The sequence below is a fragment of the Pseudomonas oligotrophica genome (assembly GCF_021726475.1).
In the GTDB taxonomy this organism is placed as follows: domain Bacteria; phylum Pseudomonadota; class Gammaproteobacteria; order Pseudomonadales; family Pseudomonadaceae; genus Stutzerimonas; species Stutzerimonas oligotrophica.
On sequence record NZ_JAKJRU010000002.1, the window covers coordinates 1 to 110,245 of the forward strand.

Consider the following 110,245-nt stretch of genomic DNA (forward strand, 5'->3'; position numbering starts at 1 on the left):
GCCTCATGCCAGCCTCGGCTACCGGCCTCCCATCAGCCGCGCTCCGCTTCCACTGAACAACGTAGTGGGTTTACACACCTAGCCACCCCGCCAGCGCTTCGCGCGAGCCCCGACAGCGCGCCGTGACCTGTCATGACCTTGGGGCTACAATGCGCGCCAATTCCAACGCCGGTCCTCCGCGGATCGGCCCCCATCAAGCGTCATCGCGCCGCTTCGGCGACCTGCCCGGAAGGAGAAACCCATGGGTCAGCGTACACCCCTCTACGATCAGCACCTCGCCCTCGGCGCCAAAATGGTCGATTTCGGCGGCTGGGACATGCCGCTGCATTACGGCTCGCAGGTCGAGGAACACCACCAGGTGCGACGTGATTGCGGGGTGTTCGATGTCTCGCACATGACCGTGGTCGACGTCACCGGCGAGCAGGCCACGGCCTACCTGCAGCGCCTGCTGGCCAACGACGTGGCGCGCCTGAAGACGCCGGGGCGCGCGCTCTACAGCGCCATGCTCAACGAGCGCGGCGGGGTGGTCGACGACCTCATCGTCTACCTCACCGAGTGGGGCTACCGCCTGGTGGTCAACGCCGCCACCCGCGACAAGGACCTGGCCTGGATGCAGGCCCAGGCCGCAGGCTTCGCCGTCGAGCTGCGCGAGCGTCCCGAGCTGGCCATGCTGGCGATCCAGGGACCCCATGCCCGCGAGCGCACCATGGAGCTGGTCAGCCAGGGCTGCGCCGCGCTGATCGAGCAGCTCAAGCCGTTCCAGGGCCTGGCCGAGGGCGACTGGTTCATCGGCCGCACCGGCTACACCGGCGAGGACGGCCTGGAGATCATCCTGCCCGCCGAGCAGGCGCCGGACTTCCTCAGCGAACTGGTCGGCGCGGGCATCCCGCCGATCGGCCTCGGCGCGCGCGACACGCTGCGCCTGGAGGCCGGCCTGAACCTCTACGGCCAGGACATGGACGAGGACGTTTCCCCGCTCGCCGCCAACATGGGCTGGACCATTGCCTGGGAGCCGGCCGAGCGCGATTTCGTCGGCCGCCAGGTGCTCGAACAGCAGAAGCTGCGCGACGACCTGCCGCGGCTGGTCGGCCTGGTACTGGAGGAGCGCGGCGTGCTGCGCGCGCACCAGGTGGTGCGGGTCGCCGGGCTGGGAGACGGCGAGATCACCAGTGGCAGTTTCTCGCCTACGCTTGGGAAATCCATCGCCCTGGCCCGCGTGCCGGCCGCCACCGGCGAGCGCGCCGAAGTGGAAATCCGTGGCAAGTGGTATCCGGTGCGGGTGGTGCAGCCGACGTTCGTGCGCCACGGCAAGGTCCTGGTGTAAATTCGGCCGCACTTCGCGCCCAACCGCGTCACCTACTGTCGACAGCCTTGAGGACATTACAAGATGAGCAACATCCCCAGCGATCTGCGTTACGCCTCCAGCCACGAGTGGGCTCGCCTCGAAGCAGACGGCAGCGTCAGCGTCGGCATCTCCGACCACGCCCAGGAAGCGCTGGGCGACGTGGTGTTCGTCGAGCTGCCGGAAGTCGGCCGCAGCCTGAGCGCCGGCCAGGAAGCCGGTGTGGTCGAGTCGGTCAAGGCTGCCTCGGACATCTACGCGCCGGTCTCCGGCGAGGTGATCGCGATCAACGAGGCGCTGACCGATGCGCCCGAGCAGGTCAACGGCGACCCCTATGGCAGCTGGTTCTTCCGCCTGCAGCCGAGCGACCCGGCCGAGCTGGAGAAGCTCCTGGATGCCGCCGCCTACGAGTCCGCCTGCGCCAAAGCCTGACCCATCTGCAAAAGCCCCGCCCTGTCGGGGCTTTTTGTTTTTCGAGAGTGCCGCCATGCCCCATACGCCGAATCTTTCCCAACTCCAGCAACCCGATGCCTTCCTGCATCGCCACCTCGGGCCGGACGCCGGCGAACAGCAGGCGATGCTCGACGCCCTCGGCCTGGCCGGACGCGACCAGCTGATCGACCAGACCGTGCCGCCGGCGATCCGCCTGCAGGGCGAGCTGGCGCTGCCGCCAGCGCTGGACGAGCAGGCGGCCCTCGCGCGGCTGCGCGGCTATGCCGAGCAGAACCAGCTGTGGACCAGCCTGATCGGCATGGGCTACCACGGCACCATCACGCCCACGGTCATCCTGCGCAATGTGCTGGAGAACCCAGGCTGGTACACCGCCTACACCCCCTACCAGCCGGAGATCGCCCAGGGCCGGCTGGAAGCGCTGCTGAACTACCAGCAGATGGTCATCGACCTGACCGGCCTGGACCTGGCCAACGCCTCGCTGCTGGACGAGGCCACCGCGGCGGCCGAAGCCATGGCCCTGGCCAAGCGCGTGGCCAAGAGCAAGAGCAACCGCTTCTTCGTCGACGAGAACTGCCACCCGCAGACCATCTCGGTGGTGCAGACCCGTGCCGAGGCCTTCGGCTTCGAGCTGGTCGTCGCCCCGCTGGACGAACTGGCCGCGCACGAGGTGTTCGGCGCGCTGCTGCAGTACCCGGACACCCATGGCGAGATCCGCGACCTGCGCCCGCTCATCGAGCAGCTGCACGCCGGCCAGGCCCTGGCCTGCGTCGCCGCCGACCTGCTCAGCCTGCTGCTGCTGACCCCGCCGGGTGAACTTGGCGCCGACGTGGTGCTCGGCTCGACCCAGCGCTTCGGCGTGCCGATGGGCTACGGCGGCCCGCACGCCGCCTACTTCGCCAGCCGCGACGAATTCAAGCGCGCCATGCCCGGGCGCATCATCGGCGTGTCCAAGGACGCGCGCGGCAACACCGCGCTGCGCATGGCGCTGCAGACCCGCGAGCAACACATCCGCCGCGAGAAGGCCAACTCCAACATCTGCACCGCGCAGGTGCTGCTGGCCAACATCGCCGGCTTCTACGCCGTCTACCACGGCCCCGAGGGGCTCAAGCGGATCGCCCAGCGCGTGCACCGGCTGACCCGCGTGCTCGCCGCCGGGCTGGAGCGCAAGGGCGTGCAGCGCATCAACACGCACTTCTTCGACACCCTGACCCTCGACGTCGGCGGTGCGCAGACGGCGATCATCGAAAGCGCCGTGGCCGCGCGCATCAACCTGCGCGTGCTCGGTCGCGGCAAGCTCGGCATCAGCCTCGACGAGACCAGCAGCGAAGAGACCGTCGAGCAGCTGCTGGCGATCTTCCTCGGCGCCGATCATGGCCTGGACCTCGCCGAACTGGATGCCGGCGAGCTGCCGGCGGGCATCCCGGGCGAACTGCAGCGCGCCAGCGGCTACCTCGCCCACCCGGTGTTCAATGCGCACCACAGCGAGACCGAGATGCTGCGCTACCTCAAGCAGCTGGAGAACAAGGACCTGGCGCTGAACCAGGCGATGATCCCGCTCGGCTCCTGCACCATGAAGCTCAACGCCACCAGCGAGATGATCCCCATCACCTGGCCGGAGTTCGCCAACCTGCACCCCTTCGCCCCGCGCGAGCAGGCCGCCGGCTACAAGCTGATGATCGACGAGCTGGAGCGCTGGCTGTGCGCGATCACCGGCTTCGATGCCATCAGCATGCAGCCCAACTCCGGCGCCCAGGGCGAGTACGCCGGGCTGGTCGCGATCCGCAAGTACCACGAGAGCCGCGGCGAAGGGCAGCGCGACATCTGCCTGATCCCGTCGTCGGCGCACGGCACCAACCCGGCCTCGGCGCAGATGGTCAGCATGCGCGTGGTCATCGTCGACTGCGACAAGGCCGGCAACGTCGACCTGGAGGATCTCAAGCGCAAGGCTGCCGAGGCCGGCGAGCGGCTGTCCTGCCTGATGATCACCTACCCGTCGACCCATGGCGTCTACGAGGAGAACGTGCGCGAGATCTGCGCGGCGATCCACGCCCAGGGCGGCCAGGTGTACATGGACGGCGCCAACCTCAATGCCCAGGTCGGCCTGGCGCGCCCGGCGGACATCGGCGCCGACGTCTCGCACATGAACCTGCACAAGACCTTCTGCATCCCGCACGGCGGCGGCGGCCCGGGCATGGGCCCGATCGGCGTCAAGGCGCACCTGGCGCCCTTCGTCGCCAACCACCCGGTGGTCGACCTGGACGGTCCGGCGCCGGGCAACGGCGCGGTCAGCGCGGCGCCCTGGGGCAGCGCCAGCATCCTGCCGATCAGCTGGATGTACATCGCCATGATGGGCCCGCGCCTGCGCGATGCCACCGAGGTGGCGATCCTCAACGCCAACTACCTGGCCAACCGCCTGGGCGGCGCCTTCCCGGTGCTCTACGCCGGGCGCAACGGGCGCGTCGCGCATGAGTGCATCCTCGACCTGCGGCCGCTCAAGGCCGAGACCGGGATCAGCGAGGAGGACGTCGCCAAGCGCCTGATGGACTATGGCTTCCACGCGCCGACCATGTCCTTCCCGGTGCCCGGCACGCTGATGATCGAGCCTACCGAGAGCGAATCGAAGGCCGAGCTCGACCGCTTCGTCGAGGCGATGCTGAGCATCCGCGCCGAGATCGCCAAGGTCCAGGAAGGGCAGTGGCCGGCGGACGACAACCCGCTGGTCAATGCGCCGCACACGCTGGCCGATGTCGTCGGCGAGTGGACGCGTGCCTACAGCATCGCCGAGGCGGTCACCCCGAGCGCCCACAGCCGTGCGCACAAGTACTGGCCGGCGGTGAACCGGGTCGACAACGTCTATGGCGACCGCAATCTGTTCTGCGCCTGCGTCCCGGTGGAAGCCTACCGCGACTGAGGGGATGACGGGCTGGGCGGGCGCTGTTGAGCGGCGTCCAGCCGGCAGCGTGGAACGGATCGAGGCATGGCGCTCCGCGCCGGGCGGCGGGTAGCAAGTCGGCACCGCCGCCTCGCAGGCTGGCGGTCGCTTCCTGCATTCACCCAAGGCGCGGCGCGCCGAGGTGACGCTGGCCTGCTACGCGTCAGGCGCCTGCGCGTCTGCGGACGCCTCTTCCAGCAAGCCCAGCCAACTGGCCAGCACCCGCTGCGCCTCTTCCACACCCTGGCGCTTGGGCGCGGAGAACAGCTGCACGCTGACGCCCTCGCCCCAGCCCTTGCGTACCTCGCGCTGGATGGTCAGCAGCGCGCCCTTCGCCGCGCCGAAGGCCAGCTTGTCCGACTTGGTCAGCAGGATGTGCAGGGGCATGCCGGTGGCGTTCGACCAGTCCAGCATCATGCGGTCGAACTCGGTCAGCGGATGGCGGATGTCCATCATCAGGAACACGCCGACCAGACTTTCGCGGCTGCCCAGGTAGGCCTCCAGATGGCGCTGCCAGTGCTGCTTGAGCGGGATCGGCACCTTGGCGAAACCGTAGCCGGGCAGGTCGACCAGGCGGCGCTCGTCGTCGAGGCGGAAGAAGTTCAGCAGCTGCGTGCGCCCCGGTGTCTTCGAGGTGCGCGCCAGGTTGGCGTGGGTCAGGGTGTTCAGCGCGCTGGACTTGCCCGCGTTGGAGCGTCCGGCGAAGGCGACCTCCCGGCCCTCGTCGGTGGGGCACTGGTCCACCTTGGCGGCGCTGATGAGAAAGCTGGCCTGTTGGCAAAGGCCGAGGATGGGATTCTTCGGGAGCATGGTGGGTCCGGTGAGGGCGGCAAGCGCAAGGGGGTGCGGCAATGGTTCATTTCCGTTTCGCAAGCGGAAGTATATAATGCCGCGGATTTTGTGTGCGCTTTGCTCTTAGGAGCCTGGGCACATGCGCGCCGGCATGACGACTGCAGCCGCCTGCCGGATCGCTGCCCGGCGCGTCCATAACGAAGCGCCGCCACTACCGTGCCGGTCTGCGCGGCCCAAGAATTCCACAAACCTTTTAGCCGTAGTTGGATGAGCTGATGAACAAAGTACTCGTGAGTCTGCTGTTGACCCTTGGCATCACCGGTATGGCCCACGCGGCTGGAAACGCCGAGGCCGGGCAGAGCAAAGTTGCAGTCTGTGGCGCCTGCCACGGCACCGATGGCAACAGTGCAGCGCCGAATTTCCCCAAGCTCGCCGGTCAGGGCGAGCGTTATCTGCTCAAGCAGCTGAATGACATCAAGGCCGGCAGCACGCCGGGCGCCGCCGAAGGCGTCGGCCGCAAGGTGCTGGAGATGACCGGCATGCTCGATCCCTACAGCGAGCAGGACCTGGCCGACATCGCCGCCTACTTCTCCAGCCAGAAGATGACCGTCGGCATGGCCGATCCCAAGCTGGTCAAGCAGGGCGAGAAACTGTTCCGCGGCGGCAAGGTCGATGTCGGCATGCCAGCCTGCACCGGCTGCCACGCGCCGAACGGCGCAGGTGTCGCCGGCGCCGCCTTCCCGAAGCTCGGCGGCCAGCATGCGGCCTACACCGCCAAGCAGCTGACCGATTTCCGCGAGGGCAACCGCACCAACGACGGCGACAGCATGATCATGCGCAGCATCGCCGCCAAGCTGAGCAACAAGGACATCGAGGCGCTGGCCAGCTACATCCAGGGCCTGCACTGATTCCTCCGGCTTGAATCGTCGCAAGGGCGGTCAGACCCCAGTCTGACCGCCCTTTTTCGTTGTGCCGGCGGGCCGATCGCCGCGCCGAACCTGTCAAGGCTGCCGCCGGGGCGCCAGAATGTGGCGCCTGCGCGATCGGCCGGGAAAAGCACTGGCGGGCTCCGGCGTTTTGTAGGAGCCTGTCGCGCAATCGTTCAGAGGGTCAAAGGAGTCTCACATGCGTAAGTTCGTACTCGCCGCCGTTCTGGCCACCAGCAGCCTGTTCGGCCTGCCCGCCCTGGCCGCGGATTTCCAGGCCGGCAAGGAGTATGTCGAGTTGAAGAGCCCGGTCCCGGTGGCCGAGCCCGGCAAGGTCGAGGTGGTCGAACTGTTCTGGTACGGCTGCCCGCATTGCTACCAGTTCGAGCCGACCATCAACCCATGGGTCGAGAAGCTGCCCGAGGACGTCTCCTTCAAGCGCATCCCGGCCATGTTCGGCGGCATCTGGAACCTGCACGGCCAGCTGTTCCTGACCCTCGAGAGCATGGGCGTCGAGCAGCAGGTGCACGATGCCATCTTCCGTGCCTACCACGAGCAGGGCAACAAGCTGGCCACGCCCGAGGCGATGGCCGACTTCCTCGAGACCCAGGGCATCGAGCGCGAGGCCTTCCTCAAGGCCTACAACTCGTTCGGCGTGAAGAGCCGCGCCGAGCAGGCGAAGAAACTCGGCATGGCCTACCAGATCACCGGCGTCCCGGTGATGATCGTCAACGGCAAGTACCGTTTCGACCTGGGTTCGGCCGGCGGCCCCGAGCGCGCCCTGCAGGTGGCCGACTTCCTCATCGAGAAAGAGCGCGCGGCGCAGTAAGCGATGTTGCGCCGCTGGAGCTCCGCGCGGCCGGCCAGGCTCCGGCAGGCGCAGGTCAATGCCAACTGCCTGGATCGCAGCGGCCTGCCGAGCGACGGCCGGCTGCGCCTGCTCAGCTTCAACATCCAGGTGGGCATCAACACCCAGGGCTACCACCACTACGTCACCCGCAGCTGGCAGCACCTGCTGCCCCATGCGGGACGCGCGGTGAACCTGCAGCGCATCGGCGAGCTGCTCGGCGGCTATGACCTGGTGGCGCTGCAGGAGGTCGACGGCGGTAGCCTGCGCTCGGACTTCATCAACCAGGTCGAGCGGCTGGCGCACCTGGGTGACTTCCCCTACTGGTACCAGCAACTCAACCGCAACCTCGGTCGCTTCGCCCAGCACAGCAACGGGGTGCTCAGCCGCCTGGCGCCACGCGAGCTGGAGGACCACCCCTTGCCTGGCCCGTCCGGGCGCGGCGCCATCCTGCTGCGCTTTGGCGAAGGTGCCGACGCGCTGCTGGTGGTGGTCATGCACCTGGCCCTCGGCGGCCGCACGCGTACCCGCCAGCTGGCCTACATCCGCGAGACCATCGGCGACTGTCGCAACCTGGTGCTGATGGGCGACATGAACACCCATGCCAGCGAGCTGCTGGAGAGTTCGCCGCTGCGCGACCTCGGCCTGCTGGCGCCGCAGGTCGAGGCGACCTTCCCCAGCTGGCGTCCGCAGCGCTGCCTGGACCACATCCTGCTCAGCCCCAGCCTGGCCCTCGAGCGGGTCGAGGTGCTGCCGCTGCCGATCTCCGACCACCTGCCGGTGGCCGTGGAGATCCGCCTGCCCGACGCGCTGCATGGCGCTGCGCTGCCGGCCCGGCAAGGAGCGCCCGGATGACGGTCGAGACCGAGCGCTGGAAGGAAAAGTACCTGCAGCTGATCGAGCAGCAGGAGCGCCAGGAAGAGCGCTGGAATCACCGTCTCGACCTCCTGCGCCGCAGCCTGGTGCGCAGCAGCCTGGCCCTGGAGGGCGCTGACCCGGCGGTCGAGCAGTGTCTGCAGCAGATGCGCGAGGTGCTCGGTGATGGCGATCTGGACAACGGCCTCGACGTACTGGTACCGCGCCTGGAAAAGGCCGTGCTGGATTCCGATCGCCGCCGCCAGGAACGCACGCAGCAGATGACCGAGGCCCTGCAGCGGCTGCTCGGCCAGTTGCTCGCCCTGCAGCCGCCGGCCGACGTGCGGCGCGGGCTCAAGCGCTTCGGCCGCCTGTTGCAGCGGCGTGCCGCGCAGCCGCGCGAGCTGCCGGCGGTGCTGATGGAGCTTGGCTCGCTGCAAGAGCAGACCCTGCAGGCGCTGGATCGCGAGGCACCGCCCGCCGGGCTGCTGCAGCGCCTGTTCGGTGGCCGGGTGGCGGTGCCGGCCGCCGAATTGCCGGAAGCCGGTACGCAGGAGACGGCCGAGGTCGACGCCGTGCCGGCCACCGACGCCGCCGCGCCTGTGCCGTGCGCTGCGCCAGCCGACGAGACGCCAGCCCCTGAACCGATTCCACAGCCCTGGCTCGAGGCCGCGGCGGCATCCGACTTCGCCCTGCCCGAATCACCCGAGCAGCCCTACAGCGCCATCGCCGAGCATGTCGAAGGCACCCTGCATGCGCTGCTCGATGCCCTGCGCCTGCCGGCGCACCGCCAGCCGCAGGTCGAGGCGTTGCGCGCGCGCATCCAGCAGGGCCTGAACTGGTACGAGCTGGTGCCGGTGCTCGACGACCTCGCCGGCCTGATGATCGCGCTGAGCGACCAGAGCCAGCGCGAGTTCGAGGCCTACCTGCAGACCCTCAACGAGCGCCTGCAGGCGATGCAGAGCAGCCTGAGCGCGGCCCACCAGGGCCACACCGAGGCACAGGCGGCGGCCGACGTGCTCGACAGCCAGTTGCGCGAGCAGGTCGGCGGGCTGCAGGACAGCATGCACCAGGCCACCGACCTGGCCGATCTCAAGCAGGCGGTGGAAGCGCGGCTGGACGGCCTGCTGCACACCGTCGACTGCTACAAGCAGCAGCGCAGCGTGCAGGAGCAGGTGCTGGGCGAGCGCCTGCAGCAGCTGGTCGGCCGGGTCGGCGCGCTGGAGGAGGCGGCGCGCGGCCTGCGCGAGAACCTCGCCGAGCAGCGCCAGAAGGCCCTGGAGGATCCGCTGACGGCGCTGCCCAACCGGGCCGCCTGGAGCGAGCGCCTGGAGCTGGAGGTCGCCCGCTGGCAGCGCTACGGCGGCGAGCTGCTGCTGGCGGTGATCGACATCGACCACTTCAAGCGGATCAACGACAGCTACGGCCACCTGGCCGGCGACCGCGTGCTGCGGATCATCGCCACCGAGCTGCGCAAGCGCCTGCGCAAGACCGACTTCATCGCCCGCTTCGGCGGCGAGGAATTCGTCCTGCTGCTGCCGGCCACCAGCCGCGCGGCCGGTCGCGGCGTGCTGGAAGCGCTGCGTACCGCGATCCAGGCCTGCCCGTTCCACTTCAAGGGCGAACGGGTGGAGGTGACCCTGTGCGCCGGGTTCGCCGAATTCGCCGCGGGCGACGATGGCGAGCAGGTCTTCGAGCGTGCCGACCAGGCGCTCTACCGCGCCAAGCACCTGGGGCGCAATCGCGTCGAATCGGCCTGACGGGCTGCCTGGGACGGCATCGGGCGGCCACGTATAATCGCGCGCCTTCCACTGCCTGCGTCATCGAGCCGTCGACCCGAGGTCCCATGAAAGCCATCGCCCTTGCCGCCCTGCTCGTCCTGCTCGCTGGTTGCGCCAGCGGGCCGCGGATCGATACGCGCCACCGCGCCGTCGCCCAGGACAGCCGCGTGCAGTTCATCGTGCTGCACTACACCTCCACCGATTTCGCCCATTCCCTGGAGCTGCTGTCGCAGGGCGAGGTCAGCAGCCACTACCTGATCGACCGCGAGCCGGGGCCGATCTACCAGCTGGTGGACGAGCAGCGTCGCGCCTGGCATGCCGGCGAGAGCGAGTGGCAGGGGCGCACCTGGCTCAACTCCAGCAGCATCGGCATCGAGCTGGTCAATGCCGGCTACGCCGAGGGTGCCGATGGCCGCCGCCTCTGGTACCCCTATTCGGAGGCACAGATCGACGCGCTCATCGTGCTGCTCAAGGACATCATGCAGCGCCACGGCCTGAAGCCCGGCGCAATCGTCGGCCACAGCGACATCGCGCCCCAGCGCAAGGTCGATCCCGGCCCGCTGTTCCCCTGGCAGCGCCTGGCCGAGGCCGGCCTGCTGCCTTGGCCGGCGGACAGCGCGGTGGCGGCGCACCGGGCGGCGTTCGCCGCGGCGCTGCCGCCGGTGGCCTGGTTCCAGGAGCGTCTCGCCGCCCAGGGCTACGCGGTGCCGCGCCACGGCATGCTCGACGAGCAGACCCGCAACGTGATCGCCGCTTTCCAGATGAAGTACCGCCCGGCCCGCTACGACGGCGAGCCCGACGCCGAGACCGCGGCCCTGCTGGCGGCGCTGCAGACCGCGCGCTGAGGCCGCCATGCCGGCCGGCTCAGACCGGCAGGGCGACGTAGAAGATGGTGCCGTGGCCGATGCGCGAGTGCACGCCGATGCGCCCGCCATGCAGCTGGGCGATTTCCTTGCACAGCGCCAGGCCGAGGCCGGCGCCGCCGCGGCGGCGGCCGATCTGCACGAAGGGCTCGAAGATGCGCGCCTGCTGGCTGTAGGGAATGCCCTCGCCGTTGTCCTCGACGCTGAGGATGATCCGCTCGCCGTGATGGCGCGCCAGCAGGCGCACCTCGCCGCCGTCCGGCGTATGGCGCAGGGCGTTGCTCAGCAGGTTGTCCAGCACGCGGTCGATCTGCTGACGGTCGAGCAGCATGCCCGGCAGCGGCTCCTGCACCTCCAGCGACAGCTGCACCTGCCGTGCGGCAGCCAGGGCGACGAAGCGCTGGCGTGCGCCTTCCAGCAGCTCGCCGATGTCGCACTGGACCAGTTCCAGCTTCTGCTGGCCGCTCTGGTAGCGCGAGAAGTTGAGCAGGTCGTTGATCAGGCGGACCAGGCGCTGCATCTCCTCGTGCACGGTGACCAGCAGGTCCGATTCACGGCTGCCCTGGGGAAACTGCAGGCGTTCGCGCAGCAGGCTGAAGGCCATCTGCATGCCGGTCACCGGCGTGCGCAGCTCGTGGGACGCGCGCAGGACGAACTCGTTGCGTACGCGCTCGAAGGTGCGCTGGTCGGTGACGTCGTGCAGCACCATTACCGCGCCGCTGATGCTGCCGTCGTGATGGCTGACCGGGCTCATGCGCCAGGCCAGCAGGCGGCGCTCGCCGTCGGCCTCGATGATCAGGTCCTGCGGCGGCGCCGACAGTGGCTTGTCCTCCAGGACCTGGCGCGCGGCCTCGTCGAGCTCGGGGCTGGCCAGGGCCTCGCCGACCCGCGCGCCGAGGTGCTCCTCGTCCCAGGCCAGCTGGCGCTGCGCCACCGGGTTGGCGTGTTCCAGGCGGCCGTCGCGGTCGATGATCAGCAGGCCGTCGTCGATGCTGTCGAGCAGCGCCTGCAGGCGTTGCTGGCCGTTGACCAGGGCTTCCACGTTGGTCTGCTTGAACTCGTTCAGGGCCTGGGCCATCAGGCCGAAGCGGCGGCTCAGCGAGGACAGCTCGGCGATCGGCGAGGCGGGCAGGTCGATGGCGAAGTCGCCGCGGCCGATCTGGTCGGCGGCGGCCGACAGCCGCTCGATCGGCTCGCCGAAGCGGCGGGCGAAGCTGTGCGCGGTGATGAAGCCGATCAGCAATACCGCGACACCGGTCAGCCCGAGCACGCCGGCCAGCAGCATGGCGCGGTTGCGGCTGTGCGACTCCATGTCGCGGATGCGCTGGTAGGCGCGTTCCTGGCTCGCCAGCAGCTGTTCGCGCACCGCGGAAAAGGCATCGCCCAGGGCTTCCTGGTCGGGGGGCCGTATCCCGGGGCGTTCGAGGTGCAGGGCGAAGCGTGAGAAGGTCTCGCCTATGGCGCGCAGCTCCTGCTGCTCGTCCGGATTGCGGCTGCTGTTCAGGCGTTCTCCGAGGGTGCGCTCGAATCGGCTGCGCTCGCGCGTCAGTTGCGCCGCGTCCGGCTCGGCGCGCAACCGCTCGATGAGCAGGTTGCCGAGCGCATGGCGCATCTGCTGGGTCAGCTCGATGGTGCCGAAGTTCTCATCGATCAGGCGCTCCTGGCTCTTGGCCATCTGCATGACGCTGACCAGCGCCAGCATCAGGCCCAGCAGGGCCACGGTCATGAGCGCCGAGAACCCGAGGAACAGTCGGGTCCGAAGCTTCATGTGCAGTTTCATAGGCCGTACTGCTTGCGCTTGCGATACAGCGTCGAGGCATCGATGCCGAGGATGCGCGCGGCCTGCTCGAGGGTGTCGCTGGTGCTCAGCACGCCGGCGATGTGCGCGCGTTCCAGTGCCTCCAGGCTCATCGGCTCGCCGATGCGCGGCGCGTTGCTGCCGGCCTGCTCGCCGAGGCCGAGGTGGTGCACCTCGATCATCGGCTGCGGGCAGATGATGCTGGCGCGCTCGACCACGTTGCGCAGCTCGCGCACGTTGCCCGGCCAGCGGTAGGCCTTGAGCGCGGCGATGGCGCCGTCGCTGAAGCCGCGCGCCGGGCGGCCATAGCTCTTGACGAAGGAGGCGAGGAAGCGCTCGGCCAGGGCCAGCACGTCCTCGGGCCGCTCGCGCATCGGCGGCAGGTTGAGGGTGATGACGTTGAGGCGGTAGAGCAGGTCCTCGCGGAACTTGCCCTCGCGCACCATCTCCTCGAGGTTGAGGTTGGTCGCCGCGAGGATGCGCACGTCGGCGCGGCGGGTCACCGGGTCGCCGACGCGCTCGTATTCCTTGTCCTGGATGAAGCGCAGCAGCTTGGGCTGCAGGGCCAGCGGGAAATCGCCGATCTCGTCGAGGAACAGGGTGCCGCCGTCGGCCTGGTTGACCCGCCCGAGGGTGCTCTCGGTGGCGCCGGTGAAGGCGCCGCGGTTGTGGCCGAACAGCTCGCTTTCCATCAGGTCGGCCGACAGCGACGGGCAGTTGATGGTGACGAAGGCCTTCTTCGAGCGCCGGCTCCAGTTGTGGATGGCGCGCGACAGTTCGCCCTTGCCGGTACCGGACTCGCCGAGGATGAGGATGTTGGCGTCGGTGTCGGCGACCTGCCGGGCGGTCTCCAGCACCGCCATCATCGCCGGGCTGTGCGAGCCGAGCGCATCGTTGCGCTGCTGGATCTGGCCTTCCAGCGCCTCCAGGCGCGCCGCCATCTGGCGGACTTCCAGCTGCTTGGCAGCGGAGAGGCGCAGTTGCTCGGGGCTGCAGGGCTTGAGCAGGTAGTCGGCAGCGCCGGCCTGCATGGCATCGACCGCGGTATCCACCCCCGAATGCGCGGTGACGATCACCACGCGCATCCAGGGCGCCAGGGTGCGCATCATCTGCAGCACGTCCAGGCCGTTGTCTTCGCCCAGGCGCAGGTCGAGGAAGCACAGGTCGAACACCTGGCGCTGCAGCACGGCCTCGGCCTGGGCGGCGCTGGCAGCGGTCATCACGGTGTAGCCGCGATCCTCCAGGCAATAGCGGAAGGTACGCAGGATCGCCGCTTCGTCATCCACCAGGAGGATGCGTCCGCCGGTTTCCGTGGTCTGCTCCATGAAGGCTCCAATCAGCAAAGGCGAGAAAAAAGACCCCCGCAACGGCCCGAGCGGCCGGCGCGAGTGCTTAGTCTATGAAAAGTCTTGCAAGTTGCACGGTCCCGCTGTCGGCTGCCGTCGCCGAGGCTTTGCATGGTGGTGGAGCACGGCTCGCCGATTGCGGTCGAATCCAGACCGGCACGTGCGTGCCGGACGACTCGAAACGAGGAGGATCGCATGAACACAACCGTCCAACAGCTCAACGAACTGATCGAGATCACCCGTGACGGCCAGCGTTTCTACCAGCACGCCATCGACGAAGTAAAGGACGTCGAGCTGCAGCACCTGTTTCGCGACCTGGCCCAGGCCAAGACCCAGGTGATCCAGGCGCTCGCCGTCAAGGTCGCGGCGCAGCACGAACAGCCGGCGGTCGACGGCACGGCCGTCGGGCGCTTGCGCGAGTTCTATGCCGACCTGCGGGCGCATGTCGGCGACCGCTCCAAGGCCTATGTCGAGCAGCTCGAGCATGCCGAGGCGAGGATTCTGCAGGCCTTCGAGGATGCGCTCGACGGCGCTGCGCCGGACGTCAAGGCGCTGCTGGCGATCGAGCTGCCGCGCCTGCGCGCCTGTCATCAGCGGATTCGCGAGGTCCGCCAGCGGCTGGGATGAGCCATTGCAAATTGCATGGGCCAGCACGGGGTCTCTTGCAATTTACGTTGCGCGCTTGGCGCACTGCTTTTATAACTAGTTGAAAAATAAGAAGAAAATAAAGGATGCGTTCTGGCATGCCGGCTGCAATGAGTCATGCAAACCCGTTTGCACGACCACATGCTTAGAAGGAGTTGAGGATGAACCGCCAAGCCCGCTTTTCCCTAGCCAGCAAAGGTTTCCTCACCGCAGCCGTCGTCTTCCTGATCGTGGGCGCGGAGCGTCCGCTGTCCCAACCGCTCGAGCAGGAAACCCCGATGGCGGCGGAACGAATCGGCATATACGACGCTCAACCAATTGAGATCACGCGAACCGGTCAGGCGCCGCAGGCGCTGGACTACCGCTCGCTGCGCTCGGAGCAGCGCTGGGTCTTCTGACCCGACGCTGAGCTGGGATCAAGGAAGCGACAGGGTCAGGGACGACCGGCGAGCAAGTTCGCTGAATGTTCCGTAGCAAGAGGAGTCAAGCCATGCTGAGTTGGGCCATTACCTTCCTGATCATCGCAATCATCGCCGCGGTACTGGGCTTCGGTGGCATCGCCGGTACGGCAACGGGTATCGCCAAGATCCTGTTCGTGGTGTTCCTGGTGCTGTTCGTGGCATCGCTTATCTTCGGCCGCGGACGCGGTCCACGCGTCTGATCGTAGTACGGGCCGCCCTCCGGGGCGGCTGCCACCCAGGGAAGCGGTAGCGGCACAGGACGCCGGAATCTTGCGAAGGGCGCCCAGGCGACCTTCTACATCGGAGCGTTCGCCCAGGCGAACGTTCCCAGGGATCGGTCCCATTGCGGGTGAACCAGGGGGTCGGGACGCTCTGCCAGGCGGAGTGACCTAGGGGTACAGGGAGTACCCCCGAGCTTCGGACCAGGTTCGGCAGGCTGCCGCCGGGGTGGCTGAGATGATCGCCCCGGCAGGCAGCCCGACACAGCGCATCGGCGCTGTCACGTCATTGACGTTCTGCCTTGCGGCCGGCACCGCTATCATCGCCGCCAGTCGCAACGGGAGAATGTCATGCTCAACGGCCTCTGGCTGGGTTTCTTCGTCGTCGCCGCGCTGGCCGCCTTTGCGCGCTGGCTGCTGGGCGGCGACGCCACCGTCTTTGCCGCCCTCGTCGAAAGCCTGTTCGCCATGGCCAAGCTGGCCGTGGAAGTGATGATCCTGCTGTTCGGCACCCTGACGCTGTGGCTGGGGTTCCTGCGTATCGCCGAGAAGGCCGGCCTGGTCGAAGCCTTGGCGCGGCTGCTCGGCCCGCTGTTTCGTCGGCTGATGCCGGAGGTGCCGGCGGGCCATCCGGCGCTGGGCCTGATCACCCTCAACTTCGCCGCCAACGGCCTCGGCCTGGACAACGCCGCCACGCCGATCGGGCTCAAGGCCATGCGCGCCCTGCAGACGCTCAACCCGTCGGAAACCACCGCAAGCAACGCCCAGATCCTGTTTCTGGTGCTCAACGCCTCTTCGCTGACCCTGCTGCCGGTGTCGATCTTCATGTACCGCGTACAGCAGGGCGCCGACGATCCCACCCTGGTGTTCCTGCCGATCCTGCTGGCGACCAGCGCCTCGACGCTGGCCGGCCTGCTGTCGGTGGCTGTAATGCAGCGCCTGCGCCTCTGGGACCCGGTGGTGCTGGCCTACCTGGTGCCCGGGGCGCTGTTGCTCGGTGGCTTCATGGCGCTGCTCGCCGGGCTCTCGGCGACCGCGTTGGCGTCGTTGTCCTCGCTGCTCGGCAACCTCACGCTGTTCGGCCTGATCGTCGTCTTCGTGATGGTCGGCGCGCTGCGCAAGGTGCCGGTCTACGAAAGCTTCGTCGAAGGCGCCAAGGAAGGCTTCGACGTGGCCAAGAGCCTGTTGCCCTACCTGGTGGCGATGCTGGTGGCGGTCGGTGCCCTGCGCGCCTCCGGTGCGCTGGAGTTCGGCCTGGACGGCATCCGCTGGCTGGTCGAGGCGTTCGGCTGGGACACCCGCTTCGTCGATGCCTTGCCCACCGCGCTGGTCAAGCCGTTCTCCGGTTCGGCGGCGCGGGCGATGCTGATCGAGACCATGCAGAACCACGGCGTCGACAGCTTTCCTGCGCTGGTCGCCGCGACGCTGCAGGGCAGTACCGAGACCACCTTCTATGTACTGGCGGTGTATTTCGGCGCGGTGGGCATCCAGCGGGCGCGGCATGCGGTGGGCTGTGCGCTGTTGGCGGACCTGGCCGGGGTGATCGCAGCGATCGGGGTGTGCTACTGGTTCTTCGGTTGACGCCGACTGCGGCTTGATGCGCGCGTAGGGTGGATGGCCGAAGCCATCCACCGGGTGCGGTACCGAGCTTCATCGTCCTGCCGTTTATCGAGCCGCCTGGTGGGCCGGGTTCTCTTCGCCCGCGCAAAGAGCAACGTGCGCGGCTCTGCCGCTGGATGGCCTCGGCGATCGAACCCTATACGAAGCCTTGTCCCTGCGGCTGCCACAAAAAAAGAGCCCGCCGGGCGGCGGGCTAAAGCGCGGCTCGTTGCCAGAGCCGAAACACCGGCTCGGCGAGAAACATCACCAGGAACAACCTGAGCACCTGCACCGCCGTCACCAGCGCCACCGACAGCTGCAACGCCTCGGCGGTCAGGCACAGCTCGGTGATGCCGCCGGGCATCATGCCGAGCATCAGCGACACACCGTCCAGGGCGGTCAGCCAGCCCAGCCCCGCGCCCAGCGCGGCGGCCGCCAGCATGGCCAGCAGGGTGAAGGCGAGGATGCGCAGCAGGAAGGCCGGCGCACTGCGGAAGAACGGCCGGTCGAAATGACAGGCCAGCGAGCAGCCGATCAGCCACTGGCCGAGCGCGCCGGCCCAGCCCGGCAGGCCGATGTGCAGGTCGAACGCCACACTGGCCAGCGCGCAGGTGGTCAGCGGGCCGAGCATCCAGGGGTTGGGCTGGCCGAGGCGCTTCCAGAGCAGCGCCAGCAGGCCGCCGGCCGGCAGCAGCACGGCCAGCCAGGGCCAGCTCACCGGCGCCGGCGGCGGTGCGTCCATCGGCGGCAGGCCCCAGGTGAACAGCGCCGGCACCACCAGCACCACCAGCAGCAGGCGCAGGCTGTGCGCCGCCGCCACGCTGGCCGCCTCGGCCCGGTGCCGGTTGGCCAGCACCACCATCTCGCTGGCGCCGCCCGGCATGCTGGCGAAGAACGCGGTGGCGCGGTCGCTGCCGCTGCGCAGCAGGATGAACAGGCCGATCAGGCTGAGCAGCAGGGTGCCGAGCGCGCCGGCGAGGATCGCGCCGAAGTGCGCCAGCACCTCGCGCATCACCTCGCCGGTGAAGTGCAGGCCGATGGCGCTGGCGACGATCCATTGCCCGACCTGCCGGCCGCGCGGCACTTCAGTGACCAGCCAGCCGCTGCAGCGCACGGCGATCACTGCCAGCAGCGAGCCGACCATCCACGGCAGTGGCCAGTTGGCCAGGCTCGCCAGCCAGCCGCCGAACGCACCGATCAGCGGGGTCGCCCACCAGGCCGGCAACCGTTGGCGCATGTCAGGCCTGCGCCTCGACCACGTTGCCGCGACGGCGCTTGAGGTACCAGCGCAACCCCGGCATGGCCAGCATCGCCACGGTCAGCGCCCACAGCGCCAGGGTGATCGGGCTGCCCCAGAGAATGCCCAGCTCGCCGTTGGAGATCGACAGCGCGCGGCGCAGGTTGTCTTCCATCATCTCGCCGAGCACGAAGCCGAGGATCAGCGCCGACAGCGGGAAGTCCAGCTTGCGCAGCAGGTAACCGAACACGCCGAGGCCGACCATCAGCACCAGGTCGAAGGTGGTGCTGTGTACCGAATACACGCCGACCATGCTGATCACGGTGATCGCCGGCACCAGCACCCAGTTCGGCACGGCGAGCATGCGCGAGAACAGGCCGACCAGCGGGATGTTCATCACCAAGAGGATCACGTTGCCGATGAACAGCGAGGCGATCAGGCCCCAGACCACGTCCGGCTGCTGTTCGAACAGCAGCGGGCCGGGGGTGATGTTGTACAGCGTCAGCGCGCCGATCATCACCGCGGTGGTGCCCGAACCCGGCACGCCGAGGGTCAGCATGGGGATCAGCGAGCCGCAGGCCGAGGCGTTGTTGGCCGATTCCGGGGCGGCCAGGCCGCGCAGGTCGCCGTCGCCGAAGCGGCCCTTGGCACCGGCCATGCGCTTCTCGCTCATATAGGTCATGGCGCTGGCGATGGTCGCCCCGGCGCCCGGCAGGGTGCCGATGACGAAGCCGGCCACGGCGCTGCGCACCATGGTCCAGAAGGTCAGGCACAGTTCCTTCATGTTGAACAGCAGCCGGCCGCTGGCCTTGACCGCCTGCTGGCCGCTGTGGGTCTTCTCCAGCATCAAGAGAATCTCGCTGACGCTGAAGAAGCCGATCACCACGATGACGAACTGGATGCCGTCGGACAGGCTGACGCTGCCGAAGGTGAAGCGGTAGACGCCGGTGGTCGAGTCGACACCGACGGTAGCCAGGGCCAGGCCCATCAGCGCGGCCATCAGGGTCTTCACCGGCTTGTCGCCGACCATGCCGCCGAGACAGGCGATGGCGAAGATCATCAGCACGAAGTATTCCGCCGGGCCGAAGGCCACCGCCCACTTGGCCAGCAGCGGGGCGAACAGCACCACGCCGCAGGTGGCGATGATGCTGCCGATGAACGAACTGACCGCGGAAAGCGAAAGGGCGATGCCGGCCTTGCCCTGGCGCGCCAGCGGGTAGCCGTCGAGGGTGGTCATCACCGCGGCGGCATCACCCGGCACGTTGAGCAGGATCGCCGAGATACGCCCGCCGTATTCGCAGCCCAGGTACACCGCGGCGAGCAGGATCAGCGCGGTCTCCGGCGGCAGGCCGAGGGCGAACGCCAGCGGCAGCAAGAGCGCCACGCCATTGATCGGGCCGAGGCCGGGCAAGAGGCCGACGACGGTGCCGACGAAGGCGCCGAACAGCGCCACCAGCAGGTTGGTCGGCCGGGTGGCGACATCGAAGCCCTGCATCAAGAAGTTCAAAGTTTCCATATCAGCTCTCCAGCAGACGCAGCAGGCCGAGCGGCAGCGGTACGTCCAGCAGGTAATCGAACAGCCCGTAGAGCAGCACGCCGAGCAGCACGCCGCTGATCACGCTGGGCCACAGGCGACCGTTGAACAAGAGGCCGAGGGCGAAGCCGGCCAGCGCGGTGGCGATGACGAAGCCGAGGGTCTCGAACAGCAGCGCGTAGGCCAGCAGCGCCAGCACGCAGAGCAGGGCGCGACTCGCCATCGCCCAGTCGAAGGGTGGCGTCGCTTCGCCCTTGGGTTTGATCAGCAGCCACAGCGCGCCGCAGCCCATCAGCGCCAGCAGCAGCAGCGGGTAGGCGCGCGGGCCGACCGGGTCATAGGCGAAGGGCGCCTCGAAGCCCCAGGCGAGCAGGGCGAGGCCGGCGCAGGCGAGCAGCCACAGCGCGGCGAAGACACGTACGTACATGGCGGGATACCTCAGGGAGTCGGCGACCCGGCAACTGCCGGATCGGCCGTGCGGCCCGCGGGCGCGGGCCGGTTCGCGTTACTTGACCAGGCCGAACTCGCCGGCCAGGGCCTTGTAGTCCTGCACCTGCTGCTTGACGAAGGCTTCCAGCTCGTCGCCGGTCATCGACAGCGGGAACAGGTCGCGCTGCTCGCGCAGCTTGGCGAAGTCCTCGTCGGCGAGCAGGCTGTCGAACTGGGTCTTCCACCAGTTGAACTCCTCGTCAGGCACTTCCGGCCCCATGTAGAAGCCGCGGATCACCGGCCAGCTGATGTCGTAGCCCTGCTCCTTGGCGGTGGGGATGTCGGCCAGCTTGCCCGGCAGGCGCTCGTCGGCGAGCACCGCGAGGATGCGGATCTTGCCGGCGTCGAGCTGCGGGGTGACTTCGCCGAGGCCGCTGGAGGTGACCTGCACGTGGCCGCCAAGCATGGCGGTGAGCGTCTCGCCGCCGCCCTCGAAGGCGACGTAGCGCAGCTTCTTCGGATCGACCCCGGCGGCGCGGGCGATCAGCGCGGTCTGCATCCAGTCCTGCCCGCCGATGGTGGCGCCGGCGCCGAACACCACGCTGCCCGGATCCTTCTTCACTGCAGCAATCAGCTCGTCGAGGTTCTGGTAGGGCGCGTCGGCGCGCACCGAGATGGCGCCGTAATCGGTGCCCACCGCGGCCAGCCAGCGCACGGCGTTCTCGTCGTAGCGGCCGAACTTGCCCTGGGCGAGGTTCAGCAGCGAGCCGCTGGAGAAGGCGGTGATGGTGCCGGGTTCGGCGGCGCGCTGGGCGACCACCGCGTTGTAGGCCACCGCGCCGACGCCGCCGGGCATGTAGGTGACGCGCATCGGCGCCTGGAGCAGGCCGCTGTCCTTCAGGCCGCTCTGGGCCAGCTTGCAGGTCAGGTCGAAACCGCCGCCGGGCTTGGCCGGGGCGATGCACTCGGGGCGCTTGGGTTCGGCCAAGAGCTGGCTGGAGAGCAGCAGGCAGGATGACAGCAGGGCGAAACGGCTGAGTCGGGTTTTCATGGGAATCCCTCGGGTACTTGTTCTGTTTACCAGATCGGCAGGCTGTAGCTGACGATCAGACGGTTCTCGTCGGCGTCGCGGGCGAAGTCGGAGCGGAACATCGCGTTGCGCCAGCGCAGCGCGACGTTCTTCAGTGGGCCGCTCTGCACCACGTACTTGAACTCGAAGTCGCGCTCCCACTCGCTGCCGTTGCTGCCGCCTGAGTACTCGGCGTTGTCGCCGGAGATGTAGCGGGTCAGGAAGGTCAGCCCGGGGATGCCCATGGCGGCGAAGTTGTAGTCGTAGCGCGCCTGCCAGGAGCGCTCGTCGGCGTTGGCGAAGTCGTTGATCTGCACGAAGTTGACCAGGAACGGATCACCGCCGTCGATGTAGGCGTAGCCGGTATCGCCACGCATCTGCTGGTAGCCGACGCTGACCTTGTGCCCGCCCAGGCTGTAGCCGAGCATGCCGTTCCAGGCCTGGTTATCGATCTTGCCGGCATTCGCCGCGCCGGTGTCGTCGCTGAGCATCACGCGCAGGTCCGCACTCAGCGCGGAGTTGTCGCTCAGCGGCTTGTTCGCCAGCAGGCCGAAGAAGTGCTGGCGGTACACGTCATCCAGCTCGCCGTAGTAGTAGCGCCCGGTGAGGTTCTCGTTGAAGGCGTATTCGGCACCGGCGAAGGTCAGGTGGTCGGCCTCGGCGGCGCTGGCGAAGCGGCCGTTCTTGTTGTTCAGCTGCAGGTCCTGGGAGTTGGTCGAGGAGCGGTCGATCACCTTGTCCAGGCGGCCGCCGGTCAGGGTCAGGCCGTCGATATCGGTGGAGGTGACGGTAGCGCCCTCGAACACCTGCGGCAGCGTGCGGCTGTCGCTGGCCTTGACTACCGGCGTCTCCGGAATGTGCGAGCCGTAGCGCAGTTCGGTCTCGGCAATCTTGGCCTTGGCGGTCAGACCCAGGCGGCTGAACTCGTCCGGCGTGCTGCCATCGTCGTGCACCGGCAAGAGGTCGGTGCCAGCGCGGCCGCCACCGGAATCCAGCTTGACGCCGAGCATGCCCAGGGCATCGAGGCCGACGCCGACGGTGCCTTCGGTGAAGCCCGACTGCACATCGAGGATGAAGCCCTGGGTCCACTCTTCACGCTTGGACTGGCCGCTGCCTTCGCGGAAATCGCGGTTCAGGTAGATGTTGTGGGTCTGCAGGGTCGCGCTGCTGTCCTCGATGAAGGCGGCCTGGGCCAGCGGCGCCAGCGAGGCGGCGGCAACGGCGAGGGCGAGACGGGCAGGTGCGGATGGGTGTCTGACGGCAGTCAGCATCGGGTATCTCCACTGTTGTTTTTGTTGTAGCGGCCTCGGGGCCGCGCGTGGTGGTTCGAGCCACCTGCGAGCGATCCTAGGCAGTCAAGCTTTCGCCAGCCTTTCAGGCCGCCGCGGGGTGGTTTCTGCCGCTACACTGGCGCTCCGTTGGCAGATCGCAGAGGGACAGGACATGCGCATTCTCCTGGTCGAGGACCACCCGCCGCTGGCCGAGAGCGTGGCGCAGGCGCTGCGCGCCGCCGGCTGGACGGTCGACCTGCTCGACGACGGCATCGCCGCCGACCTGGCGCTGGCCAGCGAGGACTACGCGCTGGCGATCCTCGATGTCGGCCTGCCGCGGCTCGACGGCTTTGGCGTGCTGGCACGCCTGCGCCAGCGCGGCAAGACCCTGCCGGTGCTGATGCTCACCGCGCGCGGCGAGGTCAGCGACCGCGTGCACGGCCTCAACCTCGGCGCCGACGACTACCTGGCCAAGCCGTTCGAGCTGTCCGAGCTGGAGGCGCGGGTCAAGGCGCTGCTGCGGCGCAGCGTCGGCGGCGGCGAGCGCCAGCAGCGCTGCGGGGCGCTGGTCCACGACCTGGATGCGCGACGCTTCAGCCTGGCCGGCGAGCCGCTGAGCCTGACCTCCCGCGAGCAGGCGGTGCTCGAGGCGCTGATCGCCCGTCCCGGGCGGGTGATGAGCAAGGACCAGCTGGCCGCCCAGGTGTTCGGCCTCGACGAGGACGCCAGCGCCGAGGCCATCGAGATCTACATCCACCGCCTGCGCAAGAAACTCGAGGGCCAGCCGGTGCGCATCGTCACCTTCCGCGGCCTGGGCTACCTGCTCGAGGCGCTGGATGGCTGAGCGGGCGATGGCCGGCAGCCTGCGCGGCGGGCTGCTGCTCAGGCTGGCGATCCTGCTCACGCCGCTGCTGCTGTTCAGCGGTTGGAGCGCCTACTGGAACGGCCGCGCCGCCGCCGACACCGCCTACGACCGCACCCTGCTGGCCTCGGCGCGGGCCATCGCCGATGGCCTGGTGACCAACGAGGGCAAGCTGCGCGCCAACGTGCCCTATGTGGCGCTGGATACCTTCGCCTACGACAGCGCCGGGCGCATCTACTACGGGGTGCTGGACACCGAGGGGCAGCTGGTCAGTGGTTACGAGCAGCTGCCGGCGCCCGGCGCCGAGGTGCCGCGTACCGACGACTACCCGGCGCTGGCGCGCTTCTACGATGGCGAGTTCCAGGGCCAGGGCGTGCGCCTGGTGAGCCTGCTGCAGCCGGTCAGCGAGCCCGAGCTCAACGGCATCGCCGAGATCCGCGTGGCCGAGACCCTCGGCGCCCGCGAGCGCATGGCGCGCAGCCTGTTGAGCGACACGCTGTGGCGCCTGGGCTTGCTGGCGCTGGCCGCGCTGCTGCTGGTGTGGCTGGCGGTCAGCGCCGCGCTGCGCCCGCTGGGCCGGCTCAGCGAGGCGGTCGAGGAGCGTGCGCCGGACGACCTGCGGCCGCTGCCGCTGGTGCATGTGCAACGCGAACTGCGCCCGCTGGTGGCCGCCCTCAACCAGTTCACCGAGCGCCTGCGCGGGCAGTTCGAACGCCAGGCGCGCTTCATCGCCGATGCCTCCCACGAGCTGCGCACGCCGCTGGCGGCGCTCAAGGCGCGCCTCGAGCTGGGTCTGCGCGAGGCCGAGCCGGCGGCCTGGCGCAGCACCCTGGAGGATGCCGGGCAGAGCACCGACAAGGTCATCCACCTGGCCAACCAGCTGCTCTCGCTGGCGCGCATCGAAAGCGGCGCGCAGTCGATCGCCGAGGGCAGCGCCGAACGCCTGGACCTGTCGGCGCTGGCCCGCGAGGTCGGCCTGGCGATGGCTGCGCTGGCGCACCAGCGCGGCGTGGCGCTGGCGCTGGAGGCCGAGCGCCCGGTGTGGGTGGTCGGCGAGCCGACCCTGCTCAGCGAGCTGCTCGGCAACCTGGTGCACAACGCCCTGGCGCACACCGCCGGCGGCGGCAACGTGGTGCTGCGGGTCGCCGACGGCGGCCTGCTGGAGGTCGAGGACGACGGCCCCGGGATCCCCGCCGACGAGCGCGACAAGGTGTTCACGCGCTTCTACCGGCGCGACACCGGCGGCCATGGCGCCGGCCTCGGCCTGGCCATCGTCGGCGAGATCGTCCGCGCGCACCGGGCCAGCGTCGAACTCGGCGAGGGCGCCCTCGGCGGCCTGCTGGTGCGGGTGCGCTTCCCGGGCGAGGCCTGAGGCGCCCGGCTCAGGCGCGCCGACGCCCCCAGAACTGCTGCGCCAGCTGCTGCATGCCGGCCACCAGCCCGGCGACGCCGGCGGCGCTTTCGCGGCTCTGCAGGCCGACCACCGCCTGCTGCTCGGAACCGGCGCGGATGCTCGCCAGGCTTTCGCCGATCTGTGCGGCGACCGCGCTCTGCTGCTCCACGGCGGCGGCGATCTGCGTGCTCATGCCGCTGATGTCGGTGACCTGGGCATTGATGTCGTCGAGCGAACGCTCGGCCTCGCCGGCACGTTCGACGCTGATCTGCGCCTGTTCGCGGCTGCGCTGCATCACCGCGACCGCCTCGCGCGAACCGCTCTGCAGGGTGCCGATGATGGTCTGGATCTCGGCGGTGGCCTGGGCGGTGCGCGAGGCGAGGCTGCGCACCTCGTCGGCGACCACCGCGAAGCCGCGCCCCTGCTCGCCGGCGCGCGCCGCCTCGATGGCCGCGTTGAGCGCCAGCAGGTTGGTCTGCTCGGCGATGCTGCGGATCACCTCGAGCATGCGGCTGATGTCCTGGCTGTGGTCCTCGAGGTGGCCGATCACCTCGGCGGCCTGCTGGATCTCGCCGGCCAGGCGGGCGATGCAGCTGCCGGTCTGGCCGACCATGCCGCGACCGGCGGCGGCATCGCTGTCGGCCAGGGTCGCCGCCTCGGCGGTGCGCAGCGCGCTCTGCGCGACCTCCTGCACGCTGGCGACCATCTGGCTCATGGCGCTCGCCACCAGGTCGGTCTGCTGCTGCTGGGCACTGGCGCTGGCCGCGCTCTGCTGCATGGCGCCGGCCAGCTCCTCGGCATGGCGGCTGATCTGCCGGCTGCTGTCGGCTATGCGGCCGACCACCGCGCCGGCTTCGGCCTCGAGCATGCGCAGGGCGAAGGCGATCTCGCCCAACTCGTCGTCGCGCCCGCTGTAGATCAGCTGGCTGAGCGGGTTGTGGCCGACCTGCCGGGCCTGCGCGCGCAACGCACGCAGCGGCGCCAGGGCCAGCAGGCAGCAGGCCGTGCTGGCCGCCGCGCCCGCCACGCCGGCCAGCAGCGCCAAGGGCCCGGCGCCACCGGCCAGCAGCCCGGCGGCGGCCGCGCTGGCCAGGCTGCCGAGGCCGGCGCACAGCGCGAGCCGCGCCTGGAAGCCCGGGCGCCAGCGGCGCAGGCCGGCGCGCCGCGGGGCGTTCAGCGCGGCATACAGGGTCTCGGCGGCGCGCACCTGTTGCGGCTGCGGCTTGGTGCGCACCGACTGGTATTCGACCACCTCGCCGTCGCGGCTGACCGGCATGACGTAGGCGCTGACCCAGTAGTAGTCGCCGTTCTTGCTGCGGTTCTTGACCATGCCCATCCACGGCCGCCCGGCCTGCAGCGTGCTCCACAGGTGGGCGAAGGCGGCCGGCGGCATGTCCGGATGGCGCACGATGTTGTGCGGCTGGCCGAGCAGCTCGGCCTCGCTGAAGCCGCAGAGCTCGATGAAGTCCGGGTTGGCGTAGCTGATCCGGCCCTTGAGGTCGGTGGTGGAGAGGATGTTGGCGTTGTCGCGGACGGGGACTTCCCGGTCGTTGACCGGCAGGTTGGCTCGCATGTGACGAATCTCTTCCTTGTGGGTTCGGGGTACGCGAGGCCGGGGGTGTGGCGCCGCTTCGGCCGAAGGCCGGCGGCGTCTCATGATGAGTGTCACGGGGCGACTGCGGCGAAGGCTAGGTCGGTTCCATGACGCAATGATGTCAATGTGGCATTACATGCAGGACAATGCCAGCGGCAAACGCTTCGGCGTGGCCGTGGTCCAAGCAGGGCGCCGGGGAACACCGGCGCAGCGCGCGCCCTGGCCGCAGAATCCGGCGCATCGTTCGGGGCGTTCCCCTGCTAGACTCATGCTTCCGTGCAGACTCACGAGGAATGCCCGGACAATCCAAAACAACCAGAAAGGAGAGCATCCATGAAGGGCAATTCCTTGGCATGGATCTTCGCCGCTGCTTTGGCGGGAACCGGCCTGAGCGGTGTGGCGCAGGCGCAAGAGAAGTTCGTCACCATCGGTACCGGTGGGCAGACTGGCGTCTACTACGTGGCGGGTCAGTCGATCTGTCGCTTCGTCAACCGCAATGCCGAGAACATCAAGTGCAACGCGCCGGCCAGCGGCGGCGGCGTGGCCAACGTCAACGGCCTGCGGACCGGCGAATTCAACTTCGGCATCATGCAGTCCGACCACCAGTTCAAGGCGATGGAAGGCCTGGCGCCCTTCGAGAAGGAAGGCAAGATGGATGACATCCGCGCCGTCTTCTCGCTGCAGAGCGAGGTGTTCACCGTGCTGGCGCGCCGCGATGCCAACATCAAGGGCCTCGACGACCTCAAGGGCAAGCGCGTCAACATCGGCAACCCGGGCTCCGGCCAGCGCGATACCCTCGAGGAGATCATGCAGGTCAAGGGCTGGGACAAGTCGGCCTTCGCCCTGGCGGCCGAGCTGAAGCCGGCCGAGCAGGCCAGCGCCCTGAGCGACAACAACATCGACGCCATGACCTACTTCGTCGGTCATCCCAACGGCGCGATCCAGGAAGCCACCACCACCGTCGACGCCGTGCTGGTACCGATCACCGGTCCGGAGATCGACAAGCTGCTGGAGCAGAAGACCTACTACACCAAGGCCGAGATCCCCGGCGGCCTGTACAAGGGCAACGATTCGGCGACCCAGTCCATCGGCGGCAAGGCCGTCCTGTCGACCAGCGCCAAGGTCGATGCCGAGGTGGTCTACCAGCTGGTCAAGTCGGTGTTCGAGAACATCGAGCGCTTCCAGCGCCTGCACCCGGCGTTCAAGGACCTCAAGCCGGAAGACATGATCAAGGTCGGCCTGACCGCGCCGCTGCACGAAGGCGCCGAGCGCTACTACAAGGAGCGTGGCTGGCTGTAAGACCGCCGACGGGCCGCTGCTGCGGCCCGTTCGCGTCTCATGCCTCACCCGGAACCCGTGTGCCGAGCCGGCCACGGGTTTCTTGGGTTAACGATTCCTGAAAAACAGGCCCGATTTGATGCAAGACAAACACCTATCCACCGAGGAACTGATCGCCCAGGACGTCGGCGCCCGCCTGCCGGAAGGCGTCATGGCCAAGGCCATCGCCGGCCTGGCCCTGGCCTGGTCGCTGTTCCAGCTGTGGATCGCCTCGCCGCTGCCGTTCATGCTGCGCATCGGCGTGCTCAACGACACCGAGACCCGCTCGATCCACCTGGCCTTCGCCCTGCTGCTGGCCTTTCTCGCCTACCCGGCGTTCAAGCGCTCGCCGCGCGACCGCGTGCCGCTGCTGGACATCGCGCTGGGGCTGGTCGCCGCGGCCAGCGCCGCCTACCTGTTCATCTGCTACGAACAGCTGGCGCAGCGCCCCGGCAACCTGACCACCCTGGACCTGGTCACCGCCTGCATCGGCATCCCGCTGCTGCTGGAGGCCACCCGCCGGGCCCTCGGCCCGCCGCTGGCGATCATCGCCCTGGTGTTCATCGTCTACAGCCTGGCCGGCCCCTGGATGCCGGGGCTGCTGGCGCACCGTGGCGTCAGCTTCACGGCGATGGCCAACCACCAGTGGATCACCACCGAAGGCGTGTTCGGCATCGCCCTGGGCGTGTCCACCAGCTTCGTCTTCCTCTTCGTGCTGTTCGGCGCGCTGCTCGAACGGGCCGGCGCCGGGCACTACTTCATCCAGCTGGCCTTCAGCCTGCTCGGCCACATGCGTGGCGGCCCGGCCAAGGCCGCGGTGGTCGCCTCGGGCATGACCGGGCTGATCTCCGGCTCGTCGATCGCCAACGTGGTGACCACCGGCACCTTCACCATCCCGATGATGAAGAAGGTCGGCTTCTCCAAGGAGAAGGCCGGCGCGGTGGAGGTTGCCTCCTCGGTCAATGGCCAGATCATGCCGCCGGTGATGGGCGCCGCGGCGTTCCTGATGGTCGAGTACGTCGGCATGCCCTACGTGGAGATCATCAAGCACGCCTTCCTGCCCGCGGCGATCTCCTACATCGCGCTGCTCTACATCGTGCACCTGGAAGCGCTCAAGCAGAACATGCAGCCGATCGGCACGCATCAGCCCAAGCCCTGGCTGCGCCGGCTGACCGGCTTCGCCTTCGGCGCGGCGCTGATCAGCGGCCTGTCGCTGGCGGTCTACTACGGCCTCGGCTGGCTCAAGCCGGCGCTCGGCGACTACGCCCTGGCCGGCGTGTCGGTGCTGCTGGCGCTGGTCTACCTGGGGCTGCTGAAGGTGGCGGCGAGCAACCCGCCGCTGCCGGCCGAAGACCCGGACAAGCCGCTGGAAGAACTGCCCAACACCCGCGCGGTGCTGCTCTCGGGCCTGCACTTCGTGCTGCCGGTGGTGGTGCTGGTCTGGTGCCTGATGATCGAGCGGCTGTCGCCCGGGCTGTCGGCGTTCTGGGGCACGGTGATGCTGGTGATCATCCTGCTCACCCAGCGTCCGTTGCTGTCCTGGATGCGCGGTGACGGCGGGGCGACCCATGGCACCGCCATGGACGGCCTGGTCGACCTGCGCGAAGGCATGATCGCCGGCGCGCGCAACATGATCGGCATCGGCATCGCCACCGCGGCGGCCGGGGTCATCGTCGGCGCGGTGTCGCAGACCGGCGTCGGCCTGGTGCTGGCCGACCTGGTCGAGCTGCTGTCGATGGGCAACCTGCTGCTGATGCTGATCCTCATCGCCATCTTCAGCCTGATCCTCGGCATGGGCCTGCCGACCACCGCCAACTACATCGTGGTGTCCAGCCTGCTGGCGCCGGTGGTGGTCGCCCTCGGCCAGCAGAACGGTTTGATCGTGCCGCTGATCGCGGTGCACCTGTTCGTCTTCTACTTCGGCATCATGGCCGACGTGACGCCGCCGGTGGGCCTGGCTTCGTTCGCCGCCGCCGCGGTGTCCAAGGGCGACCCGATCAAGACCGGCCTGACCGCCTTCTACTACAGCCTGCGCACCGCGGCGCTGCCGTTCCTGTTCATCTTCAACACCGACCTGCTGCTGATCGACGTGGACTTCTGGCACGGCGTGCTGATTTTCATCGTCGCCACCGGCGCCATGCTGATCTTCGCCGCCGGCACCCAGGGCTACTTCCTCGTGCGCAACCGCTGGTACGAGACCATCCTGCTGCTGCTGGTGGCCTTCACCCTGTTCCGTCCGGCGTTCTGGATGGACCTGCTGCACGACCCCTACCGTGACATCCCGCCGGCCGAACTGGTCCAGGCGCTGGAGACCGTGGACGAGGACAGCCAGCTGCGCATGCGCATCCGCGGCGAGAACGAGGTGGGCGACCCGCGCGAGTTCGTCGTGCTGCTGGCCATCCCGGACGGCGAGAGCGGCGAGGACAAGCTCGGCAAGATCGGCCTGGCGACCTACGAGGAGGGTGGCAAGCTGTTGATCGACAGCGTCGCCTTCGGCAGCCCGGCGGCCGAGGCGGGCCTGGAGTTCGACCAGGAGATCGTCCGCGTGCGCGCACCCACCGACCGCTGGCACAAGGAGTGGATGTGGATCCCGGGGCTGCTGCTGTTCGGCCTGATCGTCTGGCTGCAGCGCCGGCGCCTGCCGCGCTGAACCACTGAGCGCTGTGCTCGAAACCGGCCACCGCCCACGCGCTGGCCGGTTTTTTTGTGCCCCGGCGCAGGCCGGCGCGAGTGCCTAGACCGGCTTGCCCGGTAGTGGCGCCTTGGGCAGCACCAGGGCGGGAGTCTCGTCGGCGCCGCGCGGGGCATGCGCGCCCTGGCCTTCCAGCGCGGCATAGGCCGGGCTGCAGAACAGCGAGTTGAGCCGCTTCATGTCGGCGATCAGCTCCAGGTGCGCGGCACTGCTCTCGATGCTCTCGAGCACCTGCTGGTGCAGGCGTTGCACGTGGGCGTGGGCCAGCGCGCGTTCGCAGTGACGGAACTCGTGCTTCTGCCGCAGCAGGCGGCGGGCGCTCTGCGGGTCGCCGGAGAGGAACACCGACAGCCCCAGGGCGAGGTTGGCGCTGAGCAGCCCGTGCAGCTGGCGCAGCTCGTCCAGGCCATGCTCGGAGAAGCTCAGGCGCCGTGATTTCTTCAGGTTGTGCACCTTGCCCTGCATGTGCTCGATGATGTCGCCGGCGTGCTCGAGGTTGATCGCCAGCTCGATGATCTCCGCCCAGCGCCGGCTTTCCTGCTCGGCCAGGTCCTCGCGCGGCATCCGCGCCAGGTACAGCTTGACGCCGCTGTAGAGCGCGTCGACGTCGTCGTCCAGGCGGCGGATTTCCTCGGCCGCCTGCGGGTGCTCGCTCTGCAGCACCTCCAGCAGGCGCGCCAGCATGGCCTCCACCAGGTCGCCGATGCGCAGCGTCTCGCGCACCGCGTTGGCCAGCGCCAGGCTCGGCGTCTCCAGCGCGGCCGGGTCCAGGTGGCGGGGCTGGGCGATGCCCTGTTCGGCGACGCGCTCGGGCAGCAGGTGTTCGCACAACCGCGCCATCGGCCGCACGCTGGGCAGCAGCACCAGGCAGCGCAGGCTGTTGTAGAGCAGGTGGAAGGCGATCACCTGGGTCTGCAGGCTGAAGCCGAAGGTCGCCAGCCAGCCCACCAGTGGATGCAGGAAAGGCACCACGACCAGGCCGGCGAGCTTGTACAGCAGGTTGCCCAGCGCCACGCGGCGCGCCGCCGCCGGCTGCAGGCTGGCGTTGAGCCAGGCCAGCACGCCGCTGCCGACGTTGGCGCCGATGACCACGCCGAGGGCCACCGGCATGCCGATCAGCCCGGCGCCGGCCAGCGTCGCGGTGAGCAGCACCGCGGCCAGGCTGGAATAGGAGAGCAGCGCGAACAGCGCGCCGACCACCACCGCCAGCAGGGTGTCGCCGGCCAGTTCGGCGAACAGCACCTGCATGCCGCGCGCCGCGGTGATCGGCTCGGCGGCGGCGACGATCAGCTGCAGGGCGAGGATGATCAGGCCCAGGCCGATCAGCACCCGACCGAGCTGGCCGGCGCGGCTCTGCTTGCGCGAGAGGAACAGGCAGACGCCGACCAGCGTCAGCACCGGCGAAAGCCAGGACAGGTCCAGGGTCAGCACCCGCGCCATCAGCGCGGTGCCGACGTCGGCGCCGAGCATGATCGCCAGCGCGGTGGGCAGCGCCATCAGGCCCTGGGCGACGAAGGACAGGGTCAGCAGCGCGGTGGCGTTGCTGCTCTGCACCAGCGCGGTGACGCCGATCCCCGCGCCGAAGGCCAGCGGCGCGTGGGCCATGCTGTGGCCGAGCAGCCGCCGCAGGTGCGAGCCGTACACCCGCATGATCCCGGTGCGCACGATATGCGTCCCCCAGACCAGCAGGGCGATCGACGACAGCAGGTGCAGCAGCGTGAGCATGGGTGCGCAGAGCCTCGGTCAGTGGTCAGCCGCGTGCCGGCGCGGCTCGGCATACAGGGTTGACCACTGGCGCGAGGGCGCCGTTCACCGGACTGTCACATCGGCCGCTGGCCGAGCGGGCTCAGCGCGGGCTGTAGTAGCCGACGCCGAGCAGCACGTCGTCGACCCGGCGGATCAGCGTGTGCTTGGGTTCCACCGCATTGGTCGCCGGGTTGCGCCAGACGTAGTCGACGTTGCCTTCGCCCTTGCTGCGCGCCAGCTCGATCATGTCGCGGAACAGCGGCTTGCCGGCGGCGTCGCGCACCTCGCGCACGTCGGTGCCGACCAGGCTCGGCGAACCGCCGCTGGCGCGGTACTTGCCGTCCTCCAGGCCGATGGCGAAGACGTACTCGTCGCCGATCACGAAGCCGCCCTGCGGGTCGTTGAAGCGCCGGTAGGCCGCGTCGCCGCCTTCCTGCTGCAACAGCGCGACGGCCTTGTCGAGCAGCGCACGGGCCTGCTCGGCGCTCGAACGCGGGATGTAGTAGCCGACGCAGACGACGTAGTCGCCGACGCGGCGGAACAGGCTGGTCTTGTTCTCCAGCTTGTTGTTGGCCGGGTTCAGCCAGTGGTAGTCGATCGCGCCGCTCTGGGCGCCCTTGGCCTGGCTCAGGATCGCCGCCATGAAGTTCTTGCCGGCGGCGTCCTGCAGCTGGCTGACGTCCAGGCCCACCAGGCTGTGCGAGGCGCCGCTGCTGGCGCGCATGGTACCGGCCTGGTCCAGCACGAAGACGTAGTACTCGCCCATGGCGAAGCGGCCGTTGCGCGCGTTGAAGTCGGCCAGCGCCTGCTCGGCGCCGCGTTTTTCCAGATGCTCGACCGCCTGGGCGAGCAGGTTTTCGGCCTGCCGCGCATGGCTGCGCTCGACCGAGCCCATGGGCCGGGCCTGGCTGGAATCGGGCGCGGCATGCACCAGCGGCGCGCCGCCCAGCGCGCCGAGCATCGACAGAACAAGCAAGGTCTTGTGTTTCGTATGCATGGATGGCTCCTGGCGAAGGCAGGCGCGGCAGCGCCCTTTGCGGCATCCTCCGACGGGTTTGCGGCGATTGGAATTGGTCTGAGGGAGTAGAAACGCCGGGCGAAAGGACTAGCACGCCGCGCCGCTGCGGCCCGCGACAGCCGCTGTCGCGACCGGTTGTCACACTGCCTGGACGCTCGCCCTGCCGGCGCCTGCTCGGTAACCTAGCCGCCTGCTCAAAAGGACCGCTCATGCTCAGCCTCTACCACGCCCCCGACCTGGAAACCCTCGGCGAGCTGGCCACCACGCTGCTGGCGCAGCCGCTGGCCGACCCCTTCGCCCCGGCGCAGGTGGTGGTGCCCAGCCAGGGCATGGGCCGCTGGCTGACCCTGGCGCTGGCGCGCCGGCAGGGCATCGCCATGCAGCTGCAGATCCAGTTGCCGGCCCGCTTCGTCTGGGACCTGAGCCGCGCGGTGCTCGGCAGCCTGCCGGAGCAGTCGGCGTTTGCCCCGGGCACCCTGACCTGGCGCCTCTACGACTGGCTCTGCGAACCGGCCAACCTGCAACAGGCGCCGCGCCTGGCGCGCTACCTGGCCGGCGCTGACGAGCGCCGCCGGCTGTCGCTGGCGAGCCGGATCGCCGACACCTTCGACCAGTACCTGCTCTACCGCGACGACTGGCTGGCTGCCTGGGAGCGCGGCGAGACGCGCGAGCTCGGCCCCGACGAGGCCTGGCAGGCGCTGCTCTGGCGCGAGCTGACCAAGGATGGCCACCCGCACCGCGCGCGCCTGCTCGGCGACCTGCTGGCCCGGCTGTACCGCGACGAGCCGCTGGCCGGCCTGCCCGAGCGCTTGCTGGTATTCGGCATCAGCAGCCTGCCGCCGCACCACCTGCGCGTGCTCGATGGCCTGGCGCGGCACATCGACGTGGTGGTCTGCGCGCTCAACCCGAGCCGCGAGGCCTGGGGCGAGATCCGCGACGTCCGCGAGCTGGCCCGCCAGGCGCCCGCCGCGCCGGCCGCGGACGACTGGTACCTGGACGTCGGCCACCCGCTGCTGGCCAGCCTCGGCAAGCAGGGGCGCGACTTCTTCGACGCGCTGTTCGAACTCGGCGGGCAGGAGATCGGCCTGTATACCGAGGACCAGGACCTCGCCGACGACAGCCTGCTGCATGCCCTGCAGAACGACATCCTGCGTCTGCGCACCCGGCGTCCCGAGGAGCGCCTGCAACTGGCCGCGGACGACCGCTCGTTGGAGGTGCAGGTCGCCCATTCGCCGCTGCGCGAGGTCGAGATCCTGCATGACCAGCTGCTGGCGCGCTTCGCCGCCGACCCGGGGCTGAGTCCCGACCAGGTGGTGGTGCTGACCCCGGACATCGAGCGCTACGCGCCCTTCATCGAGGCGGTGTTCGCCCCGCGTGCGGCCGGCCGGGGCGCGGCGCGCATTCCCTACAGCCTGGCCGACCGCAGCCTGCGTGCCGAGGTGCCGCTGATCGAGGCGTTCGTCGAGCTGCTCGACCTGCCGCAGAGCCGCTTCGCCGCCGAGCAGGTGCTCGCCTGGCTGGAGCAGCCGGCCGTCGCCCGCCGCGCCGGCATCGACAGCGAGGAGCTGCCGTTGCTGCGCGACTGGCTGCGCGAGGCCGGCGTGCGCTGGGGCCGCGATGCCGGCCAGCGCGCGCGGCTCGGGCTGCCGGACGATCCGGCGTTCACCTGGCGCCAGGGCCTGGACCGTCTGCTGCTCGGCTTCGCCGCGCCGCCCCAGCTGGCTGGTGCGCAGGCGCCGTTGCTCGGCGAGCACTGGCCGCTGGACGCCGTCGAAGGCGCCCGCGCGCAGCTGCTCGGCCGCCTGGCGGAATTCGTCGAGCGCCTCGGCCGGCTCGCCGACCGCCTTGCCGCGCCGCGCCCGCTGGCGGCCTGGGCCGACGCGCTGCAGGCGCTGCTCGACGAGCTCTTCGACGAACGCGAAGCCGGCGACACGCTGCTGCTGCTCTCGCAGGCCTGCGCCGCGCTGCGCGAACAGGCCGCCGCCGCCGGTCTGGAGCGGCCGGTGGAGCTGGAGCTGGTGCGCCAGCAGCTGAGTGCCGCGCTGCAGCAGGGCGGTGGCGCCTCGGGCTTTCTCACCGGCGCGGTGACCTTCTGCACCATGGTGCCGATGCGCAGCCTGCCGTTCCGCCTGGTCTGCCTGCTGGGGCTGGATGACGGCGCGTTCCCGCGGCGCAACCCGCCGGCCGGCTTCGACCTGATCGCCCGCCACCCGCGGCGCGGCGACCGCGCGCGGCGCCTGGACGACCGCTACCTGCTGCTGGAGACGCTGCTCTCGGCGCGCCAGGCGCTGTACCTGTCCTACGTCGGCCGCGACCCGCGCGACAACGCCGAGCTGCCGCCCTCGGTGCTGCTCAGCGAGGTGCTCGAGGCGGTGGACCTCACCGCGGTCGGCCCCGACGGCGCCAAGGCCAGCGCCTGCGTCACGCTGCAGCATCCGCTGCAGCCGTTCAGCCCGGACAACTTCCAGGGCGGGCGCCACGCCGGCTTCGCCGAGCCCTGGTTCCAGGCCGCGGCACGCCTGGCCGCGGCGCCGGCGGCGGCGCAAGCGTTCGCCGGCACGTTGCCGGCGCCGGCGGCCGACTGGCTGACCGTCGAGCCGGCGCAGCTGATCCGCGCGCTGCAGCATCCGGCACGTTTCTTCCTCGAACAGCGCCTGGGCCTGCGGGTACCCGAGGAGGTCGAGGCGATCGCCGCCGACGAGCCGTTCAGCCTCGAATACCCCGCCGCCCGCGGCCTGCGCCGCCTCGCCCTGGAGGCGGTGGAACAGGGTTGGGCGGAGGCCGACGAGCGCCGCCTGGCCAGTGCCGCCGGCTGGCTGCCGCCGGGCGAGCTGGGCCAGGCGCTGTGGGGCAAGCAGCGTGGCCCGGTGCGCGCCTTCGCCCCGCACCTGCTGGCGGAGCGCCCGGCGGCCGTCCCCGAGCCGCTGGCGGTGGATATCGACCTGGCCGGCGTGCGCGTGCACGGCTGGCTCGACGGCGTCACCGCCAGCGGGTTGTTCGGCTACAAGCTCACCGCGCCCGGCGCCTGGGACCTGACCGGCTTCTGGCTGCGCCACCTGCTGCTCAACATCGCCGCCGGGCCGGGCATCGAGTGCCGCAGCCGGTTGCTGGCACCGGGTGGCGACTGGGAGCTGGGGCCGCTGGCCGATGCTGCCGAGCGCCTGCAGCCCTGGCTGCAGGCCTATCGCGTGGCGCTGTGCGAGCCGCTGCCGCTGTTCGCCAAGGCCAGCCACGCCTTCGCCAAGGCCTTGGTCCAACCCGCCGAGCGCAGCCGCAAGGCGCCGCTCGACGCCGCGCGGGACAACGCGCGGATGGCCTGGGAGGGCAACGAGCATTTCGCCGGCGAGGGCCAGGAACCCTGGAACGCCCTGGCGTTCCGCGACCGCGAGGCGCTGGACGAGCGCTTCGAGCACCTGGCCGAGGAATTGCTCGGGCCGGTGGTGACGGCCTTGGCTGATTCCCCGGAGGAGGCGTGATGGCCAGCTGCATCACCGCAACACGCTGCCGTTCCCTGCCCATGGGTTTCGCCCGCGGGGCGCAAGCCGTGCTGGCAGGCAACGCCGCGGCCAGTGCGCGAATCGCCATCTCCCGTTGCATCCCTACGCAGGAGCCAGGGGCATGACGTTCAACCTGCTCACCGATTCCTTCAGCGGCCGCACCCTCATCGAGGCCAGCGCCGGCACCGGCAAGACCTGGACGCTGACCGCGCTCTACGCCCGTTTGCTGCTCGAGCGCCAGCTCTCGGTCGGGCAGATCCTCGTGGTCACCTACACCAAGGCCGCCACCGCCGAGCTGCGCGAGCGCATCCGCACGCGCCTGGCCGAGCTGCTGGCGGTCTACGACGGCCAGCCGAGCGACGACGCCCTGCTCAACGAGCTGCACGCGCGCTTTCCCGGCGAGGAGGCCCGGCGGCGCCTGCTGCTCGCCGTGCACGGCTTCGACGAGGCGGCGATCTTCACCATCCACGGCTTCTGCCAGCGCGCCCTGCAGGACGCCGCCTTCGAGGCCGGCGGCGACTTCGACAGCGAACTGACCCAGGACGACCGCGAGGTGCTCGACGCGCTGCTCGCCGACGCCTGGCGCCACGAACTGGCCGCCGCCGACCCGGCCTGGGCGCGTTTCCTGGCCAAGGCCGGGATCACCCCGGCGACCTTGCGCCAGAGCCTGCGCAGCCACCTGGGCAAGCCCTACCTGCGGGTCGAGCCGGCCGAGCCGCCGCCGGCCGCCGACCTGGGCGCAGTGGATGCCGCCTGGCAGCGCGCCGCACAGTGCTGGCACGCGGCCGGCGCGGCCTGGGTCACGGAGCTGCGGGCCCATGGCGGGCTCAGCCAGTCGACCCACAAGGTCGCCAAGCTCGACGGCTGGCAGGCGCAGCTGGATGCCTACTTCGCCGATCCGGCGGCGCTGCTCGAAGCGCCCGAGGCGCTGGCCAAGCTGGGCGCCGCGGCCATCGCCAAGGCCTGCAAGAAGGGCCATGCGACCCCGCTGTGCGCACTGGCCGAGGCGCTGGACGAGCTGAACGAGGCGCTGTCGCAGGTGCTGCCGGCCGGCCAGCAGCGCCTGGTCGCGCTGCAGGTACGGCTGTTGCAGCAGCTCGACCGCGAGCTGCCGGCGCGCAAGGCCGCGCAGCGCCTGCTGGCCTTCGATGACCTGCTCAACTGCCTCGACCAGGCACTGACGGGCGAGGGCGGCGAGCAACTGGCCGAGACCCTGCGCACGCAGTATCCGCTGGCGCTGATCGACGAGTTCCAGGACACCGATCCGATCCAGTACGCCATCTTCAGCCGCATCTACCCCGCCGGCCAGGTGGGCGCGGACCTGTGCTTCGTCGGCGATCCCAAGCAGGCGATCTACGGCTTTCGCGGCGCCGACCTGGCGACCTACCTGCAGGCCAAGCGACAGGTCGACCGCCCGCCCTACACGCTGCCGGTCAACCACCGCTCGACGCCGCAACTGATCGATGCGCTGAATCGCCTGTTCGACCGCCCGCGGCCGTTCGCTGCCGCGGATCCGGACTACCTGCCGGTGGCCGCGGCACAGCGCCCGCGACCGCGCCTGCGGCTGCCGGATTCCGGCGCGCCGCTGTCGCTGGTCTGGCTCGGCGAGGAGAACCTCAGCAAGGGCCGGGCCGGCGAACGGGCGGCGGTGGATACCGCGCGGCGCATTGCCACCCTGCTGGCCGCCGCGGCGCGGGGCGAGGCGGGGTTCGAGGAAGACCAGGGCCTGCGCCCGCTCAAGGGCGGCGACATCGCCGTGCTGGTGGCCAACCACCGCCAGGCCGGGCTGGTCGCCGAGCAGCTGGCCCGGCGCGGCGTGCCCAGCGTGCGTCGCGGGCGCGACAGCGTCTGGCAGAGCGAGGAGGCCGCCGAGCTGGCCGCGGTGCTCGCCGCCTACGCCGAACCGGGCCGCGAGGGACTGCTGCGCTATGCCCTGGCCACCCGCCTGCTCGGGCGCAGCGCGGCGGACCTGGCGCGCTGCCAGGACGAGCAGCGCGAATGGGACCGCGAGCGCGAGGCCGCCGAGCGCTACCACCAGCTCTGGCAGCAGCAGGGCTTCCTGCGGCTGTTCCGCAGCTGGCTGGACGAACAGGGTGTCGCCGCGCGCCTGCTGGAACGGGTCGACGGCGAGCGCCGGCTGACCAACCTGCTGCACCTGGGCGAACTGCTGCAGACCCAGAGCCTCGGCCAGCCGGGCCTGGAGCCGCTGCTCGCCTGGTTCGCCGAGCAGCGCAGCGGCGAGGGGGCCGCCGAGGACGCCCTGCTGCGCCTGGAGAGCGATGCCGAGCGGGTGCAGATCGTCACCATCCACACCAGCAAGGGGCTGGAGTACCCGCTGGTATTCTGCCCGTTCCTCTGGGACGGCAAGCTGCTGGGCCGCAACACCGCCAGCGCGCGCTGCCACGACGAGCACGGCCGGCCGCTGCTGGACCTGGGCAGCGCGCAGCTCGACGAACATCTGGAGCAGGCCCGGCGCGAGGTCTTCGCCGAGCAGCTGCGCCTGGTCTACGTGGCCTTGACCCGTCCGCGCGACCGCCTCTGGGTGCACTGGGGGCCGGTCTGCCTGTGCCAGCCGAAAAAGGACGGCAGCTACGCCGACGAGGGCCTGCACACCAGCGCCATGGCCTGGCTGCTGCACGGGCGCGGCTGCCCGGGCGAGGATGCCCTGGCCGAACTGGCCGGGCACCTGGGCGGCCTCGACGAAGCCGCCCTGGTCGGCGAGCTGGACGCGCTGGTCGCCGCCAGCGCCGGGACCCTGGCCCGGCTGCCGCTGGAGGAGGAAGCGACCGGCACGCTGGGCGAGTCGCGCGCCGAACCGCCGCGGGCCCTGGCGCAGCTGTCGCGCAACCTGCACAGCGCCTGGCGTATCGGCAGCTTTTCCGGGCTGGCCGCCGGCCTGCACATGGAGGCGCCCGACCGCGACGCCCTGGCGCTGCCCGACGCCAGCGAACCGGGCGCCGGCTTCTTCGCCTTCCCGCGCGGCGCCCGGGCCGGCACCTGCCTGCATGCCATCCTCGAGGACTGGGCGCGCGGCAAGGCACCGCTGGCCGAGCTGGTGGAGCCGGCGCTCGCCGGCCACGGCTTGTCGACCGACTGGACCGAGAGCGCCCGCGCACAGCTGCAGCAGGTGCTGGACACCGACCTCGACGGCCACGGCCTGCGGCTGGCGGCGCTGCGCCCCGAGCGCCGGCTGCCGGAGCTCGGCTTCACCTTCCCGGTGCAGGACCTGGAGGTCACCCGCCTGCGCGCGCTGCTCGGCGACCCGGCCAGCGGCCTGCCGGCGCCGCTGCGCGAGGCCGCCGCGCGGCTCGAGTTCGACACCCTGCGCGGCTTCCTCAAGGGCTTCATCGACCTGACCTTCGAGCACGACGGGCGCTGGTACATCCTCGACTACAAGTCCAACTGGCTCGGCCCGGATGCCAGTTACTACGGCGGCGAGCGCCTGCTGCAGGCCCTGGCCGGCGAGCACTATTACCTGCAGTACCTGATCTACCTGGTCGCCCTGCGCCGGTTCCTGCGCCAGCGCCTGCTGGACTACCGGGACGACTGCCTGGGCGGCGCCTACTACCTGTTCCTGCGCGGCATGCCCGCGGCCGGCGTGTACTTCGCCCGGCCCGACGATGCCCTGCTAGACGCGCTGGACCGGCTGTTCGCGGAGGGCAGGTGATGGCCGTGGGTGTGCAGATCGGCAGGTTGCAGCGGGCGGCGGGTCAACGCGCTTGCCGTGCGGGGCTGGCCGGTGGGGGGCGGGCGAGCCGGCCGTGCCTTTGTGGGAGCGGTCTAGACCGCGAATCGGCGTCGCGCAGCGCCGCGATCTTTGCTTTCAGGAACGACCTATGAGCCTTGCCGATCTGCCCCTCGGTCCGCTGGAGCGCGCCTTCGTCGCCAGCCTGCAACGCCTGGAACCGGAGGCTGCGGATAACGTGCTGATGGCCGCCGCATTGTGCTGCGAGGCGCTTTCGGCCGGGGATGTCTGCCTGCCGCTGCAACGGCTGGCCGGCCGGCGGCCCTGGCCGGAGATCGACCTCGCGCTGCCGCCGCTGGCGACCTGGCGCGCCCAGCTCGAGGCCTCGCCGCTGGTCGGCGGGCCCGGTGGCTATGCGCCGTTGATCCTTCACGCAGACCGTCTCTACCTGGCCCGCTACCAGGCCTACGAGGAGCAGCTCGCCGAACGCCTGCTGGCCCGCGCCGGCGCGCGCCCGGAGGTCGACGAAGCCCGCCTGGCCGACAGCCTGGCCCGGCTGTTCGCCTTCAACCGGCAGGTGCCGGACTGGCAGCGCCTGGCCGCGGCGCAGGCGGTGCGCCGGCGGCTGGCGGTGATCTCCGGCGGCCCCGGCACCGGCAAGACCACCACCGTGGTGCGCCTGCTCGCCGCGCTGCTCGAGCAACCCGGCGGCGAACGCCTGGCCATCGGGCTGGCCGCGCCCACCGGCAAGGCTGCCGCGCGCATGGCCGAGGCGATCCGCAATGCCAAGGCCGAGCTGCCGGTCAGCGAGACGGTCAGGGCGGCGCTGCCGGACGAGGCGCGCACCCTGCATCGCCTGCTCGGCAGCCGCGGCGACAGCCCGCGGGTGCGCCACGATGCCGGCAACCCGCTGGCGCTGGACGTGCTGGTGGTCGACGAGGCCTCGATGGTCGACCTGGCGCTGATGGCCAAGCTGGTCGAGGCGCTGCCGCCGCAGGCGCGGCTGATCCTGCTCGGCGACAAGGACCAGCTCGCCGCGGTGGAGGCCGGCGCGGTGTTCGCCGAGCTGTGCGAGGGGCGTGGCTTCGATGCGCAGGCGGCGGCGGAGCTGCAGCGGCTGACCGGCCAGGCGGTGCCGGTCCTGGCGCCGCAGTCGCGGCTGGGCGACGCGGTGCTGCTGCTGACCCACAGTCATCGCTTCGCCGGTGACAGCGGGATCGGTGAGCTGGCCCGGCGGATCAACGCCGGCGATGCGCCGGCCACCCGGGCGCTGCTCGAGCAAGGGCGAGCCGACCTGGCCTGGAACGCCGCGCCCAGTGCGGTGGCGCTGGTCGAGCGGCTGGAGCAGGCCTATGCGCCCTATCTGCAGGTCGCTGGCGAGGGTGACCCGGCCAGTGCCTTCGCCGCCTTCAACGCCTTCCGCGCGCTGACCGCGCAACGCGAGGGCGCCTTTGGCGTGAGCGGGTTGAACGAGGCGCTGGAGGCGCGCTTCAAGCGCCAGCTGAAGGTGCCGGTGCGCGAGCGCTGGTACCCCGGCCGCGCGGTGATGGTGCGGCAGAACGACTATGCCCTGGGCCTGTTCAACGGCGACATCGGGCTGTGCCTGGGCGGCGCCGACGGCCTGCGCGTGTACTTCGAGGGCGACGAGGGCTTTCGCGGCTTCGCCCCGGCGCGCCTGCCCAGCCACGACTGCGCCTTCGCCATGACCGTGCACAAGAGCCAGGGCTCGGAGTTCGCCGAGGTGCTGCTGGCGTTGCCCGAGCAGCCGAGCCCGCTGCTGACCCGCGCGCTGCTCTACACCGGCATCACCCGCGCCAAGCGCCAGGTGGAGATCTGGGCGCTGCCGGCGCGCCTGGCCGAGGCGGTCACGACCCGCGCCGAGCGTGCCTCCGGCCTGGCCGAGCGCCTTGCCGTCGCGCTCGCTGCGCCGCCTCCGGCTACCCCCAACGAGCAGGTGCCGGCAGGCGACCAGCTGCGCCTGTTCTGAGCTGCAGGCCGCGGCTGCTGCGGTCTGCAGCCGGTTTCGCCGCGGTCGGTGCGCAGTTTCGTGACGTCGTCCTGGGTTTGCCCGCGGGCTTTCTGCTCCGATGCGCGTTCCTTTCTGGCGAGCGGAACCGGCGTCCATGGAAAAGCTGTTCTACGCACTCTGGGCGGTATCGAGCCTGGCCTTCGGCGGCCTGGCGGCGTTGGCGCTGTGGCAGCAGCCCGGCCTGGAGAACCTCCTCGCGCTCGCCCTGGTGGTCTACTACGCGTTCTGCTTCTTCCGCCTGATCGGCGCGGTCTACCTGCCCTGGGGCTTGCTGGGCCGGCACCGGCGCGGCGGCTTCTGGCTGTGCCTGATCCTGCTGCCGGTGGCGCTGCTGCCGCTGCACGCGGGCTATGCGTACTGGCTGGGGGGCGGCTACCCGGTCGCCGAGGCCGGCGCGGCCTCTGCCTGGCCGCAGCTGCTGCTCGACTGGCTGCAGGATGGCCTCGGCTACCTGGGCCCGCTGCTGCTGCTCGGCGCCAGCGGCGTGGGCATGGCGATCCTGCTGCTGCGCCTGCTGCGCGGCCAGGTGGTGCGCTGATCAGCCGTTGAGCAGGGTCAGGATCAGCGGCAGGCTGGCCGCCGCCAGCAGCGTCTGCAGGGTGATGATCCCGGCCATCAGGTGGCTGTCGCCACCGAGCTGTCGGGTCAGCACGTAGGCGGTCGGCGCGGTGGGCAGGGCGAAGAACAGCACCAGGATGGTGGTTTCCATGCTCGGCAGGCCGGTCACGCGGGCCACCGCATAGGCCATCAGCGGCACCAGCAGCAGGCGCGCCGCGCTGTTCCAGCCCAGCGCGGGAATCTCGCCACCCAGTTCCTGCGGCTTCAGCGCGGCACCGACGCAGAGCAGGCCGAGCGGCAGGCTGGCGGCGGCGAGCAGGGCAAGCAGGCGGTCGCTGCCGCCGGGCAGGCCGAGGCCGGAGAGATTCACCAGCGCGCCGGCCAGGCAGGCGAGGATCAGCGGGTTCTTCAGGATCGGCAGCAGCAGCCCGCGGGCGCTCAGGCCGCGTTCGGCGGTCAGCGACCAGACCGACATCACGTTCACCGTCGGCACCATCAGCGCGAGCATCAGCGCCGCCATGGCCAGCCCCTGCTCGCCGAACAGGCTGCCCACCGCCGCCAGGCCCAGGTAGGTATTGAAACGCAGCGTGCCCTGGGTGATGGCACCGAAGCGGCTGGCCGGCCAGCCGCGCAGGCGCTTGCCCAGCAGCAGCGCCAGCCAGCCGAGGCCCAGGGCCAGCAGCACGGCGCCGGCCAGGCCGGGCAGGGCGGGGTTGTCGAGCGGCGCCCGGGCCAGGCTGCTGAACAGCAGCGCCGGGAACAGGATGAAGTAGTTGAGGCGCTCGGCACCGGGCCAGAAGGCCTCGCTGGGGAAACCGCGGAGCCTGAGCGCATAGCCGGCGACGATCAGGGCGAACAGTGGCCAGAGGGCCAGCAACAGGTCGATCACGGATACATCCATCCTTGCAGGTCAGGGCAATCTAGGGCCCCTGCGACACCCGGGGCAAGTGCTGTTGTCCTATCCGGCGGCGCGGCATGACCGCGTGGCGCTTTTTTCGCCGAGAATGATGGCCTGCTGATATCATGATTGGCGTCAAGAATCCGGGGTCCCCGATGCGCAAGCTCGCCCATCCCTATGCCGACGACTTCCGCGACACGCCCTACGGACGGCAGTTGCACGAAGGCTTTCGCCTGCTGCGCTTCCGCGAGCCGCTGGAGAGCGGCTTTCGTCGCTACCTGGATCGCCATGCGCGGTTGTCGCAGCAGCTGGCGGCGCTGTTGCTGATCGTGGTGGTGAGCAGCTACCTGTACATCGAGTGGCATTACCTGGCGATCGCCGACAGCGGCTGGATGGCCGAATTGACCGTGCTGCGCCTGCTGCAGCTGGCGCCGGGCGTGGCGGTGCTGCTGCTGTCGGTGCTCAACCGCTGGCTGAGCGCGCAGGCCGAGCGCCTGTTCCCGGTGCTGCTGGTGCTGATCGGCGTGATCGCCTCGCGGATCGACATCCAGTACGAGCTGATCGGCCTGGAGGTGGCCTTCCGCTACGGCGCCGGGCTGCTGATCATCGCCTCGTTCTTCTTCCTCGGCATCACCTTCTGGATGTCGCTGCTGTGCGCCGCGACGATGATCGCCCTCGACGTGCTGCTGGCCCTGCTGCTGCTGGCGCCGGCGCAACTGCCCGGGCACTGGATCGCGATCAGCTACTACAGCGTGCTGCTGGTGATCGGCGCAGTCAGCCGCTATGTCCATGAATACTCGCAGCGCGAGCAGTTCCTGGTGCGCAAGCTGCTCGGCTGGGTCGCCGAGCACGATGCCCTGAGCGGGCTGGCCAACCGCCGCAGCCACGACGCCAGCCTGCTGCGGCTGGCCGGGCAGGCGCGCCGCGAGCGGGCGCCACTGGCAATGCTGCTGCTCGACCTGGACGACTTCAAGGCCTTCAACGACCGCTTCGGCCACCCGGCCGGCGATGCGCTGATCCGCGAATGCGGCGAGCTGTTGGCGGGGTTCGCCCGGCGGCCACTGGATCATGTGGCGCGGGTCGGTGGCGAGGAGTTCGCGGTGCTGCTCTACGACTGCGATGCCGCGGCGGCCCGGCAGATCGCCGAGCAGGTGCTGGCGGCGCTGGCGGCGCTGCAGATCGAGCATCCCAAGTCGAGCGGGGGGTGGGTCGGGGCCAGCATCGGCGTGGCCCTGCTCGCCCCGGGGCAGCCGGCCGAGCAGCTCTACCACGAGGCGGACGCTGCGCTCTATCGGGCCAAGGCGGGCGGCAAGAACCGCATCGAGATGGCTAGCGGGGAAGGCGCCGGCTGATTCAGCTGCGCCGTGGCGTTACCGGGCGGGTGCGGCCGCTGCCGTCGATGGCGACGAAGACGAACACCGCCTCGGTCACCTTGCGCCACTCGCTGGACTGCGGGTCGTCGCTCCAGACTTCCACCAGCATGCGGATCGAGCTGCGCCCGACTTCCAGCGTCTGGGTATAGAAGGACAGCTGCGCGCCCACCGCCACCGGCACCATGAAGGCCATGCGGTCGATGGAAACCGTCGCCACCCGTCCGCCGGCCACGCGGCTGGCCATGGCGGTGCCGGCCAGGTCCATCTGCGAGACCAGCCAGCCGCCATAGATGTCGCCGAAGCCGTTGGTTTCCCGCGGCAGGGCGGTCAGCTGCAGAGCCAGGTCGCCCTGGGGGATCGGATCTTCCTGTTCGTAATCTTTCATCGGAGAAGGCTCGCGGCGCGGTTGTTCTTGTGGCGCAGGCCCGGATGGGCGCGGCTGAGTATATCGATTGACCGAATGGCCGGCGACCGCTGCAGATCAAGACTTTCGCCGTCACCAGATTGTCATATTCAGTTCATAGAGTGTTCACACGGCCTGCCGATACTGGCCCCCGTTCCAACACACTCGAACACAAACCCTGCTAGGAGCATGGTATGAAACTGACTCGTTTGATGGCGGCCCTGACCTTCGTTGCCGCCGGCGTGGGCGCCGCCAGCGCGGTCGCCGCTGTCGATCCGGCGCTGCCGAGCTACGAAAAGACCTCGGGCGTATCCGGTAACCTGTCCAGCGTCGGCTCCGACTCGCTGGCCAACCTGATGACCCTGTGGGCCGAAGAGTTCAAGCGCAGCTATCCGAACGTCAACATCCAGATCCAGGCTGCCGGCTCCTCCACCGCACCGCCGGCGCTGACCGAAGGCACCTCCAACATCGGCCCGATGAGCCGTCCGATGAAGGACAACGAGATCCAGGCCTTCGAAGAGAAGTACGGCTACAAGCCGACTGCGGTCCCGGTCGCCATCGACGCCCTGGCGGTGTTCGTGCACAAGGACAACCCGATCAAGTCGCTGGACATCGAGCAGGTCGACGCGATCTTCTCCAGCACCCGCCTGTGCGGTGGCGAGAAGGACATCAAGACCTGGGGCGACCTGGGCCTGACCGGCGAGTGGGCGGGCAAGCCGATCCAGCTGTTCGGTCGCAACTCCGTATCCGGCACCTACGGCTACTTCAAGGAAGAAGCCCTGTGCAAGGGTGACTACAAGCCGAACGTCAACGAACAGCCGGGTTCGGCCTCGGTGGTGCAGTCGATCTCCAGCACCCTGAACGCCATCGGCTACTCGGGCATCGGCTACAAGACCTCCAGCGTGCGCGCCGTACCGCTGTCCAAGGGTGGCGAGGCCTTCGAGGCCAACGAAGAGAACGCCCTGGCTGGCAAGTTCCCGCTGGCACGCTTCTTCTACGTCTACGTGAACAAGGCGCCGAACAAGCCGCTGAGCCCGCTGGATGCCGAGTTCATCAAGCTGGTGATGTCCAAGCAGGGCCAGGAAGTCGTGGTCAAGGACGGCTACATCCCGCTGCCGAAGAAGGTCATCGACAAGACCCTGCAAGACCTGGGTCTGTAAATGACGCCGCGCCGGTGGCCCAGGCCGCCGGTGTCGACCAAGCCCGCCGTGCGTTCTGCGCCGGCGGGCTTGGTCGTCTTCGTTCTGTAACTTTTCTGTCATGCGTCGGTAGTAAAGTGTGCCCGCTGTGAAAAGCCGGCACTTTGCCGGCAGGACCTCCAGGCATGAACGACATAGAGCCCATGACCGCTAATTCCGATGTGCAACGGCTGGATTTCAATACGCCGGCCCTGCAGCGCAAACGCCGCATTCGTGCGCTGAAAGACCACCTGGCGCGCTGGTACGTGTCCATCGGCGGCCTGGCCGTGCTGGGGGCGATCACGCTGATCTTCTTCTACCTGGCGCAGGTCGTGGTGCCCATGTTCCAGGGCGCCGAGATCGAGGCGCGCGACGCGCACAAGCCGGCCTGGCTGGCCGAGGCTGGCGCGCCATTGCTGCTGGCGGTGGAGGAGCAGAACCAAGTGGCCATGCGCGTCGGCGCCGATGGCCAGGTGCGCTTCTTCGCCGTGAAGGACGGCGCGCTGCTCAAGAGCTTCGCCCTGCCGTTGCCCGAGGGCGTACGCATCGCCTCGATCGGCGAGGACGTGCCGGGTAGCCGGCGCCTGGCGCTGGGGCTGGACAACGGCCAGTTGCTGGTGCTCGAGCACAACTACAAGGTCAGCTATCCGGACAACAAGAAGACCATCACGCCCGAACTCAGCTACCCCTATGGCGAAACCGCGCTGACCCTCGACGAGCAGGGTCGACCCCTGCTGCATGCGGCGGTCAGCCGCAATGGCGATACGTTGCTGGTTGCCGGCGCCACCGATACCGAGCTGCACGCGCTGCGCATCTCCGCCACGCAGAACCTGCTCACCGGCGAGACCAGCCTCGAGCAGCAGCGCCTGAACCTGCCGCAACTGGCCGCGCCGATCCGCGAGCTGAAGGTCGACCCGCGCCACCTGTGGCTGTACGCCTTCAGCGGCACGGCCAGCGTCGATGTCTTCGACCTGCGCCGCAAGCAGCTCAACGGGCGCTACAAGCTGGTGGGCGATGGCCGCGAAGTGACGACCATCAGCCCGCTGCTGGGCGGCATCTCGCTGATGGTCGGCGATTCCAAGGGTGGCATCGGCCAGTGGTTCATGGTCCGCGGTGCGGACGGCAGCAGCGAACTCAAGCCGGTGCGCCAGTTCAGCCTGGGCGATGCGCCGGTGACGCAGATCCTCCCGGAGGAGCGCCGCAAGGGCTTCCTCGCGCTGGACGCCAAGGGCCGGCTGGGCATCTTCCACAGCACCGCGCACCGTACCCTGCTGGTCGAGCCGGTGGCCGACGGCCAGGCGCTGGCCGCCCTGTCGCCGCGCGCCACCCGCGTGGTGGTGGAAAGCGCCGCCGGCCTGCAGCGCTTCGTGATCGACAACCCGCATCCGGAGATTTCCTGGAGCGCGCTGTGGAGCAAGGTCTGGTACGAAAGCTATGCCGGCCCCGACTACGTCTGGCAGTCGACTTCGGCGAACACCGATTTCGAACCCAAGCTGAGCCTCGCGCCGCTGGCCTTCGGCACGCTCAAGGCCGCCTTCTACGCGATGCTGCTGGCAGCCCCGCTGGCGATCTGCGCGGCCTTCTACACCGCCTACTTCATGGCGCCGAGCCTGCGCCGCAAGGTCAAGCCGGTGATCGAGCTGATGGAGGCGCTGCCGACGGTGATCCTCGGCTTCTTCGCCGGCCTGTTCCTCGCGCCGTTCCTGGAGAACCACCTGCCGGGCATCTTCAGCCTGCTGCTGCTGATGCCGCTGGGCATCCTCTTCGCGGCCTGGAGCTGGAGCCGCCTGCCCGAGCGCATCCGCCTGAGCGTGCCGGACGGCTGGGAAGCGCTGCTGCTGATCCCGGTGATCCTGCTGGTCGGCGCCGGTTCGCTGGCCATGAGCGGCCACCTGGAGAACTGGTTCTTCGGCGGTGACATGCGCCTGTGGCTGTCCAACGACCTGGGCATCCCGTTCGACCAGCGCAACGCCCTGGTGATCGGCCTGGCGATGGGCTTCGCGGTGATCCCGAACATCTACTCGATCGCCGAGGACGCCGTGTTCAGCGTGCCCAAGAGCCTGACCCTGGGCTCGCTGGCCCTCGGCGCCACGCCCTGGCAGACGCTGACCCGCGTGGTGCTGCTGACCGCCAGCCCGGGCATCTTCTCGGCGCTGATGATCGGCATGGGCCGCGCGGTGGGCGAAACCATGATCGTGCTGATGGCCACCGGCAACACGCCGATCATGGAAGCCAACATCTTCGAGGGCATGCGCACCCTGGCCGCCAACGTGGCGGTGGAGATGCCCGAATCGGAGGTGGGCAGCACCCACTACCGCGTGCTGTTCCTCGCCGCCATGGTGCTGCTGATGTTCACCTTCGTGATGAACACCGCCGCCGAGCTGATCCGCACCCGCCTGCGCAAGAAATACGCGTCGCTCTGAGAATCGAAGGTAGATGAACGTGAAACAGCAGAATCTGAAGACCTGGTTCAAGAGCGGCACGCCCTGGGTCTGGATGAACGCCGGCGCAGTCGCCATCGCCATCCTCATGACCCTGGGCCTGCTTTCGGTCATCGCGGTGCGCGGCCTGGCGCACTTCTGGCCGGCCGACGTCATCGTCGCCGACTACCAGGTGCCCGGCAGCGAGGCGCGGGTGATCGCCGGCGAGGTGGTCGAGGCCGAGGAAGTGCCGCGCGCGCGCCTGGCTGCCAGCGGCCTGCCGGTGGACGTCGAGGGCGGCGAGTTCATGACCCGTGAGCTGCTCAAGGTCGGCAACCGCGAGGTCTACGGCGCCGATTTCTCCTGGGTGGTCGGCGAGTGGCTGCGCGATACCCGGCGCCCGGCCGAGCTGATGGTGGTCGAGCGCCGCGAGTGGGGCAACTTCTACGGCTACCTGCTGAACGTCAAGGAGCAGGGCCAGCTGGTCGCCGAGGGCGAGGCTGCCTGGGCCGCGCTGCAACAGCGGATCGAGCGCGTCGACGAACTGCACGAGCAGATCGCCGAGCTGGAGAAGGTCGACATCGGCCGCATCAACCACGGCCTCGAGCGCCTGCGCCTGAAGACCCGCAAGCTGGAGCTGGAGGGCCGCCTGGACGCCGCCGCCCAGGCCGACCTGGATGCCGAGCGCGCCGAGTGGGACGCCCAGTACCAGGCCCTGGAAAGCCAACTGGTCAGCCTGAACCAGCAATTCAGCCGCGACAGCATCGGCGTGCGTACCGCCGATGGCCGCGAGCTGGAGATCAACCTCGGCAAGGTGGTGCGTGCCTACCAGCCCAACGCCATGTCGACGGCCGACAAGCTCGGCTTCTACTTCGCCAAGCTGTGGGAGTTCGTCAGCGACGAGCCGCGCGAGGCGAATACCGAGGGCGGCATCTTCCCGGCGATCTTCGGCACCGTGCTGATGACCATCATCATGGCGGTGATCGTCACCCCGTTCGGCGTGATCGCCGCGGTCTACCTGCGCGAATACGCCAAGCAGGGGGCGCTGACGCGGGTCATCCGCATCGCGGTGAACAACCTGGCCGGCGTGCCCTCGATCGTCTACGGCGTGTTCGGCCTGGGCTTCTTCGTCTACGTGCTGGGCGGCTCGCTGGACCGGCTGTTCTACCCCGAGGCGGCGCCGGCGCCGGTGTTCGGCACCCCCGGCCTGATGTGGGCCTCGCTGACCCTGGCGATCCTCACCCTGCCGGTGGTCATCGTCGCCACCGAGGAAGGCCTGGCGCGCATCCCGCGGATGATCCGCGAAGGCTCGCTGGCGCTCGGCGCGACCAAGTCCGAGACGCTGTGGAAGGTGGTGCTGCCGATGGCCAGCCCGGCGATGATGACCGGCCTGATCCTCGCCGTGGCGCGTGCCGCCGGCGAAGTGGCGCCGCTGATGCTGGTCGGCGTGGTCAAGCTGGCGCCGACCCTGCCGCTCAACGGCAACTACCCTTACCTGCACCTGGACCAGAAGATCATGCACCTGGGCTTCCACATCTACGACGTCGGCTTCCAGAGCCCGAACGTCGAGGCTGCGCGCCCGCTGGTCTACGCCACGGCGCTGCTGCTGGTGCTGGTCATCGCGATCCTCAACTTCAGTGCGGTCGTCATCCGCAACCACCTGCGCGAGAAGTACAAGGCGCTGGACCACTAATCATCGGTCGGACGCCAGAAGCCGGAAGCAGGAGTGCTTTCATCCCGGCTTCCGGCGCTCCGCCTCAAGCTCGTCCCGGAGTGAGCACATGCAAAGCAATACCCATTCCATCGACATTTCCGCCCTCGGCCGCGACAAGCGCAGCCTGAACCTGGCCGACGAGCAGGTAGCGATCGAGGTGCCGGACCTGAGCCTGTTCTATGGCCAGAAGCAGGCGCTGCACAACGTCAGCATGAACATCCCGCGCCAGCGCGTGACCGCCTTCATCGGCCCGTCCGGCTGCGGCAAGTCGACCCTGCTGCGCTGCTTCAACCGCATGAACGACCTGGTCGACGGCTGCCGCATCGAGGGCGAGATCCGCCTGGACGGCACCAACATCTACCGCAAGGGCGAGGACGTCGCCGACCTGCGCCGCCGCGTCGGCATGGTGTTCCAGAAGCCCAACCCGTTCCCCAAGAGCATCTATGAGAACGTGGTCTACGGCCTGCGCATCCAGGGCATCAAGGGCAAGCGCGTGCTCGACGAGACCGTCGAGTGGGCGCTCAAGGGCGCGGCGCTGTGGGACGAGGTCAAGGACCGCCTGCACGAGTCGGCCCTCGGCCTCTCCGGCGGCCAGCAGCAGCGCCTGGTGATCGCGCGCACCATCGCCGTGCAGCCGGAAGTGCTGCTGCTCGACGAACCGAGCTCGGCGCTCGACCCGATCTCCTCGCTGAAGGTCGAGGAGCTGATCTACGAGCTCAAGTCCAAGTACACCATCGTCATCGTTACCCACAACATGCAGCAGGCCGCGCGGGTGTCGGACTACACCGCGTTCATGTACATGGGCAAGCTGATCGAGTACGGCGATACCGATACGCTGTTCACCAACCCGGCCAAGAAGCAGACCGAAGACTACATCACCGGCCGCTACGGCTAGCCGGCCATGGCAAACCGCGCTGCGCGTTGTCGGCGGCGCTTGCCGTACTCGTTTGTACTGTCTGCGCGCCGCCTCCTAGCGCAGCACGCTTTGCCAAGGGCCGGCTCGTCCGGCGAGAGAACCACAGTTTCGCAAGGGCTCGATGATGATCAGCAAAGACAGCCACACCCAACACATCTCCCAGCAGTTCAACGCCGAGCTCGAGGAGGTGCGCAGCCACCTGCTGGCCATGGGCGGGCTGGTGGAGAAGCAAGTCAACGACGCGGTCACCGCGCTGATCGAGGCCGACTCGGGCCTGGCGCAGCAGGTGCGCGAGGTCGATGACCAGATCAACCAGATGGAGCGCAACATCGACGAGGAGTGCATCCGCATCCTCGCCCGGCGCCAGCCGGCGGCCTCCGACCTGCGCCTGATCATCAGCGTGTCGAAGTCGGTGATCGACCTCGAGCGCATCGGCGACGAGGCCTCGAAGATCGCCCGCCGCGCCATCCAGCTCTGCGAGGAAGGCGAGTCGCCGCGCGGCTACGTCGAGGTGCGTCACATCGGCGACCAGGTGCGGCGCATGGTGCAGGAGGCGCTCGACGCCTTCGCCCGCTTCGACGCCGAGCTGGCACTGTCGGTGGCGCAGTACGACAAGACCGTCGACCGCGAGTACAAGACCGCGTTGCGCGAGCTGGTGACCTTCATGATGGAAGACCCGCGCTCGATCTCCCGCGTGCTCAACGTGATCTGGGTGCTGCGCTCGCTGGAGCGTATCGGCGACCACGCGCGCAACATCGCCGAGCTGGTGATCTACCTGGTACGCGGCACCGACGTGCGCCATCTGGGCCTGGCGCGCATGGCCGAGGAAGTCGAGAGCGGCAAGAACCGCTGAGGCTCGCCCGGCCCGCCCAGAGAGGTCGGCCGGCCGGCGCAGTTCAGTCGCGCTGCAGTTCGTCTTGCAGCTGCCCGATGGCGGCCTGGCGCTCGCCGTCCTGCAGGCGGGCGCCGGGGTTGAGCGAGGACCACTCGGGATGCGCGCGACAGCGTTGCAGGGCTTCGGGCAGCTTGCCCTCGCGCCAGCCCTGATCCTGCGGCGTGGCCAGGCGGATCGCCTCGGTGGCGGCGTGCCCCCGAGTCGCAAGCACGGCCAGCAGTTGACGCTGGCGCAGGGCGAGCAGGCGCAGTACGGCGTCGTCGACGCTCAGCTCGCGCTGCCCCTTGAGCTTGCCGAGCAGGCGATTGCCATAGTGCCGCGCGGTCTGCGCGCCGCCGCCGGCGATGGCGCCGAGCAGCGCCGCGGCGCCGAGGGTGATGCCGCCGACCATCAGGTCGACGCCGGCACCGGCCGCGGCACCTGCGGCCATGCCGCCGCCGATCTTCACGCCCAGCTGCTTGAGGGTCTCGGGGTTGAACAGGTCGTCGCCCCAGCGCCCGTCGAGCAGCGGCAGATCGCTGGCCGCTGCATCGTCCTGGCGAAAGGCATACAGGCGCAGCAGCGCCTCGACGCAGCGCTGCTCGCGGCGGCGCACGGCATCGTGCAATTCACGAATGGCGCCGCGCTCCAGTTCCGGCTGTGCGGCCACGCTGCGTCGGCAGGCGGCGACATCCACCAGCAGTTCGGCGATCAGTCGCTGGCCGCTGGCCAGGCGTGCGGCAGCCTGGGCCTCGTGGTCCTCGATCAGTCGCTGCAGCTTGGGGCGCGCCTGTTCCAGCAGCAGCGCCAGGCTTTCGTACAGCCGGCGTTCACCGTCCACGGGTGGCGCCACGCTGTCGAAGCGCACCAGTGCATGCAGGCCGAGACGGGCCAGGGCCTGACGCCATTCCTCGTCGCGGTGCCCCGGCTGGGCGACGAAGTTGAGCACCGGCAGCAGCGGCTTGCCGCAGCCGGCGAGTACCGCCAGCTCGTCCTTGTACTTGGCCAGCACCGGCTCACGGGCGTCAATCACGTAGAGCCCGGCGTCGCTGGCCAGCAGCTGGCGCAGCACCTTGGCTTCCTGCTCGAAGCGCCCCCGCGCCTCGCTGCCGTCGAGAAAGCGCGCGGTGCGTGCCGGGCCGTCGAGGCGCTCACCGGGGCGCTCCAGCCGTTCGAGGTAGTCGAGCAGGGCGATGGCATCTTCCAGGCCCGGGGTGTCGTAGAGCTCCAGCAGTGGCTCGCCGTCCACCGACAGTCGCGCACCCTCGACGTGGCGGGTGGTGCTCGGCCGGTGCGAGACCTCACCGAAGCCGATGTCGCGGGTCAGGGTGCGCAGCAGCGAGGTCTTGCCGACATTGGTATGGCCGACCACGGCCAGTTTCAGCGCTTCAGTCATGGCCTGTCTCCAGCCAGCGCAGCGGGGCGCAGCTCGAATGCGCCAGCCCCAGGGCATCCAGCGCCTGGTGCCAGTCTTCCAGGCGCGCGCTGTCCAGCGCCTCGCCCGGGGGTGCCTGCAACAGCCAGACGCGAGTCGCCGCCGCGCAGCGCGACAGCTCGCCGATCAGCGCCAGGGTGCCGCGGTCGGGTGAGCGTCGCGGATCACAGGCGACGGCCAGGCGTGCCGGCGGAAAGCGGGTGAGTTGATCGAGCAGCCGTCGGCGCCCCTCGCGGTCGTCGAGAATGCCGGCATCGGCGATACCCTTGGACAGAGCCGGCGGCCACGGGCGGCTGCCATCCAGCTCGATGGCCACCAGCACGGCGCCCTCGCTGCCATCGAGCTGAGCGCCGGCAGTCGGTGCGTGCAGTTGGGCGGGCGCCGCATCACGGATGCCGAGGCGCTCGCTGGGTGGCCGCAGGCGTTCGCGCAGCAGGCGGTAGGCCGGCAGGTTCAGGTCGAGTTTCAACGCGTCGCGGCCGCGGCGCCAGCGCCACAGGCAGAGGCTCGCCAGCAGCAGCCGTGGCAGCAGGCCGTAGATCAGCAGCACGCCGACCAGCCAGCCGGCCCAGCGTTGCCGGGCGCCGTCCAGATCGCCGGCGAGTGCGCCGCTGGCGCGGATCTGCTCGACATCCGGCACGCTGAAGCCGAGCAGGGCCGGCAGCGCGCCGAGGGCCTGGGTCAGGCCGACGAAGGCGTTCTCACCAAGGATGGTGGTTTCCCAGACGAAGCCGTAGCGGCGGGTCGCCAGCAGGGCGAGGAGGCTGAGCAGGGCGCTGGTCATCGCCAGCAGCCATAGGGCGTGCACGCCTGTTCCCAGCAGCCAGCGGCCGAGTCGGCGCTGATGCAGCACGGCGAGCAGGGCTGGGGCCAGCTGCGCGGCGCGGGCATCACGGGCGAGCTTTTCGCTGAGCCAGAGCCACAGCCGCCCCAGCGCGCCGCCGCTGTCACCGGTCAGCAGCAGGCCGAGCAGCCAGCCGAGCAGGGTCAAGAGGTTCAGCCCGAGCAGGCTGCCCAGCGCCCAGAACACGTTGACCGGCCGCTGCCCGTCGCCGAGCGCGGCGAAGGCCAGCCCGGCACCGGTGAAAAGCGCCAGCAGGATCAGCGCGAGCGCACCCAGGCGGGCGCCCTGCCGCCAGTGCCGGAGCGCCTCGACCAGCCCGTCGCGGCGGGCCAGCCAGAGCGCACGATGCTCGATCAATTGGGTCAGGTCGCCGCCGACTGCGCGGGCCTGGCGATTGGCCTCGTCATCGTCCAGCGGGCCGGCGTGTTCCTCGCGCAGGCGCACCGCTTCGGCGAGCCAGAGGCGGTCGAGGCGCGACAGCGGGGGGGCGGGGGGTCGAGGGTCGCTCACCAGGGGCTCCGTGGCCGGGGATGAGCGAAAGCATAACCGCAGCCGGGCGGGCCATGCACGGCGCCGCCCGGCTGCCTGCCTCAGGCGCTGCTGGAGCTGGCCGCGCGCAGCGGGGCGGGCGCGGGTGGCGTGGGATGATGGGCGTCGACCAGCGGCACCTCGTTGCCGTCGATGTCGTACAGCTTGCCGTTGCGGAAGTAGTCGCCATCGTGCAGCGCGGCGATGTCCTGGTACCGCAGGCTGCGCTCGCTGCCGGCGACGAACACCGACTGCTGGTCGGAATTGCCGGCCTTCAGGTGGTTGAAGGCCAGGTTGAGGACGATCGCCATGATCGCCGCCGAGCTGATGCCGGAGTGGAAGATGGTCTCGAACCAGGCCGGGAAGTGGTGGTAGAAGCTCGGCGCGGCGATCGGGATCATGCCGAAGCCGATCGAGGTGGCGACGATGATCAGGTTCATGTTGTTGCGGTAGTCGACCTGCGCCAGGGTGCGGATGCCGCTGGCCGCCACGGTGCCGAACAGCACCACGCCGGCGCCGCCGAGCACCGCGGTGGGGACCGCGGCGATCAGCCGGCCCATCACCGGCAGCAGGCCCAGGGTGACCAGGATCAGGCCGGCGCTGGCCACGACGTAGCGACTCTTCACCCCGGTCACCGCCACCAGCCCGACGTTCTGGGCGAAGGCGCTCTGGGTGAAGGAGCTGAACAGCGGGGCCAGGGAGCTGGAGATCATGTCGGCGCGCAGGCCGTTGCCCAGGCGCTTGGAGTCGACCTTGGTGTCGATGATCTCGCCGACGGCGAGGATGTCGGCGGAGGTTTCCACCAGGGTGACGATGATCACGATCAGCATCGAGAGGATCGCCGCGACCTGGAACTCCGGCATGCCGAAGTGCAGCGGCGCCGGCATGGCCACCAGCGGGCCGTCGAGCACGCGGGAGAAGTCGGCCATGCCGAAGAACACCGCAACCAGGGTGCCGATGACCATCGCCAGGAGGATCGACAGGCGCGAGATGCTCGCATTGCCGACCTTGCTCAGCGCCAGCACGGTGAACAGGGTGAAGGCCGCCAGGCAGATGTTGGCCACGCTGCCGAAATCCGGCGCCTGGCTGTTGCCGCCCATGGCCCAGCGCGCCGCCACCGGCATCAGCGTCAGGCCGATGGTGGTGATGACGATGCCGGTGACCAGCGGCGGGAAGAACTTGGTGATGCGCGAGAATACCGGGGTGATCAGCAGGCCGATCAGCGAGGCGGCGATGACCGCGCCGAACACCACCGGCAGGCCGCCGGCACCGTCGCTGCCGATGATCGCGATCATGGTCGCCACGCCGGCAAAGGACACGCCCTGCACCAGCGGCAGCTGGCAACCGAAGAACGGCAGGCCAAGGGTCTGCAGCAGGGTGGCCAGGCCGCCGGCGAACAGCGAGGCGGCGATCAGCAGGCCGATGTCGGCCGGCGACAATCCGGCCGCCTGGCCGACGATCAGGGGGACGGCGACGATGCCGCCATACATGGTGAGCACGTGTTGCAGGCCGTAGGCCAGGTTGGCGCCGATGCCGAGGTTCTCGTCTTCGGGGCGTTTTTCGGGGGTGGACGCGACTGTCATGGGGTTGCTTCTCCCGTCTTTTTTATTGTGTCGCCCACTGTAGACAATTGTTCTACCTATGCGCCAGTTTTTGTATACAAGTTTTCTGGTGGATGAGTGTTCCCGACTGGGCATTGCATGCCTGGGCTCAGGATTGGCGGGGCGATTCGCGGGTGCGGCGTGGGTCCGGCAGCCGACGAACGGTCGCATGCCGGCTGCTGTGGCGGGTCGTGCAGCGCAGGGGCGCTGGCGGCCAGGTGGCCGCCAGCTACGGTCACTGTGCCTGGCGCAGGCGTACCGCGATGTCCGGCTGGTCGATGAACAGGCCATCGACGCCGGCGTCGAGGAAGGCCGCGATCTCGGCCTCGAGGTCACCGCGTGCGGAAGGCTCGTCGCTGCTGCGCAGGCTGGCCGGGAGGAAGGCGTTCTCGGCGCGGAAGGTGTACGGGTGGACCTCGAGGCCGGCGGCGTGGGCATCGCTGACGAAGCGGGTCGGCGTGCCGAGGTTGCCGTTGGCGTCGCGCGGGATGATGTAGCCCTTGTCCGGGCCGACACCCCGGGCATAACGGGCGATGTCACGCAGGCCCTCGGCGCTGGCCATCCGCGCGTAGGTCAGGGTGCTGCCGCGCAGCTGTTGGTCGTAGGGCTGGCCCTCGCCGAACAGCTGCACCAGCGGCAGCTCGGTCAGGCGGCTCAGGCGCTTGAGGTTGTCCACTTCGAAGGACTGGATGTACACCGGTGCGTGGCGGCCGGCATAGCCGTTGCGTGCAAGGATGCGCACCAGCGGCTTCTCCATCGCCAGGCCGAGCTGCTGGAAGTGCGTCGGGTGCTTGGTCTCCGGGTACAGGCCGATGCGTCGGCCCTGGGCCAGCTGCAGGGTCTTCACCAGGTCGATGATTTCCTGCAGCGTCGGGATCTGCAGGCTGCCGTCCAGGCGCGCGTTGCCGGGACGGATCTCGGGGATGCGCTCGATGGCGCGCAGGGTCTTCAGCTCGGCCAGGGTGAAGTCCTCGCTGAACCAGCCGGTGAGGCTGACGCCATCGACCGCCTGGGTGCGCCTGCGGCCGGCGAATTCCGGGCGGCTGGCGACATCGGTGGTCAGGTCCAGTTCGTTGTCGTGGCGCGCCACCAGCTCGCCGTCGCGGGTCATCACCAGGTCCGGCTCGATGTAGTCGGCGCCCTGCAGGATCGCCAGGGCGTAGGCGCCGAGGGTGTGTTCCGGCACGTAGCCGCTGGCGCCACGGTGGGCGATCACCAGCGGTCGCGGTTCCTCGCCGTGCGTTCTGGCGGCCGGCTCGCCGGCCAGTGCCGGGACGGCGATGCAGGCGCTGGGCAGCGCCAGGACACAGGCGGCGAGCCAGCCGCGAAGGGTGTGGTCGAAGATCATCGGACGGTTCTCCTGGAAGGGAGCCTGCAGCCTGGCGCAGCGAGATGACCTGGCATTGACGGAATCGCGGCGCCGCGGTTGCAGAGCGATGAACCCGACGGACGGTTGACGCTGTAGCAAGGCCTGGCGCTCTGTTATTCTCGTCGCCATGAATCAGCCCCACCTCCCACTCGCAATGATCGCTGCTCTTGCAGAGCGAAACGTGATCGGTCGCGACAACAGCATGCCCTGGCACCTGCCGGCGGACCTGCGCCATTTCAAGGCCATGACCCTCGGCAAACCGGTGATCATGGGCCGCAAGACCTGGGATTCGCTCGGCCGACCGCTGCCGGGACGGCTCAACCTGGTGGTCAGCCGCCAGCCCGGCCTGCAGCTCGCGGGCGCCGAGACCTTCACCGCGCTGGACGCCGCGCTGGCACGCGCCGAGCAGTGGGCGCGCGAGCAGGGCGCCGCCGAGCTGATGCTGATCGGCGGGGCGCAGCTTTATAGCCAGGCGCTGGACCGCGCGCAGCGGCTCTACCTGACCCGCATCGATGCGCGCCCGCAGGGCGATGCCTTCTTCCCGGCCTTCGACGAGGCCCAGTGGCAGTGCGTCGAGCGCCAGGCGCACCCGGCCGAGGGCGATGCGCCGGCCTACTGCTTCGAGACCTGGGTGCGCGCCGCGCGCCACGCTTGACCGGCGCCAAGGCAGGTTCGGGCGGCGCCCTCTAAGCTGCTGCCCAACGTCAACGGAAATTACCTTCATGCAACCGGACCACACCGGCGCGCCGGCCAGCGACCGCGTCGCCCCGATCTTCGTGCGCCACCCGTTCTGGGAGGATGTCCTGGCCGTGCTGCTCGGCACCGCCATGGTCGCCCTGGGCATCACCTTCTACAGCCATGCGCAGCTGCTCACCGGCGGCACCGTGGGTGTCGCCTTCCTGCTCAGCTACCTGAGCGACTGGTCGTTCGGCCCGCTGTTCTTTCTGGTCAACCTGCCGTTCTACGGGCTGGCGATCTGGCGCATGGGCTGGAAGTTCACCCTGCGCACCGCCTGCGCGGTGGCGCTGGTCTCGCTGTACGCCGAGCTGATGCCCAACTGGGTGCAGTTCGCACGGCTCGACGTGGTCTATGCCGCGCTGTTCGGCGGCTTCGCCATGGGCGTCGGCTTGCTCATGCTGTTCCGCCACCGCGCCAGCCTCGGCGGAGTGAACATCCTCGCGCTGTACATCCAGGAGCGCTTCGGCGTGCGTGCCGGCAAGGTACAGATGGGCATCGACGCGCTGATCGTGCTCACCGCGATCCTCGCGGTGCCGGCCGATCGTGTGCTGCTCTCGGTGCTCGGCGCGGTGGCGCTGAACCTGGTGCTGGCGATCAACCACCGCGCCGACCGCTATACCGGCGTCAGCTGAGCTGGATCAGCTCGGCCTCGGCGCGGTCTGCGCCGAGGTCCAGATGCGCCAGGCAGATCGGCAGGCGAAAGCGTCGCGGCCCGGCGCTGCCCGGGTTGAGGTAGAGCACGCCGTCGCGCCTTTCGATCAGCGGCTGGTGCGAGTGGCCGGCGATGACCACGGCGACGCCAGCGGCGGCCGGGTCGAAATCCAGGGTCTTGAGGTCGTGGCGCACATGCAGGCGCCGGCCGGCATATTCGAGGTCCAGCGCTTCGGGCAGCGCCGCCGCCCAGTCGCTGCTGTCGACGTTGCCACGGATCGCCTGCAGCGGTGCGACCCGGCGCAGGCCGTCGAGCACCTCGGGCTTGCCGATGTCGCCGGCATGGATGATCAGCTCGCAGCCCTGCAGGGCCGTGATCGCCTGCGCTCGCAGCAGGCCGTGGGTATCGGAGATGACGCCGATGCGCATGCCGGGTTCTCCCGCCGGGCAAAGCGCCCAGCATAGGCCGGCGGACACGGCGGCGGCGACCGTCGATCGGCCCGCCCGGCGCACGCTTACTTGTGCAGGACGTACTGGCCGGTGAAGCGCACCGCGTCGCGGCCGTCGGCGCCGAGGATGCGGCTGTTCAGCTCCAGGCGGGCGCGGCCGCGCCGGCGGTAGATCGTCTCGAAACGCTCCCAGGCGCCTTCGGCCGGCGCGCTGCAGATCGCGGTGGCGTCGTCGACCACCGGCAGCGGGTACGCGATCTGGCCGTCCTGGATGACGATGTGCCCGTCCTCGATGCCGGCCTCGCGCAGGCGCAGGAACAGCCAGCCCCAGCCGGCGAGCACCGCGGCGCAGTACAGGCTGCCGCCGAACATGCTGCTCTTGTGGTTGATGTTGGCCTGCAGCGGTACCTTCAGGCGCAGCTCGTGGTTGTTCCAGGCGTCGACGCGCAGGCCCATCGAGCGGGTCAGCGGAATGTCGTGATGGAGGATGGCTTCCAGGTAACGGCTTTCGCGGCTCATGCCGGTTGGCTTCCTAAAACGTGACGAAGATACAGGCAGACGCCAAGCATGACCGTTGAGTCACGTTTGCGCCAGTTCCGCTCGGCGTTCGTCCGCGATCCCGGCGCGATCTGCGCGGCTTGCGCCGTCTCAGCGCTCGCCCTTGCGCACGTAGGCGCAATGCCCCGGCCGCGGGCCGATGCGTGGGTGGTTGCGGCAGGTGTCGGGGCGCCTGTCATAGACCTTGCACAGTCGCGTGCGAGTATCCAGGTAGAGGCAGTCGCCGTTGGCCATGCGGGCCAGGGTGAAGATGCCGTGCTTCTGGTTGTAGCGCTCGATCACCCCGTCGCGCTCCAGCCGGCGGGCGACCTGCTTGGGCGGTTCGTCGCGCTCGAATTCGTCGACCAGCTGCAGGCGGATCAGGTCGTCGATGCGCACCTCCACCGGCAGCGTGCAGCAGGTGGCCTGGCAGTCGCGGCACAGGCCGGCGCTGTAGCGCACCCAGGTTTCCAGGCGGTCGGGGTCGGCGGAGGCGATCAGTCGAGGCTTCACGGTGGTCATCGCAGGCAGGCAGGGCGCGCGATCATAGCGCCCGCCCCGGGAATTTCCAGCCCGGGCGCGGGTTCGAATGCGAACCGCCGGTCCAGCGCCGACAGAAGGGCGTGCAAAGCTGTCTAGACTGCCCTTTGCCGGGCTGGTGGCAGACCCCTCCAGCCGAACCGTCTTGCTTCCGAGGTCCATCCATGACGCAGGAAACCAACGCCCCCACCGCCGACGAAGTGGCCGCCTTCCGTGACAACGTGCTGCGCAAGCTGACCTACTCGGTCGGCAAGGATCCCGAGCATGCCGCCGACTTCGACTGGTTCGAGGCGGTGGCGCTGGCGACCCGCGACCGCATCATCGACCACTGGATGGACTGCACCCGGCAGACCTATGACAAGGGTTGCAAGCGGGTCTACTACCTCTCGCTGGAATTTCTCATCGGCCGCCTGCTGGTCGACAGCCTGAGCAACCTCGGCCTGCTGGAGACCGCGCGCCAGGCGCTGGACGGGCTGGGCGTGGACATCGAACGCATCCGCCAGCTCGAGCCGGACGCCGCGCTCGGCAACGGCGGGCTCGGCCGCCTGGCGGCCTGCTTCATGGAAAGCATGGCGACCCTCGGCGTGCCGGCGCACGGCTACGGCATCCGCTACGACCACGGGCTGTTCCGCCAGGTGATCGTCGACGGCTGGCAGCACGAGCAGACCGAGACCTGGCTCGATTTCGGCAACCCCTGGGAGTTCGAGCGCCCCGAGGTCAGCTACCTGATCGGCTTCGGCGGGCACGTCACCGCCAAGCCCGACGAGAACGGCGAGCCGCGGCACTTCTGGCACTGGGCCGAGGGCGTGCGGGCCAATGCCTACGACACGCCGATCGTCGGCTGGCGCGGCGCCAGCGTGAACACCCTGCGCCTGTGGCGCGCCCGTGCCGAGGCGGACTTCCACCTCGAGCGCTTCAACGCCGGCGACCACATCGGCGCGGTCGCCGAAGAGGCCAAGGCGCAGAGCATTTCCCGCGTGCTCTACCCGGCCGACAGCACCGAGGCCGGCCAGGAGCTGCGCCTGCGCCAGGAGTACTTCTTCGTCGCCGCCTCGCTGCAGGACCTGCTGCGCCGCCACCTCGACCAGCGCGGCACGCTGGACAACCTGCCCGAGTTCGCCGCCATCCAGCTCAACGACACCCACCCGGCGATCGCCGTGGCCGAGCTGATGCGCCTGCTGGTCGACGTGCACGGCATGCCCTGGGACAAGGCCTGGCAGCTGACCACCGCGACGCTCTGCTACACCAACCACACGTTGCTGCCCGAGGCGCTGGAAACCTGGCCGGTGGGCCTGATGGAGCGCCTGCTGCCGCGGCACATGCAGATCATCTACCTGATCAACGCCCAGCACCTCGACGCGCTGCGCAACCGCGGCCTGCACGACGCCGACCTGCTGCGCTCGGTGTCGCTGATCGAAGAAGGCCACGGCCGCCGCGTGCGCATGGGCAACCTGGCGTTCCTCGGTTCGCACAGCGTCAACGGCGTCTCGGCGCTGCACACCGGGCTGATGCGCAAGACGGTGTTCACCGACCTGCACCAGCTGTACCCGCAGCGGATCAACAACAAGACCAACGGCATCACCTTCCGCCGCTGGCTGTACCAGGCCAACCCGCGGCTGACCGACCTGCTGGTCGAGGCGCTCGGCGAGCAAGTGCTCGACGCGCCGCAGACCCACCTGCGTGCGCTGGAACCGTTCGCCGAGCAGGCCGGCTTCCGCCGCCGCTTCGCCGAACAGCGCCTGGCCAGCAAGATGCACCTGGCAAAGGTCATCCACGAACGCCTCGGCGTGCAGGTCGACCCGCACGCGCTGTTCGACGTGCACGTCAAGCGCATCCACGAGTACAAGCGCCAGCTGCTCAACCTGCTGCACACCGTGGCGCTGTACCACGCCATCTGCGCCGACCCGGGCGGCGACTGGGTGCCGCGGGTGAAGATCTTCGCCGGCAAGGCGGCGGCCAGCTACCACCAGGCCAAGCTGATCATCAAGCTGGCCAACGACATCGCGCGGACCATCAACGACGACCCCACGGTGCGTGGCCTGCTCAAGGTGGTGTTCCTGCCCAACTACAACGTCAGCCTGGCCGAGCAGATCATCCCGGCGGCCGACCTCTCCGAGCAGATCTCCACCGCCGGCCTCGAGGCCTCGGGCACCAGCAACATGAAGTTCGCCCTCAACGGCGCGCTGACCATCGGTACGCTGGACGGCGCCAACGTCGAAATGAGCGAGCAGATCGGCCGCGAGCACATGTTCATCTTCGGCCTCACCGCACAGCAGGTCGAGGCGCGCAAGCGCGCCGGCGAGTACAACGCCGAGGCCACCATCATCGGCTCGCCGCGCCTGGGCGAGGTGCTCTCGGCGATCCGCCGCGGCGCCTTCTCGGCCGACGACCCGGGGCGCTACACCGGGCTGATCGACGGCCTCGGCTGGCACGACACCTTCATGGTCTGCGCCGACTTCGAGGCCTACTGGCAGGCGCAGCTGGAGGTCGAGGCGCGCTGGCGCGACCCGGACGCCTGGTGGCGCTCGGCGGTGCTCAACACCGCGCGCACCGGCTGGTTCTCCTCGGACCGCACCATCGGCGAGTACGCCCGCGAGATCTGGCAGGTGATGTAGCCGGCCAGCGCTGGCCAGTTGCCGCCCCGGGCTGAACTCGCCCGGGGCGGGCCGGTCTGAGGGGAGTCTGTTTTCCGCCGGCCTGCTAAACTGCGTCGGTTTTTTCCCCCTCTGGAGCCAGTCCATGTCCCGCATCACCCTCAGTCGCTACCTGATCGAGCAGACCCGCAGCAACAACACACCGGCGGACCTGCGTTTCCTCATCGAGGTGGTGGCGCGCGCGTGCAAGGCCATCAGCCACCAGGTGTCCAAGGGTGCGCTGGGCGGCGTGCTCGGCAGCATGGGTACCGAGAACGTGCAGGGCGAGGTGCAGAAGAAGCTCGACGTGCTGTCCAACGAGATCCTGCTGGAGGCCAACGAGTGGGGTGGCCACCTGGCCGGCATGGCCTCCGAGGAGATGGACAACGCCTACCAGATTCCCGGCAAGTACCCCAAGGGCGCCTACCTCCTGGTGTTCGACCCGCTGGACGGCTCCAGCAACATCGACGTCAACGTCTCGGTCGGCACCATCTTCTCGGTGCTGCGTTGCCCCAACGAGTGCTTCAGCCAGAACGACTCGCTCGGCGAGGAAGCCTTCCTCCAGCCTGGCACCGAGCAGGTGGCCGCCGGCTACGCCATCTACGGCCCGCAGACCATGCTGGTGCTGACCCTGGGCAACGGCGTCAAGGGCTTCACCCTGGACCGCGAACTGGGCAGCTTCGTGCTGACCCACGACGATATCCGCGTGCCGGAAGCCACCGCCGAGTTCGCCATCAACATGTCCAACCAGCGCCACTGGGAAGCGCCGGTCAAGCGCTACGTCAGCGAGCTGCTGGCCGGCAAGGAAGGCCCGCTGGGCAAGAACTACAACATGCGCTGGATCGCCTCGATGGTCGCCGACGTGCACCGCATCCTCACCCGTGGCGGCATCTTCATGTACCCGCGCGACGCCCGCGAGCCGGAGAAGCCCGGCAAGCTGCGCCTGATGTACGAGGCCAACCCGATGTCGATGATCATCGAGCAGGCCGGCGGCGCCTCCACCAATGGCACCCAGCGCATCCTCGATATCCAGCCCGAATCCCTGCACCAGCGCGTGGCGGTGTTCCTCGGCTCGAAGGAAGAGGTCGAGCGCGTGACCGGCTACCACCAGGCCTGAACCATGCAGGCCCCCTGGCAGGCGTTGCTCGACTGGTGGTTCGGCGACGGCGCCACGGCCGGGGAGGTCGCCGCGCACAAGCACCGGCTGTGGTTCGGCTACCGCGCCGAACAGGACGCCAAGGCGACCGCACGCTTCGGTGCACTGGTCGCCGAGGCGCTCGACGGCGGGCTCGAGGACTGGACGGCGACTCCGCAGGGCTGGCTGGCGCTGGTCCTGCTGCTCGACCAGCTGCCGCGCATGATCCATCGCGGCACGCCCGCGGCCTTCGCCGGCGATGCCCGTGCCCAGCGGATCGTTCGCGACGGTCTGATGCAGGGTGGCGACGTGCTGCTGGCGCCGATTGAGCGCGTGTTCATCTATCTGGTACTCGAGCATGCCGAGAACCTGGCCATGCAGGACCAGGCGGTGGCACAGTTCAGCGCACTGCACGAGCTGGCCGATGCTGCGGAGAAGCCGCTGTTCGCCGATTTCCTCGATTTCGCCCTGCGTCACCGCGCGGTCATCGCCCGCTTCGGCCGCTTCCCGCACCGCAACGCCATTCTCGGGCGGGCGTCGACCGCGGCGGAGCTGGAGTTCCTCGCCGAGCCGGGCTCGCGCTTCTGAGCGGGCCGGCAGTGAATCTCCCGTTCGCTATCGTTGTCTAGACACTTCAAGGAGTCCGATATGTCTTTGCGTCCCTTTGCCCTGCTCGCCGTGTTGCTCGCCCTCGCGGGGTGCAGCAAGGTCACCCAGGAGAACTACGCCAGGCTGGAGGCCGGCATGAGCCGCGCCCAGGTGGAAAAGCTGCTTGGCAAGCCCGAGGAGTGCGCCGGTGCGCTGGGCATGTCCAGCTGCACCTGGGGTGACAAGAACCGCTTCATCAGCATCCAGTTCGCCGGCGACCAGGTGATGATGTTCTCCGGCAAAGGCCTGAAATGACGGAGGTCCCATGCGCTTGCCCGGCCTGCTGCTGGCGTTCCTGCTGAGCGCCGGCTGCGCCAGCGACAACGCTCAGCCGCCACCCTACAGCGCCGGCGAGGTGGACCTGGCGCGCTACCAGGGAACCTGGTACGAACTGGCCCGCCTGCCGATGTTCTTCCAGCGCCACTGCGTCGAATCCGAGGCGCATTACCGGCTGCAGGCCGGTGCTCGCGTCGGCGTGACCAACCGCTGCCGCACGGCCGAGGGTGAATGGCAGCAAGCGCACGGCACCGCCGAGCCGCAGCAGGCCGGGCGCAGCGACCGCCTGTGGGTGCGCTTCGACAACGGGTTCAGCCGGCTCTTCCCGCGGCTGGCCCGGGGCGACTACTGGATTCTCTACCTCGACCCGGACTACCGCGTGGCGCTGGTCGGCAGTCCCGATCGCGACTACCTCTGGCTGCTGTCCCGCACCCCCGAAGTCGACGCCAGGACCCGCGAGCGCCTGCTCGACGAGGCGCGGGCGCGCGGCTATGCCACCGGCGAGCTGGTCTGGCGCGGCGAAAGCCAGTGAGCCGTGGCGGCTTGCGCGTGCCGGCACGCGAGTCGCCAGCAGGCGTGGCCGGGGCGTGACATGCCCAACGCGGTGAACCTCGCTATGATGCCGTGAATCCTCACGCGGGCCGGCGGCCCGCCATGCAGACGCGGGAGTGTGCCATGCAGAGCCTGTATCCGGAGATCAAACCCTACGCCCGGCACGAGCTGGCGGTGCAGGAGCCCCATGTGCTCTACATCGACGAGAGTGGAGAGCCCGACGGCCTGCCGGTGCTCTTCGTGCATGGCGGGCCCGGCGGCGGCTGCGATTCGCTCAGCCGGCGCTTCTTCGACCCGACGCTGTACCGCATCGTCACCTTCGACCAGCGCGGCTGCGGTCGTTCCACGCCGCATGCCAGCCTCGAGCACAACACCACTGCGCACCTGATCGACGACATGGAGCGCATCCGCGAGCACCTCGGCATCGAGAAGTGGGTGCTGTTCGGCGGCTCCTGGGGCTCGACGCTGTCGCTGGCCTATGCCCAGGCGCATCCCGACCGCGTGCACGCGCTGATCCTGCGCGGCATCTTCCTCTGCCGCCCGCAGGACCTGGCCTGGTTCTACCAGGAAGGCGCGAGCCGGCTGTTCCCCGACTACTGGGAGGAGTTCGTCGCGCCGATCCCGCCGGAGGAGCGCGGCGACATGATCGGCGCCTACTACCAGCGCCTGACCGGCAGCGACCAGATCGCCCAGATGCACGCGGCCAAGGCCTGGTCCTGCTGGGAAGGGCGCACCGCCACGCTGCGACCCAATCCGCAGGTGGTCGACCGCTTCGGCGAGGCGCACCGTGCGCTGGCCATGGCGCGGATCGAATGCCACTACTTCGTCAACCAGGTGTTCCTGCAGCCCGACCAGATCCTGCGCGACATGCCGAAGATCGCCCACCTGCCGGGCATCATCGTGCACGGCCGCTACGACGCGATCTGTCCGCTGGACAACGCCTGGGCGCTGCACCATGCCTGGCCGCAGAGCGAGTTGCAGATCATCCGCGACGCCGGCCACTCGGCGGCCGAATGCGGCATCACCGACGCCCTGGTGCGCGCGGCGGCGACCATCGCCCACCGCCTGCTCGGCCTGCCACCGGCGGACGACGCCTGATGAAGGCGCTGATCCAGCGGGTGCGCCAGGCGCGGGTGGAGGTGGCCGGCGAGGTGGTCGGTGCGATCGACCAGGGCTTGCTGGCGCTGATCGGCGTCGAGCAGGGCGACGACCCGGCGCGTGCCGACAAGCTGTTGCACAAGTTGCTCAACTACCGGGTGTTCGCCGACGACGCCGGGCGCATGAACCGTTCGCTCAGGGATGTCGGCGGCGGCCTGCTGCTGGTCTCGCAGTTCACCCTCGTCGCCGATACCCGCGGCGGCCTGCGCCCGAGCTTTTCCAGCGGTGCATCGCCGGCCGAGGGCGAGGCGCTCTACGACTACCTGCTCGGGCAGGCCCGGGCGCAGCATGCGCCGGTCGCCTGCGGACGCTTCGGCGCGGACATGCAGGTGTTCCTGCAGAACGACGGGCCGGTCACCTTCCTGCTCGAGGTCTGACGGCAACGCGGGGCTGCGTTCCATGCCGAAACGCCGCGCGCCATGCGTACGAAGGAGCAATGCGCATGGGTGGCGGTGCGCACGGCGCACCTCTCATGACTCAGAACAGCCGTGCCAGCAGCGCGCTGACCGCGGTCTCGACCCGCAGGATGCGTTCGCCGAGCTGTACCGGCTCGAGGCCGGCTGTGGTGAGCTTCTCCACCTCGTAGGGTATCCAGCCGCCTTCCGGGCCGATGGCCAGGGTCACCGGCTCGTTCAGCGCGCGCGGGCAGGCTGGGTAGTCGCCCGGGTGGCCGACCAGGCCGCGGCTGCCGGCAACCAGCCCCGGCAGGCGGTCTTCGACGAAGGGCTTGAAGCGCTTCTCGATGCTCACCTCGGGCAGCAGGGTATCGCGTGCCTGCTCGAGACCGAGCACCAGCTGTTCGCGGATCGCCGCCGGCTCGAGGAACGGGGTCTGCCAGAAGCTCTTTTCCACGCGGTAGCTGTTGAGCAAGACCAGCCGCGGTACGCCCATCGCCGCTACCGTCTGCAGCACGCGGCGCAGCATCTTCGGCCGCGGCAGCGCCAGCAGCAGCGTGACCGGCAGCTTGGCCGGCGGCGGCTGGTCGAAGGCGACCTCCAGCTCGGCCTCGCCGGTGGTCAACTGCAGCACCCGGCCGCTGCCCATGTCACCGCCGAGCAGGCCGACGCGCAGTGTTTCGCCCGGCTCGACCCGATGCACCTCGCGCATGTGGATCAGGCGCCGGCCGCGCAGCAGCACGCGGTCGGCGGCGACGAAGTCGTCCGGTTCCAGCAGCAGCAGGTTCAAGGGCGGGGCGCAGGCGGCTGGCTGTCGGTCTCGGTGGCCCGCTCGTTTTCGTCGGCATCGCCGCGGAACTCGGCCTCGCGCTTGATCATGCTGCCGCACAGCAGGCCGGCCTCGAACAGCAGCCACATGGGCACCGCCAGCAGGGTCTGCGAGAACACGTCCGGCGGGGTCAGCACCATGCCGATGGCGAAGCAGCCGACGATCACGTAGGGGCGGCTCTTGCGCAGGGTGGCGACGTCGACGATGCCGACCCAGATCAGCAGGAAGGTTGCCACCGGGATCTCGAAGGCCACGCCGAAGGCGAAGAACAGCGTGAGCACGAAGTCCAGGTACTGGCCGATATCGGTCATCATCGCCACGCCTTCGGGCGTCACGCTGGCGAAGAAGCCGAACATGATCGGGAACACCACGAAGTAGGCGAAGGCCATGCCGGCGTAGAACAGGAAGATGCTGGAGATCAGCAGTGGCACGGCGATGCGCTTTTCGTGCTTGTACAGCCCGGGGGCGATGAAGCCCCAGATCTGGTAGAGGATGATCGGCATCGAGATGAACAGCGCCGCCATCAGCGTCAGCTTGAACGGCGTGAGGAACGGCGAGGCCACGCCGGTGGCGATCATGGTCGCGCCTTCGGGCAGGTAGGCGCGCAGCGGTGCGGCGACCAGGGCGTAGATCTGCTGCGAAAAATAGAACAACCCGGCAAACACCAGGCCAATGGCGATCACGCTGCGCAACAGGCGCTTGCGCAGCTCGGTCAGGTGCGCGATCAGCGGCATTTCCTGATCGTCGAGGGAGGGCTTGCTCATGGGTTGGGGCGTTCTGTCTGGGCCGGGGGCTCGGTGGGCTGGGCGGCAGTGGCGCCGCTGTCGGCCGGGGGCGGCATGGCAGTGCTGTCGCTGGTTGGTGCCGGTGCTGGTGCCGGTGCTTCGGCTTCGGTAGCCGGCGGCGGGCTGCTCGGCTTGGCGGTCATGCTCGGTGGCATGATGCTTTGCTTCATCTCGCGTTCGAGGTCGAGGATGCGCTCGTTGTGCAGCTGGCGGCGGATCTCGTCCGCGCCGATCTCACGCTCCACCTCGGCCTTGATGTTGCTGAAGCTGCGCTTGATCCGCCCGACCCACAGGCCGGTGGTGCGTACGGCGCCGGGCAGGCGCTCGGGGCCGAGCACCACCAGCGCCACCAGGCCGACCAGCAGCAGTTCGGTGAAACCGATATCGAACATCGCGGCGCGCCTGTGTCAGTCTTTCTTCGCCGGATCTTCGACCTTGCGTGCCTGGGCATCGATGGTCTGCCCCGGTTTTTCCTCCACGCCGGGCTTTTCCTCGTCGGTGCCCATGGACTTGCGGAAGCCCTTGATCGCATCGCCCAGGTCCGAGCCCAGGCCCTTCAGGCGCTTGGTACCGAACAGCATGATGACGATGAGCAGGATGATCAGTAGTTGCCAGACGCTGATGCCGCCAAAACCCATGGTGATGTCTCCGAAGTGAGTCAGTTGTGCGGGCGCGCGGCTTTTTCCGCGTGTCCGGAGAGGCCGAAGCGACGCTCGAGCTCATCGAGCACGGCCTGGGGATGCTGGCCGAGCGCGGCGAGCATGACCAGGCTGTGGAACCAGAGATCGGCGGTTTCGTAGATCACATCCTTGCAGTCGCCGCTGCTGGCGGCGTCCTTGGCGGCAAGAATGGTCTCGACCGACTCTTCGCCAAGTTTCTCGAGGATCTTGTTCAGACCCTTGTGATAGAGGCTGGCGACGTAGGAGCTTTCCGGCGCGGCGCCCTTGCGGGCCTCGAGCACTTCGGCCAGTCGGGTGAGGGTGTCACTCATGCTTGTGCTCCGCATAGATGGCGTGCGGGTCCTTGAGCACCGGCTCGACGGTCTGCCAGCCGTCCTGCCCGAGGACGCGGTAGAAGCAGCTCTGCCGGCCGGTATGGCAGGCGATGCCACCGAGTTGCTCGACCATCAGGATGATCACGTCGGCGTCGCAGTCCAGGCGCAGTTCGTGCAGCTTCTGCACATGCCCGGACTCCTCGCCCTTGCGCCACAGCTTGCCACGCGAACGTGACCAGTAGATGGCGCGCTGTTCCTGCACGGTCAGCGCCAGCGACTCGCGGTTCATCCAGGCCATCATCAGCACGCGGCCGGTCTGGTAGTCCTGCGCGATCGCCGGGACCAGGCCGTCGGCGTTCCAGTTGATCTCGTCCAGCCAGTTCATCGAATTCTCCGCTCAGTGCCGCCAAGTGTGCCAGTCGCTCCGGCGGCTGGCTATCGGCGCACGACGATAAAGCCGCCCGCGGCGAGCATCAGCCAGGCGGGCCAGACGGCCAGCGCCGTCAGGCTGGCGGCCTGGGCGGCGAGGAACGCGCCGGCACCGAGCAGCACGGCGCCGACCAGGCGCAGCGGCCAGCCGCGATGGCGGTCGTGCCAGGGTGGCGGCGGGTTGTCGGCGTGAGGGTGGGCCATGCGCTCGAGCAGCTCGCGGGTCATGTTGGCCAGGTGCGGCAGCTGCTCGACCTGCGCCTGCACGTTCTTCAGCACCTGCCGGGGGCTCATGCGCTCGCGCATCCAGCGCTCGAGATAGGGCTGGCCGGTGGTCCACAGGTCCAGCTCGGGGTAGAGCTCGCGGCCCAGGCCCTCGATGTTCAGCAGGGTCTTTTGCAGCAGCACCAGCTGCGGCTGCACTTCCATGTTGAAGCGCCGTGCCACCTGGAACAGGCGCACCAGCAGCTGGCCGAAGGAGATGTCCTTCAGCGGCTTCTCGAAGATCGGCTCGCAGACGGTGCGGATCGCTGCCTCGAACTCGTTGACCTTGGTCTCGGCCGGCACCCAGCCCGAGTCGATGTGCAGCTGCGCCACCTTGCGGTAGTCGCGCTTGAAGAAGGCCACCAGGTTGCGCGCCAGGTAGTCCTGGTCCTCGGGGGTCAGGCTGCCGACGATGCCGAAGTCCACCGCGATGTACTGCGGGCTCCAGGGCTCGTGGGTGCTGACGAAGATGTTGCCCGGGTGCATGTCGGCGTGGAAGAAGCTGTCGCGGAACACCTGGGTGAAGAAGATCTCCACGCCGCGCTCGGCCAGCTGGCGCATGTCGGTGTTCTGCCGGCGCAGCGCGGCCATGTCGGTGACCGGCACGCCGTAGATGCGCTCCATCACCAGCACCTGCGGGCGGCAGTAGTCCCAGTAGACCTGCGGCACGTAGAGCAGCCGCGAATCCTCGAAGTTGCGCCTGAGCTGGCTGGCGTTGGCCGCTTCGCGCAGCAGGTCGAGCTCGTCGTAGATGGTCTTGGCGTAGTCGTCGACCACCTCGACCAGGTGCAGCCGGCGGGCGTCGGCCGAGAGGCGCTCGGCCGAGCGCGCCAGCAGGAACAGCCAGGCCAGGTCCTGGCTGATGACCGGGCGCAGGTTCGGCCGGACGACCTTGACGATGACTTCCTCGCCGGTGTGCAGGCGTGCGGCATGCACCTGGGCGACCGAGGCCGAGGCCAGCGGCTTGGTGTCGAAGCGGGCGAACAGCTTGTCGATCGGCGCGCCGAGCTGCTGCTCGATCAGCGCCACCGCGCGCGCGGAGTCGAACGGCGGCACGCGGTCCTGCAGCAGCGCCAGCTCGTCGGCGAGGTCCGGCGGCAGCAGGTCGCGGCGGGTGGAGAGGATCTGGCCGAACTTGATGAAGATCGGCCCCAGCCCTTCGAGCGCCAGGCGCAGGCGTGCGCCGCGGCTCAGCACGCTGTGGCGTCGCGGAATCCAGCGCCAGGGCAGCAGGTAGCTGGTGGCGCGCAGCCAGAACGGCATCGGCAGGTCGAGGATGATGTCGTCGAGGCGGTAGCGGATCACCACCAGCAGGATGCGAAACAGGCGGGCGGCGGCGGCGAACAGCTTCATTCGGGTCGTTCTGGGGCGAGGTTGTGGGCGAGGCGCTCGATGCGCGCCTCGAGGCGGTCGAGGGCCAGCTTGAGTTCGTCGATGTCAGCGAAGCGGGCCTCGGCCTCTTGCTGGCCGACCAGCGCGCGACTTTCTTCGGTCAGGTAGTCGGCCAGGTCCTGGCGCAGCGAGTCGCCGCTGTCGCGCAGCCAGTGGGCCGGCGTGCGCAGGCCACGGCCAAGCAGTTCGGCGCCGACCGGGCCGAGCCAGCGCGAGGCTTCGTATTCCCAGTCCAGCTCCAGGTCCTGCAGCACCTCGGCGAGGTTCATCAGTACGCCGCTGTCGCCGTCGATGCTCACCTGCGGCTCGTGCAGGACGGCGGTCTTCTGCCGGCTGGCGAGCAGGCGCAGCAGGCTGGAGGCGGGCGCGCGCAGGCGGCAGTCGGCCTCGCTGGCCCAGCTCGAGGCCAGGCGCAGGCCGTCCTCCTCGACGAGGATGAACAGCCTGAACGCCGGTGAGTTGCAGTCGATCTCGATGATCCGCCCGGCCAGGCGGGCCAGGCGCGGCAATGCGACCGGGTCCAGCCGCAGCACGCGGTTGATCCCCTGCTCGGCGGTGGCGAGCAGCGCCTGGCGCAGCATCAGGGCTTGATTCCGCGGTGCAGGGCGACGATGCCGCCGGTCATGTTGTGGTAGGTCACGCGCTCGAAGCCGGCGGTTTCCATCATGCCCTTGAGGGTTTCCTGGTCCGGGTGCATGCGGATCGACTCGGCCAGGTAGCGGTAGCTGTCGGCGTCGTTGGTGATCAGCTTGCCCATCACCGGCAGCAGGCTGAACGAATAGGCGTCGTAGGCCTTGGAGAACAGCTGGTTGGTCGGCTTGGAAAATTCCAGTACCAGCAGCCGGCCGCCCGGCTTGAGCACGCGCAGCATCGAGGCGATGGCGTCTTCCTTGTGGGTGACGTTGCGCAGGCCGAAGGCGATGGTGACCACGTCGAAGTGGTTGTCCGGGAAGGGCAGCTTCTCGGCGTCGGCCTGGACGAAGCGCACGTTGCCCGAGACACCCTTGTCCAGCAGCTTGTCGCGGCCGACCTTGAGCATCGAGGCGTTGATGTCGGCCAGCACCACCTCGCCGCCGGGGCCGACGATGCGCGCGAACTGGCGGGCCAGGTCGCCAGTGCCGCCGGCGATGTCGAGAATCCGGTTGCCCTGGCGCGCGCCCGACAGCTCGATGGTGAAGCGCTTCCACAGGCGATGGATGCCGCCGGACATCAGGTCGTTCATCAGGTCGTACTTGGCGGCCACGGAGTGGAACACCTCGGCCACCTTCTGCGCCTTCTGGCTCTCCGGCACGTTCTGGTAGCCGAAGTGGGTGGTCGGTTCTGCGTCATGCACTTTGCGAGGATCGGTCATGTCACTGTCACCGGAAGAATGTCGCGGCATTCTAAACCCAAAGCCGGCGCCAAGCTCCACGCTTGTGGCGGGCGCGGCGATCGGGCGAACGGAAAACTTGATCTGGATCGGGCGGGGCGATTTCGCGTAACGCGTGCTGCTGTATAGTGCCGGCCGTTCATCGGCCCGCAGTCAGGAGTCGGCATGGCCCGAATCATCGTTGAGCGTTCCCACAGCCTCGGTCGCGAAGCCGCGCGCGCCAAGGCCGAGCAACTGGCCGGCCGCCTGGCCAGCGAGTTCGGCGTGAGCTGTCAGTGGCAGGGCGACGTGCTGGCCGTGCGGCGCAGCGGCGCGGATGGCCATATCGAGGTCGGCGAGGACCGGGTAAAGGTGTTGCTGAACCTCGGCCTGCTGCTCTCGGCGATGGGCCCGAGCATCCAGGGTCAGATCGAGCGGGCGCTGGACAAGGCATTGGCCTGAACGCGCGCTGCGGCCGGCGGATCGCATAAGGTGCGACATCGCCCCAGGGTTGATCGCGTTGCACCGTTCCACCGCACCGCACCGCGCTGGGGTGGATGCAAGAAGCGACATCCACCCTCCGGCTGTGTTCAGAGCATCAGCTTGACCACCGATTCATCCGGGTCGCGTGACTTGCCGGCCTGCTCCAGCGCCCGCAGGTAGTCGGCCCAGAGCGCCTGCTGGTGGTGCGCCAGGTGGTCGAGGTAATCCCAGGAGTACAGCCCGCTGTCGTGACCGTCGCTGAAGGTGAGCTTCAGCGCGTACTGGCCGGCCGGCTCGATCTTGTCCAATGCGACATTCAGCTTGCCGGTCTGCAGCACCGGGTTGCCGTGGCCCTGGACTTCCGCCGAGGGCGAATGCACGCGGAGGAACTCGGCCGGCAGCACGTAGCGCTCGTCGGCGCCGTATTCCAGTTCCAGCGTTCTGGACGCCTTGTGCAGCTTGATTGCGGTGGGGATGCGCATGCAACGCTCCGGAAAGGTCGGCCGCAGCCCACGCCGCGGCCGCAACGGTTAGAGGATGTAGCGCGACAGGTCTTCGTCCTGCGCCAGTTCGCCGAGGTGCTGGTTGACGTAGGCGGCGTCGATGCGGATCGCCTCGCCATCCTGCTTGGCCGCCAGGTCCGCGGCGCTGAAGGAGACTTCCTCGAGCAGACGCTCGAGCAGCGTGTGCAGGCGGCGCGCACCAATGTTCTCGGTCTTCTCGTTGACCTGCCAGGCGATCTCGGCGATGCGCTTGATGCCGTCCTCGAGGAATTCCACCTGCAGCCCCTCGGTCTTCAGCAGCTCGGTGTACTGCTCGGTCAGCGAGGCGTGCGGCTCGCGGAGGATGCGCTCGAAGTCCTGCGGGGTCAGTGCCTTGAGCTCGACGCGGATCGGCAGGCGACCCTGCAGTTCGGGCACCAGGTCGCTGGGCTTGGACAGGTGGAACGCGCCCGAGGCGATGAACAGGATGTGGTCGGTCTTGACCATGCCCAGCTTGGTGTTGACCGTGCTGCCTTCGATCAGCGGCAGCAGGTCGCGCTGCACGCCCTCGCGGGACACGTCGGCGCCGCCGGTGTTGCCGCGCTTGGCGACCTTGTCGATCTCGTCGATGAAGACGATGCCGTTCTGCTCCACCGCCTCCAGGGCACGGGCCTTGAGGTCTTCTTCGTTGACCAGGCGCGCGGCTTCCTCATCGCGAATGAGCTTGAAGGCTTCCTTGATCTTCAGCTTGCGGCTCTTCTTCTTGCCCTTGCCCATGTTGGCGAAGAGGTTCTGCAGCTGGCTGGTCATCTCCTCCATGCCGGGCGGGGCCATGATCTCCACGCCGGCCGGGCTCTCGGCGACCTCGATGTCGATCTCCTTGTCGTCCAGCTGGCCTTCGCGCAGGCGCTTGCGAAACAGCTGGCGGGTGTTGGAATCGCCGCTCTGTACCGGTTCCTCGGAAAAGCCCACCGGCCGCGCCGGCGGCAGCAGGGCGTCGAGGATGCGCTCCTCGGCGGCGTCCTCGGCGCGGTGGCGCATCTTGTGCACCTCCTGCTCGCGCAGCATCTTCAGCGCCGCGTCAGCCAGGTCGCGGATGATCGACTCGACGTCGCGGCCGACATAGCCGACCTCGGTGAACTTGGTCGCCTCGACCTTGAGGAACGGCGCGTTGGCCAGCTTGGCCAGGCGGCGCGCGATCTCGGTCTTGCCGACGCCGGTGGGGCCGATCATCAGGATGTTCTTCGGCGTGACTTCCTGGCGCAGCTCGGCCGGCAGCTGCATGCGTCGCCAGCGGTTGCGCAGGGCGATGGCCACGGCGCGCTTGGCGTCGTCCTGGCCGATGATGTGGCGGTTGAGTTCGTGGACGATCTCGCGGGGCGTCATGGACATGGTGCGGTACTCCGGAACGACAGGCGATCAGATCGCGCTGTCGAGCTCCTCGATGGTCAGGTTCTGGTTGGTGAACACGCAGATGCTGCCGGCGATGTTCAGCGCGGTCTCGGCGATCTCGCGGGCGCCCATTGCGTCGCCGCCCTTCTGCAGCAGCGCCAGCGCGGCGGCCTGGGCGAAGCCGCCGCCCGAGCCCATGGCGATCAGCCCGTGCTCGGGTTCGACCACGTCGCCGTTGCCGGTGATGATCAGCGAGGCATCCTTGTTGGCGACGGCGAGCATGGCTTCCAGACGGCTCAGCGAGCGGTCGGTGCGCCAGTCCTTGGCCAGCTCGACGGCGGCGCGCACCAGGTGGCCCTGGTGCTTCTCCAGCTGGCCTTCGAAGCGCTCGAAGAGGGTGAAGGCGTCGGCGGTGGCGCCGGCGAAGCCGGCCAGCACCTGGCCGTGATAGAGGCGGCGGACCTTCTTGGCGTTGCCTTTCATCACGGTGTTGCCCAGGGAAACCTGGCCGTCGCCGCCCATGACGACTTTGCCGTTGCGGCGCACTGAAACGATGGTGGTCAAGGGAGAATCTCCACGCAGCGGGGCGATGAATGCCCGAATGCGGGTGATATGGGGGCCGGTGCAGGCATTTCAACGCCGACCATCGTCAGTCCATGGCGAAGTCCAGCTGGCGCCAGGCTTCGTAGACGGCCACGGCCACCGTGTTGGACAGGTTCAGGCTGCGGCTGTCCGGACGCATCGGCAGGCGCAGGCGGCGCTCGGCAGGGAAGGCATCGCGCACCTCGTCGGGCAGGCCGCGGCTCTCCGGGCCGAAGAGAAAGGCGTCGCCGCGGCGAAAGGCGACCTGGTGGAACGGCTGCGAGCCCTTGGTGGTGAAGGCGAACAGCCTTGGGGCCTGTTCATCGCCGGTCTGGCCGGGCGGCGCGATGCCCAGCTCGGCCAGGCAGGCGGCGAGGTTGGCGTGGCGGCGCAGCGGGGCGTACTCGTGGTAGTCCAGGCCGGCGCGGCGCAGGCGCTTGTCGTCCAGCTCGTAGCCCAGCGGCTCGATCAGGTGCAGGCTGCAGCCGGCATTGGCGCAGAGCCTGATAATGTTGCCGGTGTTCGGCGGAATCTCCGGCTGGAAAAGGATCACGTGAAACATGCGCAGCACTCGAGTGGACGACCGCGGCGATTCTACTGCGCACGACCCGCGACCGCGCCTGCGCCGGCGTTTTTTCGCCGCGCTGGTGCTGATCGGCTTTCTCTTCGGCGGGCTGCTTGGCCGGCTGATGGCCCCCGAGCCGGTGCGGCTGCTCGAGGTGCAGGCCTTCGATGCCGGCCTGCGGCTGCGCCTCGATGGCCAGGCGGACTATCGCGAGGCCTCCGCCGCCGGTGGCTACACCCTGTCGCTGCAGGCCGAGGGGCGCGAGGCCGCCGGGCAGCTGAACCTCGAGGGCCAGGCCGTGCGCTGGCGCGTGCAGCCTGGCGAGCAGGGCCTGAGCCTGCGGCTGGTGGCGCTCAGGCCGCTGCAGGTGCGCGCCAGCGCCAGGGAGGAGGGCGGCGCCTGGCTGCTCGAGCTGCGGCTGGCGACACCGGCCGGCGAGCGCTGAGCGGGCCGCGCAGCCTGCGGTCGGTCACTCGTCCTCGTCGTCCCCGCCGTCGCCCATGCCCAGCTCCTTGATCTTGCGGGTCAGGGTGTTGCGGCCCCAGCCGAGCAGGAGCGCGGCGTCGCGACGACGGCCGGCGGTGTGCTTGAGCGCGGTCTCGATCATGATCCGCTCGAAGGCCGGCACCGCCTCGTCGAGCAGGTTCGACTGGCCGCGGCCAAGGGCCAGGTCGGCCCAGTTGCGCAGCGCCTGCTGCCAGTCGTCGACCGGCTGCGCCTCGCCGTGCTGGTGCAGCAGCTCCGGCGGCAGGTCGCCGACCAGCACCTCGCGGCCCGAAGCCATCACCGTGATCCAGCGGCAGGTGTTCTCCAGCTGGCGCACGTTGCCCGGCCAGGGCAGGTGCTTGAGGTAGTCCTCGGTCTCCGGCTTGAGCAGCTTGGTCTCGACCGCCAGCTCCTGCGCGGCGTTGGCCAGGAAGTGCCGCGCCAGCGCCGGGATGTCCTCGCGGCGGTCGGCCAGCCGCGGGATGTGGATGCGGATCACGTTGAGCCGATGGAACAGGTCCTCGCGGAACTTGCCGGCCTGCACCAGCGTCTCGAGATCCTGGTGGGTGGCGGCGATGATGCGCACGTCGACCTTCACCGGCGTATGCCCGCCGACCCGGTAGAACTCGCCGTCGGCGAGCACGCGCAGCAGGCGGGTCTGGGTATCGGCCGGCATGTCGCCGATCTCGTCGAGGAACAGCGTGCCGCCGTCGGCCTGCTCGAAGCGCCCGCGGCGCTGGTTCGCCGCGCCGGTGAAGGCGCCCTTCTCATGGCCGAACAGCTCCGATTCCATCAGGTCCTTCGGAATCGCCGCCATGTTCAGTGCGATGAACGGCGAGGCCGCGCGCGGGCTGTGGCGATGCAGGGCGTGGGCGACCAGCTCCTTGCCGGTGCCGGACTCGCCATTGATCAGCACGGTGATGTTGGAGTGCGACAGCCGGCCGATGGCGCGGAACACCTCCTGCATCGCCGGCGCCTCGCCGATGATTTCCGGCGTGTGATGCTGGTCGGGGGCCGGCGCCTGGGCCTGCTGCTCCTGGGCGTGCTGGTAGGCGCGTTTGACCAGCGACACCGCGTCGTCGACGTCGAACGGCTTGGGCAGGTACTCGAAGGCGCCGCCCTGGTAGGAGGCCACCGCGCTATCGAGGTCCGAGTGCGCGGTCATGATGATCACCGGCAGGCGCGGGTGCTGCTCGCGGATCTTGGCCAGCAGGTCCAGGCCGCTGGTGCCGGGCATGCGGATGTCGGAGATGATCACGTCCGGCTGCTGGCGGGCCAGGCGGCTGAGCACGCTGTCGGCGCTGTCGAAGCTGTGGATGTCCATGCCTTCCTGTTGCAGGGCCTTTTCCAGTACCCAGCGGATGGAGCGATCGTCGTCGACGATCCAGACGGTTTCGCTTCGGCTCATGGCGTTGTGGCTCCTTGTTCCAGCGGCAGGAAGATCGAGAAGGCGGTGTGCCCCGGGTGGCTCTCGCATTCGATCAGGCCCTGGTGCTGGCTGATGATGTTCTGGGTGATGGCCAGGCCCAGCCCGGTGCCGTCCGGGCGACCGCTGACCATCGGGTAGAAGAGGGTGTTCTGCAGTTCGGCGGGGATGCCCGGGCCGTTGTCGATGATCTCGATGCGCGCGACCAGGCGGTGGCGCACGTGGCCGATGGTGAACTGGCGCAGCGTGCGGCTGCGCAGGGTGATGCGGCCCAGGCCCAGTTCGGTCTGCCCGGCCAGTGCCTGCATGGCGTTGCGCATGATGTTGAGCACCGCCTGGATCATCTGCTCGCGGTCCATGAGGACCTCGGGAATGCTCGGGTCGTAGTCGCGCACCAGAATGATGCGCCCCTGGCATTCGGCCTCGATCAGGCTGGCGACGTGCTCGAGCACCTCGTGGATGTTGGTCAGCGCCAGCGACGGCAGCTTGTTCGAGCCGAGCATGCGGTCCACGAGATTCCTCAGCCGGTCGGCCTCCTCGATGATCACCTCGGTGTAGTCCTGCAGGTGCTCGTCGGGCAGCTCGCGGGCCAGCAGCTGCGCGGCGCCGCGGATGCCGCCCAGCGGGTTCTTGATCTCGTGGGCCAGGCCGCGCACCAGCAGCTTGGTGGTCTCCAGGGTCGACAGCTGGGCCTCGTCCTTGGTGATGCGCAGCAGGCGGTCGCGCGGCAGCACCTCGAGCAGCAGCATGGTCTCGCGTGGCGTGGGAATGGGTGTCACGGCGTAGTCGACGGTCAGCGTCTGGCCGCTGACCGAGGTCAGCGTCGCCTCGCGCTTGGTGAACGGATGCGCCTCGGCGACCGCCTGGCGCAGCGCCGAGAGCGCCTCGGGGGATTCGGTGAACAGCTCGCTGATGAACTGGCCGTGGCTGCGCTGGCCGCTGATCGCCAGCAGCATCTCGGCGGCCGGGTTCATGTATTCCAGGCGCAGCCGGGCATTGAGCAGAAGGGTTGCGGTGGTCAGATTCTCGAGCAGCAGGCGTTGCAAGGCTTCGTTGATCATGGCGAGTCCGCATCCAGTGGGTAGCCCGGCAAATGCAAGAAGCAAACCAACGCGCCATTGCGGCGCGAAAAGCCGTTTTGCTGCCTGCTGGTGGCCGGCCGCGTGAACCAAATTGGTGAGCGGTCGCCCGCTCTCAGGTGCCGTGCACCAAAAAGGAGCGCTGCTTGATCATAGATAGGGCACGAAGGGGATGTCGCGCTTTTCCTTCGGCTTGTCGGCCAGCGGGCATTCGGGGCGCACGCCGTAGTCGTCCCGGCGGCAGGGATGAATCCGGCGTCGCTGGATCAGCGAGGTGCGCAGCATGTGGAAGCCCTGCTCGGCGCTGCGTGCCAGCTCCTGGCCGTCGCCATCGAGGATCAGCAGGGCGATGCGGTGGGTGCCGCGGTCGAGGTTGCCCAGGCTGAACAGCGGCGACAGACCGGGCTCGCCGTGGGGCTGGCCGTCGAGCAGCAGCCGGTAGCGGTGCCCCGGGCGCAGGGCCGGCTCGCTCGCGCCGCTGACGCTCAGCTCGCCGGCATTGTTGCGGACGGTTTCATCCGGCGCGGGCGTGAGGATGCGCACCGCCTGGTAGCGGGCGCGCGCCTCGCTGACCTTGGCTGGCGGCGGCTCGCGCGGCGTGGCGGGCGCTGCCGGCATGCGGTTGGCCGGACGCAGCTCGACCGCCTCGGCGGCGTTGCCGGCCGGGCGGTCGGTGAACACGCGATTGCCGTCGGCATCGACATAGCTGTAGATGCCGGCGCTTGCCGGTCCCGCCAGCAGCGCCAGCAGCAGCAACCCGCTGCGACCGCGCACCTCAGCGGCCCCGCTGCGCTGGGCTCGAGGTGTGCACGCGCTGCACGGTGAACAGCTGCGGCTCGCTGCGCTGGATCACCCGCTCGCCCTGCAGCACCTGCACCTCCAGGCGATGCTGGCCGCGCTCGACGTTGTACAGCTGCAGGCTGGTGGCCTGGCTGGGCTCGGCCTGCGGGATGCCATCGAGCACGAAACGCAGGCGATGGCCCGGCCGCAGCGGCGGGTCGAGCTCGGCGCTGACCACGAAGGTGCCGTTGTTGGCGCGCAGCGCGTTGCCTTCCGGGATGCCGAGCAGCACCACGTGGCGATACGGCTGGCCGCCAGGCTGGGTCTCGGAGACCGGCGAAGGCGGCGGTTCCGGCGTACGGATGTCGACGCTGTTGGTCGGCGACAGCTCGACGGGGGCCGCCTGCACGTGTTCCGGCGGCTGGTTGGTGAACACCGTGTTGCCCTGGGCATCGGTGTAGCGGTAGATCTCGCTGGCATGGGCCTGGGCCGCCAGCAGCGCCAGCAGGCCGAGCAGTGCGTTGCGCATGGTTGAGGCTCCGCGGAAGGGGTGAGCGCAGCCTTGCACCGCGCCGTGCGACAGGCAAGCCGGATCGCCCGGTTTTGCGAGCGATGCCCTGCCGCGGCGCTCCTGCGCAGTGGCGGGCGGAAACGAAGAACCCCGCCGGAGGGCGGGGTTCGGGTGTCGCGTGGGGCCGGCAGGCCGGCCCCGGTAGCCGTGATCAGCAGCTGTAGTACAGATCGTATTCCAGCGGGTGCACGAAGGTGCGTACCTTGATTTCCTCGGCGGCTTTCAGCTCGACGTAGGAATCCAGGAAGTCCTTGGTGAACACGCCGCCCTTGAGCAGGAAGTCGTGGTCGGCTTCCAGCGCCTCCAGGGCTTCCTTCAGGCTGCCGCAGACCTGCGGGATGTTGGCCGCTTCTTCCGGCGGCAGGTCGTACAGGTTCTTGTCGGCGGCATCGCCCGGGTGGATCTTGTTCTGGATGCCGTCCAGGCCGGCCATCAGCAGGGCGGCGAAGGCCAGGTAGGGGTTGGCCGACGGGTCCGGGAAGCGTGCCTCGATGCGACGGCCCTTCGGGCTGGCGACGTACGGGATGCGGATCGAAGCCGAACGGTTGCGCGCCGAGTAGGCCAGCATCACCGGCGCCTCGAAGCCCGGGACCAGACGCTTGTAGGAGTTGGTCGACGGGTTGGTCAGGGCGTTCAGCGCCTTGCCGTGCTTGATGATGCCGCCGATGAAGTACAGGGCGGTATCGGACAGGCCGGCATAGCCTTCACCGGCGAAGGTGTTCTTGCCGTCTTTGGCGATGGACATGTGCACGTGCATGCCCGAACCATTGTCGCCGTACAGCGGCTTGGGCATGAAGGTCACGGTCTTGCCGTAGGCAGCGGCGACGTTCTGCACGCAGTACTTCAGGGTCTGGACTTCGTCAGCCTTGGCCACCAGGGTGTTGAACTTCACGCCGATTTCGTTCTGCGCGCCGGCCACTTCGTGGTGGTGCACTTCGACGATCTGGCCCATTTCTTCCAGGGCGTTGCACATGGCGGTACGGATCTCGTGATCCGGATCGGCCGGCGGAGTCGGCAGGTAGCCGCCCTTCACGCGGATGAAGTGGCCGCTGTTGCCCTGGCGGCCGTCGAGGTCGGCGTCGGTGCTCCAGGCAGCCTGCTCGGAGAAGATCTTGAACATCGAGCCGGACATGTCCGACTTGTACTTCACGGAGTCGAAAATGAAGAACTCCGGCTCCGGGCCGGCGAACACGGTGTCACCGATGCCGGTGGACTTGAGGTATTCCTCGGCACGCTTGGCGATGGCGCGCGGGTCGCGCTCGTATCCCTGCATGGTGGACGGCTCGATCACGTCGCAGACCAGGATCAGGGTCGGCTCCTCGGTGAAGGGGTCGAGCACGGCGGTGCTGTCGTCCGGCAGCAGGATCATGTCGGAGGCTTCGATACCCTTCCAGCCATCGATCGAAGAACCGTCGAACATCTTGCCGACTTCGAAGAAATCGTCATCCGCGTCGCGGGCCGGCATGGTGATGTGGTGCTGGCGACCCTTGGGGTCGGTGAAGCGCAGATCAATCCACTTCACATCGTTATCTTTGATCAGTTGAAGCGACTTCGACATGGGGGTTCTCCAAGTGGTGGAAGCGTGACAGTGGGCTTCCCTGAATCGATGATGAAGCCGGGCGGCGATGTTCCGCCAAGGCAACCTGCCTCACAAGGGAGCAAATTGCATGCCAGTGCTCCGTGTTGGGTCCGCGAGGTCGGTAAACCGGGCCGCCTGCCCCGGCGAGTGGCTTGGCGCCGCCAATCGGGCGGGCAAGCGGTGCGTGCGGTGCTCGATAATGGTGCGACAGCCGGCGTGTATGCATTGTTTTGGTGCCTCGTCGCGCGAGCGCAGAAAAGCGACTAAAGGTCCAGCGCTTTCCGCTATACTCCGCGCCCCTCTTTTCAGGCCCGCGTCGGCCACGCGCTGTTTCCATGAAGCTGATCGTCAAGGTTTTCCCCGAAATCACCATCAAGAGCCCGCCGGTGCGCAAGGGCTTCATTCGTCAGCTGACGAAGAACATCCGCGCCGTGCTCAAGGACCTGGACCCCGCGCTCCAGGTCGAGGGTGTGTGGGACAACATCGAACTGGAAACCGCGGTCGCCGAGCCCAAGGCGTTGCGCGAGATGATCGAGCGCCTGCGCTGCATGCCGGGCATCGCGCATTTCCTCGAAGTCCATGAGTACCCGCTGGGCGACCTGGACGACATCGTCGACAAGTGCCAGGCGCACTACGCCGAGCGCCTGCCAGGGCGCATCTTCGCGGTGCGCTGCAAGCGTGCCGGCAAGCACCCGTTCAGTTCGATGGACGTCGAGCGCCATGTCGGCAGCCAGCTGCGCCAGCGCTGCGGCGCCGCCGGCATCTCGCTGAAGGCGCCCGAGGTCGAGGTGCGCATGGAGATCCGCGACCAGCGCCTGTTCGTCGTGCACCAGCAGCACGACGGCATCGGCGGCTATCCGCTCGGCTCGCTGGAGCAGAGCCTGGTGTTGATGTCCGGCGGCTTCGACTCGACCGTCGCCGCCTACCAGATGATGCGCCGCGGGCTGATGACCCACTTCTGCTTCTTCAACCTCGGTGGCCGCGCCCATGAACTGGGCGTGATGGAAGTGGCCCACTATCTATGGAAGAAGTACGGCAGCTCGCACCGCGTGCTGTTCATCAGCGTGCCCTTCGAGGAAGTGGTCGGCGAGATCCTGCAGAAGGTCGACAACAGCCAGATGGGCGTGGTCTTGAAGCGCATGATGCTGCGTGCCGCGACCCGGATCGCCGAGCGCCTGAGCATCGATGCACTGGTCACCGGCGAGGCGATCAGCCAGGTCTCCAGCCAGACGCTGACCAACCTCAAGGTGATCGACTCGGCCACCGACATGCTGGTGCTGCGCCCGCTGGTCGCCAGCCACAAGCAGGACATCATCGACACCGCGACGGCCATCGGCACCGCCGAATTCGCCCGCAACATGCCCGAATACTGCGGCGTGATCTCGGTGAACCCGACCACCCGCGCCAAGGGCTACCGCGTCGAGCACGAGGAAAAGCAGTTCGACATGGCGATCCTCGAGCGCGCCCTGGAGAACGCCCGCCAGGTCGCCATCGACCGGGTGATCGACGAACTCGGCCAGGATCTTTCGGTCGAGGAAGTCGGCGAAGCGCTGCCCGGGCAGGTCGTGCTCGACATCCGTCACCCCGACCTGGCCGAGGACGAACCCCTGGAGCTGGCCGGCATCGAAGTCCAGACGGTGCCTTTCTACGCACTGAACAACCGCTTCAAGGAACTGGATGGCAACCGCCAGTACCTGCTGTATTGCGATAAAGGTGTCATGAGCCGCCTGCATGCTCACCACCTGCTGAGCGAGGGGCATGTGAATGTTCGCGTCTATCGTCCGGCCTGACGCATCGGTGAAACAGCCGGGGCTGTTGGGTGGCAGCATTCGCCACCGCCCTCCCGACCGCTGCTGACCGCAAGGCCCAGTCGCTACCACTCGGACGCCTGACGACGTCCGGACTATTCCCAGCTTCCAGCCAGCGCTCGAAGCTTATCTACAGAGAAACGAATCCAGTGATCGAGAATCTTCGCAACATCGCCATCATCGCCCACGTCGACCATGGCAAGACCACCCTCGTCGACAAGCTGCTGCGCCTGTCCGGCACCCTCGACCGCAAAGAAGCGGAAAACGAGCGCGTGATGGACTCCAACGACCAGGAAAAGGAACGCGGCATCACCATCCTGGCCAAGAACACCGCGCTGAAGTGGAACGGCTACAACATCAACATCGTCGACACCCCCGGGCACGCCGACTTCGGCGGTGAGGTCGAGCGCGTGATGAGCATGGTCGACTCCGTACTGCTGGTGGTCGACGCCCAGGACGGCCCCATGCCGCAGACCCGCTTCGTGACCCAGAAGGCGTTCAAGGCCGGCCTGCGCCCGATCGTCGTGGTCAACAAGATCGACCGTCCCGGCGCGCGTCCGGACTGGGTCATCGACCAGATCTTCGACCTGTTCGACAACCTCGGCGCCACCGACGAGCAGCTGGACTTCCCGATCGTCTACGCCAGTGCCCTGAACGGCATCGCCGGCATGGACCACGAGAACATGGACGACAACATGGATGCCCTGTTCCAGGCCATCATCGACCACGTTCCGTCGCCGAAAGTCGACCTCGAGGGTCCGTTCCAGATGCAGATCTCGCAGCTGGACTACAACAGCTTCCTCGGCGTGATCGGCATCGGCCGCATCGCCCGCGGCACCATCAAGGCCAACAGCCCGGTCACCGCGATCGGCGCCGACGGCAAGAAGCGCAACGGCCGCATCCTCAAGATCATGGGCCACTCCGGCCTGCAGCGCGTCGAAGTGCAGGAAGCCGAAGCCGGCGACATCGTCTGCGTCTCCGGCATGGACGAGCTGTATATCTCCGACACCCTGTGCGACCAGAACGCCGTCGAGGCCCTGCCGCCTTTGACCGTCGACCAGCCGACCGTGAGCATGACCTTCCAGGTCAACGACTCGCCGTTCGCCGGCAAGGAAGGCAAGTTCGTCACCAGCCGCAACATCAAGGACCGCCTGGAGAAGGAACTGCTGCACAACGTCGCCCTACGCGTCGAGCCGGGCGACAGCCCCGAGAAGTTCAAGGTTTCCGGCCGTGGCGAGCTGCACCTGTCGGTGCTGATCGAAACCATGCGCCGCGAAGGCTTCGAGCTGGCCGTTGGCCGTCCGGAAGTGGTGATCATCGAGAACGAGGCCGGCGAGAAGCAGGAGCCGTACGAGAACGTCACCATCGACATCGAGGAGCAGCACCAGGGCCCGGTGATGGAGCAGATGGGCCTGCGCAAGGGCGACCTGAGCAACATGGTTCCGGATGGCAAGGGCCGTGTCCGCCTGGAATACACCATCCCGGCGCGTGGCCTGATCGGCTTCCGTAACAACTTCCTGACCCTGACTTCCGGCTCCGGCATCCTGACCTCGACCTTCAGCCACTACGGCCCGATCAAGGCCGGCGAAGTGACCAACCGCCAGAACGGCGTGCTGGTCTCGATGGCCACCGGCACCGCGCTGACCTACTCGCTGGAAACCCTGCAGGCACGCGGCAAGCTGTTCCTGGCGCCGGGCGACGAGATCTACGAAGGCCAGCTGTGCGGCATCAACAGCCGTGACAACGACCTGGTGCTCAACCCCACCAAGGGCAAGAAGCTCGACAACATGCGCGCTTCCGGCAAGGACGAGGTCATCGCCCTGGTGCCGCCGATCAAGTTCACCCTCGAGCAGGCGCTGGAATTCATCGCCGACGACGAGCTGGTGGAAGTGACGCCGAAGTCGATCCGCCTGCGCAAGAAGTACCTCAACGAGAACGACCGCAAGCGCTACGAGCGCAGCAAGGTCTAAACGCCGTTGCAGTCAGACAAAGGCGCCTTCGGGCGCCTTTGTTGTTTCTATCCAAAAATCGCGCCCATGGACTTGAGTCACGGCATCTGCGCGAACTACCCTGCCAGGGTAGTGGCACGTCGCCACCTTCCTGGCAGGGACCGCCGTCATCAATACCCAGACGCCCAACCATGGGTCGCCCTACCGCTCAACCCAGCGGGCTGCGCACCCCCGCAAATGCCTGGCCCAGCACATGCGTATAGATTTGCGTCGTGCGCACGTCGGCATGCCCGAGCAGCGTCTGTACCGTGCGGAAATCACTGCCCCGGCGCAGCAGCTCGGTAGCAAAGGTATGCCGAAAGGTGTGGGAACTCGCCGGCTTGCCCAACCCACACGCCTGCACCGCCTGCTTGATGGCACGCTGAATGGAGCTGACATGCATGTGATGACGAGCCGGGTCGCCGTCCGCATCCATGCATACCCCGGCGGAGGGAAACAGCCATTGCCATTGCAGCGAACCGGAAGCGCTGGGGTACTTGCGTTTGAGTGCGTGGGGCACCGTCACCGGCACTTGGTAGAACGCCTCCCGCGCCTGCCGCCGCGCGCGAATCAGCGCAATCCGTTCCGTCAGCCGCGCAATCAGGCTGGTTGGCAGCAAGGTGGTGCGGTCCTTACCGCCCTTGCCGTCACGCACGATGATCACCTGCTTGTCGAAATCGATGTCCTTCACCCGCAACCGCGCGGCTTCCACCACGCGCAAGCCTGCGCCATACATCAGCGACGCCAGCAGATCATAGGGTGGCGCCAGCCGACCAATGACCGCCAGCCCCTCCTGGTGCGACAGCACCACCGGCAAGCGCGGTGGGCGTTTGGCACGGATCGTCTCGCCAATATCACCCAGCGATCGCTCAAGTACACGGGCGTACAGAAACACGATGGCATTCAGCGCCAGATTTTGCGTGGCCGCCGCCACGTGGCGTTCGCTGGCGAGCCAGCTCAGAAACTGGTTGACCTCGGCAGGCCCCAGCTCCAACGGATGGCGCATCTGGTGAAACCGCAGGTAAAAGCGTATCCAGTACCAGTAACTTTTCTCGGTGCGGATGCTGTAGTGATGCGCGCGCATCACTGCGTGAAACTGCTCCCGCAGGCGCGACTTGGGAGATTCACAAGAGACAACCGTCAAGCGAACACAGTGGAAGCCATGATCGATCAGCTAAGAATTTGTTTTAAAAGAGAAATATTTTACGAAGCGACTCCGTGTTTTCGGAGTTATACCGAACGCTACCGTTATGCGTTAACGCCGCATGCGGTCTAATCACTGTTAGATGCAGTGTCAAAAATCACGGAACCATCATGGCATTCGACATGTATCACGGTAGCGAGAAAGCATGCATAGAAACGCATGAAGAGTCGCTATTCGTTCCTGTTAACGAAAATCCGAATTACCCATGCCTCGACTGGCTTTTAGCAGAACTTTATAACTCTCCCAGGATTCCGCCAGAAAAATCGAACATTATTGTTCATGAGCTTATTGCGTTGCGCGAGGAGGTTCTTGGCACGGAGCTAAGTTATGTAACAAGAACCATTGACAGAATCATGCCTTTCTTCAGCAAAGCATACATACTCAAAGCGGAGATAAAGTGCTTAAGCGATTAAGGCTCGTGCCATATATCTAACTAGAACAATAGGGGACAGACCACGTTTTTCTACGATTTGCATCGGAGATCGAACAGGCTCTAGGGCGTCGAGCGGTGCGTGGGAAGGCGGGGCGTCGGAAGCGTTCGATGTGGCTAGTTATCGACACGAAATCGTGGTCTGTCCCCTATAAACTCGCTGGTTGGATCAGTGCTGATGGTACGCGTGTCTATAGGGCTCCTACTGTTAAGTCATCGCAGTATGCTACTACTGGCGTGCAGGCAAACTTTGAGACCTATTCAATCAATCCAGTGACTGGTCAGAAAATTAAAGTCAGTAACGGGCATCTGAATGTCACTGACTAAGAGGTGTTCCATGCGTGCGGAGCTAAAGGGGATTTCGGCTGATGACGTGGATATTCACTCGGATGTGCCAGATGATCCAGAATGTTTTTTATAACTCTAAGGCTTCGCATTGGCCCAGAAGGTGATAATGGTGGGGACGATTTCGAGGTGTTCGTTTGCACTCCGACATGGCTGCAGAACAATGTATGGGAGCCCATGTGGGGTAGGCACTTTTTGATAGTCAAAGAATTTAACTATCAGTTAATTGTCGACACGATAATTAAGGCTATATCGCAATATGAAGGGGTGGGTTGGACTGAGATTGCGTGCAAGTTGGCAAGGCTTTACGCTTGGGAGTTTGAAGACTACCAAGCCTGATCCGGCCCCGCGCCGGTGTTGTTTTATTCGTTGCCAGCATGGGAAAAGGGGACAGATTTATTTTTCCGGCTAGTTTGTGTGGAGCAGTCCAGATCGTCTCGTCCTCCTTGGCTAAACTAGGGTTTTTCACGGAACGGAGAACACCACTATGCCCAGGATGGGCCGTCTTGTTTTAGCGAACTACCCGCACCATGTCGTCCAGCGAGGCCACAACCGCCAGGTTGTGTTCGCCGCTGACGAAGATTACCAGCGATACCTGACTGATCTGCGTGAGCTGAAGGATGCCTTTGGCGTCAAGGTCTACGCGTACTGCTTGATGACGAACCATGTGCACTTGCTGCTGGCTCCGGGTGAGGCGATAGCAGGGCTTGGTCAGTTGATGAAAGCACTCGCCGCACGAGCCACTCGGTATCGAAATCGACTGGAAGGCCGGTCTGGGACGCTTCGGGAAAGCCGCTATAAATCGAGCGTCGTACAAACCGATACCTATCTACTCGCATGTTCTCGCTATATCGAGCTGAACCCTGTTCGTGCACGGATGGTGGCCGATCCAAGCGACTATCGTTGGTCTAGCTACTACAGTCGCATAGATGCTGGTGATTCGACGGGATGGCTGGATAGCGATCCTTGCTTCCTGGCGTTAGGGGACACAGCGCAGCAGCGAAGCGAGCGATACGGGACGTTCGTTCGTGGCGCTGTATCGCAAGCGGAGCTATCTCTGATTCGTGAAGGTCTGCAGCGCGGCCAGTTGACGGGCAATTGTCGCTTCATAGACGAAGTAGAGCGGATTGCCGGGCTGCGAATAGAGCGAAGAGGGCAAGGTAGGCCGCGAGCGGTCACAGAAAAATAAATCTGTCCCCTTTTCTTTATATTTACGCCGAAGATAAGAGTGTTACTTTTGCTGCAACGACTGGTGCACTTGGTGGCGTTGCGGGTAGTTACATGGGACGGTCCGCAATGGACGTTTCTTCCGTCCTTCTTCCATCGAAGGTTTCTACAGGGATTGTTATTGATCCGAATAAGCTAATACTTCTACAAGGTATATGGAAGCCAACTCCGTATCCAGGATATGTTGGTGAGGCGGCGGGCGGTGCGGCAAGTGGGGTACTGCCAATTTTTGTTGGTTGGAGCTTTGATAAATATAGAGGAGCGCAGTAACAATAGAAACAATAGGGGACAGACCACGTTTTTCTACGGTTTGCATCGGAGATCAAACAGGCTCTAGGGCGTCGAGCGGTGCGTGGGAAGGCGGGGCGTTCGAAGCGTTCGTGTAGCTAGTTATCGACGCGAAATCGTGGTCTGTCCCCTATAATGTCCTATAAACTTGCTAAGCTGCTTGAGGGGTTGGGGAGCGGTCCAAAAGCGACTGGAAAGGATTATGTCGATATTCTTTCCCCTGAAGCTAAAAAACATATTTTGTATGGTGACAAGCCTGGAAGTGGTGGCCATATGTGGCCAGGGCAACCAGGGAAGACAGTTTTTCCTCAGAGTTGGTCGGCAGATAAAATAGTTCACGAGGTTGGCGACATTGCGACGTCCCCTAATACCAAGTGGTACGCCCAAACAGGAACTGGCGGGATTTATACAAGCAAAGGCGATCCTGCCAAATGGGTTGCTTATGAAGTGCGTGACGGAGTTCGTATGCGTGTTGTTTACCAGCCAGCCACAGGCAAGGTGATCACGGCCTTTCCCGACAATGCACCAATTCCATCCTATAAGCCTATAAAGTAGGTCTCTATGTACGCTGATCGTATTGTCAAATTTGGAGAGCGATTCCGGGGGCGGCTAGATTCTACGCTGCTTCAGGGAGCATTAGATTATGTCGGATATAGTGAAGAGAGCCTGGCTTTCGAGATATTGTGTGACCATATTTGCGAATATGATGTATCTATAAGTGATGAGGAATATTCCGAGGCTATTCAATTAGCCTTGGATATGGGCTTCTCTTTGGAAGAGGGGCCATTCAAGCATCTGAAGGGCTTGAAGTCATAGATTTACAGTTGGTGCAAAAGCCACTGGGAATCCGGTAGTTGATGCTGAAAAATCTGCTCTGGACCGCATTGCACAGAACCCCAAAGGCCCTGATCTGACAGGCAAGCAGCCTGGCATGGTGCTGCAAGCGCAATCACAGAAGAGAATTGATGATCTCGCTGTGCAGTACAACACCAAATCAATTGAGCCGAAGGATTTTCAATTGAATTTGGGTGGTAAGGTATTGAAGACCGATTTTCAGGTTAGCAAGGGGGCCCCGGTCTATATGGGGGCTACCACATCCGATGTGATGTATTACTTTAGGCAGTTAGCTGGGGTTGAAAGTATGCCTATAGCTAAAGTAATTCCTGGGAAGGGGAAAATATATACAGCCAAAACTGGCGCCGGAGCTCGAATAACTCTTCGAGACTTTTCCACGTCTTCGCAGCAGACAGGGGCTTCTTGGACGATAGATGTTATGGATAAGTCCATTAATGGCGGAAGAATGGTGGAGATCAAGTTCAAATGATTGAGGGTCTCTATAAGTCGGTGTTACAAAGCGCGTTTGGGCTCTCAATGGGCGTTATATGGCAGCATATGACGGTTGAGCTTCTTGGTTCGCCTGTTGATTACTCGTGCCGAGTCAATCTGTTCTTCTCTCTGATGGAGCGTTTGATGTTGGAGGGGAATATAAGACTTGCGCATGGTGGCCTTTTCCTTGTTGGTACTATCCAAGCTCAGCTAGACGCGCTCAAGGAAGCGTGGCCTGAAGAGCCCGGTGAAGACGATCTTGATGGCTTCGGACTTTGGTTTATCACAGAGGCCCCTGCTGGGGTTGTATGGATAGACTCGGATGGGAAGGAGTTTTGGACGTAGTTCGTAAATTCAAATTGAAAAAGGGGACAGATTTATTTTTCGGCCGGTTAGGTTGGCTAATTAAATAAAGCTGTCCCTCTTTTTCGATGGCCACCGGCACCGCGCTGACCTACTCGCTGGAAACCCCGCAGGACCGCGGCAAGCTGTTTCTCAGCCCGGGCGACGAGGTCTACGAAGGCCAGCTGGCCGGCATCCACAGCCGCGACAACTGAGTAATAGGGGACAGACCACGTTTTCCTAGATGTTGATGTGGTTGAATAGCAGTTCACTTGAAGGGAAAAGGATTTCCTATGCCACGTCGAGCAAGGCTTTTGCTACCTGGTGTGCCGCTGCATTTGATACAGCGCGGTAATAATCGCAGCGCTTGTTTCTATGCAGACGAAGATTATTTATTTTATCTGGACAACCTGAAGCTTCAGGCAGAGCAACATGGCTGCGCTGTACATGCTTGGTGCTTGATGACCAACCATGTTCACTTGCTAGTCACCCCATCAAAACCGGAAAGCGCCAGCCTTATGATGAAGGGCCTGGGGCAGCGATTCGTTCAATACATCAATCGAACCTATGACCGTAGCGGTACGCTGTGGGAGGGGCGTTTTAGGTCTTGCTTGCTGCAACAAGAGGATTATGTGCTTGCATGCTATCGCTACATTGAGATGAACCCTGTACGCGCCGGCATGGTCGAGCATCCCGCCGAGTATCGTTGGTCCAGCTACGGCGCTAACGCGCATGGGTTACCCTCAGCAATCATCGAGGCGAATCCGCTCTATACCCAACTTGGTGAAACCGCCGATCTACGAGCCAGTGCCTATCGTGAGCTCTTCAGGTATCAGCTTGACCCTGGCTTGGTTGACCAGATTCGGTCAGCAACCAATGGCAACTACGCCTTGGGCAACGCCCGGTTTGCCTCGGAGATCGAACAGGCTCTAGGGCGTCGGGCGGTGCGTGGGAAGGCGGGGCGTCCGAAGCGTTCGTGTAGCTAGTTATCGACGCGAAATCGTGGTCTGTCCCCTATAAAAGACGAACCCAGGTCTGGCTGCGCCCTAGCGCCTCGATACCGATGTAGCCGCGCACCTCCAGCTTCTCGCCGCCGTCCAGCAACGTCGCCTTGGAGCGGTAGGTCTTGCCATTGGCCGGGTCGAGGATGGTGCCGTTGCTCCAGACCTGCTCACCGTCCGGTTTCAGGTCCCAGAGGATGGTCATGCCGGTGATGGGCTGGTCCTTGCGCTCGCCTTCGCACTCGTTGCACAGCGGGTTTGGCCCGTGCTCCGAATGCAGGATTTCCACGACCTTGCCGGCCAGCGAGCCGTCGGCAGTCTGCTGAATCTCGACGATGGACTTGGGCTTGCCGGTTTCGTCGTCGATGGTCTGCCAGCGCCCGGCTGGCGACTCGGCAGCGAATGCCAGTGACGAGAGCGAGAGGGGCAGGGCCAGCAACAGGGTATTGAACAGTCGGCGCATGATTTCTCCAGTGATCGGGAAGGCTCCGCCGACTCTACCAGCGGCGATTCCGCCCCGTTGCGCCTGACCGGCTGACCGGTTGGTTCTCGTCATACATGCCCTTCGAGTCGTCCTTTTTCGGGGCTGTTGCGGGCAGCGTCAGGAGGTGATGCGACCGCGATGATCGCGGCATGCGTCATGCCGAGAGGATGCTTGGCGAGCACGCCGCGCCGCTTCGGAAGTGTCGTTTCGATCGGCAGTCGCCTGTCGGTCGCGGGGTCGGCTGTCCGAGCGCCGCCGGTACCACCCTTCCGGGTTCGCCGTGCTGGATGCCAGCGCCTGCCGCGCCCCCCTCGCGTTGCACGCAACCTGTACAGGCGGTTGCAGACGTAACGCTTTTATTTTCCTCCTGCTTTCCGCGAGCTTGGCGGTTTATGGCGCTATAGGGCTTTTACGGCGCTTGTACAGTGCTCAGAAAAACTTGTACAAAATGCTGGCAAGGTGACAGTATCTTGTACAGGTTTTTTGCCAGAGCCGCCGAGCTTCGTTCGGTCGGTGGAACGATTGAACTCGCTAACAGGGGAAACAGCGAATGAACAGGCAGATGTCGGTATCCATGCGCCTGGGGCTGGGGTTCTGCGTGATCCTGGCGCTGATGGTCGCGGTGGCGGTCCTCAGTGCCGTGAAGGTCGGCATCATCGACCGCAGCATGAACCAGATCGGCACCCAGGCAGGCCTGAAGCAGCGCTACGCGATCAACTTTCGTGGCAGCGTGCACGACCGGGCGATCGCCGTGCGTGATGCCGTCAGCGCCGCCGATCCGGTATTCGCGCGTAGCCAGGTGGCCGAGATCGAGCGCCTGGCGCAGCTCTATGCGGACTCGGCGGCACCGATGAAGACAATGCTCGCGCAGTCCACGGCCGAGCCCGTGGAGAAGCAGCTGATGGCGCAGATCGAAGCCATCGAGGCGAAAACCAACGCGCTGACGCAACAGGTGGTCGAGCTGCGCTTCGCCGAAGGCTCGGAGCGCGCCCATGCCTTCCTGCTGGATAACGTGGCCGGCGCCTACACCGAGTGGCTGCGCCTGATCAACGCGTTCATCGACCATCAGGAAGCGAGCATCAACGAGGATGTGACCATCGTGCGCGACACCGCCAGCGGCTTCCTCGCGCTGATCGTCGCGGTGACCGGGGTCGCCGTGCTGCTCGGCGCGGCCATCGCCCTGGTGATCATCCGCAAGCTGCGCTTGACGCTCGGTGCCGAGCCGGACGAAGTGGCCCGCGTGATCAACAACCTGGCCGGTGGCGACCTCGGGCAGGTGATCGTCACGCCGTTCCCCAATAGCGTCATGGGGGCGACGGCTAGGATGGCCACGCAGCTGACGGCGATCATCGCCGAAGTGCGCGCCGCGGCCGACGGCGTCGGCAGCGCCTCGCGCGAGCTGCTGACCTCGTCGGCCAGCAGCCACCAGCAGATCCAGCAGCAGTCGGCCGAGGCCGAGCAGGTGGCCACCGCGATCAACCAGATGGCGACCACGGTGAACGAGGTTGCCGGTTTTGCCGCCCGCGCGGCCGCCGCGGCGCGCAGCGCCGACGAGCAGGTCGGCACCGGCACGCGCATCGTCGGGGAAACGGCCGCCTCCATCCATGACCTGGCGCGGGTGTTGGAAAGCGCCACGGACACCGTCGCCCAGGTCTCGGCGCAGAGTGGCGACATCGAGAAGATCCTGCAGGTCATCACCGCCATCGCCGAGCAGACCAACCTGCTGGCGCTCAATGCGGCCATCGAGGCGGCGCGGGCCGGCGAGCATGGCCGTGGCTTCGCCGTGGTCGCCGACGAGGTGCGCTCGCTGGCCAATCGCACGCAGCAGTCGTCCAGCGAGATCAGCGAGATGATCGCCTCCCTGCAGGCCGGCGCCGGCCGCGCCGTGCAGGTGATGCAGTCGAGCCGGCAGCTGGCACAGCAGACCGTCGAGCAGACGCTGCAGGCCGAACATGCGCTGGCCAGGATTGGCCAGGAGGTCGGCTCGATCAACGAGATGAACGCACAGATCGCCACGGCAGCGGAGGAGCAGAGCGCGGTGGCCGAGGAGGTCAACCAGAGCGTGACGCGCATCCACGATTCGACGGTGACCAGTTCGGCGGCCTCCAACCAGGTCGCCGCCTCCAGCCAGGACCTGACCTCGCTGGCGCAGGACCTCAATCGCAAGGTGGGCTACTTCCGCGGCTGATCGACGCCGGCCCCGCCCGCCCGGGATGCGCGCCTGGCAGAACGCTGGGCCGCGCACCATCCGGCGCTTCGGCTGGCAAACGGGCGGACCGTCGCTACGCTGAAGCAGGCTGCACTCGCATTGCCCGGCAGGCAGCCGGGACCGCCATAACAACAAGAGGACCGCCCGACCGCGGCGGTGCCAGGAGGTGCGTGCCATGAAGACCTTTCCCCTGACCCTGGGCGCCTTGCTCGCCCTCGGCTGTGCCGCTGCCAGCGCCGCGCCGACCAGCGACGAAGCGCTGGAGCGCATGCGCTCGATGAAGACCACCGGCCAGTCGCTGGAGATGAAGACGATCCCCCAGGATGGCTCGACCGCCGAGGCCATCCGCGCGAACCTCAAGCGCATCAAGCTGCCCGAGGGCTTTCGCATCGACCTCTACGCCGTGGTGCCGGACGCGCGGCACATGGCGGTCGGGCCGTCCAGCGGGGTGGTCTTCGTCGGCACCCGCAAGACCGACCTCTGGGCCGTCACCGACCGCACCAAGAACCGCACCGCCGACGAGGTCAAGCGCTTCGCCCCGGCGATCTCCTTCACCCAGCCGGGGCCCTGCTTCAGCCCGGATGGCTTCCTCTTCGTCGCCGAGCACAACCGCGTGCTGGTGTTCCCCGCCGCCGAATTCTTCTACGAGGGCCCGGACGTCGCCGCCGACATCGTGGTGCCGACCGGCAAGCTGATACCCACGGACGAGGAGAGCTACAACCACGGCGCGCGGGTCTGCGCCATCGGCCCGGACAACAAGCTCACCGTTTCCCTCGGCCAGCCGCACAACGTGCAGCCCAAGGACAAGCGCGAGCTGTACGAGCAGCACGGCATCGGCGGCATCGTGCGCATGGAGCGTGACGGCAGCAAGCGCGAGGTCTACGCCACCGGCGTGCGCAACTCGGTGGGCATCACCTACCACCCGACCACCAAGGAGCTGTGGTTCACCGACAACCAGGTCGACGGCATGGGCGACGACATTCCGCCGGGCGAGATCAACCACGCGCCGAAGGCCGGCATGAAGTTCGGCATGCCCTGGTTCGGTGGCGGCCAGGTGCGCACCAAGGAGTACGCCGACGAAACCCCGCCCGACGGCCTGACCCCGCCGGTGGTGGAGACCACCGCCCACGCCGCCGACATGGGCCTGACCTTCTACACCGGCAAGCAGTTTCCCGAGCAGTACCGTGGCGGGCTGTTCAGCGCCCAGCGCGGCAGCTGGAACCGCACCGTGCCGGCCGGCGCGCGGGTGATGTTCACGCCGTTCGCGGCCGATGGCAGCGGCCCGTCCGGGGAGACCATCCCGTTCGCCGAGGGCTGGCTGGACGAGGAAACCGGCGAGTACTACGGCCGCATCGTCGACGTCGCCCAGCTCAAGGATGGCTCGCTGCTGGTCAGCGACGACACCGCCGGGGCGATCTACCGCATCTCCTACCAGGGCAAGTGAGCCGCCGCGCCGGCCCGCGCGGGCCGGCGCCTGTTTCGAGGAATCCTGCATGCCGAGCATTTCCGATCCGCGCCGCGGGTTGTCGCGGGCGCTGCCGCTGTGGCTTTGCCTGGCCGCCCTGCCGTTGCAGGCCGCCGACCTCGCCGCGGCCAAGGCCAAGGCGAAGATGTGCGCCGCCTGCCATGGCATCGACGGTATCGCCAAGGTCGCCGACGCGCCGAACCTGGCCGGCAACGGCCAGCTCTACCTGGCCCGCCAGCTGCAGGCGTTCCGCGCCGGTGAGCGCAAGCACCCGCAGATGAGCGTGATCGCCGCAGGCCTGAGCGACGCCGACATTGCCGCGGTGACCACCTGGTATTCGTCGATCAAGGTCAGCGTCGAGCTGCCGCAGTGAACGCCGGCGGCGCTGCGCTGGCCTAACGGTCGACGCAACCCAGGAGCGCGAACATGACCTTTTCCATCGTCGCCCGCTGCCCGCGCAGCGGGCAGTTCGGCGTCGCCGCGGCCACCGCCATGCCGGCGGTCGGCAAGCTGCTGACCCACGCCGCGGCGCATGTCGGCGCGGTGGCGACCCAGGCGCAGATCAACCCGTACCTGGGCATCGACGGGTTGCGCTTTTTGCGCGAGTTCAGCCCGGCCGCCGAGGTGCTCGAACGGTTGCGGCGCACCGACCCCTGCATGGAACTGCGCCAGTGTGCGGTGATCGACGGCCAGGGTCGCACTGCCTGCTGGACCGGCGAGCGCTGCCTGCCCTGGGCCGGCTCCATCGCCGGCGAGCAGTTCTGCGTGCAGGGCAACCGGCTCAAGGGGCGCGCCGTGCTCGAGGCCGCCTGCGCGGCCTACCTCGGCAGCGCGCGGTTGCCGCTGGTGGAGCGCCTGATGGCGGCGCTGGAGGCCGGTGACGCCGAGGGTGGCGACCGCCATGGCGAGTCCTCGGCGACGGTGTACGTGGTCGACCGGGAGCAATATCCGCTATGGGATATCCGCGTCGACCATCATCCTGATCCGTTCGCCGAGCTGCGCCGGTTGCACGAGGTGTTCGCCCGGGCGGTGGTGCCGGAGATCCTCGCCATGCCGACCCGCGCCAACCCGGCCGGTACGACGGGCGAGGAGAGCATCTGAGCCGCATGCGGCCGGGCGCGGCGAACTATGCTTCGGGCAGTGGCCATGCCTGTGCACTGGCCGATTGCCGCGGAGCCGCCGATGCGCATCCTGCCGATCCTCCTGCTGGCCCTGCTGGGTGGCTGCGCCAATATCTGGCGCCTGGAGAACGGGCCGCTGGTGGCCTTCAGCGAGTCCGTCCACGAGGCGCCGGAGCCGCGCTACACCATGCTCTGGATCGACTTGCGGAAGAAGACCGATGCCCGCGTGCTCGCCGCGCGGATCAAGCTGGCCGAGCAGGCGCCGCTGACCGCCATCGGCGCGCTGCAACCGGCGTTCGTCGCCCGGTACCTGCCGCCCTTCGTGCCGCCGCAGCAGTGGCCGGAGGTGATCCGCGAGAAGGCGCGCCGGGATGACAGCTACGAGGGCGGCGGCATCTACGTGAGCTTTCGCCAGGGCCGGCTGGTGTACGTCAGCCTGGTGTCGCGCCAGGGCGACCAGCGCTTCGCCCCACGCGTCGCCGCGCCCGGCTCGGCCGAACTGCTGAGCCTGCCGCTCAGCCGCGCGCAGATGGAACAGGTGTTCGGCGCGCCGCGGCGGGTCTACCGGGTCTCGGAGGTGCGCTACTAGGCGGGCGGCCGGTTGACCGCGCGTCCTTACGGCGTAAACCTGAAGTTAATAAAGCAATGATTCTGCGTCGGCTAATCGCTCCACGTTAATTCCATATACTCGCCCGGCGATGCCATGTCGCCGGAACCTGCAGGCATGCGCAGGCCGGGGGACGACGAGCGGCCCCGGCGCTGTGCCGTCCGGCTCGCTCCACAGGCACGGGCATCGCAGGCGAGCCTGAGCGCCGGCCAGCGCCGGACGCAGGCCAATCAATAAAAACAAAACACCGTGGAGACTCCTTCGCACGAAGGAGGAAAAGCATGAGTCCTATCGAGATCACGCTCTACCTGCTGCTGTTCGCGACCCTGATGTTCGTCTGGGAACGCATTCCCCTCGCCCTGACGGCGATCATCGTCTGCCTGGCGCTGGTGCTCACCGGCGTACTCGATGCGAAGGTCGCCTTCAACGGCTTTATCAACACCAACGTCATTCTCTTCGTCGGCATGTTCATCGTCGGCGGCGCGCTGTTCCAGACCGGCATGGCCAACCGCATCGGCGGCCTGGTGACCCGTTTCGCCCGCACCGAACGCCAGCTGATCGTGGCGATCATGCTGATCGTCGGCGTGCTCTCCGGGGTGCTCTCCAACACCGGCACGGCGGCCGTGCTGATCCCGGTAGTGATCGGCATCGCCGCCAAGTCCGGCTTCTCGCGCTCGCGCCTGCTGATGCCGCTGGTATTCGCCGCGGCGATGGGCGGCAACCTGTCGCTGATCGGCGCGCCGGGCAACCTGATCGCGCAGAGCGCGTTGCAGCAGATCGGCCAGGCGTTCAGCTTCTTCGAATACGCCAAGATCGGCCTGCCGATCCTGGTCGGCGGCATCCTCTACTTCGCTCTGTTCGGCCATCGGCTGCTGCCCGCCGGCAACGCCCAGGCGGCAAGCGAGGTGGTCGGCAAGCCGCGCGATTTCAGCGAGGTACCCAGGTGGAAGCAGCTGACCTCGCTGGCGGTGATGCTGGCGACCATTCTCGGCATGGTCTTCGAGAGCGCCATCGGCATCCCGCTGCACATCACCGCCTGCATCGGCGCGGCCTTCCTGGTACTGGTCGGCGTGCTGACCGAGAAGCAGGCCTACCAGTCGATCGACACCCAGACCATCTTCATCTTCGGCGGCACCCTCGCGCTGGCCACGGCGCTGGAGCAGACCGGCGCCGGCACCCTGGTGGCCTCGACCATCATGGACGCGCTGGGCAGCACGCCGTCGCCCGCGCTGCTGCTGATCGTCATCTTTACGATCTCCTGCGTACTGACCAACTTCATGTCCAATACCGCGACCACCGCGCTGCTGGTGCCGATCGGCATGTCGATCGCCGCCAACCTGGGCGCCGACCCGCGCGCCGTGCTGATGGCCATCGTGATCGGCGGCTCTTGTGCCTACGCCACGCCGATCGGCATGCCGGCCAACCTGATGGTGCTCTCGGCCGGCGGTTACCGCTTCGTCGACTACGTCAAATGCGGGCTGCCGCTGATCCTGGTGGCCGGCGCCATCGCCATCCCGCTGTTGCTACTGCTGTTCCCCTTCTTCCCGTCCTGATCGCGCCGCTTGCGCCCGGCGCCCGGTCCTGCAAGGCAGGACCGGGCGTTGGTCTTTCTGCGCAGTGCCCCGCGGCAGCCGGGGCCGCCGCGACGCGGCGCTCACTCGTGCACGTCGAGGAATTCGCGGGCCCAGGCCAGGTAGTCGTCCGGCTGGCTGTAGCGCGCCACCAGTTCGGAGGCGCCGGCCGGCTCGGCGGCGGCCAGCCCGCGCTGCGCGCGCAGGCTGTCGTAGGTGGCCTTGACCGCCGCGAAGTAGGCGCCATGCCCGTTCACCACCAGGCGCACGCCGAGTTCGGCGAGCTGCCGGCCATCCTGCAGCACCGGATTGCCGTAGGCGATCAGCATCAGCGGCAACTGCAGCCCTTCGGCAAGCTGCTGCAGATGGGCGATGTCGCGCACGCCGATCAGGCAGATGCCGTCGGCGCCGGCCTGCTGGTAGGCCTGGATGCGCTGCACCGTCCGGGTCGTGTCCTGCACGCCGGCGTGGGTGCGCGCGATCAGCGCCAGCGCCGGATCGGTGCGGGCCTGGCGGGCGGCGCGCAGCTTGCCGACGCCCTCCTCGACGCTGATCAGGTCGTGGGAGCGGCGCCCGAAGGCCGCCGGCAGCAGGGTGTCCTCGAGGGTCAACGCGGCGACGCCGGCGCGCTCCAGCTCGGCGACCGTGCGCATGACGTTCAGCGCATTGCCGTAGCCGTGGTCGGCATCGGCGATCACCGGCAGGCGCGCGACGCGGCCGATGCGAGTGGCCTGCTCGACGAACTCGCCGAGGGTGAGCAGCGCCACGTCCGGCGCGGCGAGCACCTGCAGCGAGGCGACCGAGCCGCCGAGGATGCCGACCTCGAAGCCTAAGTCCGCGGCGATGCGTGCCGAGAGGGGATCGAACACCGAGGCGGTGTGATGGCAGGTCGGGCCCGACAGCAGCGCGCGAAAGCGCTGGCGCAGGGCAGGGTGGGAGTCGTGATGCATGATGAGGTCCTGGGAAGGCTCGCTCGCGCGGGGCGGTGGGACGGCGCAGGGGCAGGTCGCATGCCGGGGGCTGGCAGGCGCGGGCGCGGCTCGGCACGCCGGGGAGCGGAGGGGAAGAAAAGTGCGCGCGCTGACCGCGCGCACCTGTCGCTTACTTGATGAAACGCACCTGGCTGTTGATCTTCTCGATGATCGAGCCCTTCTTCTCGTTGAAGCGCGCCTTGTTCTGCTCGAACAGGTTGTTGCCCTTGGTATCGATGGAGATGATCAGCGGTCCGAACTCGCGCACGCGGTTCACCCAGAGGGTTTCCGGCATGCCCAGGTCCTGCCATTCGGCGCGTTCGATCGCCTCGACCTTGGTCGCCGCGAGCACCGCGCAACCGCCGGGGAATACCGCGTGCACCGCCTTGTTCTCCAGGCAGCCGGTGGTGGTTTCCGGGCCCATGCCGCCCTTGCCGATGATCAGCTTGACGCCGGTTTCCTCGATGAACTGCTTCTCGAACTTCTCCATGCGCATGCTGGTGGTCGGGCCGATGGAAACCATCTCGAAGCTGCCGTCGTCCTTGGTGCGCACGATGGGCCCGGCATGGAAGATCGCCCCGCCGCGCAGGTCCACCGGCAGCTCGCGCTTGAGCTCGATGAGCCGGCGGTGCGCGACGTCGCGGCAGGTCACCAGCTGGCCGGTCAGGTAGACCACGTCGCCGACATTCAGCGAGGCCAGGTCTTCGTCCTTGATCGGAGTAGAAAGGATCTTCTTCACAGCACTACTCCTTCGTGGGAGAGGATCTCGTAGGAGAGGTCGGCGTTGATGCGGATCTTGCCGCGGCGGTGCGCCCAGCAGCCGGTGGACACGGCGACGCCGATGGTCGAGGGATGGCGCGCCGAGGATTCGATGTTCACGCCCATCACGCTGCTGTTGCCGGTCAGCCCCTGCGGGCCGATGCCCACCTCGTTGAGGCCATCTTCGAGGAGCTTTTCCATCAGGGCCGCGTTGGCGTTGGGATGGCTGGAATCCACCGGGCGCAGGATGGCCCGCTTGGACAGGCGCGCCGCGGTCTCCACCGAGGTGGACACGCCGACCCCGACCAGCAGCGGCGGGCAGGCGTTGACGCCGCGCGAGGTGATCACGTCGAAGACGAACTCGGTGACGCCCTCGTAGCCCTGGCCGGGCATCAGCACCTTGGCCGAGCCGGGCAGGGTGCAACCGCCGCCGGCCATGTAGACGTCGATCAGCGCGTAGTCGGCGTCGGGGATGATTTCCCAGTCCAGCCAGGGAATCTTCGAGCCGGTGTTGGTGCCGGTGTTCTTCTCGTCGAAGGTTTCCACCGCGTTGTGGCGCAGCGGGCCTTTTTTGGTGGCTTCCAGGGTGGCGTTCTGCAGGATGTCTTCCAGCTCGCCGAGCAGCGGGAAGTGCGCGCCGGCGGAGATGAAATACTGGATCACCCCGGTGTCCTGGCAGCTCGGGCGGTCCAGCTTGTCGGCGTAGTCCTGGTTCTCGGCCATCGAATCGTAGACGGCGATGGCCAGCGGGTTGGTTTCTGCCTCGCGCAGCTTGGCGGTCTTGGCCTTCACGTCGGTGGGCAGGCGTTTGCCGATATAGGCGGTGAACTTGGCCATCACGTCGGTGAGTGACTGAACGGCTGATTCTCTTTCCACTTGTTGTTCTCCTCATCGCTCACAGGGCGGGCGGACGCCCTGCCGGGTCTTCACGCAAAGCAGGGCGTGGCGCCGTGCACGATGGGGACGATAATGCCTTTGCTGAAATGCTGTAATACAATGAATTTCAATTCATTAGTTCTTGCAGGTTACCTATGAATGCGGTTTCCGAGCTGGCCTTCTTCACCCTGCTGGTGCGCCTGGGCAGCCTGGCCGCCACGGCGCGCGAGCTGAACCTGACTCCGCCGGCCGTCTCCAAACGCCTGGCGCAGCTCGAGCAGCGGCTCGGCGTGCGCCTGCTCAACCGCACCACGCGCAGCATCAGCCTGACCAGCGAGGGCGAGGTCTACCTGCGCAATGCCCGGCGCATCCTCGAGGAGATCGAGGAAATGGAGCGCCAGGTGTCCAGCAGCCGTGCGGCGCCGCGCGGGCTGCTGCGGGTCAACGCGCCGCTGGGGTTCGGCCGCACCCACATCGGCCCGGCGATCTCTTCCTTCGTGCAGCGCTACCCGGAAGTGGAGGTGCAGCTGCACCTGACCGACCGGCCGATCAACCTGCCGGACGATGCCATCGACGTGGCGATCCGCTTCGGCGAGTTGCCCGATTCGCGGCTGATCGCCCGCAAGATCGCCACCAACCGTCGCCGCCTGTGCGCCGCGCCGGCCTATCTGGATCGTTGCGGCCGTCCGCAGGTGCCGCGCGACCTGCTCGGCCACAACTGCATCGTGCTGCGCCAGAACGATGCGGCGTTCGGCATCTGGCGGCTGAGCCGCGGCAAGCAGAGCGAGGCGCTCAAGGTGCGCGGCGGGCTGAGCACCAACGACGGCGAGGTGGCGCTGAACTGGGCGCTGGACGGCCACGGCATCCTGCTGCGCGCGGAATGGAACCTGGCCAGCCATCTGCGCAGCGGCCGCCTGGAGGAAGTGCTGGGTGACTACCAGACCGAGCCGGCGGACATCTACGCCGTCTATCTGGAGCGGCTGAACCTCTCGGCCAAGGTTTCCTGCTTCATCGAGCATCTGCGTGAATTCTTCCGCGGCGCCGCCGATGCGCCGGACGGCAGTCTCGCCGCCTGGCAATGACTCGCCCGGCGGCGGCGCGTCGCAGGTGGCGGCGCCTGCCGGGTCGCCCAGCCTGTGCTTTGCTGAGCAGATAACAGGCTTACCAGGAGCGGGACTGCCATGCAGGTCATTCCGAGCATCTGCACCTTCTGCGGCGTCGGCTGCGGCCTCGGGCTGCGCGTCGAGGGCGGCCGCGTGGTCGGCGTCGAGCCGCAGCCGGGGCATCCGGTGAGTGCCGGGCAGCTGTGCGCCAAGGGCTGGGCCAGCGGCTTTGCCATCGACGCCGGCAACCGCCTGCGCACGCCGCTGATCAAGGAGCACGGGCAGTTCCGCGAAGCCGGCTGGGACGAGGCGCTGGCGCTGGTGGCCAGCGAGTTCCGTGCGGCGCTGGAAGCAGTCGGGCCGGACGGCGTCGGGGTGATCAGCTGCGCCCACGCCACCAACGAGGATAACTACGCCGCGCAGAAATTCGCCCGCGCGGTGCTCGGCACCGCCAACATCGATCATTGCGCACGTATCTGCCACAGCCCCTCGGTGGCCGGGCTCGGCCGCAGCCTGGGCTCCGGGGCGATGACCAATTCGATCGCCGACATCGACGAGGCCGAGCTGATCCTGGTGATCGGCGCCGACGTCAGCGAGAACCACGCGATGATCGGCGCGCGCATGCTCAGGGCGCAGGCCCGCGGCGCCCGGCTGATCGTCGTCGACCCGCGGCGCACCCGCCTGGCACGGCTGGCCGACCAGCACGTGCAGCTGCGCGTGGGCAGCAACATCGCGCTGCTCAACGGGCTCTTGCACATCATCTTCGCCAACGGCTGGGAGGACCGCGCCTTCCTCGCCTTTCGCTGCGCCAACGAGGCGGCGCTGCGCGCCCATGTGCGCGCGCTGACCCCGGAGCTGACCAGCGCGCAGACCGGCGTGCCGGTGCTGGCGCTCTACGAGCTGGCGCGCGCCTACAGCCAGGCGCGGCGCGCCTTCATCGCCTACGGCATGGGCATCACCCAGTTCCAGAGCGGCACCCACAACGTCATCGCGGTGGCCAACCTGGCGCTGGCCTGCGGTCAGCTCGGCCGGCCCGGCACGGGGGTCAACCCGCTGCGCGGGCAGAACAACGTGCAGGGTGCCTGCGACATGGGCTGCCTGCCGGACGTCTATCCGGGCTACCAGAAGGTCAGCGACCCGGAGGTGCGCGAGAAATTCGCCCGCGCCTGGGGCGTGGCGCAGCCGCCGGCGCCCGGGCTGACCTCGCTGGGCATGAGCGAGGCGGCGCTGCGCGGCGAGTTCCGCGCGCTGATGGTGCTCGGCGAGGAGCTGGTGGTCACCGACCCGGACCAGCACAAGCTGGCCCGGGCGCTACAGGCGCTGGATTTCCTGGTGGTGGTCGAGCTGACCCTGAGCGAGACCGCGCGCTTCGCCGACGTGGTGCTGCCGGCCGCGTCGTTCGCCGAGAAGGACGGCACCTTCAGCAACTGCGAGCGGCGCATGCAGCTGCTGCACAAGGCCATCGAGCCGCCTGGGCAGGCGCGGGCGGACTGGCAGATCCTCGCCGCGCTGGCCGAGCGCATGGGCTACGCAGGGATGCGCTGGGCCAGTGCCGAAGAGGTGTTCGCCGAGATGGCGGCGCTGGCGCCGCCGTTCAGCGCCATCAGCCACGCGCGGCTGGAGCAGGCGGGTGGGCTGCAATGGCCGTGCGACGAGGCGCACCCGGACGGCACGGCGATCCTGCACCGGCACTGCTTCCCGCGCGGGCGGGCGCAGCTGATTCCGGTGTCGCAGGTCGAGCCGGACGAGTGCCCGGATGCCGACTACCCGTTCTGCCTGACCACCCAGCGCCTGCATTTTCACTACGGCGGCGGGGCGATGACGCGCAAGTCGCCGCTGCTGGAACGGGAGATTCCCGCAGGATTGCTGTTCATCCACCCGCAGGACGCCGCCCGGCTGGGCCTGGGCGAGGCGCAGGGGGTGCGTGTGGCGTCGCGCCGCGGCGCGCTCGAGACCCGTGCGCACCTCACCGACGACGTGCCGCCGGGCACCGTCTCCATGCCCTATCACTTCCGCGAGGCGCCCTGTAACCGCCTGACCAATAGCGCCCAGGATCCGATCAGCCACATGCCGGAGCTCAAGGCCTGCGCGGTGGCGCTGCTGCCCTTGCCGCCCGGCCAGGCGCCGCGCATCGAGCTGGAACGTCCGCAGGAGGCCGAATATGCAGGCCTATGAGCTGGATAGCCCCGAGCGGCTGCGCAATCATCTGGCACGCGAGCGGCTGCTCTACCAGCCGCAGGCGGACGGGCAGGGCGCGCTGCGCTGGCAGCGCCTGGACGATCCGGCGCAGCCCTTCGTGGTGCCGGCCGAGCCGCCGGTGTTCTCCGCCAAGGCGTTCTTCTTCGCCGAGCGCGAGGCGCTGTTCCGCTACGAGAACGGCCGTTTCATCGCGCTGGTGCCCGAGGCCCGCCCGCAGGTGCTGTTCGGCCTCGCTGCCTGCGACCTCACCGCCGTCGCCTATCAGGACCGCTTCTTCGCCGTCGACCCGCACTACCAGGCGCGCCGCGCGGCGACGCTGCTGGTCGGCCTCGATTGCGCGCACAGCTGCCGGCACGGCTTCTGCGCGATGATGGACAGCGGCCCGGAGGTGCGCGCGCAGACCGCCGACCTGATCCTCTGCCCGCTGGCGCAGCGCTGGCTGCTCCTGGTCGCCTCCGAACGCGGCGCCGAGGTGCTCGCCGGGCTGGCGCTGCAACCTGCGCCGGCGGACTGGGCGCAGCAGCGCGACGCCCAGGCCTTGCAGGTGGCCGTCGAGCAGGGCGAACAGGAAGAAATCGCCCTCGGCTGCGCGGCGCTCAATGGCGAGACGGTGGACAGCCAGGCCTGGGAGGCGCTCGGCCTGCGCTGCCTGGGCTGCTCGGGCTGTACCTCGGTGTGCCCGACCTGTTCCTGCTTCGCGCCGCTGCAGCAGCCAAGCGCGGGTGGCGTGGTGCAGGAGCGCGTGTGGGATTCCTGCCTGTACCAGGGCTTCCAGCAGGAGGCCAGCGGGCACAACCCCGGCGCGACGCCCGGCCAGCGCGTGCAGCGCTTCTGGTACCACAAGTTCGGCGAGGATTTCCGCCAGCGCTTCGGCCGCGACGGCTGCGTCGGCTGCGGGCGCTGCGATGCGGTGTGCCCCGGCGGCATCGGCGTGCACCAGGTGATGAAGAGGATCGGCGAGCCATGATCGACCTGACCCCGCGGCCGCTGCGCCTGCTGGAGTTCTACGAAGACGGCGAGGCGGCGCGACACTTCAGCTTTGCCGTCGAGCCGTTGGCCGGCGAGCCGGCGGCGCAGCCGGGGCAGTTCTTCATGCTCGCCGTGCCCGGCGTCGGCGAGGCCGCCTTCACCTATGTCAGCCCGCCGGATGCCGAAGGGCGCTTCAGTGCGCTGATCCGCCGGACCGGCACGCTGACCGCCGCGCTGTTCGCCCTCGCGCCGGGCGCCGTGCTCGGCTATCGCGGGCCGTTCGGCCGTGGCTGGCCAGCCGCCGGGCCGGGCGAGCGGTTGCTGCTGGTGGCCGGTGGTTGCGGGCTGGCGCCGCTGGCCGGGGTGATCGACAGCGCCGCCGGCGAGCTGCAGCTGATCTACGCCGCGCGCAACCGCGCCTACCAGGTACTGGCGCGCGAACGGGCGCGGTGGCATGAGCGACATGCGCTGGTCGAGACGCTGGACCAGGGCGATGACGGCCGGCCGCAGGGTCATCCGCTGGAGGCACTGGCGCGGGTGCTTGACGAAGATGGGCTGCCGGCCAAGGTGCTCTGCTGCGGGCCGGAGCCGCTGATGCTGGCGGTGGCGCGCGGCTGCATCGACCACGGCCTGCCGGCCAGCCGGATCTGGCTGTCGCTGGAGCGGCGCATGCATTGCGGGGTGGGGCTGTGCGGGCATTGCTACATCGGCAGCAGCTACGCCTGCGTGGACGGGCCGAGCTATCGCTACGACGAGTACCTGCGGCTGCTGGCGGCCAGCGGGCAGGCGGCGGCGACGGCCCTGCCGCCGCAGCCCTGCTGAGCCTGGCTGGCGTCGTTCAGTCGCGTTGCCAGTTCACGTCGACGAAATATTCCTCGTTGTTGTAGTGGATCTTCAGCTCGCCGTCGTAGGCCGCCTCCAGCGCATGGCCGATGCGCTGCGCCAGGTGCATGCCGGTGGTGGTCACGTCCAGGCCGTCGGTGCTGTCGCTGATGGCGATCAGCCGTTCCAGCGGGTGCTCGCTCTTTTCCAGCTCCTCGGTGTTGCGCACCAGCCCGCACAGCTCGTCGGCGTGCTGCCTGACGAAGGCGCCGCGCAGGCGGATCGTGCCGGCCGGCACGTTCTCGGCGATGCGCTGGCAGGCCGGGCAGGTGGCCTCTTCCGCGCTGCTCGCGTCGACCAGGCCGTGCCAGGTCCAGCGCCCGGCCTGGTAGGCCGCGCCGCACTGCGGGCACAGCGTGTCGCTGCGCTGGTGCCAGGGCTTGAGGTAGGGGTCGTGGTGTTCGGGTTTGAGCAGTTTGTCGCTGATGCTCTGGCGATGCTTGTCCATGTCGGGGCCTCGACCGGGGGAGTGTTGATGGCTCTTTCAGCGTAGTCCAGCGGCGCTGCCGTGCAGCTCGTCCAGGCGTGAGGCAAGGTGCCGCGGATTTGCCGACGGCGGCGCATTCCTGGGCCAGACTCAGAAGACCGACCCGCCTTGCCAGGAGCCCGCCATGTCCGTGCGCATTCCCTTCCCCGACCGAACCTACGCCGGCCAAGCGCTGGCCGAGCGCCTGGCCCGGCAGGGCGACTGGCCGGGCGCGCTGGTGCTGGCCCTGCCGCGCGGCGGCGTGCCGGTGGCCTACGAGGTCGCCGAACGGCTCGGCCTGGAGCTGGACATCCTCGTCGTGCGCAAGCTCGGCGCGCCGGGCAACCGCGAGCTGGCCATGGGCGCCATCGCCAGTGGCGGGGTGCAGGTGATGAACGAGGACATCGTCCGCCTGATGCACATCTCGCAGACCGACATCGCCGCCACCGTGGCCGCCGAGACCGCCGAGCTGCACCGCCGCGAGGGCGCCTACCGGGGTGAGCGGCCGCGCCCCGGGGTGGCCGGGCGGGCGGTGATCCTGGTCGACGACGGCCTGGCCACCGGCGCCACCATGCGCGCCGCGGTACAGGCCGTGCGTGCGCTGGGGGCCGCGCGGGTCGTCGTCGCGGTGCCGGTGGCCGCGCCGGAGAGCGCGGCGCAGCTGGAAGACCTGGCCGACGAAGTGGTCTGCCTGCACCTGCCGGTGGACCTCCTGGCCATCGGCCGCTGGTACGCGAACTTCGAGCAGACCGCCGACGACGAGGTGATCGGGCTGCTGCAGCGCGCCTGGCAACGCGCGGTGCCGCGGCGATGAGCGCGCATGGCACGCCGCTGCAGTTCAACCTCGGCAGGGTGCGCCTGCACGGCGATCTCAGCGTGCCGGCCGGGGCTGCCGGCCTGGTGGTGTTCGTCCACGGCAGCGGCAGCAGCCGGCACAGCCCGCGCAACCGCAGCGTGGCGCAGTACTTCAACGAGCGCGGCCTGGCGACCCTGCTGTTCGACCTGCTGACGCTGGCCGAGCAGCCGATCGACGAGCTCACCCGCCAGCTGCGCTTCGACATCCCGTTGCTCAGCGAGCGGCTGA

Annotated in this window: 102 protein-coding genes and 4 pseudogenes (1 of these 106 cut by a window edge); 61 read left to right on the forward strand and 45 right to left on the reverse strand. The window is 68.1% G+C overall.

Translation table 11 applies throughout. From position 1 onward, the window contains the following. Nucleotides 1-241: 241 nt before the first annotated feature. The 3 genes from gcvT (at nt 242) to gcvP (ending at nt 4,706) form a co-directional block, all read left to right on the forward strand. The gene (gene gcvT / locus L3N39_RS03905) at nt 242-1,324 is read left to right on the forward strand and encodes a glycine cleavage system aminomethyltransferase GcvT (protein ID WP_237255976.1); all 1,083 of its coding nucleotides are present in this window, start codon (nt 242-244) and stop codon (nt 1,322-1,324) included. Between the two features lie 63 nt (nt 1,325-1,387). Then, a complete protein-coding gene (gene gcvH, locus L3N39_RS03910; RefSeq protein WP_237255978.1) occupies nt 1,388-1,774 on the forward strand; it encodes a glycine cleavage system protein GcvH in 387 nt (128 codons plus the stop codon). A gap of 55 nt (nt 1,775-1,829) precedes the next feature. After that, a complete protein-coding gene (gene gcvP, locus L3N39_RS03915) occupies nt 1,830-4,706 on the forward strand; it encodes an aminomethyl-transferring glycine dehydrogenase (RefSeq protein WP_237255981.1) in 2,877 nt (958 codons plus the stop codon). Nucleotides 4,707-4,883: 177 nt separating this feature from the next. On the opposite strand, the gene yihA is transcribed toward gcvP, so the two are convergent. Then, the gene (yihA, locus tag L3N39_RS03920) at nt 4,884-5,537 is read right to left on the reverse strand and encodes a ribosome biogenesis GTP-binding protein YihA/YsxC (RefSeq protein WP_237255983.1); all 654 of its coding nucleotides are present in this window, start codon (nt 5,535-5,537) and stop codon (nt 4,884-4,886) included. Between the two features lie 257 nt (nt 5,538-5,794). On the opposite strand from yihA, the gene L3N39_RS03925 reads away from it, so the two are divergent. The 5 genes from L3N39_RS03925 to L3N39_RS03945 all read left to right on the forward strand — a co-directional run bounded on the left by L3N39_RS03925 (nt 5,795) and on the right by L3N39_RS03945 (nt 10,773). Next, on the forward strand, nt 5,795-6,427 hold the full coding sequence (locus L3N39_RS03925) for a c-type cytochrome (RefSeq protein ID WP_237255984.1): 633 nt from the start codon (nt 5,795-5,797) through the stop codon (nt 6,425-6,427). A 217-nt stretch (nt 6,428-6,644) separates the two neighbouring features. Beyond that, the gene (locus L3N39_RS03930; protein ID WP_237255985.1) at nt 6,645-7,274 is read left to right on the forward strand and encodes a thiol:disulfide interchange protein DsbA/DsbL; all 630 of its coding nucleotides are present in this window, start codon (nt 6,645-6,647) and stop codon (nt 7,272-7,274) included. A gap of 3 nt (nt 7,275-7,277) precedes the next feature. Next, nucleotides 7,278-8,147 (forward strand): endonuclease/exonuclease/phosphatase family protein, encoded by an 870-nt coding sequence (locus L3N39_RS03935; protein ID WP_237255986.1) that lies wholly within the window; start codon nt 7,278-7,280, stop codon nt 8,145-8,147. Next, nucleotides 8,144-9,907 (forward strand): GGDEF domain-containing protein, encoded by a 1,764-nt coding sequence (locus L3N39_RS03940; protein WP_237255987.1) that lies wholly within the window; start codon nt 8,144-8,146, stop codon nt 9,905-9,907. Before L3N39_RS03935 ends, L3N39_RS03940 begins: the two co-directional genes overlap by 4 nt. An 86-nt stretch (nt 9,908-9,993) precedes the next feature. After that, nucleotides 9,994-10,773 (forward strand): N-acetylmuramoyl-L-alanine amidase, encoded by a 780-nt coding sequence (locus L3N39_RS03945; RefSeq protein WP_237255988.1) that lies wholly within the window; start codon nt 9,994-9,996, stop codon nt 10,771-10,773. 19 nt (nt 10,774-10,792) lie between these two features. Here the strand turns inward: L3N39_RS03945 and L3N39_RS03950 are convergent, their stop codons facing one another. Together L3N39_RS03950 and algB are read right to left on the reverse strand one after the other, a co-directional pair. Further along, a complete protein-coding gene (locus L3N39_RS03950; RefSeq protein WP_237255989.1) occupies nt 10,793-12,571 on the reverse strand; it encodes an ATP-binding protein in 1,779 nt (592 codons plus the stop codon). After that, entirely contained in the window at nt 12,568-13,914 is a 1,347-nt protein-coding gene (gene algB, locus L3N39_RS03955) for a sigma-54-dependent response regulator transcription factor AlgB (RefSeq protein ID WP_237255990.1), read from the reverse strand. Before algB ends, L3N39_RS03950 begins: the two co-directional genes overlap by 4 nt. A gap of 216 nt (nt 13,915-14,130) precedes the next feature. On the opposite strand from algB, the gene L3N39_RS03960 reads away from it, so the two are divergent. From L3N39_RS03960 to L3N39_RS03975, 4 genes are all read left to right on the forward strand, one after another. Continuing rightward, the gene (locus L3N39_RS03960; RefSeq protein ID WP_237255991.1) at nt 14,131-14,562 is read left to right on the forward strand and encodes a ferritin-like domain-containing protein; all 432 of its coding nucleotides are present in this window, start codon (nt 14,131-14,133) and stop codon (nt 14,560-14,562) included. Nucleotides 14,563-14,741: 179 nt separating this feature from the next. Further along, on the forward strand, nt 14,742-14,978 hold the full coding sequence (locus L3N39_RS03965) for a hypothetical protein (RefSeq protein ID WP_237255992.1): 237 nt from the start codon (nt 14,742-14,744) through the stop codon (nt 14,976-14,978). 92 nt (nt 14,979-15,070) lie between these two features. Next, nucleotides 15,071-15,241 carry a DUF1328 domain-containing protein gene (locus L3N39_RS03970; RefSeq protein WP_003282841.1) on the forward strand — a complete coding sequence of 57 codons (171 nt, stop codon included), beginning with the start codon at nt 15,071-15,073 and terminating at the stop codon, nt 15,239-15,241. A gap of 369 nt (nt 15,242-15,610) precedes the next feature. Next, nucleotides 15,611-16,840, forward strand: coding sequence for a nucleoside recognition domain-containing protein (locus L3N39_RS03975; protein ID WP_237255993.1), 1,230 nt, complete (start codon nt 15,611-15,613; stop codon nt 16,838-16,840). Between the two features lie 232 nt (nt 16,841-17,072). Here L3N39_RS03975 and L3N39_RS03980 read toward each other — a convergent pair whose 3' ends face one another. The 5 genes from L3N39_RS03980 to L3N39_RS04000 form a co-directional block, all read right to left on the reverse strand. Then, nucleotides 17,073-18,095, reverse strand: a complete 1,023-nt coding sequence (locus L3N39_RS03980) for an AbrB family transcriptional regulator (protein WP_237255994.1) — start codon at nt 18,093-18,095, stop codon at nt 17,073-17,075. Nucleotide 18,096: 1 nt separating this feature from the next. After that, nucleotides 18,097-19,611, reverse strand: coding sequence for a tripartite tricarboxylate transporter permease (locus L3N39_RS03985; protein ID WP_237255995.1), 1,515 nt, complete (start codon nt 19,609-19,611; stop codon nt 18,097-18,099). A 1-nt stretch (nt 19,612) separates the two neighbouring features. Continuing rightward, nucleotides 19,613-20,056, reverse strand: coding sequence for a tripartite tricarboxylate transporter TctB family protein (locus L3N39_RS03990; RefSeq protein ID WP_237255996.1), 444 nt, complete (start codon nt 20,054-20,056; stop codon nt 19,613-19,615). A gap of 78 nt (nt 20,057-20,134) precedes the next feature. After that, nucleotides 20,135-21,109, reverse strand: a complete 975-nt coding sequence (locus L3N39_RS03995; protein WP_237255997.1) for a Bug family tripartite tricarboxylate transporter substrate binding protein — start codon at nt 21,107-21,109, stop codon at nt 20,135-20,137. A 26-nt stretch (nt 21,110-21,135) separates the two neighbouring features. Continuing rightward, nucleotides 21,136-22,398, reverse strand: a complete 1,263-nt coding sequence (locus L3N39_RS04000; protein ID WP_237255998.1) for an OprD family porin — start codon at nt 22,396-22,398, stop codon at nt 21,136-21,138. Nucleotides 22,399-22,570: 172 nt separating this feature from the next. Here L3N39_RS04000 and L3N39_RS04005 point away from each other — a divergent pair, with 172 nt between their 5' ends. Beyond that, entirely contained in the window at nt 22,571-23,242 is a 672-nt protein-coding gene (locus L3N39_RS04005) for a response regulator (protein ID WP_237255999.1), read from the forward strand. Continuing rightward, the gene (locus L3N39_RS04010) at nt 23,235-24,632 is read left to right on the forward strand and encodes a sensor histidine kinase (protein WP_237256000.1); all 1,398 of its coding nucleotides are present in this window, start codon (nt 23,235-23,237) and stop codon (nt 24,630-24,632) included. The genes L3N39_RS04005 and L3N39_RS04010 overlap by 8 nt, the downstream gene beginning before the upstream one ends. 10 nt (nt 24,633-24,642) lie before the next feature. Here L3N39_RS04010 and L3N39_RS18945 read toward each other — a convergent pair whose 3' ends face one another. Both L3N39_RS18945 and L3N39_RS18950 read right to left on the reverse strand, forming a co-directional pair. Beyond that, nucleotides 24,643-25,521 (reverse strand): methyl-accepting chemotaxis protein, encoded by an 879-nt coding sequence (locus L3N39_RS18945; RefSeq protein WP_431978005.1) that lies wholly within the window; start codon nt 25,519-25,521, stop codon nt 24,643-24,645. A 375-nt stretch (nt 25,522-25,896) separates the two neighbouring features. Next, nucleotides 25,897-26,310: pseudogene (locus L3N39_RS18950) on the reverse strand (PAS domain-containing protein); the annotation flags it as partial. A gap of 270 nt (nt 26,311-26,580) precedes the next feature. Here L3N39_RS18950 and L3N39_RS04020 point away from each other — a divergent pair. Together L3N39_RS04020 and L3N39_RS04025 are read left to right on the forward strand one after the other, a co-directional pair. Beyond that, nucleotides 26,581-27,546, forward strand: a complete 966-nt coding sequence (locus L3N39_RS04020; protein ID WP_237256002.1) for a TAXI family TRAP transporter solute-binding subunit — start codon at nt 26,581-26,583, stop codon at nt 27,544-27,546. Between the two features lie 118 nt (nt 27,547-27,664). Then, on the forward strand, nt 27,665-30,214 hold the full coding sequence (locus L3N39_RS04025; RefSeq protein ID WP_237256003.1) for a TRAP transporter permease: 2,550 nt from the start codon (nt 27,665-27,667) through the stop codon (nt 30,212-30,214). 84 nt (nt 30,215-30,298) lie between these two features. Here L3N39_RS04025 and L3N39_RS04030 read toward each other — a convergent pair whose 3' ends face one another. After that, nucleotides 30,299-31,981, reverse strand: coding sequence for a Na/Pi cotransporter family protein (locus L3N39_RS04030; protein WP_237256004.1), 1,683 nt, complete (start codon nt 31,979-31,981; stop codon nt 30,299-30,301). Nucleotides 31,982-32,102: 121 nt separating this feature from the next. Then, nucleotides 32,103-32,999, reverse strand: a complete 897-nt coding sequence (locus L3N39_RS04035; protein ID WP_237256005.1) for a cache domain-containing protein — start codon at nt 32,997-32,999, stop codon at nt 32,103-32,105. Between the two features lie 230 nt (nt 33,000-33,229). Here L3N39_RS04035 and recC point away from each other — a divergent pair, with 230 nt between their 5' ends. The 4 genes from recC (at nt 33,230) to L3N39_RS04055 (ending at nt 42,769) form a co-directional block, all read left to right on the forward strand. Next, nucleotides 33,230-36,496 (forward strand): exodeoxyribonuclease V subunit gamma, encoded by a 3,267-nt coding sequence (recC, locus tag L3N39_RS04040; RefSeq protein ID WP_237256006.1) that lies wholly within the window; start codon nt 33,230-33,232, stop codon nt 36,494-36,496. A gap of 142 nt (nt 36,497-36,638) precedes the next feature. Next, nucleotides 36,639-40,184, forward strand: a complete 3,546-nt coding sequence (gene recB / locus L3N39_RS04045) for an exodeoxyribonuclease V subunit beta (RefSeq protein WP_237256007.1) — start codon at nt 36,639-36,641, stop codon at nt 40,182-40,184. Between the two features lie 169 nt (nt 40,185-40,353). Next, on the forward strand, nt 40,354-42,189 hold the full coding sequence (gene recD / locus L3N39_RS04050; protein ID WP_237256008.1) for an exodeoxyribonuclease V subunit alpha: 1,836 nt from the start codon (nt 40,354-40,356) through the stop codon (nt 42,187-42,189). 136 nt (nt 42,190-42,325) lie between these two features. Further along, nucleotides 42,326-42,769 carry a hypothetical protein gene (locus tag L3N39_RS04055; protein WP_237256009.1) on the forward strand — a complete coding sequence of 148 codons (444 nt, stop codon included), beginning with the start codon at nt 42,326-42,328 and terminating at the stop codon, nt 42,767-42,769. Here the strand turns inward: L3N39_RS04055 and L3N39_RS04060 are convergent, their stop codons facing one another. Continuing rightward, nucleotides 42,770-43,690 carry an AEC family transporter gene (locus L3N39_RS04060; protein ID WP_237256010.1) on the reverse strand — a complete coding sequence of 307 codons (921 nt, stop codon included), beginning with the start codon at nt 43,688-43,690 and terminating at the stop codon, nt 42,770-42,772. A gap of 152 nt (nt 43,691-43,842) precedes the next feature. Between L3N39_RS04060 and L3N39_RS04065 the strand changes: the two genes are divergently transcribed. Further along, nucleotides 43,843-45,039 (forward strand): GGDEF domain-containing protein, encoded by a 1,197-nt coding sequence (locus L3N39_RS04065; protein ID WP_237256011.1) that lies wholly within the window; start codon nt 43,843-43,845, stop codon nt 45,037-45,039. 1 nt (nt 45,040) lies between these two features. Here L3N39_RS04065 and L3N39_RS04070 read toward each other — a convergent pair whose 3' ends face one another. Then, entirely contained in the window at nt 45,041-45,445 is a 405-nt protein-coding gene (locus L3N39_RS04070) for an acyl-CoA thioesterase (RefSeq protein ID WP_237256012.1), read from the reverse strand. A gap of 212 nt (nt 45,446-45,657) precedes the next feature. Here L3N39_RS04070 and L3N39_RS04075 point away from each other — a divergent pair, with 212 nt between their 5' ends. From L3N39_RS04075 to phoU, 5 genes are all read left to right on the forward strand, one after another. Beyond that, nucleotides 45,658-46,623: a PstS family phosphate ABC transporter substrate-binding protein gene (locus L3N39_RS04075; RefSeq protein ID WP_237256013.1), complete on the forward strand. Its 966-nt coding sequence runs from the start codon at nt 45,658-45,660 to the stop codon at nt 46,621-46,623. 164 nt (nt 46,624-46,787) lie between these two features. Beyond that, nucleotides 46,788-49,064 carry an ABC transporter permease subunit gene (locus tag L3N39_RS04080; RefSeq protein ID WP_237256014.1) on the forward strand — a complete coding sequence of 759 codons (2,277 nt, stop codon included), beginning with the start codon at nt 46,788-46,790 and terminating at the stop codon, nt 49,062-49,064. A gap of 13 nt (nt 49,065-49,077) precedes the next feature. Beyond that, on the forward strand, nt 49,078-50,754 hold the full coding sequence (gene pstA, locus L3N39_RS04085) for a phosphate ABC transporter permease PstA (RefSeq protein WP_237256015.1): 1,677 nt from the start codon (nt 49,078-49,080) through the stop codon (nt 50,752-50,754). Between the two features lie 88 nt (nt 50,755-50,842). Then, the gene (pstB, locus tag L3N39_RS04090; protein WP_237256016.1) at nt 50,843-51,670 is read left to right on the forward strand and encodes a phosphate ABC transporter ATP-binding protein PstB; all 828 of its coding nucleotides are present in this window, start codon (nt 50,843-50,845) and stop codon (nt 51,668-51,670) included. A 145-nt stretch (nt 51,671-51,815) separates the two neighbouring features. Continuing rightward, on the forward strand, nt 51,816-52,544 hold the full coding sequence (gene phoU / locus L3N39_RS04095; protein WP_041108654.1) for a phosphate signaling complex protein PhoU: 729 nt from the start codon (nt 51,816-51,818) through the stop codon (nt 52,542-52,544). Nucleotides 52,545-52,587: 43 nt separating this feature from the next. Here the strand turns inward: phoU and L3N39_RS04100 are convergent, their stop codons facing one another. From L3N39_RS04100 to L3N39_RS04115, 4 genes are all read right to left on the reverse strand, one after another. After that, nucleotides 52,588-53,961, reverse strand: a complete 1,374-nt coding sequence (locus L3N39_RS04100) for a DUF3482 domain-containing protein (protein ID WP_237256017.1) — start codon at nt 53,959-53,961, stop codon at nt 52,588-52,590. Continuing rightward, on the reverse strand, nt 53,954-55,354 hold the full coding sequence (locus L3N39_RS04105) for a DUF2868 domain-containing protein (protein WP_237256018.1): 1,401 nt from the start codon (nt 55,352-55,354) through the stop codon (nt 53,954-53,956). Before L3N39_RS04105 ends, L3N39_RS04100 begins: the two co-directional genes overlap by 8 nt. 80 nt (nt 55,355-55,434) lie before the next feature. Continuing rightward, nucleotides 55,435-56,955 (reverse strand): nucleobase:cation symporter-2 family protein, encoded by a 1,521-nt coding sequence (locus L3N39_RS04110; RefSeq protein ID WP_237256019.1) that lies wholly within the window; start codon nt 56,953-56,955, stop codon nt 55,435-55,437. 253 nt (nt 56,956-57,208) lie between these two features. After that, nucleotides 57,209-58,321 (reverse strand): glycerophosphodiester phosphodiesterase, encoded by a 1,113-nt coding sequence (locus L3N39_RS04115; protein WP_237256020.1) that lies wholly within the window; start codon nt 58,319-58,321, stop codon nt 57,209-57,211. Nucleotides 58,322-58,469: 148 nt separating this feature from the next. Between L3N39_RS04115 and L3N39_RS04120 the strand changes: the two genes are divergently transcribed. Both L3N39_RS04120 and L3N39_RS04125 read left to right on the forward strand, forming a co-directional pair. Next, entirely contained in the window at nt 58,470-58,997 is a 528-nt protein-coding gene (locus tag L3N39_RS04120) for a dihydrofolate reductase (protein WP_237256021.1), read from the forward strand. Nucleotides 58,998-59,064: 67 nt separating this feature from the next. Further along, entirely contained in the window at nt 59,065-59,712 is a 648-nt protein-coding gene (locus tag L3N39_RS04125; protein ID WP_237256022.1) for a YitT family protein, read from the forward strand. Here L3N39_RS04125 and L3N39_RS04130 read toward each other — a convergent pair. The 3 genes from L3N39_RS04130 to L3N39_RS04140 form a co-directional block, all read right to left on the reverse strand. Beyond that, nucleotides 59,705-60,160, reverse strand: coding sequence for a metallophosphoesterase family protein (locus tag L3N39_RS04130; protein WP_237256023.1), 456 nt, complete (start codon nt 60,158-60,160; stop codon nt 59,705-59,707). The genes L3N39_RS04125 and L3N39_RS04130 overlap by 8 nt on opposite strands. Nucleotides 60,161-60,246: 86 nt before the next feature. Further along, a complete protein-coding gene (locus L3N39_RS04135; RefSeq protein ID WP_237256024.1) occupies nt 60,247-60,699 on the reverse strand; it encodes a thioesterase domain-containing protein in 453 nt (150 codons plus the stop codon). Between the two features lie 129 nt (nt 60,700-60,828). Continuing rightward, complete coding sequence (locus L3N39_RS04140) at nt 60,829-61,239, reverse strand: YkgJ family cysteine cluster protein (protein ID WP_250646445.1); 411 nt, start codon at nt 61,237-61,239, stop codon at nt 60,829-60,831. A 182-nt stretch (nt 61,240-61,421) separates the two neighbouring features. Between L3N39_RS04140 and L3N39_RS04145 the strand changes: the two genes are divergently transcribed. The 7 genes from L3N39_RS04145 (at nt 61,422) to dtd (ending at nt 68,036) form a co-directional block, all read left to right on the forward strand. After that, the gene (locus tag L3N39_RS04145; protein WP_237256026.1) at nt 61,422-63,872 is read left to right on the forward strand and encodes a glycogen/starch/alpha-glucan phosphorylase; all 2,451 of its coding nucleotides are present in this window, start codon (nt 61,422-61,424) and stop codon (nt 63,870-63,872) included. A gap of 124 nt (nt 63,873-63,996) precedes the next feature. Beyond that, entirely contained in the window at nt 63,997-65,007 is a 1,011-nt protein-coding gene (locus L3N39_RS04150) for a class 1 fructose-bisphosphatase (RefSeq protein WP_237256027.1), read from the forward strand. 3 nt (nt 65,008-65,010) lie between these two features. Beyond that, nucleotides 65,011-65,613 (forward strand): DUF924 family protein, encoded by a 603-nt coding sequence (locus tag L3N39_RS04155; RefSeq protein ID WP_237256028.1) that lies wholly within the window; start codon nt 65,011-65,013, stop codon nt 65,611-65,613. Between the two features lie 60 nt (nt 65,614-65,673). Then, nucleotides 65,674-65,928, forward strand: a complete 255-nt coding sequence (gene bamE / locus L3N39_RS04160) for an outer membrane protein assembly factor BamE domain-containing protein (protein ID WP_237256029.1) — start codon at nt 65,674-65,676, stop codon at nt 65,926-65,928. Nucleotides 65,929-65,938: 10 nt separating this feature from the next. Continuing rightward, complete coding sequence (locus L3N39_RS04165) at nt 65,939-66,481, forward strand: lipocalin family protein (protein ID WP_237256030.1); 543 nt, start codon at nt 65,939-65,941, stop codon at nt 66,479-66,481. 143 nt (nt 66,482-66,624) lie between these two features. Then, nucleotides 66,625-67,599 (forward strand): prolyl aminopeptidase, encoded by a 975-nt coding sequence (gene pip, locus L3N39_RS04170; protein ID WP_237256031.1) that lies wholly within the window; start codon nt 66,625-66,627, stop codon nt 67,597-67,599. Next, a complete protein-coding gene (gene dtd, locus L3N39_RS04175) occupies nt 67,599-68,036 on the forward strand; it encodes a D-aminoacyl-tRNA deacylase (RefSeq protein ID WP_237256032.1) in 438 nt (145 codons plus the stop codon). Before pip ends, dtd begins: the two co-directional genes overlap by 1 nt. A gap of 100 nt (nt 68,037-68,136) precedes the next feature. Here the strand turns inward: dtd and L3N39_RS04180 are convergent, their stop codons facing one another. Genes L3N39_RS04180 through ubiE form a run of 9 tightly spaced genes read right to left on the reverse strand, consistent with a single transcriptional unit; the run spans nt 68,137 to nt 74,098 of the window. Then, on the reverse strand, nt 68,137-68,844 hold the full coding sequence (locus tag L3N39_RS04180) for a 16S rRNA (uracil(1498)-N(3))-methyltransferase (protein WP_237256033.1): 708 nt from the start codon (nt 68,842-68,844) through the stop codon (nt 68,137-68,139). Next, nucleotides 68,841-69,647 carry a twin-arginine translocase subunit TatC gene (tatC, locus tag L3N39_RS04185; RefSeq protein ID WP_237256034.1) on the reverse strand — a complete coding sequence of 269 codons (807 nt, stop codon included), beginning with the start codon at nt 69,645-69,647 and terminating at the stop codon, nt 68,841-68,843. Before tatC ends, L3N39_RS04180 begins: the two co-directional genes overlap by 4 nt. After that, on the reverse strand, nt 69,644-70,060 hold the full coding sequence (gene tatB / locus L3N39_RS04190) for a Sec-independent protein translocase protein TatB (RefSeq protein WP_237256035.1): 417 nt from the start codon (nt 70,058-70,060) through the stop codon (nt 69,644-69,646). Before tatB ends, tatC begins: the two co-directional genes overlap by 4 nt. Before the next feature lie 15 nt (nt 70,061-70,075). Continuing rightward, nucleotides 70,076-70,306 carry a twin-arginine translocase TatA/TatE family subunit gene (gene tatA, locus L3N39_RS04195; protein WP_237256036.1) on the reverse strand — a complete coding sequence of 77 codons (231 nt, stop codon included), beginning with the start codon at nt 70,304-70,306 and terminating at the stop codon, nt 70,076-70,078. A 20-nt stretch (nt 70,307-70,326) separates the two neighbouring features. Then, nucleotides 70,327-70,659, reverse strand: a complete 333-nt coding sequence (locus L3N39_RS04200; protein ID WP_237256037.1) for a phosphoribosyl-ATP diphosphatase — start codon at nt 70,657-70,659, stop codon at nt 70,327-70,329. Continuing rightward, nucleotides 70,652-71,047, reverse strand: coding sequence for a phosphoribosyl-AMP cyclohydrolase (gene hisI, locus L3N39_RS04205; protein WP_237256038.1), 396 nt, complete (start codon nt 71,045-71,047; stop codon nt 70,652-70,654). Before hisI ends, L3N39_RS04200 begins: the two co-directional genes overlap by 8 nt. Before the next feature lie 50 nt (nt 71,048-71,097). Continuing rightward, complete coding sequence (gene ubiB, locus L3N39_RS04210) at nt 71,098-72,708, reverse strand: ubiquinone biosynthesis regulatory protein kinase UbiB (protein ID WP_237256039.1); 1,611 nt, start codon at nt 72,706-72,708, stop codon at nt 71,098-71,100. Continuing rightward, nucleotides 72,705-73,328 (reverse strand): ubiquinone biosynthesis accessory factor UbiJ, encoded by a 624-nt coding sequence (locus L3N39_RS04215; RefSeq protein WP_237256040.1) that lies wholly within the window; start codon nt 73,326-73,328, stop codon nt 72,705-72,707. Before L3N39_RS04215 ends, ubiB begins: the two co-directional genes overlap by 4 nt. After that, nucleotides 73,328-74,098 carry a bifunctional demethylmenaquinone methyltransferase/2-methoxy-6-polyprenyl-1,4-benzoquinol methylase UbiE gene (gene ubiE / locus L3N39_RS04220; RefSeq protein WP_237256041.1) on the reverse strand — a complete coding sequence of 257 codons (771 nt, stop codon included), beginning with the start codon at nt 74,096-74,098 and terminating at the stop codon, nt 73,328-73,330. Before ubiE ends, L3N39_RS04215 begins: the two co-directional genes overlap by 1 nt. A 183-nt stretch (nt 74,099-74,281) precedes the next feature. Between ubiE and L3N39_RS04225 the strand changes: the two genes are divergently transcribed. After that, on the forward strand, nt 74,282-74,557 hold the full coding sequence (locus L3N39_RS04225) for a polyhydroxyalkanoic acid system family protein (protein ID WP_041108524.1): 276 nt from the start codon (nt 74,282-74,284) through the stop codon (nt 74,555-74,557). 128 nt (nt 74,558-74,685) lie between these two features. On the opposite strand, the gene L3N39_RS04230 is transcribed toward L3N39_RS04225, so the two are convergent. The 4 genes from L3N39_RS04230 to L3N39_RS04245 all read right to left on the reverse strand — a co-directional run bounded on the left by L3N39_RS04230 (nt 74,686) and on the right by L3N39_RS04245 (nt 77,596). After that, a complete protein-coding gene (locus tag L3N39_RS04230) occupies nt 74,686-75,060 on the reverse strand; it encodes a gamma-butyrobetaine hydroxylase family protein (RefSeq protein WP_237256042.1) in 375 nt (124 codons plus the stop codon). 48 nt (nt 75,061-75,108) lie between these two features. Then, nucleotides 75,109-76,452, reverse strand: a complete 1,344-nt coding sequence (hslU, locus tag L3N39_RS04235) for an ATP-dependent protease ATPase subunit HslU (RefSeq protein WP_237256043.1) — start codon at nt 76,450-76,452, stop codon at nt 75,109-75,111. Nucleotides 76,453-76,479: 27 nt separating this feature from the next. Then, the gene (gene hslV, locus L3N39_RS04240; protein WP_237256044.1) at nt 76,480-77,016 is read right to left on the reverse strand and encodes an ATP-dependent protease subunit HslV; all 537 of its coding nucleotides are present in this window, start codon (nt 77,014-77,016) and stop codon (nt 76,480-76,482) included. Between the two features lie 85 nt (nt 77,017-77,101). After that, nucleotides 77,102-77,596, reverse strand: a complete 495-nt coding sequence (locus L3N39_RS04245; protein WP_237256045.1) for a tRNA (cytidine(34)-2'-O)-methyltransferase — start codon at nt 77,594-77,596, stop codon at nt 77,102-77,104. On the opposite strand from L3N39_RS04245, the gene L3N39_RS04250 reads away from it, so the two are divergent. Continuing rightward, complete coding sequence (locus L3N39_RS04250) at nt 77,595-78,044, forward strand: hypothetical protein (RefSeq protein WP_237256046.1); 450 nt, start codon at nt 77,595-77,597, stop codon at nt 78,042-78,044. The genes L3N39_RS04245 and L3N39_RS04250 overlap by 2 nt on opposite strands. 24 nt (nt 78,045-78,068) lie before the next feature. Here the strand turns inward: L3N39_RS04250 and ntrC are convergent, their stop codons facing one another. From ntrC to glnA, 5 genes are all read right to left on the reverse strand, one after another. Then, nucleotides 78,069-79,493 carry a nitrogen regulation protein NR(I) gene (ntrC, locus tag L3N39_RS04255; RefSeq protein WP_237256047.1) on the reverse strand — a complete coding sequence of 475 codons (1,425 nt, stop codon included), beginning with the start codon at nt 79,491-79,493 and terminating at the stop codon, nt 78,069-78,071. Next, nucleotides 79,490-80,572 carry a nitrogen regulation protein NR(II) gene (gene glnL / locus L3N39_RS04260; RefSeq protein WP_237256048.1) on the reverse strand — a complete coding sequence of 361 codons (1,083 nt, stop codon included), beginning with the start codon at nt 80,570-80,572 and terminating at the stop codon, nt 79,490-79,492. The genes ntrC and glnL overlap by 4 nt, the downstream gene beginning before the upstream one ends. Nucleotides 80,573-80,740: 168 nt before the next feature. Further along, nucleotides 80,741-81,364: a DUF4124 domain-containing protein gene (locus tag L3N39_RS04265; protein WP_237256049.1), complete on the reverse strand. Its 624-nt coding sequence runs from the start codon at nt 81,362-81,364 to the stop codon at nt 80,741-80,743. A gap of 1 nt (nt 81,365) precedes the next feature. Continuing rightward, complete coding sequence (locus tag L3N39_RS04270; protein ID WP_237256050.1) at nt 81,366-81,899, reverse strand: DUF4124 domain-containing protein; 534 nt, start codon at nt 81,897-81,899, stop codon at nt 81,366-81,368. Between the two features lie 193 nt (nt 81,900-82,092). After that, nucleotides 82,093-83,499 (reverse strand): type I glutamate--ammonia ligase, encoded by a 1,407-nt coding sequence (gene glnA / locus L3N39_RS04275; RefSeq protein WP_237256051.1) that lies wholly within the window; start codon nt 83,497-83,499, stop codon nt 82,093-82,095. A 356-nt stretch (nt 83,500-83,855) separates the two neighbouring features. Here glnA and thiI point away from each other — a divergent pair, with 356 nt between their 5' ends. Then, nucleotides 83,856-85,310 carry a tRNA uracil 4-sulfurtransferase ThiI gene (gene thiI, locus L3N39_RS04280; RefSeq protein ID WP_237256052.1) on the forward strand — a complete coding sequence of 485 codons (1,455 nt, stop codon included), beginning with the start codon at nt 83,856-83,858 and terminating at the stop codon, nt 85,308-85,310. A 167-nt stretch (nt 85,311-85,477) separates the two neighbouring features. After that, nucleotides 85,478-87,298 (forward strand): translational GTPase TypA, encoded by a 1,821-nt coding sequence (gene typA, locus L3N39_RS04285; RefSeq protein ID WP_237256053.1) that lies wholly within the window; start codon nt 85,478-85,480, stop codon nt 87,296-87,298. A 187-nt stretch (nt 87,299-87,485) separates the two neighbouring features. Here typA and L3N39_RS04290 read toward each other — a convergent pair whose 3' ends face one another. Then, nucleotides 87,486-88,460 carry an integron integrase gene (locus tag L3N39_RS04290; RefSeq protein WP_284691920.1) on the reverse strand — a complete coding sequence of 325 codons (975 nt, stop codon included), beginning with the start codon at nt 88,458-88,460 and terminating at the stop codon, nt 87,486-87,488. Between the two features lie 170 nt (nt 88,461-88,630). Here L3N39_RS04290 and L3N39_RS04295 point away from each other — a divergent pair, with 170 nt between their 5' ends. The 9 genes and pseudogenes from L3N39_RS04295 (at nt 88,631) to L3N39_RS04325 (ending at nt 93,464) form a co-directional block, all read left to right on the forward strand. Further along, the gene (locus tag L3N39_RS04295; RefSeq protein ID WP_237256055.1) at nt 88,631-88,933 is read left to right on the forward strand and encodes a hypothetical protein; all 303 of its coding nucleotides are present in this window, start codon (nt 88,631-88,633) and stop codon (nt 88,931-88,933) included. A 425-nt stretch (nt 88,934-89,358) separates the two neighbouring features. Then, nucleotides 89,359-89,634, forward strand: coding sequence for an Imm8 family immunity protein (locus L3N39_RS18955; RefSeq protein WP_431977997.1), 276 nt, complete (start codon nt 89,359-89,361; stop codon nt 89,632-89,634). A gap of 148 nt (nt 89,635-89,782) precedes the next feature. Beyond that, a complete protein-coding gene (locus L3N39_RS04300) occupies nt 89,783-90,484 on the forward strand; it encodes a transposase (protein WP_237256056.1) in 702 nt (233 codons plus the stop codon). A gap of 518 nt (nt 90,485-91,002) precedes the next feature. Beyond that, nucleotides 91,003-91,365, forward strand: a pseudogene (locus L3N39_RS04305) (EndoU domain-containing protein); the annotation flags it as partial. Nucleotides 91,366-91,371: 6 nt separating this feature from the next. Beyond that, nucleotides 91,372-91,626, forward strand: coding sequence for a MafI family immunity protein (locus L3N39_RS04310; RefSeq protein WP_237256057.1), 255 nt, complete (start codon nt 91,372-91,374; stop codon nt 91,624-91,626). Nucleotides 91,627-91,741: 115 nt separating this feature from the next. After that, the gene (locus L3N39_RS04315; RefSeq protein WP_237256058.1) at nt 91,742-92,134 is read left to right on the forward strand and encodes a hypothetical protein; all 393 of its coding nucleotides are present in this window, start codon (nt 91,742-91,744) and stop codon (nt 92,132-92,134) included. Further along, nucleotides 92,131-92,481 (forward strand): DUF596 domain-containing protein, encoded by a 351-nt coding sequence (locus L3N39_RS04320; RefSeq protein ID WP_237256059.1) that lies wholly within the window; start codon nt 92,131-92,133, stop codon nt 92,479-92,481. The genes L3N39_RS04315 and L3N39_RS04320 overlap by 4 nt, the downstream gene beginning before the upstream one ends. An 83-nt stretch (nt 92,482-92,564) precedes the next feature. After that, nucleotides 92,565-92,690 (forward strand): annotated as a pseudogene (locus tag L3N39_RS18890) (hypothetical protein); the annotation flags it as partial. Between the two features lie 81 nt (nt 92,691-92,771). After that, on the forward strand, nt 92,772-93,464 hold the full coding sequence (locus tag L3N39_RS04325) for a transposase (protein WP_237256060.1): 693 nt from the start codon (nt 92,772-92,774) through the stop codon (nt 93,462-93,464). 28 nt (nt 93,465-93,492) lie between these two features. On the opposite strand, the gene L3N39_RS04330 is transcribed toward L3N39_RS04325, so the two are convergent. Next, nucleotides 93,493-93,942 carry a DUF2147 domain-containing protein gene (locus tag L3N39_RS04330; RefSeq protein WP_237256061.1) on the reverse strand — a complete coding sequence of 150 codons (450 nt, stop codon included), beginning with the start codon at nt 93,940-93,942 and terminating at the stop codon, nt 93,493-93,495. A 595-nt stretch (nt 93,943-94,537) separates the two neighbouring features. On the opposite strand from L3N39_RS04330, the pseudogene L3N39_RS18960 reads away from it, so the two are divergent. The 7 genes and pseudogenes from L3N39_RS18960 to L3N39_RS04360 form a co-directional block, all read left to right on the forward strand. Beyond that, a pseudogene (locus L3N39_RS18960) lies at nt 94,538-95,026 on the forward strand (MCP four helix bundle domain-containing protein); the annotation flags it as partial. A gap of 420 nt (nt 95,027-95,446) precedes the next feature. After that, nucleotides 95,447-96,151: a methyl-accepting chemotaxis protein gene (locus L3N39_RS18965; RefSeq protein ID WP_431978006.1), complete on the forward strand. Its 705-nt coding sequence runs from the start codon at nt 95,447-95,449 to the stop codon at nt 96,149-96,151. Between the two features lie 196 nt (nt 96,152-96,347). Then, nucleotides 96,348-97,616: a PQQ-dependent sugar dehydrogenase gene (locus tag L3N39_RS04340; RefSeq protein ID WP_237256063.1), complete on the forward strand. Its 1,269-nt coding sequence runs from the start codon at nt 96,348-96,350 to the stop codon at nt 97,614-97,616. A gap of 49 nt (nt 97,617-97,665) precedes the next feature. Further along, nucleotides 97,666-98,010 carry a c-type cytochrome gene (locus tag L3N39_RS04345; protein ID WP_237256064.1) on the forward strand — a complete coding sequence of 115 codons (345 nt, stop codon included), beginning with the start codon at nt 97,666-97,668 and terminating at the stop codon, nt 98,008-98,010. A gap of 53 nt (nt 98,011-98,063) precedes the next feature. Next, on the forward strand, nt 98,064-98,738 hold the full coding sequence (locus tag L3N39_RS04350) for a DUF1028 domain-containing protein (RefSeq protein WP_237256065.1): 675 nt from the start codon (nt 98,064-98,066) through the stop codon (nt 98,736-98,738). Between the two features lie 81 nt (nt 98,739-98,819). Continuing rightward, nucleotides 98,820-99,347 (forward strand): hypothetical protein, encoded by a 528-nt coding sequence (locus L3N39_RS04355; protein ID WP_237256066.1) that lies wholly within the window; start codon nt 98,820-98,822, stop codon nt 99,345-99,347. Between the two features lie 299 nt (nt 99,348-99,646). Continuing rightward, complete coding sequence (locus L3N39_RS04360; RefSeq protein ID WP_237256067.1) at nt 99,647-100,918, forward strand: SLC13 family permease; 1,272 nt, start codon at nt 99,647-99,649, stop codon at nt 100,916-100,918. 101 nt (nt 100,919-101,019) lie between these two features. Here the strand turns inward: L3N39_RS04360 and L3N39_RS04365 are convergent, their stop codons facing one another. From L3N39_RS04365 to ttdA, 3 genes are all read right to left on the reverse strand, one after another. Then, on the reverse strand, nt 101,020-101,886 hold the full coding sequence (locus tag L3N39_RS04365) for an isocitrate lyase/PEP mutase family protein (protein WP_237256068.1): 867 nt from the start codon (nt 101,884-101,886) through the stop codon (nt 101,020-101,022). A 151-nt stretch (nt 101,887-102,037) separates the two neighbouring features. After that, nucleotides 102,038-102,646, reverse strand: coding sequence for a L(+)-tartrate dehydratase subunit beta (gene ttdB, locus L3N39_RS04370; RefSeq protein ID WP_237256069.1), 609 nt, complete (start codon nt 102,644-102,646; stop codon nt 102,038-102,040). Next, nucleotides 102,643-103,542: a L(+)-tartrate dehydratase subunit alpha gene (gene ttdA, locus L3N39_RS04375; protein ID WP_237256070.1), complete on the reverse strand. Its 900-nt coding sequence runs from the start codon at nt 103,540-103,542 to the stop codon at nt 102,643-102,645. The genes ttdB and ttdA overlap by 4 nt, the downstream gene beginning before the upstream one ends. Before the next feature lie 155 nt (nt 103,543-103,697). On the opposite strand from ttdA, the gene L3N39_RS04380 reads away from it, so the two are divergent. The 4 genes from L3N39_RS04380 to L3N39_RS04395 all read left to right on the forward strand — a co-directional run bounded on the left by L3N39_RS04380 (nt 103,698) and on the right by L3N39_RS04395 (nt 108,635). Next, on the forward strand, nt 103,698-104,624 hold the full coding sequence (locus tag L3N39_RS04380; protein ID WP_237256071.1) for a LysR family transcriptional regulator: 927 nt from the start codon (nt 103,698-103,700) through the stop codon (nt 104,622-104,624). A 99-nt stretch (nt 104,625-104,723) separates the two neighbouring features. Further along, nucleotides 104,724-106,820 (forward strand): formate dehydrogenase subunit alpha, encoded by a 2,097-nt coding sequence (gene fdhF / locus L3N39_RS04385; RefSeq protein WP_237256072.1) that lies wholly within the window; start codon nt 104,724-104,726, stop codon nt 106,818-106,820. Beyond that, the gene (locus L3N39_RS04390) at nt 106,807-107,811 is read left to right on the forward strand and encodes a 4Fe-4S dicluster domain-containing protein (RefSeq protein ID WP_237256073.1); all 1,005 of its coding nucleotides are present in this window, start codon (nt 106,807-106,809) and stop codon (nt 107,809-107,811) included. The genes fdhF and L3N39_RS04390 overlap by 14 nt, the downstream gene beginning before the upstream one ends. Continuing rightward, nucleotides 107,808-108,635 carry an FAD/NAD(P)-binding protein gene (locus L3N39_RS04395; protein ID WP_237256074.1) on the forward strand — a complete coding sequence of 276 codons (828 nt, stop codon included), beginning with the start codon at nt 107,808-107,810 and terminating at the stop codon, nt 108,633-108,635. Before L3N39_RS04390 ends, L3N39_RS04395 begins: the two co-directional genes overlap by 4 nt. Before the next feature lie 16 nt (nt 108,636-108,651). Here L3N39_RS04395 and L3N39_RS04400 read toward each other — a convergent pair whose 3' ends face one another. After that, the gene (locus tag L3N39_RS04400) at nt 108,652-109,143 is read right to left on the reverse strand and encodes a BCAM0308 family protein (protein ID WP_237256075.1); all 492 of its coding nucleotides are present in this window, start codon (nt 109,141-109,143) and stop codon (nt 108,652-108,654) included. Between the two features lie 163 nt (nt 109,144-109,306). Between L3N39_RS04400 and L3N39_RS04405 the strand changes: the two genes are divergently transcribed. Then, nucleotides 109,307-109,975 (forward strand): phosphoribosyltransferase, encoded by a 669-nt coding sequence (locus L3N39_RS04405; protein ID WP_237256076.1) that lies wholly within the window; start codon nt 109,307-109,309, stop codon nt 109,973-109,975. Continuing rightward, on the forward strand, nt 109,972-110,245 hold the 5' end (the start) of the coding sequence (locus L3N39_RS04410; RefSeq protein WP_237256077.1) for a dienelactone hydrolase family protein. Its footprint extends 380 nt past the window's final position; only the first 274 of its 654 coding nucleotides appear in the window; the start codon lies at nt 109,972-109,974; the stop codon falls past the right edge of the window. Before L3N39_RS04405 ends, L3N39_RS04410 begins: the two co-directional genes overlap by 4 nt.

Excerpts from the sequence above, each read along its gene's own strand:
- recD (WP_237256008.1), top strand. The coding sequence starts at position 40,354 with ATGAGCCTTGCCGATCTGCCCCTCGGTCCGCTGGAGCGCGCCTTCGTC.
- L3N39_RS04125 (WP_237256022.1), top strand. The coding sequence starts at position 59,065 with ATGCAACCGGACCACACCGGCGCGCCGGCCAGCGACCGCGTCGCCCCG.
- L3N39_RS03975 (WP_237255993.1), top strand. The coding sequence starts at position 15,611 with ATGCTCAACGGCCTCTGGCTGGGTTTCTTCGTCGTCGCCGCGCTGGCC.
- tatB (WP_237256035.1), bottom strand. The coding sequence starts at position 70,060 with ATGTTCGATATCGGTTTCACCGAACTGCTGCTGGTCGGCCTGGTGGCG.
- L3N39_RS04135 (WP_237256024.1), bottom strand. The coding sequence starts at position 60,699 with ATGAGCCGCGAAAGCCGTTACCTGGAAGCCATCCTCCATCACGACATT.
- L3N39_RS03965 (WP_237255992.1), top strand. The coding sequence starts at position 14,742 with ATGAACCGCCAAGCCCGCTTTTCCCTAGCCAGCAAAGGTTTCCTCACC.
- L3N39_RS04110 (WP_237256019.1), bottom strand. The coding sequence starts at position 56,955 with ATGACAGTCGCGTCCACCCCCGAAAAACGCCCCGAAGACGAGAACCTC.
- L3N39_RS04060 (WP_237256010.1), bottom strand. The coding sequence starts at position 43,690 with ATGGATGTATCCGTGATCGACCTGTTGCTGGCCCTCTGGCCACTGTTC.
- L3N39_RS04155 (WP_237256028.1), top strand. The coding sequence starts at position 65,011 with ATGCAGGCCCCCTGGCAGGCGTTGCTCGACTGGTGGTTCGGCGACGGC.
- L3N39_RS03945 (WP_237255988.1), top strand. The coding sequence starts at position 9,994 with ATGAAAGCCATCGCCCTTGCCGCCCTGCTCGTCCTGCTCGCTGGTTGC.
- L3N39_RS03930 (WP_237255985.1), top strand. The coding sequence starts at position 6,645 with ATGCGTAAGTTCGTACTCGCCGCCGTTCTGGCCACCAGCAGCCTGTTC.
- L3N39_RS04400 (WP_237256075.1), bottom strand. The coding sequence starts at position 109,143 with ATGGACAAGCATCGCCAGAGCATCAGCGACAAACTGCTCAAACCCGAA.
- L3N39_RS04005 (WP_237255999.1), top strand. The coding sequence starts at position 22,571 with ATGCGCATTCTCCTGGTCGAGGACCACCCGCCGCTGGCCGAGAGCGTG.
- L3N39_RS04010 (WP_237256000.1), top strand. The coding sequence starts at position 23,235 with ATGGCTGAGCGGGCGATGGCCGGCAGCCTGCGCGGCGGGCTGCTGCTC.
- L3N39_RS03935 (WP_237255986.1), top strand. The coding sequence starts at position 7,278 with ATGTTGCGCCGCTGGAGCTCCGCGCGGCCGGCCAGGCTCCGGCAGGCG.
- L3N39_RS03960 (WP_237255991.1), top strand. The coding sequence starts at position 14,131 with ATGAACACAACCGTCCAACAGCTCAACGAACTGATCGAGATCACCCGT.
- L3N39_RS04295 (WP_237256055.1), top strand. The coding sequence starts at position 88,631 with ATGGCATTCGACATGTATCACGGTAGCGAGAAAGCATGCATAGAAACG.
- L3N39_RS03970 (WP_003282841.1), top strand. The coding sequence starts at position 15,071 with ATGCTGAGTTGGGCCATTACCTTCCTGATCATCGCAATCATCGCCGCG.
- L3N39_RS04380 (WP_237256071.1), top strand. The coding sequence starts at position 103,698 with ATGAATGCGGTTTCCGAGCTGGCCTTCTTCACCCTGCTGGTGCGCCTG.
- tatA (WP_237256036.1), bottom strand. The coding sequence starts at position 70,306 with ATGGGTTTTGGCGGCATCAGCGTCTGGCAACTACTGATCATCCTGCTC.
- L3N39_RS04315 (WP_237256058.1), top strand. The coding sequence starts at position 91,742 with ATGGTGCTGCAAGCGCAATCACAGAAGAGAATTGATGATCTCGCTGTG.
- L3N39_RS04320 (WP_237256059.1), top strand. The coding sequence starts at position 92,131 with ATGATTGAGGGTCTCTATAAGTCGGTGTTACAAAGCGCGTTTGGGCTC.
- L3N39_RS03990 (WP_237255996.1), bottom strand. The coding sequence starts at position 20,056 with ATGTACGTACGTGTCTTCGCCGCGCTGTGGCTGCTCGCCTGCGCCGGC.
- L3N39_RS04245 (WP_237256045.1), bottom strand. The coding sequence starts at position 77,596 with ATGTTTCACGTGATCCTTTTCCAGCCGGAGATTCCGCCGAACACCGGC.
- L3N39_RS04250 (WP_237256046.1), top strand. The coding sequence starts at position 77,595 with ATGCGCAGCACTCGAGTGGACGACCGCGGCGATTCTACTGCGCACGAC.
- L3N39_RS18965 (WP_431978006.1), top strand. The coding sequence starts at position 95,447 with ATGGCGACCACGGTGAACGAGGTTGCCGGTTTTGCCGCCCGCGCGGCC.
- L3N39_RS04330 (WP_237256061.1), bottom strand. The coding sequence starts at position 93,942 with ATGCGCCGACTGTTCAATACCCTGTTGCTGGCCCTGCCCCTCTCGCTC.
- hslU (WP_237256043.1), bottom strand. The coding sequence starts at position 76,452 with ATGTCCATGACGCCCCGCGAGATCGTCCACGAACTCAACCGCCACATC.
- yihA (WP_237255983.1), bottom strand. The coding sequence starts at position 5,537 with ATGCTCCCGAAGAATCCCATCCTCGGCCTTTGCCAACAGGCCAGCTTT.
- L3N39_RS18945 (WP_431978005.1), bottom strand. The coding sequence starts at position 25,521 with ATGCTCGAGGCCGAAGCCGGCGCGGTGGTCGGCCGCATAGCCGACAGC.
- L3N39_RS04390 (WP_237256073.1), top strand. The coding sequence starts at position 106,807 with ATGCAGGCCTATGAGCTGGATAGCCCCGAGCGGCTGCGCAATCATCTG.
- L3N39_RS04345 (WP_237256064.1), top strand. The coding sequence starts at position 97,666 with ATGCCGAGCATTTCCGATCCGCGCCGCGGGTTGTCGCGGGCGCTGCCG.
- L3N39_RS04055 (WP_237256009.1), top strand. The coding sequence starts at position 42,326 with ATGGAAAAGCTGTTCTACGCACTCTGGGCGGTATCGAGCCTGGCCTTC.
- L3N39_RS04070 (WP_237256012.1), bottom strand. The coding sequence starts at position 45,445 with ATGAAAGATTACGAACAGGAAGATCCGATCCCCCAGGGCGACCTGGCT.
- L3N39_RS04145 (WP_237256026.1), top strand. The coding sequence starts at position 61,422 with ATGACGCAGGAAACCAACGCCCCCACCGCCGACGAAGTGGCCGCCTTC.
- L3N39_RS03995 (WP_237255997.1), bottom strand. The coding sequence starts at position 21,109 with ATGAAAACCCGACTCAGCCGTTTCGCCCTGCTGTCATCCTGCCTGCTG.
- phoU (WP_041108654.1), top strand. The coding sequence starts at position 51,816 with ATGATCAGCAAAGACAGCCACACCCAACACATCTCCCAGCAGTTCAAC.
- L3N39_RS04340 (WP_237256063.1), top strand. The coding sequence starts at position 96,348 with ATGAAGACCTTTCCCCTGACCCTGGGCGCCTTGCTCGCCCTCGGCTGT.
- L3N39_RS04405 (WP_237256076.1), top strand. The coding sequence starts at position 109,307 with ATGTCCGTGCGCATTCCCTTCCCCGACCGAACCTACGCCGGCCAAGCG.
- L3N39_RS04325 (WP_237256060.1), top strand. The coding sequence starts at position 92,772 with ATGCCACGTCGAGCAAGGCTTTTGCTACCTGGTGTGCCGCTGCATTTG.
- L3N39_RS03940 (WP_237255987.1), top strand. The coding sequence starts at position 8,144 with ATGACGGTCGAGACCGAGCGCTGGAAGGAAAAGTACCTGCAGCTGATC.
- L3N39_RS04215 (WP_237256040.1), bottom strand. The coding sequence starts at position 73,328 with ATGCTGCGCCAGGCGCTGCTCGCCACCGCCGAGCAGGGGATCAACCGC.
- L3N39_RS04270 (WP_237256050.1), bottom strand. The coding sequence starts at position 81,899 with ATGCGCAACGCACTGCTCGGCCTGCTGGCGCTGCTGGCGGCCCAGGCC.
- L3N39_RS04130 (WP_237256023.1), bottom strand. The coding sequence starts at position 60,160 with ATGCGCATCGGCGTCATCTCCGATACCCACGGCCTGCTGCGAGCGCAG.
- L3N39_RS04000 (WP_237255998.1), bottom strand. The coding sequence starts at position 22,398 with ATGCTGACTGCCGTCAGACACCCATCCGCACCTGCCCGTCTCGCCCTC.
- L3N39_RS04140 (WP_250646445.1), bottom strand. The coding sequence starts at position 61,239 with ATGACCACCGTGAAGCCTCGACTGATCGCCTCCGCCGACCCCGACCGC.
- ubiB (WP_237256039.1), bottom strand. The coding sequence starts at position 72,708 with ATGAAGCTGTTCGCCGCCGCCGCCCGCCTGTTTCGCATCCTGCTGGTG.
- hisI (WP_237256038.1), bottom strand. The coding sequence starts at position 71,047 with ATGAACTGGCTGGACGAGATCAACTGGAACGCCGACGGCCTGGTCCCG.
- L3N39_RS03980 (WP_237255994.1), bottom strand. The coding sequence starts at position 18,095 with ATGCGCCAACGGTTGCCGGCCTGGTGGGCGACCCCGCTGATCGGTGCG.
- gcvT (WP_237255976.1), top strand. The coding sequence starts at position 242 with ATGGGTCAGCGTACACCCCTCTACGATCAGCACCTCGCCCTCGGCGCC.
- gcvP (WP_237255981.1), top strand. The coding sequence starts at position 1,830 with ATGCCCCATACGCCGAATCTTTCCCAACTCCAGCAACCCGATGCCTTC.
- algB (WP_237255990.1), bottom strand. The coding sequence starts at position 13,914 with ATGGAGCAGACCACGGAAACCGGCGGACGCATCCTCCTGGTGGATGAC.
- L3N39_RS04150 (WP_237256027.1), top strand. The coding sequence starts at position 63,997 with ATGTCCCGCATCACCCTCAGTCGCTACCTGATCGAGCAGACCCGCAGC.
- L3N39_RS04360 (WP_237256067.1), top strand. The coding sequence starts at position 99,647 with ATGAGTCCTATCGAGATCACGCTCTACCTGCTGCTGTTCGCGACCCTG.
- L3N39_RS04395 (WP_237256074.1), top strand. The coding sequence starts at position 107,808 with ATGATCGACCTGACCCCGCGGCCGCTGCGCCTGCTGGAGTTCTACGAA.
- L3N39_RS03950 (WP_237255989.1), bottom strand. The coding sequence starts at position 12,571 with ATGAAACTGCACATGAAGCTTCGGACCCGACTGTTCCTCGGGTTCTCG.
- pip (WP_237256031.1), top strand. The coding sequence starts at position 66,625 with ATGCAGAGCCTGTATCCGGAGATCAAACCCTACGCCCGGCACGAGCTG.
- L3N39_RS04200 (WP_237256037.1), bottom strand. The coding sequence starts at position 70,659 with ATGAGTGACACCCTCACCCGACTGGCCGAAGTGCTCGAGGCCCGCAAG.
- L3N39_RS03985 (WP_237255995.1), bottom strand. The coding sequence starts at position 19,611 with ATGGAAACTTTGAACTTCTTGATGCAGGGCTTCGATGTCGCCACCCGG.
- L3N39_RS04065 (WP_237256011.1), top strand. The coding sequence starts at position 43,843 with ATGCGCAAGCTCGCCCATCCCTATGCCGACGACTTCCGCGACACGCCC.
- recB (WP_237256007.1), top strand. The coding sequence starts at position 36,639 with ATGACGTTCAACCTGCTCACCGATTCCTTCAGCGGCCGCACCCTCATC.
- L3N39_RS04225 (WP_041108524.1), top strand. The coding sequence starts at position 74,282 with ATGGCCCGAATCATCGTTGAGCGTTCCCACAGCCTCGGTCGCGAAGCC.
- bamE (WP_237256029.1), top strand. The coding sequence starts at position 65,674 with ATGTCTTTGCGTCCCTTTGCCCTGCTCGCCGTGTTGCTCGCCCTCGCG.
- L3N39_RS04120 (WP_237256021.1), top strand. The coding sequence starts at position 58,470 with ATGAATCAGCCCCACCTCCCACTCGCAATGATCGCTGCTCTTGCAGAG.
- tatC (WP_237256034.1), bottom strand. The coding sequence starts at position 69,647 with ATGAGCAAGCCCTCCCTCGACGATCAGGAAATGCCGCTGATCGCGCAC.
- L3N39_RS04035 (WP_237256005.1), bottom strand. The coding sequence starts at position 32,999 with ATGCATACGAAACACAAGACCTTGCTTGTTCTGTCGATGCTCGGCGCG.
- pstA (WP_237256015.1), top strand. The coding sequence starts at position 49,078 with ATGAACGTGAAACAGCAGAATCTGAAGACCTGGTTCAAGAGCGGCACG.
- glnA (WP_237256051.1), bottom strand. The coding sequence starts at position 83,499 with ATGTCGAAGTCGCTTCAACTGATCAAAGATAACGATGTGAAGTGGATT.
- glnL (WP_237256048.1), bottom strand. The coding sequence starts at position 80,572 with ATGATCAACGAAGCCTTGCAACGCCTGCTGCTCGAGAATCTGACCACC.
- L3N39_RS04115 (WP_237256020.1), bottom strand. The coding sequence starts at position 58,321 with ATGATCTTCGACCACACCCTTCGCGGCTGGCTCGCCGCCTGTGTCCTG.
- L3N39_RS04230 (WP_237256042.1), bottom strand. The coding sequence starts at position 75,060 with ATGCGCATCCCCACCGCAATCAAGCTGCACAAGGCGTCCAGAACGCTG.
- L3N39_RS04100 (WP_237256017.1), bottom strand. The coding sequence starts at position 53,961 with ATGACTGAAGCGCTGAAACTGGCCGTGGTCGGCCATACCAATGTCGGC.
- recC (WP_237256006.1), top strand. The coding sequence starts at position 33,230 with ATGCTCAGCCTCTACCACGCCCCCGACCTGGAAACCCTCGGCGAGCTG.
- L3N39_RS04355 (WP_237256066.1), top strand. The coding sequence starts at position 98,820 with ATGCGCATCCTGCCGATCCTCCTGCTGGCCCTGCTGGGTGGCTGCGCC.
- L3N39_RS04165 (WP_237256030.1), top strand. The coding sequence starts at position 65,939 with ATGCGCTTGCCCGGCCTGCTGCTGGCGTTCCTGCTGAGCGCCGGCTGC.
- thiI (WP_237256052.1), top strand. The coding sequence starts at position 83,856 with ATGAAGCTGATCGTCAAGGTTTTCCCCGAAATCACCATCAAGAGCCCG.
- L3N39_RS04030 (WP_237256004.1), bottom strand. The coding sequence starts at position 31,981 with ATGCTCACGCTGCTGCACCTGCTGTCGTCGATCGCCCTGCTGGTCTGG.
- dtd (WP_237256032.1), top strand. The coding sequence starts at position 67,599 with ATGAAGGCGCTGATCCAGCGGGTGCGCCAGGCGCGGGTGGAGGTGGCC.
- L3N39_RS04365 (WP_237256068.1), bottom strand. The coding sequence starts at position 101,886 with ATGCATCACGACTCCCACCCTGCCCTGCGCCAGCGCTTTCGCGCGCTG.
- L3N39_RS04350 (WP_237256065.1), top strand. The coding sequence starts at position 98,064 with ATGACCTTTTCCATCGTCGCCCGCTGCCCGCGCAGCGGGCAGTTCGGC.
- ubiE (WP_237256041.1), bottom strand. The coding sequence starts at position 74,098 with ATGACCGATCCTCGCAAAGTGCATGACGCAGAACCGACCACCCACTTC.
- ntrC (WP_237256047.1), bottom strand. The coding sequence starts at position 79,493 with ATGAGCCGAAGCGAAACCGTCTGGATCGTCGACGACGATCGCTCCATC.
- pstB (WP_237256016.1), top strand. The coding sequence starts at position 50,843 with ATGCAAAGCAATACCCATTCCATCGACATTTCCGCCCTCGGCCGCGAC.
- gcvH (WP_237255978.1), top strand. The coding sequence starts at position 1,388 with ATGAGCAACATCCCCAGCGATCTGCGTTACGCCTCCAGCCACGAGTGG.
- L3N39_RS04310 (WP_237256057.1), top strand. The coding sequence starts at position 91,372 with ATGTACGCTGATCGTATTGTCAAATTTGGAGAGCGATTCCGGGGGCGG.
- fdhF (WP_237256072.1), top strand. The coding sequence starts at position 104,724 with ATGCAGGTCATTCCGAGCATCTGCACCTTCTGCGGCGTCGGCTGCGGC.
- L3N39_RS04025 (WP_237256003.1), top strand. The coding sequence starts at position 27,665 with ATGCAAGACAAACACCTATCCACCGAGGAACTGATCGCCCAGGACGTC.
- L3N39_RS04300 (WP_237256056.1), top strand. The coding sequence starts at position 89,783 with ATGCCCAGGATGGGCCGTCTTGTTTTAGCGAACTACCCGCACCATGTC.
- L3N39_RS04075 (WP_237256013.1), top strand. The coding sequence starts at position 45,658 with ATGAAACTGACTCGTTTGATGGCGGCCCTGACCTTCGTTGCCGCCGGC.
- L3N39_RS04080 (WP_237256014.1), top strand. The coding sequence starts at position 46,788 with ATGAACGACATAGAGCCCATGACCGCTAATTCCGATGTGCAACGGCTG.
- L3N39_RS18955 (WP_431977997.1), top strand. The coding sequence starts at position 89,359 with ATGTTTTTTATAACTCTAAGGCTTCGCATTGGCCCAGAAGGTGATAAT.
- L3N39_RS03925 (WP_237255984.1), top strand. The coding sequence starts at position 5,795 with ATGAACAAAGTACTCGTGAGTCTGCTGTTGACCCTTGGCATCACCGGT.
- L3N39_RS04020 (WP_237256002.1), top strand. The coding sequence starts at position 26,581 with ATGAAGGGCAATTCCTTGGCATGGATCTTCGCCGCTGCTTTGGCGGGA.